Origin of the sequence: Halococcus sp. PRR34, assembly GCF_028617175.1 — an archaeon.
Lineage (GTDB): Archaea > Halobacteriota > Halobacteria > Halobacteriales > Halococcaceae > Halococcus > Halococcus salifodinae.
Genome location: NZ_JAQJDA010000015.1, coordinates 1 through 89,147 on the forward strand (window position 1 = coordinate 1; position 89,147 = coordinate 89,147).

Sequence of the window (89,147 nt, forward strand, 5' to 3'; positions counted from 1 at the left end):
TCGCAGATGGCCGCCGTGTTGAGGTCGCGGTCGGCTTCGCTGATGAGCACTTCGAGGATGCGGACCTTGGTTTCGTCTCCGAGGACATCCACGAACATGGTCCCCTCGGCGAACGCCTCGTCCGCCGTTTCGGTCTGGCTCATACATGCATGTATCCGATCCTCTGGTTTAAGCCTTCCGCTGCTGTGCGCCTCGATGTCCAAACAATTGGAAGGGTATAAGTGAGCATAGAAATTACCCAGAAACGGGGACAAGATGGCGACCGACGAAGAAGTTCAGTTGAAAATTGTCACGAAGATGGTCCGCGAACCCATCACTGGCAGCAACAAAGTGACAGTTGACACCGCGAAGGGCTGGGTCGCCACGCATGACCGCGGACGGGCCGAAGAACTCATTCGCGACATGATCCGCGACCCACAGTCCCCGATTGAACCCTACGGCGGGAGCCGGGACAACATTCGCCTGACGAGTGTGGCGGATGCAGTGGACTTCATCGAAGCGCACGGCGGAAACGTGCCCTTCGGCGTCGGATAGTCCCCCACTCCCGTAGTAGTTCCGCGAAGAAATCGTGTTCTGGAGGTGCGCTATCGAGAGCGAGATCCGCCTTTCGTCCAGCGGGCGCTCTCGCTGATTCCACCCGTCGAGTCGTCCGTACTCGTCCACTTGACGGTCAACTCCCCGAGCGACACCTGCTGAGGCACGCTGAAAACGAGATAGCCTGAGAACGTTTCGCCCTCATCGGGATCGTAGACACCGCTGTATAGGTCGCCTTCGACCGGAGTAACAAGGCTCTGATTCACTCCGCTGGCCTGCTCAAACATCTTCGAGGCGCTTCGCACCGCGAATCCATCTGCGAACGGCACTCCTTCCGACTGTCCGACAGCGGTTGCTTCGACGTTCACCAGCACGAAGCGCTTGCCAGTCGGCGGTGACACCTGATCGTTGCTGTCTGGGTAGTTGTTCTCGATCGCGACGGAATCAGCCGCTTGGAAGTCACTCAGCGTGATCCTGACGTTCTCGGTAGTGGTATAGCTCTCCCCGAACGCGAACGTCGGCGGGACGTACTCGACGGTTTTCGTCCGGTTGAACGGCGCGAGTCGATACGACACCGAGCCGTTTGAGGAACTGTTGATAGTAACGTTCTGCTGGACGCTCTGGCCGGGCGGCACCCGCGCGGTGATCGGTGCGACCCCACCCCAGTTTCCGCTATTCCCGATACGCGATTCAACCAGTCCTCGGAACGTCCGCGTCGAATTGGCTTTATTCGAGACCGTGATGTTCGCCGTAGCATCCTGCCCCTGCATCGCAGTCTTCGGTAGCTGTAAGCTCTCGATGGCGAATTGCGGGAGATCGCGCGTGCCCTGCTGTGGTGTGTTGGTCCATTCGATCTCCGGCGGAGTCTTGGACGTGTCTCGCTGGTAGATCACCGTGACCGCTTTGCGGGCCTTCGAGCGTGGTATCTCCCCGAGCAACCAGCCCGAGCGCTGTTGGCCCGGCGAGAGTTGAAGGTTGGTCAGGGGTTTTCCCTCGATCTTCGCCGCGCTCAGAGGTGTATTGGTCCCAAGTGTCTGTCGCAACTCGCCGTTTTTCAGCTGAAACTCGCCGTCGAGTGAGGCCGATTGCGAGCCGACGTGTTCGAGATCGACACGAATGACGGCGAGCAGTCGGTTCGAGGACGCTTTCTGGAGGAACGTCTGTTGGCTGCTCGAAGGCGAGTAGAGAAGCGCCGGGTGGAAGTCGATGCTCTTGACCGTCGCCTTGAGCGAATCCGAGAGGTCGAACGTCGTTCCGAAGGCGGCGGTTTTCGGCTGGACGGTGACAGTGTGGCTCACCTCCGAAATCCCGACGTTGAACGTGTAGCTGTCGGCAATGTCGAATCGAATCGGGTCAGTCTGTATTTTCACGCGCTCACCGGGCTTGATCGTCTGTTCGACCGGCCTGTCTAGGGTGCTTCGGCCGTCCGAGACCCGGATGTTCGTACTGAGCGTGCCGGTCTCGCCGCCGACGTTCGTCACGTCAAGCGTGAGTCGGAACGGCTTGCCGAGCGTGACCTTCGAGGGTCCGGTGAGCGCTGCGCGAGCGAACCGTGCGGGACCGCTCGTGGTCGAGATCGGCGTGCTCGTCGGTGTTGCGTTCGTGCTATTGTTCTCCCCAGTGCTACTCCCGCAGCCGGCCAACAGCGCGAATCCGACCGTCGTGCCCGCCGTGAGGAACTGTCGTCGGTTCGTCGAGGATCGGTTTGTCATGGGTCAGTTTGATTTCGCTCTGATTGTGGGTAGATATATAATCACCTCAATCGCCGCCGAGAAGCGCGGTGAGCGCCCCGAAGACGGCCAGCACCCCCACGACGATCAGTGCAATCGTCCCGAGGAACAGGAACAATATCAGGAAGAACCCGCCGACCGCTACGCCGATAATCTTCTTTAGCAATCCTTGTTCGCTCCGCCCGCCAGCACCCACAGTCCCAGCAGTGCTGTTGTAACTCGGAGCAGGCAGCGAACTCAGGTTTCCACTGCTGCCGACCTTCTGTGGGGCTTTCAGCCCTCCGGCCGTACATTGCTTCCCGAAGCCGACACCGCTCCCGATCTTCATGCCGCTGACGCTCTCCGGCGAGGAACCGGGAACCTTGAAGCACGTCTCCCTGATTAACGAGTTCTCCCGGCCGCTGACCTGCACGATTGTATCCGTCTGTGCCCCGCTGAAGACCGAATGAGCGATTGTGACGTTGTGCGGCGGTGGTGACGCGTGCCCGCTGTATCCAGTACCGGGACCCTCAGCACGGACCGATGGCTGATCGAGATTGTTGACGATCCGGCAGTTCTCGATTTTCAGCGCGCCGCCACTCCCGCGGACGAGGACCGGCGCACCGATCCCCTTGCTCCCAACCGAGCCAACACGGATGTCGGCGTTCCGTAGAACGGCCCCGCCGGCTTTCGCATAGCCGTTGTCGCCACGCTCGATTTTCACCCCGTTCGTCGAGAACACTTCATTGAATCCGCCACCACTCGTCGGGCCTTTGTAGCGATCCTTGTCGATGACGAGCGTCACGCCGTCAGCCCAACTCCCAGTGCCGGAAAACCGCAGTTGGCTCACCTCGTTGTTGACCCACTGGCCGCCTTTGATCTGGACGTTACCGGGTGTTCGCCCGCCGTACACGCCGTTGTCGGCCGCTCCTTGTGAGATGCAATGGCCAATTTGAGCGGTGCCACTGTTGCCCGAACCGACCCAGAACATCGGCGCTCCACCTGAATTTTTATCGCCCGGTAAACCGATATACCGACCGACGACCCGCTCGGCGCGCACGGTCGCTCCCTCATCGGACTGGAGCGAGCACGGTGGAATCTGGAGACTATCTGATACTCCTTCGCCAGTGTTGTCCTGTACGCCGATGAACCGGATGTCACGGCCTTGGACGAACCCGCTTGATCCGATCACGATGCCCGTGCTGCTCTTCGAGCTTCGCTGATCCATCACGAAGTTCGCGAACAACCCGGTCGTCGTCCGGAAGTTGATGCGCGTGCGTGAACCGCCCGCCGCAACGAACATAGCAGCATTCTTGCCGGGCTTCGGCGGGCTACTGGCCTGCTTGTAGCCAGCGCCGACCATTCCGAACGTCCCGTCGACGCTCGCCTGAAACTGCCCCGAGAGCAGGTATTTCCCCGGTGGAAATACGATGAGTGTCCCGTCCTGCATCGCCGATCCATCTATGTCCTTGTGGATCGGCCTCCCGCCCGAAGGGTCACAGCCAACGTCTTTCACCGCATCGAGCACGCGGTCGAAGCTCGGCGACGTGGGTGATCCCGATCCCGAGCCACCGCTGGTGTTGCCGCCGGCACCGGCTTGCTGAGCCGGCCCGTCACCCATCCGCTGCTGGTAGTGCGTGTATTCAGCCTCGGCCCACGTGCGTTCGGCTGCGCGTGAGGGCGAGCCGTGCCTGTCGAAGCGGCTTCCCACTGTTTGATCCTCCCCAAGCAATTCTCGGCTCGGTCCCGCGCTCGCCGTTTGAGCACCAGCGCTCGCGGAGAGCGCGACGGCGGCCGCACCCGTCATGAACGTCCGTCGTGACATTTCGACGGTCTCGCTCACAATTACAGTCGCCTCCAGAGCGACGGTATCACGACGATCACCGCCAGAACGATGGCAACCACTCCGAGCGGGTGCGAGGCAATCCACGCGCCGACACCGCCGCCGCTGTTGGAGTCAGCCGCGCTCGTTCCGGGCTGGCTCGTTACGACAGTAGTGCTCTCGGTGGTCGTGTCCGACGGCGTGGCGCTCGATACCGCCTCGGAGGTGGACGCCGAGCCGGTGATCGTCACGCTCGCCGTGTCGGTGACGACCTCCCCGCCGTCGGTGTAGCCAACGTCCTGGAATCCGTCCGTACGGACGTAATCGTAGCTTCTGTTGCCGTCCGTGTCCCGAGAGGGGATGGCAACGAATGTTTGATCGCGCTGGACAGGCTGTAACAGCGTGAGTGAGACGTTCCGGTGGGTTCCAGCCGAAAGATACTGCGAGTACCCAACCGAGGTTTGGGTCGGATCGCCGCCACGAAGGTAGCTCTGGTTGTGAACGACGACGAACCCGCCTTGTGGGACCGTCACCGATCGGATGGTTACTTCGACGCCATCCGTGCGCTGATCGGGAAATCGGATGCTCGCGGTCGGCGTGGGTGTCGCGTTCGGATCTTCGCGCGACCCGCAAATGGTGATGGAACCGCTGTCCGCAACGAGGCGAGCGGTAGAGCCTGATTCGTTAACAAACGGCCGGTCAGTGGCCCGCCCGGAGGTGATGAACTCGAACCGGCTGTTGTTGTTGCTGTCCCGATACAGCACCGCCTCGTAGGTCCCGGTGCTGTTGAGTGTCGTCTGATTAGCGACCCCGCCCGGCGGACTCTGATTGACGCGCAGCGAGACGTTCTGATGGGTGCCCGCGTCGAGGCGCTTAGAGACCGCGATCGTACTCTCTTCGAGCACGCTTTCTTCGCCCGGCCCGGTGCTATCGAGTACGACGAAGCCGGGTTCCGACAGCGTGACCGACTCGACCGTGATCGTCGAGCCGTTGATCGTCTGATTCGCTAGCGAGACCGTCGTACTCCCGCTCGCGTTCGTCGCGTTGGTCGTGTTCGTCGCGTTCGCTTGCGGGGTTGCAGTTTGGTTCGTACTCTGGGCGTCAGCCACACCGGCCGGCGAGAGGGTCGCCGGTCCACCGAGAAACGCACCCGGAACGGTCGCAACGACCACGAGCGCGATAGCGACCATCCCCGCACCGAACAGCGCGGAGTTCGCCGTCGGACTATCCGCCCGCAGCGAGCTCAAAGAGAGCCGCCAGTTCGAGACCGGCAGGAACGGTTTGACCCCCCGAACGGTAATCACGTCACCGAGCAGGTGCGCGAGCACGCCGTAGGCCCCAATCGTGACTCCGAACAGGGCGAACGACCATCGGCTCACGTTTCCGCCGGCCTGCTGCTGGAGCGTCGTGACGATCTCGCCCGGCGGAAGGTTCGGAATGAGACCTGTGAGGAACGCCGTCGAAAGCTCCGGGAGAAAACTCAACAGCCAGTCCCAGACCCCCACGAGCGTTGTGAGCAGGCTATACAGCAGGTCGAAACCGTACCCACCGAGGAGCCAGCCGGTCGCCCCGAGCACCCCGCCAACGACGACGACGGCCAGCAGCGAATGGCTCAGTCCCCGATGGCTCAATCCGGGCATCTGAAAGTCGCGGTCGGGCACCGGTTCGACCGCCTGAATCCCGAGCCAGCACACTCCGGCGAGCAGGAGCTTTCCATCGCTCGCCAACAGATAGGCGAGCGGCGCGAACGCCAGCAGAGTCATGCCAGTATGGCCTTGTCTGTTCATGCTCAGTCCCGGTTCCCGTTCTCGTTCCTGTGAGCGCAGTACAGCGAGTCGGTGCCGATCTCGATACGCCGGTCGATCTTGCTGATTTCAGTCTCTGCTTCAGTCAGCCAGTCTCGGAGTTCGTTCTGGAAGCGGGATTGCACCTCTTCGGGTGGCAGCGGCGAGTAGACGAGGCCGCGGCCGCCCGTCTCGAACGTCCGTTCTTCACGGGTGACGAGACCGGCATCATGCAACGCGCGAAGCGATTTCGCAACATACCGGCGGTGACGATCAACGACCTCAGCGATGCGGTCGATCTTACTGCCGGGGTGTTCGACCACCGCGATATACGCGCGGATGTGCGATTCTTGGAGGTTGAATACGGAAAGCAACGCCTCTTGTGCAGGAGAAGGATCTTGGAATATCTCGCCGATGGCTTGTTCTTCGGCCAGCGGTGTGATGTCAGTTCCAGTTGAGGGGTCAGTCTCGCCCATACCCCCGCTCGCTGCTGAATAAAGGAGTAAATAGAGCGTCCTGTCTTTGGGAAAGGAAATACTGCTTAACTTATATCTATATTTGAAATATCATACTCATTTTCTGTCCCAAAGACATATCGCTCTATTTTTTTCTTTATGTAGGGGTGAGAGGTGACATCGGCATCACACATGAGATGGTGCCCGAAATCACCTATGTCAGTTACCATCGCCGACGTTCAGAACCGAGTCGCATCGCTCAAGCAGGGAGCCTATCGGAAGGCTCCAGTCCCGGCAGTGCTCGCCAGTTGGTCGTTTGTCGGTCTCGAACGCCTCGGCGAGAAAGCGACGAGCACCCGCAAGCGGCGGATGTCGCTACTCTCCGTGGGCTTGATGATGACGTTCGTCGGTCCCGCAGCCGCTCAGGAGGTCAGTTGTGGGAGTGGACCACTGTCGTTTCTGAGCCGGATTCACTCGCTCATCACGCAGGGTGCGGGAACGATCATCGTCTCGATGGTGATCGTCGCTGGCGTGCTCAAAATGATCCCCATGCGCGGGACGAACAGTTGGGGCAACGCCCTCGTCGGCAGCGTCATCGTCGGCGTGCTCTTCCTCGTCCTCGGCCCGGCGCTGGTTGACCTCGCTGATCAGAGCACCGACGCCGTGAGCCTGGACGCCCAGTGTACCGGCGGCGGTGGCGGCAACAGTAGCGGGTAACCTAGCGGCGCTTTCGCCCCCGATCATGCACGTTTCACCATTTTCAACCGATCAGGACGGGAGATTCGGTCGCACAGTCACCATCACACTCGTTGCTGCTCTATTAGTGAGTTCGATAGCCGGAGCCATCGCTGCACCACCCGTCGCCGCCCAACAGCAGAACGGCAGCGCACAGGCTGGAAACGGCGATTCCATCACGAAACAGGAGTTCCGCAACTGGATCGATGAGGTGATGGGGATGAGTAGTAACGGCGCTGCTCAGGAGGCGGCCCGGAAGAACCTAGAGATGGTTGACATTCTCGCGCGCGCGTTCAAGCAGAACGTCGATAGTCAGCTATCGGACACTCGCCTCAGAGACACCATCAAGGAACGTCCGCAGTACGTCATCAACAACGTCGATCAAGCGTCCGGTGGCGGGCCGTTCCCCGCGCCGGTCGCCGCGGCGAACAACGGCGGCGCTGGTGGCGGAGGCGGTGGCGGGAACAGCACGAACGGATCGGCCGACAACGGATCGGCCGGGAACGGAACAGCCGGGAACGGAAGTGCGGGAGGCCCCACGTCGAACGAGTCGGTCAACCGCATCATCAGCGAGTTCACGTCGAAAAATCTCGGCTACACCCAACTCTCGAAAGAGAACAAATCGCGGGCGAACGACATCCTGCTATCGATCACGCAGGGCAACCTCAGTCAACAGCAGGTCAACTCGAACTTCACCACCCTCGAAACCCTGTTCGCAAACGCCAGCGGCGCGGGCAATCTCGGGAGTACCGAACTGAAAGAGCAGCGCCGCCAGATCGTCATGGAGTACGTCGGTGAGCGAGAGAAGCACGATCCACTCCCCGACATCAACATCGACATTCCGGGGATGCTGGACGCGAAGATCGAGTCATTCGCCAATACGATGCGTGAGGGTGCTGGCAGTATCCTCAACAAGGTCTACGGTCTCGCGTTCTCGACCGCCGTCCCACAGAACGATGGCTGGCAGGGAGTTCTCGGAACGCCGACCAACGAACCGTTCCAGCCGCTCTATGAGCAGTTGCTTCAAGGCAAGCTCTATCCGGTGTTGAACATCCTGCTGGGAACGGCAGTGCTGTTGATCGGTATCTCGCTGGTCGTGAACCCGCTCATGTCGCGGTTTCGCGGGCTCGATCTCATCATCAAGTTCGCCTCGTTTCTGTTCCTGTACGTATCGGCATGGGCGATAGTCACGCTCATGCACGGGATGGTCAACGACATCACAGTGTGGCTTCGGCCGTCTGAGCAGGCAATGGAGTCTCTTGCTACTAATATCACGAAACTCAGCGCCGGAGCCGTCGGCGCGTACTTCGTCGGCGCGGGCGGGATACTGGCGAGCGTGTTTAGTCTGGGTGTCGAACTCGGCCTGCGCCGGGTCGCTCTCCAGTATTTCTTCCCGTATATCTTCCCGGTGCTGCTGTTGTTGCTGTACGTCTCACCGTGGCAGCGGCTCAAAAGCTTCGCCAGCGTCGTGCTCTGGCAGTATGTAAACGTCCTGACGATGGTGATTCCGATGGCGATACTGCTGAAAGCCGCAGCCATCGTCAGTCTCACGACGAGCAGCGGTGTCGTCTCGATGCTCGTTCTGGTCGCGTTGTTCCTCTTCGCAGTGAGCATCCCGACGATCACGACGTACACGTTCCTGCAAATTCCGGGCAAAGCCGCTAGTGTCGGGAAATCCGCCGCTGTTGGTGCCGCAGATCGCGCCAGCACGGCCAAAGACAAGCTCGGATGGAGTAGGGATTCGGCGAGCACCGCCACCGCGACCGGCGATACCACCCCCGGCAGCCGCACCGAACAGGCCGTCGAGGTCAGTACCGACGGTGGTAGATCGGGCATCCCGAGTTCGGGCGAACTCTCCTCCGAGCAGGTCGAGAGTATCGACCCCACAAGAGAATCGGCGACGACCGCCGGGCAAGTCCGCGATCTCGAACAGGCCGAGCATCAGGACCCGATGAACCCCTCGGCGATGAAGGAATCGTACTTCGAGGACCATCCCCAGCGGATGACGATGGATGAAAAACTCGCCAGCCAATCATGAGACAGAACCCACGCGAACTCATCAACGACATCCACGAGACCGTTAGCGATGACGACAGCGAGCGCGAGATCCTCGCTGACTATTCGGAGAACCCCACGATTTGGGGCTATTCGAAGATTTGGCTGTTCTTCATGCTCATCCCGGCGATGGTCATGTTCCGGGTGTCGTCGAGCTATCTCACCGGCCAGAACCAACTCTACGGATTCATCGCGACGTTCCTGCTCGCCGGTCTCGGTATTCTCGCCACCGTGGCATCGCCGGGCGATATGTCCGCCCGCGATTACTTCGAGGCGATCGTTTCCCGACACGCTCACCAACAAGAGATGATTCACGATTCAGCACCCGAGGAAAGCCGACTCGAACAGCCGACAAACGACTCACTGCTCGGCCGGTTCGCACGCCTCCCACTCGTCCGCGACTGGCCGATCATCGGTGCTGGCGACTACAAGCCGACGCAGGAACTCGTTCCACACAAGAAACCGTTCCGCGGCGAGTACGCCATCGAGCTTGACGACGGCACGCTCATCGCCGGCATCCGCATCCGGGCAATCCCGCTCCGCCTGGAATCGACCGACGCCAAAGCGAAGGCTGAGAGAGCTGTCGCCAACGCCCTCGAAGGCACCGTGGACTATGCCGCTCAGTGGATTTCGCCGACCCGCGTCGCGAACTTCGAGCGCCGACGCTCGGAGTGGAAAGACCGCGCTCGCAACTACCAATCGCAGGCAGACCGGCTCATGAGCGCCGAAGGTGAAGAAGAAGCTGTTGACGCGATCCGTCAGCAGATTCTCGCCGACATCGCCAACGAGCGCGCTGCTGGAATCAACCTCTACGAGGACACCAAGCGCATTCGTGAGCACTACATCATCGTCAGCGTTGCCCCCGGCGAGGCCGTCATTGATCGCTCGTCGGAAGCCGGCGGTCTCGGCAGCGTTCCCGGCTTCCGGTGGTTCGTCGAGCAATACCGCCTCTACCAGCAGTCCGGCTCCGAGGAACACGTCGCCACGCTGATCGACAAGCTCGAACGCCGTGCCGACGACCTCGAACGAGAGCTACGCCGTATCGACGGTCTCACGCCTATTACCCTGCCGTCCGAGGAGTTCTCGGAGGTCATCGCGGACTACTACCGCGGAACGAACGTCCGCGCTCACGAGGAGTTCACGCAGACAATTCGCGGCTCGCCAGTTCCGGGCGACGAGGAAGTTGGCGACCCCGAGCACGACGTGAGCTACCAGCACATCACCAACCGCGATCGTGCTGGTTCATCCCCGTCAGCATCGCCAACGAGTGTTCACGCCACCGACGGCGGAGCCAGCGAGAGCGAACCAGAACAGCGCAAACAGAACGACAGCGACCAGCGAGGTGATTCTTCATGAGCAACGCAGCCAACACGTCCGACGACCAGCCAGCAGACGAGTTGAACGAAGACGCACTCGTGGGCCTCGCAGCCGACGACGAAGAACTCTCATGGCGGTACAAAACCGCTCTCGCGCCCGATACGTACAAGCGCCATACCGACGGTGATGAGATAAAGGGCGAGTACGGCGAGATCGACGGAGAATACTACACTCAGACGCTCGAAATCCGCGACTGGCCCGCGATCCCCGCCCACGGCTTCTTTGACCGCATCGTGTCGTTCTCGATGCCCAAGGTAGATGTAACGCTTTCGACACACCTCACTGGAGAAGACGAGCGCGAAGCCGACCGGAATCTCGCGGGAGCGGCCGATTCGCTCAAAGGACGAGTCAAGAATCTCGCGAAAAACAAGTGGATACCCGATTACTTCGTTGAGGAGGCCGCCGAGGAGTACGCCGATGTGAAGCGCACCCAGAACACGGTATCGACGTCGGAATACGGCCTCTACACCTCTCACACGTACATCGAAGTCCGAGCGCCGGACCCGGACACGCTCGATACGGCGATCAAACAGATCCGCTCGCGGATGCAGGACGTGTCCGCTGATGCGAAGCCGCTGAAATACCACTCCCAACTCGGTTATCAGACCGCCGCGCCCGCGTGTAAGGACTTCATGGGTGGCAAGACCAAGATGACCGGCGACGGTCTCTCACGGCTCATTCCGTGGACTGCTCGCAATCTCATCGAACCCGGCGGGATCGAACTCGGCATCAACGAGGACACGGGTGACCCTATCGTACTCGATCTCCAGAACCGCGAGACGGGCTTCAACGTCGGTGTCTGGGGCACTATCGGCAGCGGGAAGACCACGACGGTCACGCGGCTGCTCTCCCGACTGAAAATGAAACACTCCGACATGCCCGTGGTCATCATCGACCCGAAAGAGGAGTTTGCCGGCTTCACGTGGCTGTTCGACGGCGATCGCGTGGTGATCGGGTCGGATACCGGAATCAACCCGCTCCAGATCGAGGAAACGTCGGCTGAAAAGCTCGCAGAGATCGGCGAGGAAGCACCCTATCGCAACGCGATCCGGCGGGCGATGGACTTCGTGCGGAGCTTCTACGACTATCTGGGCATCCCCTTCGAGGACAAGCAGGGGACGTGGCGGAAGGCCATTCAGAAGGCGTACCGGGGACGTGGCATCACCAGCAACCCCGAAACCCACGAGAACAAGAGTCCGACGTTCGCCGACGACGTGTTCCCGATCTTCTTGGAGATGATTCGCAACCCCGAGAAACACGTCGAAAACGAACTCGATGACGTTGACCTCTCGAAAGACGAGCTCCAAAAGACTGCCAACGACATCTACCAGAACGACATCGGCGCGTTGAAGGAGGACGGCGAGTTCGCCCACCTCTCGAAATCTACCGACATCGACCTCCAGAACATCGACGTGCTGTATCTCGACTTGCAGAACTACGAGTCCGAGACCACCGCCGGCCTGATGATGGGGCCGCTGCTCACAGCAGTGCTCGAACAGGCCAAGAAGGTGGACGAGCCGGTGGCGCTCGCGATGGACGAGTTTCACTATATGCTACACAACTCGTCGTCGCTGGAGACGCTGAAACAGGGCTACCGACACTCCCGGCATTCGGATCTCTCGATGATTACGGCCACCCAATCGGTCGAGGAGTTCTTCACCGAGAGCGACGACGGCAGCGGCCAGCAGTTGACCGAGACCGCGAGCACGTTGACGAACCTCATGTCGGTCAAAATCTGGCACTACCTCGAAGAGATGGACGAGGACTGGGCCGGTGAGTTCGATATGAGCGAATCCGAACGGCAGTATATCGATGACGCTTCGACTGGCGACCCGACCGCTCAGGCACTTCTCCAAACGCAGAAGAAAGGGAGCTATCGGCTGGACGTGAACTTCTCGGACAAGCTCAATCCCCGAGAATTTTCCATGAATCAGTTCGATCCGACCGATCACGGATCGGACCCGCTCGCCTATCTCGATGGCTACACCGACCGCACGGGCCGCGATGTCACCGAGTGGTCGTGGTCGATGCCCACCGAGAGCGACGAAGGCCAGTCAGAAACCGAACTCGCCGACGGCCGCACGGTCACGACCGACGTTTCCGACGTTGATACCGTGCCCGGCGACGGTGCCGATAGAGCTCACTCCCCAAGCGAGAGCACCGACGCCGAGGATGAAGCCAGCGAACCGGAGATCGATGAATCGGACGACGGCCAGGAATCAGGCGGGATCGCCAGCCGGCTGAAAGACTCGGTGAGCGATGTCGTCGGGGGCAACGGCGACCAAGACGCGAGCGAAGCCGTCGAGGACCCAGAGTTGACCGACATCCACGGCATCATCACCGCCCGGATGGCCGGCGACCTTCGAGCAGCCGGCTACGAGAGCGTCGAGGAGTTTTTCGCAGCCGACAACGCAGCGCTCGCAGAGGTCGAAGGCCTTGACGTGACCAAAGCCGCGTTCCTCCGTCGACAGGCTGCCGAACCGCTCGGTCGGTCCAAATCGATCGTTGAATCGCCAGAGGCAACGGACAAGCGCGAAGAAGACGCCGAGAGCGACGGACAGCCGCCCGAGGAACCGCAGCCTTCGGATAGCTCCGACGCCGATGAGAGCGCTGATGCAGCCGAGCAACCGTCCGAGAGCACCGACGACGAACCAGCCCACCCTGCTCTGACGGACATTCAGGAGGTCGGGAGCGACCGCGCCGACGTGCTCCGGGAAGCCAGCTTCGAGACGGTCGAGGACGTGGCAGCCGCCAGCGAAAGCACCCTAACCGACATCGAGGGAATCGGCGATGCACGCGCCGAGACGATCGTCGAGAGCGCGAGCAGTCTCGTCGGCGAGCAGGCGGAGGGTGCGGTGGCCGGCACGGCAGGAGGTGACGATTGAGATGTCCAACACATCCTACGAGCGACGAATCGACCGACAGCAACGCCACCAGTGGGCATGCCGTCGGTTGGGTAGTCGAGCGCTGAAATGGGCGATTCTCAGCTACGCATTTGTGACGGTCTATGGGACGTTGTACGGTTCCCATCCGGTAGTCGTGCATCGTCTTGGTATCTCGTTGGCAGTGTTGTGCGGTGTGCTTACGGCACTGTTCGCTGGGTTGTTCGTCGTCTCGAAGCTCACGACGAAGTTCGCCACGTGGCAGTATCACCGAGAGGCGAGTGTCTAATGGCGGATTCCGAGACCGAACCCACGACCAGCCGCCCAAGGAAAAGCGAGGACACCGCGACCATCGAAGGGACTGACACGGCGATCTCCGAAATCGCGCTCCTAGCCGAACAGATCAGCGGGGCCATCGGGTTCCCGTTCGGTGAATCTGAGTCGCCCGCTACGTCCGAGCATCTGAATGACGACGGAGCATGGGAATACCACTTCGAGACGGACGACACGTGGGGGTTTGTTGCCGCCAGTCCCGATGCTTCGACGCCGGTCGAAACCACCTATCCCGGCTGGAATGCGATTACAGTTCAGCCGGGCCAGTGGGCGGTGTTCTGCAACGGTACGTTCGCAGGGGTCGTCTCGCCCTGCGGCGGCCGGATCGGCGGGTATGCCCTGCTCGAATACGGTGACGAGATCACCGACCTCGAAACCGCGATGCTCGATGCGTTTCGGACCGAGCACGAAGCACTCACCGAGCAGTCGAACACTCCGTCAGAACACCCGCCACATGACCGCAGCTGACACCGTATTGAACGCCGAGACACAGCGCGCACTCCGGCGACGAGTCAGACAACTCAAAATGGTGGCTGTCGGCGGACTCGTCGCTATCGTGCTGTTCGGGGCGGCCGGACTCTCGGCGACGTCTTCGGTACCGTGGCAACTCTCGGTCGTCGTCACCGTCGTCGTCGCGGTCGCGCTCCCGGTCGCCGTGCCCTACGCGATGCTTCGCGTCTACGGTCTCGCCCACCGCGACGTGTTGTACGTCGCTAAACGAGCCTATCGAGAGGTCGCCGCCGAGATCATCGCGCTCAGTGGCACCTCCACCGTTTCCGTTGCTTTCGGCGAGTCCGGCACCGACACCGACGAAACGGCTGATTCCGTCTCACACAGCCCTGTCGAGGCCGGTCCCGACGATACAACCACCGGCTTCGAGAGCGGTGAATCCGCCGACGGGAGCAGCATCGCCCACGAAACTAGCCAGACCGAACCCACGCCTACTGAAACCAACTCATGATTGACGACACTCCCAACCGAATGTCCGACGACCTGTTCGCACAAGATGAATCGTCCGCTCACCGCTTCGTCGCCGGGCGCACAGGCACCGGGAAAACTGATCGTCTCACCGCAGCAATGGCCGCTCTCCATGCCGAGAGCGCCCCCGAGTGGTTCGGTCTGAAAGGCGACGACGTGGGCGTGGCCGACGGAGGTGGTGACCAATGGGCCTGACCTCGTTTCTCAGCGGCGATTCCGAGCCGTCGGTCATCGAAGTAGACGATACGCTTGCGACCGACCTCTACGACCGCTCACGGGACGCTCGGCTTCAGACTGTCCGCCCGTACAAGAACACCGAGAACGGGTTAGAGCGCGGTATGAAGCTGCTCACCGCGCTCCACGACCCCGACACCGGGATGCTCGGGATGCGAAACAAGTCCGAACCGCTCGCTTTCGAGCTACACTACGGCGCTGAAACCGAACTCTTGCAGTCCCGCGTTGCGACGAAATCCGAAGAACGCTTCGAGCTTGTCGATCGGCAGGTAGAATCGCACTACGCCGATAGCGACACGCGCGAAGTCGATCCGTCGTTTCTCGAAGTCCAGCCCGGCCAGCACGTCGCTGGCACGACGCTCCAACTCCGTCAGCGCGACGAGTTCGAGCGCTTGCGCCCGATCAGGAACTTCCGACTCGATCCCGACCACTTCGAGATCGGGCCGTTCCGCTCGATCGCCCGCGAGATGGTCGGCGCGGCCCACCGCCCCGACTGTGACGTGCTCGTACAGTCAGTCATCAAGCCCGCCGTCTCCACCGCCAAATGGGACCGCAACAACTGGTGGTACGGGATCGACCAGACGATTGATTCGGTGACTGGCAAGGACGCCGGCAGTTCGATGAACTGGGATGAGGTCGGCAAGGCCATCGCCGAACCCTTCCAGCAGGCCGGTATGACCGAGCGTCAGCAGCGCCACGAGGAACGCCGTCGTCGCCGCGAGCACGAGGAAACCGGCAACCGATTCACGGGCGGCAGCGGCGAGGAGCCGACAGCCAGCCGGTCGGACGTTGCCCAACTGCTCGATCAGCAGCGAGGGATGCGTGGCTACCACCTCTGCATCCGTATCATCGCCGTCAGCGACGACCGTGACGAGGCACAGAAGCGCGTGCAGGATACGGCCGGGATGTTCCGCAACTTCTACGACTCGCGCTTCCAGCAGGGGTTCGTCCCGGTCAACCCCTCCGGCAAGAAGCTCCATCGCGTGCTCCAGCACGCCGCGAGCCGCGAATACACCGACCGCAAAATGACGTTCCCCGTCGATACGCTTACGGGCGTCTGTAAAATCCCGACCGACCTCGCGCTCCAGCAGTTCGATCACTCGATGTCTGCCGCCGGACAGGGTGTTCCGCCGCGTACACCCCGGTTTGAGTGGGACGAAACCGGCCTCGACCGCTCGACTGCCGCCCTCAGTGCGCGCCAGCGTGCGCTACTGACGATCGACGATCCCATCAAGCCCTATTGGTACGGCTACGGGATGCGAAGCGAGATCGAGGCCGGCGTCGAACCCGACGTGTTGAACGTTCACCAGTTCGTCGGCGGCTCGACTGGTGTCGGGAAGACCACGCTGCTCATCAACTTCTTCTATCAAATCATGCAGCGCGGCCACGGCGGGCTGTTCTTCGATCCCAAGGGCGACGACGCCAAAGACATCGTAGAACTGCTGCCCGACCACCGCGAAGACGACCTCGTATATCTCGACATCGGTGCCGACGCCGAGTACGAGGTCGGCTTCAACTTCCTCGAAATCCCGCTCGAAGACCCCGACCCCGAGAGCAACGCTTTCGATAGCGCTGTGAGCGCTCTCGCAGACGATTTCGAGGCGCTGCTGGCCCAATCCGGCAACGGTGATTGGGGAGCGCGTATGAGTGGGATCACTCGCGCGGTCGTCCGCGGTCTCGCCGAGTACCAAGTGCGTACCGACGAGACCGTGACGATGCTCGATATGGCGTTCCTGCTCGCTGACGAGGAGGGCCGCCAGCGTATCCATCAGATGATGGGCGAGGAGCGTATCGAGTGGATTCAGCAGGCGACTCACGTCATCTCTGAGTATTCCCAGGACGATCTCGAACCGCTTTCACGGCGGCTGTGGGAGTGGATCTTTTCGAGCACTATCCGCTCGGTCGCCAGCCACCCCTCGACGACGATCTCGATCGACGACATCGTGCGCGAGGGGAAGATCGTCGTCGTGCGGAATAGCGCCAGCGGTGATACCGCCAAACGGCTCGTCGCCACGGCGCTCATCCGGCGTATTTGGCTGGCGATTCAGCGCCAGACGAAACGCGACGATCTACCCGACCCGCCGAAGTTCTTTGCCGTGTGCGACGAGTTCGATAAGATCGTCAACGAGCACTCGAACATCCACAGCATCTTGAGTCAGGCACGGGCGTTCGGCCTCTCGCTCACATTCGCCGCTCAGAACCTCGATGCAGGAGGGAGAGACGACGACAAAGGCATCCCACCGGGTATTCAGAAATCCATCCGCAGCAATTGTAAGACGTTCCTCACGTTCGACCCCGGCGACCCCGAGGACGCCAGAGACATCGCCCATCAGCACTCGAAAAACATCGATGGCGAAGACATCGAGGAACTGTCGGACTACCGCATCTACATGCGGACTCACGACGATCAGAACGACAAGACCGACTCCTACAAGGTCAAGACGTTCCCACCAGCGGCCGAAGCACTCCCGGACGAGAAAGTGCGCTCGGAGGCCGAGACCGACGCGCTGATCGCCGAATCTCAAGAACGCTACGGCCAGCCCGTCCGTTCGACCAGCGAGATCAAAGACGAGATGATGGTCGATCCGACCGGCGGCACTGGCACGATCGATGCCGACGCTGCACTCCCCAACGAACTCGACATGGAGGACAAGCGCGTGCGTAATCGCGCACTGAAAGTCGTCTACGACGAGTCGATACGGCAAGGTGATCCCGGTGAGTACGTCGCCGTCGAGGACTGCCTCGGCCGCCTACGCCGGTATCTCCCCGGCGGTGAGGAGATCAACAGTGTCGGACAGGCGTGGCGCGAGATATTCCAAGAAATCTCGGATGCCTACCTCGACGACCGCGAGAACGTCATCGAGGAGGGTGAGGAGGCCCAGACCGAGGTGAAGGCGCTCGATATGGGCTTCATGAACATCGGCCACAAGGAAAACGACGGCGGGAAAGAGCACTGGGAGCAGATGGCCGACGCCTACGTGCCGTTCACGCAACTCGGCTTCGTCTTCGACATCCCCGCGCAGACGGGTGGAGCCATGCCCGACGGTCTCGCCAAGCTCGACGACGCGCTCTACCTGGACGATCTCGATGTTGACGACCACGATCGGGTAGCCACGCGGGTCAACAACTATCGCGACGACCACGCTATTCTCGATCGGCTCGCAGGGACGCAGGATGCGTTCATCGAATCCGAGCACTCGACGGGGCAGACCCAACCCTCCCAGACGATCTCGAACCTCGTCCAAGCGCACAACGAGGGCCATCGGTGCCTGTTCATCTGCCGGCCGGGGGACGCAGAAGCGATCTATGATACGGTGGCCGGCGAGGAACCATGTTACCGGGATGGTCATTCTGTTGAGGGCGAGCAGCGTTTCTACACGTTCACGAACAGCCTCAGCATTGACGGCCAGCAGATCACCCGCCCCGGCGCGTCCGACAACGTGTGGGTGTACGATGAGCAGACCGGCCAGTACATCCTCCGTGACAACGACGGCACCGAGCACGCGCGCTTCGACACGGCAGCAGACATCTTCACCGACGCCAGCGCCTATCCCTCCGGTGGCGACCGGACGATCAAGCCGCCGGCCATCCCCGAATACGAGTTCGACGGGGGCGATCCAAGCGCTGTCGAGTGGGACATCATCACCGTGCCGAAGCGCGAACGCGACGAGGACGACGAGAAGATACCACTCTCACCAACGGACCTCGAACTCTACCGACCAGACGAGGAGAACCAATCGCTCTCAGAGGTGATCTTAGAAGTGTGTCACGGCGATGGCAGCGAGGAACAGGCAGTTGGACCGTCTAGTCCGGCGGAGGCAACAGCGTCGGAAGCCGAATCAGCAGCCTCGGATGGGGGCGCTGTTGATCCTGAGCAGACGGACCGCAACGAGCCGGCCGACGGAGAGAGCAGAGACGATTCAGACCCCCCAGCGGATGAAAACGAGGCTGCGGATGAAGATGGTGAGTTTGTAGACGAACTCGGCGAATTGTTCGAGTAGGCGCACACATTTCGCGGCTGTCTGTGCGCTCTAATTGGCGAGGATTTCTTCTGCCTGTTCCTTCGATACCTCCCCGGTGTTCACAGCGAGTTTCACGAGGAGGCGCTTCATGGATTCCATGTCGTCCTCGACCTTGTTCATCCGCTCACCGAGATCGGCTACTTCCTCCGGTGAGACGAACGTGCTGGCTGGTGCATCAACGTGCTCCGTGAAGAAGGATTTTCCTCGCTCAGTCAGTTTCCAAATGCGGGCGTCCAACCCCCCGCGACCATGATAGGCACGCTGGTCCGCTTCCTCGACTAACTCCCAGTCCATCAACCTTTCAAGATGGTGGATTGTACTTCCGCGTGGCACTAATTCATGGTCGCGCAACTGCGCTGTGTTGAGAGTTTCTTTGTCCGTTTCAACGAGTGCGATGAGTATTCCGCGCCGTGGCTCACCGAGCGAGTGAGCGATGGTCTCAAAGTCCTCCATTGCTGTCACCACCCCCTGCTTGAACCGGCGGCTGCATAACTTCTATTGTTTTCTATGACTTCTACGATTGGACTTCGATAGAACGCGAATCCGCAACGCCGACACACCCGCATGGGGGGACCCCCTCCCCCGGTTAGAGAGTATAGCTGATTGGGGGTCCGAGTGAGCGGGTGCCGCCGCGGTGGCGGTGCTGGCAAAAACCCCGTAGCCATGCCCGGCCGAATGGCGGTGTGGTACTGACTGAGCGAGTCCTGGATATCCAGTGAGTGACCAGCAGGTGAGAGGGTGAGATGAATGCTGAGAACTGCCGGATGTATATGGTGTATGATGTGACAGAGAGATGGTGAATGTCCGACTGCGATGACAGCCAGCAGGGGATGTCAGGTGGCGAGATACTGAGCCGAAAATTGCCGATGACCGGCGACGACTAACTGGGGGTCCAGTGTGAGTCATGTCTGAAAGAGGGTCCACCTGAGCGAAGCACAACTGAGGGTCCGGGAGAGTGACGACAGGCTGGGGGTCCGGGTGAGCGTAGCTCCAACTGGGGGTCCAGTGTGGTACTGCCAACTGGGGGTCCGGCCGGCGAGATACTACGTGTGACTGCACCGATGGTGAGGTGGCGGTGCCGACGACGACTGCGACAGCACAGCGACGATTGACATCCAGGACTGCGAGTGCAGTTTCAGCATGGCCGGGGTCCCACTGCTGTTGCGGTTGCGGTGCGGATCGGCAGCAGCGGCGGCTCGTCAGCAGCCGCTCGTTCGTCACAGTACCGCGACGGCAGCACCGCAGCGCGATCGCGGCTCGCCGGCCCGCGACAGCACGCTCGGGGGCCAGTCCCGCAAGCGAGGAACTTCGTCGACGGGGCGGGAGAGCACGCCGAAGACGGACCGAGACTGCACCGATTACGAGCGTAATGGATGCGATTACGCCCGACTACGGAGCGATTACGCACCGCAGGCTGGACCCCGGAGAGCACCAGCCGGAACGCCGTTGCTCTCAGAGCGGGACAGACGACGCTCACAGGAGAACGGTGAACGGATGGCCCCCCAGATCGGGAGAAGCAGCACGAGCCAGCCAGCGGCGACAGCAGACCCCCCAGCGTCCCGCACGGTCGAGCAGGCGAACAGGAACGCAACAGCGTAGGAGTACCAAGTGATTACGTGCGTAATCGGTCGTCGTTCGTTGCCACCCGGAAGCGATTACGCAGCGATTACGCAGCGATCACGGCGATGAATCGGAGCTCCGCGAGGTCCACGAGAAGGGACGGGCTTGTTCTTCGAGCTCGCCGAGGCGGTCGTCCAGGTCGTCGAGGCGATCGTCGTGATCCGCCAGCCGCTCGGCAGCATCAATCCCCCCACCCTCGTCCTCGAAAAGCACGTCACGCTGGCCGATGATCCATCGAATGTAGACCGCGCGATTGCGAAACCCGCGTTCCTCGTATTCCTCGCTCAAATCCTCGATCGTCTCTTCTTCCAACCGCATTGTGAGAGGGTCCATATGTATCTCCAATATGAGCGATTACCAAAAGATTACGCACGTAATCGCTAATATAGTATATCCATCACAAACGATTACGAAGCGACTACGTACGTAATTGACTTTGGGTAGGGAGAGATGTCAAAACCAACGCTCCAGAGCGAGAGCGGCCAAGTACCCGTCTGGTTCGAGACAAGCGTGAGGACAGTTCCTAACAGTCCGCTGCCGCTCGTGGACGTTTACGGTGTCGCTGGTGTGGCTTCCGCTTCTGGTGATCAGAGCGCATCTTCGACCTCATCGACCCGTTCCACGAGGTTCTGGATTTCCTCATACGAGAGGTCAACCGCGTTATCAGCCCCGACCAGCAGGATGATAGGGTACAGGTAGCGGTTCTTTCCCAGTTTCTCACCACTCTCTTGCTGGTAGGTAAAATTGACTGACTGACAGGCGAGATCGACGTCGTTATCAAGGGATTTCGGAATGTAGGCAAACAGTGTTTCCTCCCGATCCTTGACGTTCACAGGGCGCTCAGAAACACTCTCAGCCTCGTCCGTGTCCGTCGGTTCGCTGGACCCTTCGGTGTGCTGAGATGGTTCTTGACCCCGCTCTCGCTCCGCGTTCTCGTCATCCGCCGTATCGCTCTCTTTCTCCTGTTCGCGTGCAGCGAGTCGGCCCATATCTTTCTCGCGGTCACTCATCGCGCGACCACCTCCGAGTCAGCATCAATCTCCGGTAGACCAAACGTCTCATCCAGCGTTCGAGCGATGTTTACGAACTCCGCAGCCATATCACACTCTTCGTCGTGAGTGAAGACCGAGCCGCGTCCCTCCGTGATAGCCCGCTGGAGGACCACTCGCTTTCGAATCTGCCACACATCCCAGAGCGCGCCGAAGTTCTCGTCAAACAGGTCGAGGTATTCATCGGCCTCATTGTTCGTCTCGATCCGATTGGCGATCAGGCCGAGCTTCCGAATTGTCACGTCATGCCACTGTTCGAGTTCATCCACCTGATCGAACAGCAGATCTAACCCTTGGACGCTCAGTTCCTCCGGATAGGTGGGGATCAGGACGTTCTCGGTGGCGAGCAGTGCATTGTCCGTGAGGATGTCGAGTGACGGCGGGCAGTCCACGATGATGTAGTCATACGCTCGATCGAGCTCGTCGACCGCGAGTTCTAAGCGATCCTCTGCACGGGGTTCGCCACTCAGTTTCGACGCAGTATCGAACGTCATTCGCTTGTGCGATCGGGCAACATCGAACTCTGGATGGGTCTCGATGATGTCAGAGATGCGATCGAGTGCATCCCGTTCTAAGAGAACCTCGTGCAGCGTCACGTCGCGGTCCATGTCGTCGTAATAGTCTGTGTACCCCAAACCGCGAGTAATGGTTCCCTGTGGATCGAGATCGAACAGCAGCACGTCGCGACCGCGATCCGCGAGTGCTCCCGCAATGTGGATCGAGCAGGTCGTCTTTCCAACGCCGCCTTTTCGATTGCTCAAACAGAACATGGCTGGTTTGGTTGGCATGGTTCGATGTTCTCTCCAAGAACGCCATTCTCGCAAAGACACCTTAACCCTTTTGGCTATACAAGAACGAGAAGAAAGCAAAGAAGGCAAAGAAAGCAAGGAGGGGGATGGGAGCAAGGCAACAAGGAGAGTGTGGGGGACAAGGAGAGCAAAGAGGGCAAGTAGAGGAAAGAAAGCAAAGATAGGAAAGAGAGACAAGGGATTCACCCCGAATTTCGAGTGTATTTCCGCAAGAGAGCCGCCGAGACGCGCGAAAATGGACACGTTCAAGTACCGATCCCCGCTTCGAGTGGACGCATGGCAGATACCATCGTCAAAGCAGCCGTGAAGGATGCACTGGACGACAAGAACGTATCGGCGGATTTCTACGACGCTCTCGATAGCGAAGTCCAAGATCTGCTCGCAGACGCCGCGCAGCGAGCGCAGGACAACGACCGCAAGACCGTCCAAGCCCGCGATCTGTAGAGTTCACTCGACGGATCGGAGCCAATGAGCGCCGAGACGCATAGGTATCTCTTGGCGTAATATGGCGCTATGTCGGACCTCGATGCGACGGTCGAGCGGTTGAAAGCCGAAGCGACCGAGCGGTGGGGGGATCGCTGGTATCTCGACATCACAATGTGGTCCGACGACGACTATCAGGCCCATGCTGTTCGCTCGCGCGGACAAACTGACGACGGAGCCACTATCAGACAGCGGTTGTTTGTGAGTGACGACGGCGAAACCGCTGTCGATCAAGTCGTTGTCGAAGAACGGTGTGTCGAGATGGAAACAATCGAATCACCCGATAGCGAGCCGTCAGTGATGCAGACGGCGAACTCGCGCGCCCGATAAATCGGAACGGTACCGCGCCACCGTGGCGCGGTCAGGAACACACGAGTTCCCGGTGACAGTTCAAAGCTTCACTTCGGGCTTATGATCTAAGTAAGACTTTGCTCGGTTTTGGACTATTGCCGGGCGGAGGAGGAGTGGTTTACTCCTCGATAGAATGTTGGCTGCCGTTTTCGTACACGGTATCGCCCACGGTAATCGCCTCACCGAGATTGAGCGACAGGAGTTTCAGGATCGTCTCGGGATCGTTCCCCGCGAGCACGTCAGCCACATCCGGCCCGTCCTCGTCCGTGCGCCACCACAACACCCGCTTACGCGCCTTGCGCTTGTCCACCCGACCGTCGGCGTACAACTCGCGGAGCCGCCGCCGTGCGGTCTCAGCCTGCGAATCGTATGCTTCGGCCACGTCGCCCGCCACGATCGCCGGCCCTTCCACCATATCGAAGACTTTCATCACGTCCTCTTTGTCGAATTTCTGTACGAAGCGCCCCTCACTATCCATTTCTCGTCCAGCTTTGTTGGTTCGTGTTTCGTCTTCGTCTGACGCCATACCCTTCCTACGACACCCATGAAGTTAAGACCTCTGGTAGAAACTTATAGGCTATAGCCGAAGTATATGGGTCATTGTACGGACGACAGCAGCGGTCTCAGCGGCTTTGGAACTGGACTATTATGACAAGCACAGTCGCGTGGCGAACTACCACGCCCTCCTCAGCTGCTTGGATGGCTTGTGAGTACAAAAACCGCAGGACACAAGCCTTAGAGTGTAGCCTCGAAGTAAAACATTAAAGTGGGTGTGGCGCATACGGTGAAGTAGAGACAGACCGGCCCCTCGGGGCACTTTCGAGCGAAAGGAAGTGCCCGCGCGCTACAACGCGCGGGCTGGTTTGTTTCAGCCAACAAACCATGAACGCCTACGAACCCAACGGTCAAGAACGTACCGACGACGAACGACGCGGTGTTGAGGCGGTCGCAAAGCGTGTCACTCGTGCGCTCGATAGCTTCTTCCACGTCGAAGCAGTCGGCGACAACGGCAAATACACGGTGCTCAGTGGATCGGGCAACACCTACACGGTGGACCCGTCGGATGGATCGTGTACGTGTCCCGACGGCCAGCGGGGATCATGGTGCAAACACGCCCACCGAGTCGCGTTCGTGACCGGCGAAATCCCAGACATTGACGGTGTTCGTGTCGAATCGGGCGACCAGACCGACGACACCGACCCCGACGCCGATACCGAGACAGAGACCGACAACAGTCAGACGATCGCCGAGCGTGTCGAACAATTCGCCGCGAACAACCCCGGTGCGTCGGCTATCGAAGCTATCGGCCAGCTCGGGATCAGCCCCGACAAGAAAGAGCGCGTCGAGGAGGTACTGGCAGCATGAGCGACGACACCCCGACTATCACCCAGCAGTACGCTTTTTCGGTCGGCGAGGACGGCGAGACGGACGGCATCGAAGCCGCCGAGGAAAGCGTCGAAACGTCGCTGGAAGTGTTCGGTGCGTCGGTGGATCACCGCGAGCGGGATAGCCGGATCGATCAGCCCGAAGCAACCACCTTCGGTGTGGACGATCGCCCGGAAGCCACGTCGACCGACGCGGGCGAGCAGGGGTCGCTATTCGCCGACACCGACGACGATCAGCAAACACTCACGGGCGAACGCGCCGCCAGTCAATGCCTGTTTGAGACCGACGAATCCGACGACGCCCCCGAAACCCACGCCGGCAATGACGACCCGTCCGACGAACCCACCGCGAACACGGCCGCGGACGACGAGGCCCCCCGAGCGCTCGCCGACGGTGGCCGCGTCGAGGACGACCACACCGACGGCGAGGACAGCCCCGAAGACGACGCGCTCACCCCGTCGATGCTCGCCGGCACGCCCGTCGGCGGCCCCGGTGGCAGCGCCGCGTGTGATTCGTGCAACCGGCGGCTGACTGACGGCCACCGCGAGCACGACCTCGACGACAAAGACCCCGACAGGGTGGTCGTGTACGCGACCCGTGTCCGCGACACGGACAAGTGGTCGCTCCGCTGGGTTAGCTGCGAAGACTGTGGTCCGCCCGGTGACGGCGAGGCCGACGAACCCGGCGAGGTGGTCGCAACCGCCACACTCACCTTCGACGCCCGTATTGACGGCTTCGCGCTCGCCGACCCCGAACTTCCCAACCACGGCCACTAACTGCCCCCGACCCAGTCCGTCGGTTCAGGGAAATCGCCCCATCGAAAGAAGACCAGACGAGCACCGCTGTACGGACGCAGGCAGCGGTCTCAGCGGCTTCGGCGATGGACTATTATGACAAGCACAGTCACGTGGCGTACTACCACCCCCGCCTCAGCCACTTGAATGGCTTGTGAGCACCAAAACCGCGGTACTTGAGCCTTAGATTACAACCCCGAAGGAAAACATTAAAGTGGGTGTGACGCATACGGTGAAGTAGAGACAGACCGGTCCCTCGGGGCACTTTCGAGCGAAAGGAAGTGCCCGCGCGTTGTCGCGCGCGGGCTGGTTGTCTCGTGGAAGTGGACAACCATGACCGAAAACGCAACCCAACGGTTTGAATCCGACGCATCGCTCGCCGACCACCAACCGACTAGCGAAGCCGACGGCGAGACGGTCCATTCGGCCGGTGACTGGGCGCTCGTCGTTCGCGCGGATGGCCGCGTCGAAGCCCGCACGCGCTGGGGCAACGGCGACCCCAAGACGTTCACCACCGCCCCCACCGACGAGGCCCCCGAGCCGAGCGCGACCTACCGCTACGGCCTCTCGATCGAGCAGGTGCTTTCCCGTTACACCCACGAAACACGGTTTGACCGCGACCTGAACGAGCGCGAGAACGGGGCGGCGTTCCGCAACGGGATCATCGAGGCGCTGTGCGAGTTCGCTCCCGCGACGTTCCCCGACAACACCGAAAACCAGCCCGTCGGTGTCATCCACGTCAACGCGCCGACCGGCCCTTCGACGACCCTCGTCAACGAGGACGCTTCCGCCGACGGTACGTACGCGACGTTCTACCCGTTCGAGACCGCGGGCGAGAGCACCACGGAGGAAGCATGAGCCACTGTGAACGCCAAACATACGAGTGCTCACAGTGTGATGACACTCATCCCGTATCGTTCGATTCCGACGGATATGGACTCGCGTGGTGCCGCTCGCGTGGAACGATTCTCGTCTCAAAACCCGAGGAGGCCGATCAATGACCGACCGCGACGAGTGTCGGAACTTCTCGTGCAGCAACGACGCACGCGGAGGCGGTGGCTTCAGCGGGCGGTTCTGTTCGACCCCCTGCGAACTCAAATACGAGCACGTTCGCGCCGACGCCCGTGAAGCCGAGCGTGACGCCCGCCGCGAAGCTCGCGAGGAGGACGGCCTATGAGCGACAGCGACTCATTCGCGGACGCGCCACTCGGGGACGAGGCTATTCAAGGAACGCAGACGTTCGAGGAAGTGCTGTTTTCGGAAGCCCACGCTGAGCGCACGGTTCCCGTGAATGTCCTATCGGGCGAGCGCACCCGCCAGATCGCCGGCAGTATCGAGCGCGCGAAAGCCTTCGTCGACGACGATCCCCGGCGGGTGGCTGTCCCGCAGCACACCGAAGCCATGATCGAAACCCAGAGCGCACCCTACGTTTCGACCGTCTTCTACGACAGCAAGGTAGTCCGCGGGAAAATCACTGGCAAAGGCGACTATGGCCGACCCGAGTTCGCCAACGACGGCCACGCGCTCGAATGGACCTACCGCGCGGCCGTCCAGTCCGACGCCTACGAGGTCGAACTGGTCGACGCCGATTACGACACCGGCAACGTCACGATCCGCGTTACGACCACGACGACCAGATAGCCGACGCATTTCGTCGGACTGTCGGTTTCTCGCTTCACGAGCGCCGGTCAGCGGACGCAAGAACCGGTCTCAGCGGCTTTGGAACTGAACTATTATGACAAGCACAGTCGTGTGGCGCACTACCACGTCCGCCTCAGCCGCTCGAATGGTGCGTGAGGACCAAAACCGACAGACATAGAACTTGGAGTGTAAGCCCGAATCAAAGCTTTAAAGTCGATATAGTGCATACGGTGAAGTAGAGACAGACCGGTCCCTCCGGGGCATTTTCCAACGAGGAAGTGCCCGCGCGCTTGGAACGCGCGGGCCGGTTGTCTTGTGGAACGGACAACCATGACGACGAACGCAACCCGCGAACAAGAATCCGACGCATCGAACGCCGGAACTACCGAAGTCGAACCCGCGTGGCCGTGTCCCGAGTGTGGGAGCGCGGACTACAACTGGAAGGCCAGCGGCGCGTATGCCTACAAGTCCTGCGAGGACTGCGGCCATCTGGAGATCCGCCGATGAGCGACCTCACTCTCGCAATGCTCGCCGGCACGCCCGTCGGTGGCCCCGGTGGGATGGTCGTCTGTGATACGTGCAATCGCCGGCTCACCGACGGCCACCGCGAGCACGACCCCGACGATGCCGAGGCCGATACCGTGTACGCCTACGCGGCTCGTGTTCGCGGGATGGATCGCTGGTCGCTCCGGTGGGTCAGTTGCGAGGAGTGCGGCCCGCCCAGTGACGCCGACGACGACAGCGAGAGGGAACCCGACGAGGTGGTCGCCACGGCGACACTCACCTTCGACGCCCGCATTGACGGCTTCGCGCTCGCCGACCCCGAACTTCCCGTCAGTACGGAGGCCAACCAATGACGCAGACGTGTGCGTATTGCAACACCGAGCACGACGTGAGCGAGACAGTTTTCGCCACTATCTCCCACGGCTTCGGCCACGCCAACAAAGAGACGAGAAAGTTCTGCTCGGTCGAGTGTCGAACGTGGTGGCGGCGGCGCGAGAGCGACCGAACGGGCGCGTGGGAGCAACCCGGACCAGTCGGCTATCAGGCGCGTCTCGATCGATACGTGGCCGACGACCGCGACGACACCGACGCCGACGAGAGCGCCACACAGCCCGCTACAATCACCGCCAGTGAGACCGCGAGCGTGGAGGCCAAAGCATGACTGACCGAGAGCGTAACCCACTACCGAGTGTAGAGGGTGTTGAATTTCTGCTCGGTGCTTCGGTGTACGGCTACGAGAGCGGGCGCGTGGACATCGTTTCGTGGGGCGAACACGGTGGTATCGGGCTTGTCGGGTACGGCGGCCTCCGCCGTCTCGGTGAAGGCAACCAGGAGGCTGACGATCGATGAACGCGCGAGAGTCCCGGCCTTCGGAGGCGGAGCCTGAGACGGAGATCGAGGCACTTCCCGAGGCGCGGTGCCCCGAGTGCGGCAGTGAGGAGATCGAGCGGATTGAGCACCCACGACTCCCGCCCGATCACCGCGGACGGTGTACCGCGTGCGATCACCGAACGTCCCCACTCGCGTTTCATCACTGCTGGAAGTGGGAGCTCATGAGCGAAGAGGAGCGCGAGCAGGCGCGCAGGCGGCGCGAGCGCCACAAGGACAGGATGGCCGAGTACCAGCACTCGGCAACGTATCACGCCGAACAACGCGGAGCATGAACCATGAGCACCGATCCGATTTCGGATACTGACACGGACGCCAAACCGGCGTTTGAGCCGCGCGACGGCGAGTATGTGAGCGGCACCGCAAGCACGGCAGAGCCAGCGACCGAGAGCGATGGGTTCGAGACCGACGATCGGAACCGCGAGGGCTGGAAAGCAAAGTGTCGAGAGTGCAGCGAACTCGTACCCGCGAAGCCGTATTGCTACGAATGCGGGGCAGCGCGACCCGCAGACGGCGACTACTACGTCGCCGAGGAGGTCGAGAACCGATGAGTGAGACGCCAAACGCCTACCGCGAGTGTGCCCGCGAGGGATGCGACAAGCCGGTTGCCCATGCCGACCCCCGTGAAAAGCATCGCGGGATGCAACTCGGCGGGGATGAATATTGCTCGCTCACCTGTCGCATGGACGATGAGGAGGTCGAAAGACGGTGAGCAGTAATCAGTCGAACCTCACCACGTTCGACGGTGAGACGCCCGAGAGCGCGTGTGCTCGCTACGAGATTTGTGGGAATGTCGTGCCGGCGAACGGGCAGATGTGCGCCGACTATTTCGACACCGTTCGTGCCCGCGACCGCGAGCGAGGTGATGACCGATGAACGACGGAGACGTGCCAGACCCAATCCTTCCGTGCGGCCATCCAGGCGTTTCCAACATTCAGCACACCGTGAATGCCTACGACTACGAATATCCCACATGCGGTGAGCAGTACGCGAGGGATGAACTGTGACCGATCGTAACCTCACCGTCGCGCGACTCGTCGACGACGAGATCGAGACCGTCGAAATCGAGGGCGATGCGTTCGGCGATCTGCTCGATTCGCTCGGCATCATGCCGAAGATCGAGAAGCGGGCCATCGTAACGAGCGAGAAGTCCGGCGACGACGAGACGCGGGCGTACATCGTCGACCAACACACGGTCCCCGGTACGGACGGCACGACCCAGGTCTACGCCTGCACCTGTCCCGGCTTCAAGTTCCATCAGGTGTACGAGCACCGCGAGGAGATTCACGACGATCCCGAAGCAGGCTTCGAGGCTGTTGGTCGGTGCAAGCACGGTGATGCGGTCGCCGTCGAGGAACGAGCTGCCGAGGACCGCGAGGCGGGCCAGCAGGGCTTCGAGGCGTTCAACGGATCGCAGGAGGATCCATGAGCGCGGACGCCCGTTCGCGGTTGTGCCCGGAGCACCGGAGTGACCCCATCCCAACGTCGTCGTGCGGTGCGTGCGCGCACGCCCGCCGTATCGCAGAGTTGGGGCAGACTGTCGAACGCCTCGTGGTGTGTATCGGCGAACTGGAATCGGGCGACGAAGACACCACAGAGAAGACGACGCAGATCCCACTACCACAGACTGATTCACCATGACAGAGAACCCAACCGAGAACAAAGCGATAGTGGTGCTAACCCAAGAAGAAATCGACACCACGATTCACGGTCTCGAACAGGCGGCCCTCGGGATGGACGACGACGAGTTCCGAGAAGTGTACGGCGACGTGTACCGGAAGTTCCACGCGATTGAGAACGAGGACGGGGAGAGCGAGTACCGTGTGAAGTAGCGGACAAAACCCCGCCGAGAATGGACATCAAACAACAGGAAGGTGAGTGGACTGTCGCAATGAGTTTCGGCAAAGCTCGTGATGTTGATTCGCCAGCAGATCATGCTCTTACCGCCGTTGCCGAAGAATACGCTGTCAGCCGATCAAAAATCAAATCCCGAGTCGTGCGCTACCACGAGGATGGGGTGACAGTAGTGGTCAGCCAGTCTGACGGCCATTAGCCAGCGACGGCGAATCGCTCCTCCCGCATTCTCTTTCTGATGGCGGCATCCAAAAAGTAAATGATTAAGCGGACTGGTCTATACAACGATGGCATCTCACATCGCGCCAACGACCACGGATATCTTCCAGACCCTCCTCGCGGATGCGTCCGCATCCAGCGACGTGTTCGCAGTCGGTCTCACCGAAGAGCCGGCGGCGGCACTCGTGAACGCCCTCGCCGGCCTCGACGATCCGCCGACAGTCCGCCTTCCCGTGACCGAAACCGTAGCGAAGTGGCTCCGCCGAGATTTCCACCTCGCCAGCACCGCTGCGGATCTACTCGCCGCTGAAACGCTCTCACTTCGGGTGGCCGACGGGTCTTTCGCCAATCAGATGGTGGTGACCGCGGATGCCGTCGCTTCGATCCTGTCGACCGACGAGCAAACTGCCGGGCAAGCGACCGACGACCCCGAATTCGTCGACAGCATGCGCGAGCGGTGTAGTGAAGCATGGGAGACCGCAGAACCCTTCGACCTTCGAACGCCACCACGGTCGCGGGTCTACGAAACTCTCAGCGACGAGATCGATCCCGCGGTCGAGGCCGACTACCAGGCCATGCTCGATGCGGTCGAGACCACCCGGAGCAACGGCTACAGGACGACCGATGACGACCGCTTCGACGAGGTTGAGTTGGTCCTTCTCGCGGGCGCGAAACACGAACTCCAGCACTACGACCTCTCGCGGTGGGGTGAGGATGTCGGTCTCGCCAGCAAGGCCACGTTCTCGCGGACGAAAAATCGACTCGAAGACCAGGGACTACTCACGACCGAGAAGGTGCCAATCGACATCGGCCGGCCACGTCAGCGGTTGGTGCTCGACGATCGGCTGCGCAACGTCGAGGCGGGTGATCTTCCCGAGGCCGGCCGGGATGTGATCGAATCGACAGTGGAGTAGCACACATTTATCTATACGCGCTCCGTACATACGATCAGAGTATGACAACGGTGAGTATCCGAGTTCCGGATGAATTGAAGCAGCAGGCCGATGAACTCGACCTGAACAAAAGCGAGGTCATGCGGTCGGCACTCGCCAAGGAGGTCCGCCGCCGCCGCCGACAGCGGATGGATGAGCGACGTGATCGAATCTCCGAATTTGATGTCGACCTCTCGGACGACGAGATCGCTGCGGCCGTTCGCAAGAGCCGTGACGAGGATGCTCGATGAGCGAGGGCGATGAATTTCTGCTCGATGCCAGTGCCGTCGTGAAGCTTCTCCTCGATGGCGAAGACGATCAGGCGTTTGGACACGCCGTGCTTGAACTCGGATTCTTCGAGGTCGCAAATACCCTCTACCGGATCGCCGCCCACGAACAGCGTCTCTCACGCGATGACGCCGATCTCCTCGTTGAACAGCTAGCCGACCTTCGCAATGAGATCGAGCTTCTCTCATTGCAGGATGTCGGTGGGATTGCTCGCGTCTATGAGACGGCGTGGAACACGTCGCTCACAGTTTACGACGCCGGCCACGTCGCGGCCGCCACGTCGACCAAGCGGACGCTGGTTACGACGGACAGCGGCATTCACGACCACGCACCCCCCGATGTCGCTGTCGATGATATTGATGTTCTCATCGAGTAGACAAGCGATGGTCATTTGTCACCCTACGAAGCGAGCGCAAGCAAGCGTGTAGCAATTGACCTCCTCCACGGCCCTTTCATCAGCCATTTGTCCACTTCCCAAATGTTTCTTGCAACTCGTATAGAACAGAAGAACGATGGCACCCGACTACAACCGGAGCGAAACCTACGAAGTCAGTGTCACGAACGTCACCGACGGCGACACGTTGGATGTCGAGTTTTCCGACGGGACGACCGAAGAACTCCGGGTGATCGGGATCGATGCGCCTGAGACGGAGAGGAATCGTCGGTTCGAACGGCCACAGGAGTGGGAAGGGTTAGAGGATCCCGACTATCTCGCCCAGTGGGGAGAGAACGCAAAGGAGTACGCGAAGACCGAACTCGCTGAGGCGACAGTCACTGTCTCGTTCGACGAAAACGAGCCGATACGCGGTGAGTACGACCGATTGTTGATGTACGTCGAGACCCCCACCGAGGACGACGGCCAAGTACGCCTCTACAATCGCGCGCTCATCGAGGAGGGTTTCGCACGAGTGTACGGTTCCAGTCTGACACACCATGCGGAGTTCTGGGAAGCCGAGGACGAGGCTCGGACGAGCGGCGTTGGGCTATGGGCGGAGAGCAATCCCGAAGCGACGACCGAATCCCGTGATCGGCCCGTCACCGACCTATTCGTCCCGAAACCATCGAGCATCCGTACTGACTCGGGAGCGCTCGTGGACGACCGCGTGCCGGTGTTCGCGGAGTCAACCGCCCGACAGGAGTTGCAGGATCGCGACCACGGCGTCGAGTACGACCGGATTCCGTTGGTTGGAACCGATACCGACGCTCGAACCGGCATGATCGGCGGGCTCCTCATCGACGAGACGTACGAGAAGGCCGAAGGGTTCGGGATGGATACGGCGAACTTCGAGAACTTCGTCTTCCTTACGAATCTCATCGATCATCTCAGTGATCGTTCCGGGTCGGTTCTCATTGACGGCGGTCATGGTCAGTTCAGCGTGGAGTACGCGATCACTAACGAGGAGGCCGCCTACTACCAGCACTATCTCGAAGGCCAGGATGGGATCGGGTTCGAACAGGTCAACGAGTTCACGCAGGCACGATTCGCCGATGCACGAGCGATGATCGTCTCGTCGCCCGCCTCTCCCTATACTGATACTGAAGTCGATCTACTTACCGAGTTCAGAGACGATGGCGGAGCGGTCGTGGTTCTGGGGAGCGCGACAGCGAGCGCCACTGCACGGGAGAATTTGGATGACCTCGTGGAGCGGCTGGGATCGGATCTCCGACTTAATGAGGATCAGGTGTTCGACGCGACGCACAAGGTGAACGACGATTCGTCGCTTCCCTACACCACGGCGTTCGACAGCTCGTTTCCGCTGTTCGACGCCTACAGTCCGGAGTCGGACTCAGGCAATCAGGGAGCACTGTCGCTTGCGGAGATCCACGCCAATGCAGCAGGAGACGAGTACGAGAATCTGAACGACGAATATCTCGTGTTCACGAACCCAGGAAACGATACGCTTGATCTCACCGGGTCGGTGGTTCACGACGAGGCCGGCCACGAGTATGCGTTTCCGGAGGGCGTGACGCTGTCGCCGGGTGAGGCGGTGACACTCCATACGGGTTCTGGGTCCGACGATGATGCGGGGTTGTACTGGGGTGCTTCGGCACCGGTCTGGAACAATACGGGCGACGAAGTGATTGTGACCGATCCAAGTGGAAGTGCGATTCTCAGTCGGGAGTATTGAGTTGCGTCACGACAACTGTGAGATCTAAGAACTGTCGACAAGCCGCATCACGCCGCGACACTCCGAGCAGGCGAACGAGGAGGGGTGCTTGCCCTCTCCATCGCGGACGCGATTGTCACAATTGACACACTCGTAGACCAGTTCAGCCATATGGTCTGGTGTTGCGTCTCGCACCACATGAGTCTACTCGCCGTTTTCGGTGATCGAGGAGGATTGAGGCGGCACACCCCTCTACCTTATGTAGGAGTCAAATCGGCAGGGTGAGTTGTTTGCTACGGCTCTTTTGAATCCGCAGAGGGAAGGCAGAAGGCCACACTTGTTGCTGGTAGTTGAGCGATTACGGTAGGAATTACGGTAAACAGACTAATCGCCGGACTGCGCAAGGATCCGTCTAACTGGCTTCGCCATTAATGCTGAGAGCGAAGACGAACCACGTCCTCGCTCTCGGATCAAGCTGGGCCATCGCTGTTTCTGCTGGCGATCTCAGAATCTTCGCAGCTATTGTGTGAGTACAGCGGGAAATTTCACCAATTTTGGCCTCCTATCCCGATGCTGTCGGCGGATTCAATAGAACCGTTTGCTACACAAGGCTCGCTAAAACGCGGCTACCGAAAGGCGTACGAACCAACCCGAACTATCACGGCTGACACACCGAAATGATACGTTTCGGTGGCGAGTTGCGGCCCCATTCTTCCAACAGAAGCCAGTCGTGACAGCGCTCGCCAACTCCGCCGACACTCCCGTAATCGTGGTCTGTGTCCGGCAGTGTACCACCTAACAAGACACGCTGAGCTCCGGTGCAGAACGATCGTGGTTGAAACTACGTGTCACCGTCCGGCTCGTCGTCCTCGTCAACCGCACCGTCACCGTCGTTATCAATATCATCGGAATTGCCACTATCCGATTCATCGTTCTCGTCGAAATGACCGTCGCCATCGTCGTCGTCCTCGGCAGTGCCGTCGAAGTCATCGGATCCGTCATCGCCGTCATCGGGTTCGTCGTCTTCATCGATTGCGCCGTCACCGTCATCGTCATCGTTCGAGGGCGTATCGTCTCCATCCTCGCCGTCCTCATCGATTGCACCGTCGCCATCGTCGTCTTCGTCGTTCTGACCGAGTTCCTCATCTTGTTCGGGTCCATCGCCGCCCCGGTCCGCCCGGTCGAGAGGGATGTCAGCCCACACGAGCCGGTGGTCGGAGGCGGTACGGACGGCCTCAAGGAGCCCGCGTTTGTCCGTCTTCTCGCTCGGCCAGACGACCGCCGAACGCTCAATACCCAGATCGGACGATGGGAGAACGTAATCAACCTGTGATTCGAACTCGGCGGTCCAGTACTTCGAACGCGGTCCGCTTTTCGCCGCGCCGCCGGGACTCGTCGGGAACGGCGGTGCGATGAACCCGTCGTCGTTTTTGACGAAATAGCTGGTGGCGGCTTCGAGGCTCTCTTCGTCGCCGGGCGAGGCGTTCATGTCGCCCATTAGCACGTACGATTCATCCCCACCGAGACCGCCTCGTGTCCCGCTGTCGTCGTAGGGGTACTCGGCACCGGCGGCGTAGTCCGCGAGGAGTCGGATCTCGTCGTGTGCCCGCTTCCCGTTGAAGTTCCCGTCTCCATCGAAGACAGGTGGTGTCGGATGGGCGGTGAGAGCGTGGACGACCTCGTCGCCGATCTCGATGGGAACGTCGACGTGGGTCTTCGAGGAGAGACGAAACTCGTCGACTTCGGCAGACGAGAGGAACATCTCGGTGCTTCGATCCCGAGGGAGCAGGCTGTCCGGCATGTCCTTCCAGAGAAAGGTCCGGAATGTGCGGATCGCGTCCCGACGGATGGGAAGCTGACTGAGAATCGCCAGCCCGTACTGTCCAGGGAACTGTCCGAACCCGTAGGCGTCGTTGCCGTAGGTTCGATCGCCAGGCGTGTCGTCCACCTCGCCGTTGTTGTCGAGGTCGAGCCCGCTATGGACTCCCGTGTTGGTCTTCGGCATGACGGTCTGCGGGTACTGGATACCCTGGAGATCAGAGCGCTGCGGAACGCTGAGGTAGTTTTCGACGAAAGCACGTGCGTTCAAGGGAGTCGACGGAACGTCTTTGACTTGACTCGCCTGACGATTGTTGGTGAGCTCATTGAGTACCAACACGTCTGGTCGGATTTCTTGTATAACGCGTGCTGCGGCGGCGGCCTGTTCATTGCCGGGTGATTGGACCTGTTCGGTTCGGAGGTCAACGACATTGTAGGTGGCAAACGTGACGGTTTCCGAAGACGTGTCGGTGGCCCCGACTGTTCCGGTTGCGATGGCTGCTGCACCGGTGATCGCGAGGAAATCACGGCGTGTGACAGTTGGTCGCATATCCAGCCGTCCTACCACTAAAACAAAAAACTATCGTCCATGACAGCCACCGCAGCTACAACGTCGTCTGCAAGCGCGCGATTCGCGGTGCTTTACAGCGACAGCCATCTGAACAAGTAATCAACACGCGAAAGTATGGGGTGTCATGATCGATTCGATTGACCTCTTGAGCGCGGACCGTTCTCTGTCGAGCGGTCGGGATTTCACGAGGGGACCGAACCACCAGATTGGGAGCGTGGTCGGCGACCAGAGAACAGGTTGCCGCCTCGGTCGCTACTTCCTGCGGGATTTGGCTTCCCGCACCTCGCCGTCGCTCCGGAGCATATCGGGGCATTCGGGACAGACACGTACGGTATCCATTTCAGACGGTGCGAATACCCGGACGTACTGGTCGGTCACGAACGCACCACAATTCTTGCACTCGGGCATGGCCGATGACGCGATTCACCACACATTATACCATCGATTTTGTCGGTGGATTTTCGATACGGACAAGCGTTTTGTCCCATCACGGTCTTCTGTCCGTACCAACCATCGAGAGGAGGAATCTGCGGTTTGGCAAGGAAGTCAGTCGCCAGGGGGAGAGGTATCGAATTGACACTGTTGAGTTTATAGTATTTCTACAAGAAGAGGCTAATCTTCAATCCCTTGAAGATCCATCTCGATCCAGTCAAGATTGTGATCCGCAAAAGCGTCCTCCACCTTTTGAGGAGTGACATCATCACTGAATTCGTGCTCGTTCCATTGTCCCCCACCAACGCCTTTGTTGCGATCGATCGTATGGACAAAGCCAAACATGACTAATTTCGAGAGGTGGTTGAACATACCGCGCTGGGTAAGTGGCCCTCGTCCACTCTCTGATTTGTAGGTCTGGACCACTTGAGAATAGGCAGTGTGTACCTTGCGGGTACGGGCCGGCGTCAGCCCCACTGTGTCGAGATGAGCGAGTGCTTTGAGGATGTAGAGCTTTTCATCGTCTTGATCTACAATGGATTCAACAATGTTACCGTATTCTAAGTCGTTGTCAGCCTGACGGATATGTGGTGGCTCAATCAAGTCTGATCCATTCTCTTCGGCGATCTCTGCCGACCGTCGGAGGAGGCGAATTGCCCGACGAGCACTTCCAGAAGCTTCCTGATATGCAAGTGCCGAACACAGGGAAATCGTCTCTTGATCGTAGGCATCATCGTAGAGAGCCATGTCTGCCCGAGCGCGAAGGATGTCTGAGAGCTCCTCAGCGTCGTAGGCAGGGAATTTGATCTCAGTCTCGCAAAGGCTATCTTTCACCTTTGGAGAGAGGTTCTTTCGAAATGTATAGTCATTACTGATACCGATGACCCCAACTCGGACGTTTTCAACGTACCCGATGTCCCGCGAACGCGGAAGTTCGTAGAGAAGCGTATCATCATCCCCGATCTTATCGACTTCGTCCAAGATTACGAGGACAGTCCCCTCAAGATCGTCAAGTTCCTCATACATGATGTCATAAACATCCTGGGGAGCGTATCCAGTTCCAGTAATGCGATTCCCTTTGTCTCGTAGACGATTGACGATCCCAACGGCGACTTGATAGGAAGATGTCTTGTGATCGCCGGTGGTGAAGTTCTCACAGTTGATCCAAACGAGGTTGAGGGCTACCCTCTCTTCTTCGGGTACGTTCTCGTTCTTTCGCTCGATGTCCTGTTCGAGGTTTTTTCGGAGGTACTTCGTTGCAGCAGTTTTTCCGACGCCAGTATCCCCATAGAGGAACGCGTTTTGTGGAGGACGGCCCTTGTAGACGGGTTTGAAGACGCTTGTGTACTGACTGAGGACGTCATCACGGCAAAGGATTTGCTTTGGTGTATAGTCCTCTTCAAGAACGTTGGCGTCCTTTATCAGCTCAACATCATCAGCGAAGATGGAATCACCATCGGACATTCTGGTATGTTATGTAGTACCCAGCCCCATCAAGCTTTCCCGAGTTTCCTGAGTTTCGTCAGTCGGCGATAATCCCGTCTCTCACACAGCAGTTTTCCTCAGTTGGTGTTTTCCTCTTCTTCTAAGGATACGGTTTGTAGTTGAAGTCAGTATATAAGACGCTCATCGAAATAGTTATTATTTCTAGAGAAGCCGGTTCCTTTGAGCTAGCCTTCTGCGTATTTGGATTTGAACAGCTTCCAGCAATTACTACTACTACCACTATAACTAAATAGTTATATTATAGTAGGTAGGATTCCAGTCGAACCGAACGTTTTGGTGTGGTGATACTAGACCCAGGAAAACTGCTGTTCCAACCCTATCGCTGTGATTTTGACCTCATCTTCGAGTGGATGACTCAGGAAAACCGCTGTGTGAGTGTGGGATAGCTCCTCTCCTCAACACCACGTCGTCGGCCTCGTAGCGACTCTTGTCAGTTTTCACTCGGACGCCGTCACCGGTTTCGTGCCAGTCGAGGACGCGCTCGCGCGCTCTGATGGTGGCTTCCTCCGCGTGTGCTGCTTCGACGTGGGCGATCACGGTCTGTTCGCAGTCGACGAAGCCGCCGTCGGGCTGGTAAACCGCTCGATGGTCGGCAGGAATGTCGTACCCCGGAAAACGCTCGTTTACCTCTGTCCCGGTGAGCGCCTCGTGATCAATGTCGTGGGTTTCGACCGAGCGGCGAGCCTCAGTGAACAGGTCCGCATCGGCCGGGCCGGCGTGAATCGAGCCGGTAATGGTGAGGAGGTCGCGGCCGGTTTCCTGTTCGAGTTCGCGCCAGTTCTCGAAGGTGGCTCGTGCGAGACGTTCATACCCAACGCCAGCAGGGAAGAGAGAAATGTATTACTGCGACTGTGGTGATCGCTAGCAAACGCTTTACGCTCGGAATGAGTATCGCTACCCAACCAGTACAGGCTCACGAGAGCGCCAAGAACCAGAGTGACGTTCAACTCATGCCCACGTTCGATGCCGACACAACGGAGATCAACGCGTTCGAAGTCGAAGACGCCAATTTGTATATCTTCAGCCAGTACTTCGACCGAGATGAGGTCTTCAACGAACTGCGTGAGTGGTACGACAGCGAGCAGTATCGCTTCGAAGTGCCCACCGACGAGATCGAGCGGGTAGAGACGTTCTTGGACGAGTATTTCTATGAAGTCACTCGCGTGGCAGCCGACGATATCGAGCCGTTCTGCGTAGTGAAAGAGAAGTACACCGACCACGCGGATATCCTCCGGAACTCGGTGTACCACACGGGCCGAGGGAGGAACACCGTGTTCGTGATGCAGGATCGCTTGTCGGCCGAGCAGGCGGTCGAACAGGATGCGACACCACTTGCCGACGCGGACATCAGCTTTCGGTTGTAACTGGGCAATTCCAGACAAGTGAACGAATCCTCATAGACATGTACTCCATCTTATCATCTCCTTGTCAGCGTGTCATAGAAAGATTGCTATGGTATTCGGTCATCGCCTGAGAAGCCTGCTACCGCTGGTTCTGAATAGCGGCAATGTTGTCCGCGCACCAGACACTGGTTCTCAGCGTGCTGTTGAACTGTGTGACGAATTCTATGGCACGCTCTCACACAAACTTATTTATCTTGTTGTATCTGAACGATCATATGACACAGTATCTCGAAGCAGGTTCTCACGGATCAATAGGAGATACCTCATCGAAACTTTCGGCAGTCGCGCGCGGGGCGGCCGAGCCGGACCTGATCATCCGCGGTGGACGGCTAGTGAACGTCCATACTGCCGAGATTATGCCTGACACGGATCTCGTCATCGCTAACGGGCGTATCGTACGGATGACTGATGCTGATGAGGTTCCCGCTGGTGATCGCACCACGGAAATTCATGCAGAGGGACAGTATCTCGCGCCAGGGTTCCTTGACACGCATGTCCACTACGAATCCAGCATGGTCACTGCTACGGGATTCTGTCGTGGTGTCGTTCCGACTGGAACGACTGGCGCGTTCATGGATCCTCACGAGATCGGCAACGTACTCGGGTTGGAAGGTATCCGACTTCTGCTCGATGAAGCTGCTAATCTCCCGCTAAAGACCTTCTGTACGATTCCCTCGTGCGTGCCTGCCGCACCCGGGTTCGAGGATGCAGGCGCACTCATCGATCCCGACGACGTTCGTGAGGCGTTAGAGTGGGATGATGTCATCGCCCTCGGAGAGATGATGAACTATCCAGGCGTCGTCGCTGGGGACGAAGCGGTCCACGAGAAACTCAGTGCAACCTACGACGCTGGCCTCAAAGCGACTGGCCACTTCGCTAGTCGGGAGACGGGAGCGTCACTTGACGCATTCATCGCCGCAGGTATCTCATCGTGTCACGAGTCGATCCGGCGAGAGGAAGCACTCGCCCGACTTCGGCGGGGAATGTGGACGATGCTTCGTCAGGGATCGGCATGGAAAGACGTCCCAGAAACGGTGAAAGCGGTCACGGAAACGGATGTCGACACGCGTCACCTGCTGTTTGTGACCGACGACACCCACCCCGACACCATTACTGAGAGAGGTCATCTTGATCGCGTTCTTCGCGTTGCAATCTCGAACGGCCTCGATCCGGTAACAGCGATCCAAGCTGTGACACTCAACGCTGCCGAGTACTATGGTGTGGCTGGCGACCTCGGTGCGCTCTCGCCCGGTAAGATCGCTGATATCGTCTTCCTCGATGACTTGGCGTCGGTGGCCGTATCACGGGTGATGGTCGACGGTGAGATGGTTGCCGAAGACGGTGAGTGGGTTGCTGACGATGTCCTCCCAGACGAGAACGAACATACTGCCGCCGTCAAAGAGGCCTATCCAGAATGGGCTCGGAAGACAATCGAAATTGAGCCGCCGGGCCCTGCCGACTTCGAAATTCCCGCCCCGACCGACGTCGAGGAGGTCACCGCTCCAGTAATCCGGGTCCACGAGAACCAGGTCACCACCAGCGAGGAGAGCATGACACTCCAAGTCGACAGGGGGACTATCAGCTACTCCGAAGATGTTTCGAAAGGTGCCGTCCTCGAACGGCATGGCGGGGATGGATCGATGGGCAAAGGGTTTGTCACCGGCTTCGGATTCGACCGGGGAGCAGTCGCATCAACGGTTGCTCACGACAGCCACAATCTGTTGGTTGTCGGAACTGACGACGAGGCGATGGTCCGTGCAGCGGAGCGAACAATCGATCTTGACGGAGGGATGGTCGCCGTCGACGACGAGGTACTCGCTGAAGTACCACTTCCCATCGCCGGGCTGATGAGCGATCTCCCACTGTCAGAGGTTTCGGAGCGCGTTCGTCGTCTCGAAGATGCATGGCGTGAATTGGGGTGTGACTTGGAGTCACCATTTATGACAATGTCCTTGCTCCCGCTGGCTGTGCTGCCCGACCTTCGTATCACGAATCGTGGTCTTGTCGACACGACCCAGTTCGAGTTCATCGACCCCGCAGGAGCTGACTGATTCGTCCTCCGCTACGTGTACTGAGAAACACTCGTTACGCACACGAATTTCTCAGGAGAGATACCTGGCTCAAGCCACTTCTCATCCGCACACCGAGTACAAATCCAGACCATTCGCGGCGGTTGTTCTCGGGGTGTGATCCCGAATCGATCCTCTGTCGTGATCCCCTCTGGTTCGTAGTCGTGCCACCATAATCGGCACCCCCACTCCAGCATCTCGGTCACACTCATCGATCTCATCTCATGGTCGTGGCCATCGAATCAATTTCTTCCGCTCGGTCCCCGAACGAACTCCCCGGCGAGAACTCCGTCAACTCCTCGATCTCCTGCTCTAGCCGGTCGACCTCTTGATGAAGCACCTCCGCCTCGGAATCGTCACTCACCGCCAGCCGGTCTTTCAGTCCCTGAAGCCGCGTCTCTTTGCGCTCCTCGTCGACGTCGGCCTTCCGCACGTACTCGCTCTCGGAGACGTCGTAGACAGCCGACTCCGGCACAGAGACCACATCCAACGCTTCGTCGACCTTCCCGCGGTCGACGCCCACCAACTGTTCGCGATCGATCCCCGTGCCCTCGAACGCTTCGAGCACTATCTCGTCTATTCTGAACCGTCTCGATGCCAGCGGCGTGATCAACGTCGCATCCTCGGGGAGTTCTTCGCAGCGTTCGATCAACGTCCCCACGTCGCACCGAAGGGTACAGCCATACCACCCTTTAGAGAGCACACTTCAAAATAGCCGTGGGCCACACACCGGATTTCGAGAGACAATCCCGCTGCTATGGCACGTTCTGATTTCAGCTATCGCCAATGTGGAGAACACTACGGGACGGGCGAGTGTACCAGTCGCTCAGTCTCCTGGACCAATGATGTAGTGAGCAATCTCGCTCGCTCCGCAGTTCGGACAAGAGTCTGTGTCGGGCTCGACGCTTGCACCGCAGTCACGGCATTCGACGATAGAGATCTGCGTCGACTGCGATAGGATCCGTCTCATTGTCTGTAGCATACTGGGAAAGGGAGCGTGTGACGCGCTCTTTTGAGGTCGGGACCGTTCCGTCCTCGTTCCTTGGGTATCCCCGGACGATTATAGGGACTTTCCTATAGCAGTGAAAGTGAAATCGACGGACGGAGCCGCGGAAGCGTTCGGTTTCGAGTTACTCGTCAGTCGGCGACGACGAATCCACAACCTCGGGATCAATGACTGCCAGCCAGTGTCGTTGTTTGCCAACGTCTGCGACCGTCCCGAGCCGCGCGTGAACGACGTACTCCTCTGCCCCCTGCGTCGGGTGGCGAACCTCCCCGACGCGACAGGCCTGACAGTACAGCCCACCAACGGTGAACGCACTTTGGTCGCTCTGCCGGTAGACGAACGCCGCAACCTCGCTGCCCTCCGACAGCGGAGCGGAGCACTCCGCACGAACGCAGCGTGCCGTACCTTCGTGACCGACGGGCGTCCCTCGGGCTGCCTGCCGGCAGTCGAACGCGCTCATCGATCGCCCTCCAGCGTGGCCACATGGGTACCGCCGACGTAGCACTCGGGCGCACACGTGAGACACCAGCCGTCGGCTTTCGCCGCAGAGGAGTACTCCCACATATCCTTCCCGCACCCAACACAGAACTCGCTCATCGGTCCTCACCGCCCGTATCCCGCACGAGGTGGGTCCAGACCTTCCAGTCGCCGACGCCGATCCCGGTCACACAGTCCGGGCAGGGATACACTCCGATGCCGCAGGGTCCGTCACAACCGCGCGCCTCGAACGGGCACCCAACCTCGCGGGCGAATCTGATGACCTGTGCAACGAAGCGACTCTGCGAGCCGTCCGTGAACAATGTGTCGAGAGCGCAGTTGATCGAGTGCTTGCACCCGAGACCGCGGAACTGGCAGTCTGGGCAGGTGCAGTGGCCTGATTCAAGATCGACCGCATAGATCTCGCCGTCGCGGTCGGCCTCGTAGATGAGCGGTGCAGTGCGCTCGACATTGATCTCCTGTGCGACTGCACGCTCGAATCGCGCAGCGGTCAGGTCGATACTCCTATCCGGGACCGCACTCGTAGTTGACATTGGCTGTGTCGCTCCACAAGACAGCCAGCCCGCGTGTTGCAAGCACGCGGGCGATTCTCTCTTGAGAACCGCCCGAAGGGCCGGTCTGTCTCTACCTATCGCTACGAGCGGATAGATGAAAAGCCTATCGGTTCGTGGCGATAGGCTTACGGTGGACGAATACGTAGTCCGGAGTATGTCAGATCGCGAGCGGGCGAAATCCGGCGAGTACGTCGAGACGGTCACACCGGATCGGGTATTCGACGCCGTGGCGACCCACCCCGATCCAACGGTGACGGCGCGGGAGGTCGGCGAAGCGATCGGGTGTTCGACCGACGCTGCTCGGAAGAAGCTCAACAAGCTCAATGAGCGCGGCGGCGTTGAGCGAAAGAAGGTCGGTGGTCGATCGATAGTGTGGTGGCTCACCGACGAGCAGCGAGCGCGTGGCGGCCCAGCCGACCCGCTGTTCGGACTCGCCGGTTTGTTCGACGATGACGAGGCGGCTGCCCGCGCCCGCGAGCGGTCCGAGGAGTGGGGCGAGGCATTCGACGACCAATTGAGGAACGGCGTCGACGACGCCTCGGCGGACGAGGCATAGTGCTGCGCGTATGATCCTCAACTCGACGTTCGTACACGACGTGATTCACGAAGACGACGCAGCGCTCAACCGGCTCGCAGAACTCCGCGACACCGAGACGCCGGTCGCACTATCGGCGCTCACTGTGTTCGAGGTCGGTGTCGGCTTACGCGGAGAGACGGCACAGTATCGCGATCCCTTCGGGGCAATAATTGAGGAACTGGTGGTTGTTCCAGTCGGCGAGGCGATCGCCCGCCGCGCACTCTCCATCCAACATGACCTGCTTGATCGCGGCGAGCGTATCGGTGCGCGTGATGTACTAATCGCCGGGACTGCAGTCGGGAGCGGTGATCCTCGCGTACTCACCCGCAATGCCGACGGGTTCGAGCGCGTCGAAGGACTCGCTGTTGAGACGTACTAACCGAGACATCATGATTGACGAGCCACTCCCACCGAATGTCAACAAATACGTCGCCGAAGGGAACCACTACGCGACATCGGACGAGGTACTTTTCAAGCATGATCTCAGAGAGTGTCGACGCATCATAAGACAGTGCGATAGGGCTACGCCATTGATGGATATTTGGATAGTCGAGACAGACGCCAGGATCATGCCAACCACACGTAGTACCGGAAAGTAAAGGGATCAATCTAGTTCACGTCCGATATTTTCTATTTATATAGTCAAAAATCTTATGGCAGATGTTTCGGAAGACATTTTCCAGTATCACGGCCAGTATAGACATGAGTGTGGCTGAGGGAGTGAATGCTCAGCAAGATGAGACGCTACTGCTGGTAGCAACAGGAGCTAGGGAGACGAAAATCAATATCCCACAAGCAATGGCTCTGATGCGGGACGTATCTGTTGAGCTATCAGAATTGGCAGATTTCCTTGGTGTTACTGAGAATACAGTCCGTAATCTGTTCAACCGGCTTGAATCACACAAGATTCTACGATCCGAATCGGGAGAAGTTCGTCTCACTGGTTTCGGTCACATGGTCGCTCGCGAGCAACAACACGCTTTAGACGAGCTCAAAGCGACCATGCTTTCGAAATTCGCGTCAAGTGAAGCGTGGCCTGCGATCCTTCGAGCACTTCGAACAGAACCTCTGCATGGCAATGAACTCGCTGACACCTGTGATATATCTCGGCGGACAAGACGAGAGGTGTGCAACAATTTTGTCCAAAGGGACTGGGTAGCGTATAAGGACGGCCAATACCAGCTTTTGCCACTTGGGGAATCAAAGCTTTCGGTCTACGAAGGGTTCAAAGACGCAATGACGCTTATCTCACAAAAGAAGGACTTCGTTCTTCGGCTTGATGATCTCGCCCAAGAGTTTCCAACAGCAGCACTGCGTGAGACCGATATGGCTACAGGAACGCTAAGTGAACCCCACGCCGTTCTCACCCTATTGGAAGAGGAGTCAGATACCGACGCCGGCTCTCTCAGAGGGGTTCAGCAGGTATTTTCACCACAGTTTGTCGAAGAATATGATTCCCTGATACCAGAAGGGAAAGAAATCGAACTTGTCATTGATAAATCAGTTTTTAGAAAAGCCACTAAGGTTCGAAACCTCCACTATCTGCGGAGAGCACATAAATTTGATAATTTCCACACTTTGATCCATCCAGAAAATCTTTCTGTTGGATTTGGAATTTTCGGTGACGAGAGGGCATTGGTTGGTGCCTACAGTGAAGAGGAGCCATACAATGCTGCAATCGTCGGATCAAACGAGGTACTTGTAGACTGGGTCACTCAGAAATATGAAGAAGTCCGAAAGGAATCGCAGACACCAACGGAACGTTTCTGGAGTTGGCTGTTTCCTGGGTGAGTAGCTACGCCATGACCAAAGATTTGTTATCGCTTCTGTACCTGCATCTGTATCGGCTCAGATGGATGCATCGTGAGTGAAGGAGCGAAATCGAGGTTCTCACTCTGCTCCGGAGCGAGCCTAAGACGGTAGTTTTGCGCAACCGTAGCAAGGATGATCTGCGCTTCAAGCATCGAGAGATGTTTCCCGATACAGTGACGCGGACCGCCGCCAAACGGGAAATATGAGTAGTTCGGTCGCTCGCTCGCGCGGTCAGTTGTCCATCGATCCGGATCGAACGACTCCGGATCGTCGTACCAGCGCGGATCACGGTGGACACCCCACTGTGGAAGCATCACGAGTGCGCCCTTCGGTATTCGGTACCCGCCGAGCTGAATCGGCTCGGTAGGCTCGCGAAAAATCGTATAGACCGGTGGATACAGCCGCATGGCTTCCTGAATTACCCGCTCAGTGAGATCCAAGTCGCGAACATCACTGGCTGTAGGGGACTCGTTACCCAGAATCTCGTCAATCTCATCGTGAACACGTCGCTCGATTTCGGGATGCTGGGAGAGCAGATACCAGGTATAAGTGAGTGACAACGCCGTAGTATCGTGACCGGCAAGAAGCATCGTCATCAGTTCGTCTCGGACAAGCTCCTCGGTCACTTCGTCAACATCACTTTGAGCACGCAGCAGGATCGATAGCAGATCCATCTCGCCGTCCTCGGTTCCCTTTCGCCTGTAAACGAGTGTGTCGAGCACTTCTTCGAGGTTGTCTACCGCGTTTTCGAACTCGACACGCTCAGGTGTAGGCACCCATTCGGGAAGAAGAAACTGCGCCGGCTTCGGCTCGAACATCTTTCCTAGCGGTTCAAGGTTGTTCTGCACCTTCTCCGTAGTCTGATCGTCGAGCTCGGTGCCGAACATCACCGAGACGATTACCTTCACCGTAATCCGGGCCATCGCAGGATCGATCTTGACGACCTCACCATCATTCCAGTGACTCAGCATAGTCTCAGCGTATTCGCTGATCTCCTCTCCGAAGTTCATCACGCGACTAGGCGCGAACGCCGGTTGAGCCCGCTGACGCTGGCGCTGCCAGAAATCACCACCACTCATTAGGAGTCCGTCGCCCAGTAGGTCATCGATGCTGCCTGATCGGATAGTTTGTGATTTTCGAAACTTCGAATCCTCACTTACCAGTATCCGCTCAATCTCTTTTGGTTCCGTAACAAGGTACGTCTGTTCGGTTCCGAGGGTAAACGTCGAGAGACCATTGTAACTCCGGGTGAGTGTCTCGATGAACGAAAATGGATCACGGGAGTAGCGGTGAGTGTTACCCAACAGTGGAAGGTCCTGCGGGCCGGGTGGCGAGGTGCTCATACGTACCAAGTGGACGATTCGAGGAGGTTACAACGTTACGCTGACCCACCCAATGAGCCGGTTTCGTAGCTTATCGACCAAGAAGAGCAGTCACAGATCGATCGACTGCAAGTATCAATAGGCAGCTGGACATACGAGTAGTATGTGCGCAGAGCGGTCTGAATCAATTCCATCATCTGATACCGCTGGTGAGGAATGGAAAGAGTGGCTGAAGACGGTTGAAGGGGTTCTCGATGAAACCGTTGAGCGAGAGGGAAAGCTCGAGTGTGAGTTCGATAATCTCCAACTCGGCATTCCAACTTCGTGGGGCGAGGAGACCGAACACGCTCAGTGGAGCTTCGATGGTACCGTTCGCATTCAGGTCGAAGGTGATCGGAGGCCGCTTGCTGCGTGGCTCAAGTGGTGGTACGAACGAATACCATCGTCCGAGAACACGGAGTAGATTTGGACGTGGAGAAAAAGATTGAACCGAAGAATTACTTCGTACGAGAGCCGATTTGCGGTATGGTCGATTCAAAACCAGATCCAGAAAACCTCGCTGAAACAAGCCGTATTTCGCTGTCAATTGAAGGCGTTGATCTCCCAACTGACAAAGACGACCGACAGGATGCCCTCGATCGAATCATTGGGAAAGTCGAGGAAGCGATTGAAGAAGAAAATCTCTCACCAGACAGCATCCAGGCCGATTCAGGCTATCAGTATCCCAAAATCACCGCTCAATGTCCTCGGTGTGAACATATGCTACAGGTTCGGGAGGGCCCAGAGGTTGATGGAGAACTATCCGATCGTCTCTATGCCTCCGTTCGCTGTTCTCACTGTGGATACACCGGCGGTGTTTCATTCGACCTCACCGATATACAGACAAACAAATACAATTCAGATATCATGGCAGAGGAATACCGAAGTGAAGTTCAGGATATGAATATTACGCCAGAATATCATTCATATTAAGTATAGAGGTTTCGTCGATAGAAGAGTTATATAGCCCGAAAACAGCAGAGTGAAAAACTGTCCCTGGTTGTCGAACATTTCGACGATTTTGGAATACTTGATTGAACTTCGACCCCCTTTATATACCCGGTTTAGTTGCTTTTGAGTGGAATATCGACGTTAGAGAGCCTATAACGGCTATGGGAGAGGGTTTTTAGTTCTGAAATCCCGTTTCTTGATTACCCCCCAGTCCATCGGTAAGGATGCGAACTACTCACCGAGCAAAGCAGGGCATGAACCAAACCGATGGTAACCGGACCTAACTCACGGCGTTCGCAAGCGCACGATTCGGGTATTCAAGAAGACGTGCTACGACGAGGAGCCGTCAGTATCGTTGGCGTCAGCGATGAACTCCTCCGGTTCGGCGTCCGAATCATTGAGATAACGGCTTCCGAGATCTGTGATCAGGTAATAGCCTTGCACCCTGTCTTCATGAGGTTGCTTGACGAGTCCGTGATAACTGAGGTCCTCCCGCAATCGGCGGGCGGCCTGACTACTCGATGGTGCATTGATTCCATGTTCTTCCTCCAGAGCAAGTGTGATCGCCGTTGGAGGGAGAGCGATTCCCTGCTGATCAAGGAGATCAAGAACAAGATGATCAACTCGTGTCATCCACGGCACCACTGGAGGAGGCATTGAATCGATGTAGGCGTAGGATATGGGTTAATACCAGCGGACCACGTGCAAATCACTACCATTAGAGCATACGCTTTCATGAGTGCATATGCGCTTCTGATGGCATAGGTTTATTGCTCTTGATCCCAAACGAGCCTGATGTCAGAGGTTATCGGATGCACAAAACCCCACCCAATCGACGCAGGCGATGTCAGCAAGCGTCGTTCAGCGGGTGGAGGGCGGACGCTCGGCTCACGAGCGTAGTGTGTCAGTGCGGACAAATCCGACCACCGTATCTGGGTGAGTACCAGTCACCCGGAATCGGTCGAACCCGCACTGACTGTCTCTGGCAACATCGGATTGCTGACCATTTCAGCTGTGAACAATCCAATGTCCCAAAGCAAGACCACCTATGGTACCGAATTACGTAAGGGTACCGCACGTTCGCGGCGCGCACAACATGCCAACAAAACGGAAACTACCGATAGCGAAACGGTAGAGCCTGCGTGCCGCACGCGGGAAGTCGGGCGCGGAGTCGACCGACGCGAGTGGCGTGAAATGCCCTATGACGGCCGTACTCGCACGTTTTATGAGCCGTGCGAATGGCCTGAGTGTTATCCCGACGGCCCTCCCGACGACAGTGAGACCGAGACGGTTGTGAGAAGTTGTCGTCATCCTACGACCTATCACCGTCCACGAGACGACGGCGAGCCGGAACACGAGACCGACGCTCCTGAAGCCGACACAGACACTCGTATCTCACAGGAAGCCATTGAGCCGATCGGACCGATTAGCTCGCTTCCGGACCTCCAAGAGGGCCAGCGGGTCGTCCTGGAGAGCCGGGTACAACCACTGCGCGTCACCGAAATCGCGAGCGAACCGGATGGAACGGTCGGCCTACGCGGTCCCGGTGGAGGTGAGTATCAGGTTGAGGGACGACCGGAGTACCCCCAACCATACTATCTCCCTAAAGCCGGCTATTTGAGTGAGATCATCCGCGTCCGCGTCGAAATTCCGGCGGAGGCTGTCTGACAGGGCCGAGTGGATGGAACCCACTAGCCCCCTCCACCGCTCTCTCACGGTTTCTCGACGGTCTGTCAGAGCGTCATACAAAACCCTAAATAGGGAGCGATGCACCGTCGGCCCAAAGCAAGGGCTAATCAACGAAGTGCCGACGAGGAAGGTTGGACACCTCATTCTCGCGGCCCACGGAACATATAGGTTTCGCCCTACGCGCAGAGGCGTTGCTGTCGCGCGTCGGGCGGCCAACTCGGCAACGAACAGAGGCAGCCGTGGGTACGACGGTTCTCCCGACCGTCAGCACTCGAATCACGGGCCATAGAGATGGCCGCTACGAAGGCAACACGACCACACCACGATCGAGACACGCAAGCGCGATCGACGCCCGGGAGCCGCAGCTGCTCGTATATAGCACGCTGCAAGCCGATCCAAAACAACAGGAGGGCACTACATCCACGTGAGAATGACACAACAGTAATAAGGCGGGCAGCAGACGTAGACGCAAAGCTAGGAAAGAAATATAGTGCCGATGGGAGCGGGGAGTCCCAAGTCCCCGTCCTAACAACCGATCAGTACCGGTCGACCTCCCTGTGCAGGGTTGGTCTTACCGGTTTCTCATCGGCCCACGATATTAACGTTTGCCACTCGGTGAGCGACAGCTCTCTCCAAACGAGAGTTCTCGCTCATCGCACGGCGAACAATATCGTCGGGTACGACGACGGAGCCCGGTCGTCAGCGCTGGAATACTGGGTCAACACCCCCATGACAAGAGAGCTATCTCCATCCAGCGCTAACAGCATCGCTTCCGACGACCTCGACAGTCGGGCCGCTACCTGCCCCTCCAGCGAGCTGCCCACCCAGACAGCCCTCCGTGGTCGCCGATCGACGCACGCGAGCAATCTGAGCGGTCTCAGACAATCAGCCAACAGGAGGGCTCGCTGATGCGTCTCGACGCGTCGGGACAGCTTATCGAGATCACCGTCCCTGAAACCGTCAGTTGCACCGCTTGTAGCGGCCACGCCGAACGACTATCGAGCGCGTTTCAGGGAGAAGGCCTCGCGTATCACCACTACCAGTGCTGCGACGACGCCTGTCCCGCGGCTGGCGCTATCGTCGAACACGAAACTGGTGACACCCATCGTATCGGCCCCGTATTCGGTGATCGTGATCTCGCCGTCCGTCTCGCTACCCAGGCCCATCCTGATGGCTCGATCAAGCCAGGAGAGATCACGCCATGAGCGGTGGAACTCCAGGTGGAGGCGCGAGGTGAGCCCCGATGCCGGATGCAGGTCTCACCCTTACCCAGCAGCCGCCGCTCTCACCACTCGTCGAGATCCACGCCGACGACACGGCACACCGTCTGTGGCGACAGATCGCCCTCGACCACGACTTTCAACGAGAGTTCGTCGCTGCCGTCGACGATCTTGTTGGCGAGCTCGACCACCGTACCGCACGCGAAGACCGGCTTCGAGAGGCCGGCGTCACCGCTCTCAGTGGCGTCTACGCCGGGATGGTGCCGTCGCTCGCCCACACCGACGCGCAGTTCTTCGAGGTCCTGCGCCAGAACGCCCAATTTGGCACCCCCGGCCGATCGATCGCCGGCTGGCACGTTGAGTTCGAGGAGGTAGCCGACGGCCCGCTTGCCGTCCTCCGCGAGAGCGATCGAACCCCGACCATCGCCGTCCGCATCGACGATGCGTTCGGTGAGCTCCGAGCAGAGTACCGCGAGGACATCGCCTGGTTGCTCGCCGAACTCGCAAGAGCCGTCGATCTCCGAATCATCGCGACCGGCCGCTGGCAACGCCGGCTCGCTCGTGAGTACCGCGAACACCTCCCGGCTGTTAGCGAACAGTGCAGTGCAGGCCTGTCTGAGAACACCATTACGCAGCGCATCGAGACCGCACACGACGTTCTTGATCCCGATGGTCGGAAGGTCCGTATCCTCCGTCAGCTTGCCGATGAGGCGTCTGAAACCCTCTCGTACAACGAACTCTACGCCCTCCACCAGACCACGAAAGGAGCCGTCCGCCAGTGCCTCACGACCGGCGAGAGTTCTCTCGGCGAGCTCGGACTCGTCGAGACGTTCTCGCGGACCACCGAGAACGGCAACGCCGTCGAACTGCTTGCCGCCGGCCGCAAACTTCTCGACAGGCTTGACGCTGAAATCGGCAGACAGCAGCGCCTCGAAGCGGTCGTTAGCGAACCCGGAAATCCCTCCGACGATAGCCGTGTAACCCCGCCCGCACGCGAGGGCCGCCACCGCCCCACTGCGGAGGCCGAGGCGTGCTGTGCGGAGCGCGGCTGCGGTAGCGGCGGCGGTGCTGGGGCGGCTCCCGACCGCCATCGTCTCCCGTTCCATCATCAGGTGCGGTCGGCGGCTCGCCACCGCTACGCTGCGGCCGCCGGCACCGCTACTGACGGCGGTATCACGTTGGTCAACCATCCAATCGGGGTGAAAGACGACCGTGGCGAACCCCACTGGTACTACGACCACGACGCCGATCGTCTCCTGGTCGGTGGCGAGTACGATGACCCCATGCAGTGGTGGGTGTGCATTGCACTTGCGTTAGCCAACCCCCGTACCTTCCGCCACGTCCTCACCCCCGACCGATTTGAATCGGGCAAGCTCGGTGATCTACTCGCCAATCACGCTGATTTGCTCCGGAACTCCCGGTGTCTCGGCTATCTCAAAGACGCCGACGCCACCGCCGAGGACTACACCGATGCACTGCTCGAAGCTGCCGAAGACCTCAGCGAGCTTACCCGCGACCTCCACCACGAGAACTACGAGGATTGTAACCGCTTTCGTGGCGATATCCTTCGGGAAGCTCAGGGTCTTGCCGGCACGATCGTTCATCTGCTCGATCTCGCCGACGTCGACGTGGTTCGGGAGGCGCGTATCCCCCGCTTCTCGCGGGATTTCGGCGAGAGTCAACAGTCAGACCTCGCCGAAACGCTCTCCGTCGGCGCGTCGATTCAGTCCCGATACGGCGAATCCACCGCGTATCGCCAGCTGCTCGAATCTCGTGAAGACAAGCGCGAGAGTGCCATCCCGCCGACGGTGGATGCTGATGATCCGTTCGGTGAACTCATCGGATCGTTCGTGGTCGTGGGCAAGAGCGTCGACGAACTCGCCGACCCGCTCCGCCGGCGTCTCTCGAACCGCGACATCCACGAGGACGCCCCTGAGTTCTCGGTTCCTATCTCGGTTGAGGAAACGACCGACCGCTCTCAGACGGCCCAAGCAGTGCAGATAATGTGCCGCCAGAAGTCGATCCGGCCGACCCGTGCGGCGACCTCGATGCTTGCAGCCCTCACTGGGACGCCGTACGACGCTGCGAGAGCACTCCACAATCTCGCATCGGAGACAAAGGCTCCGGGACGGACACTCCGCCTCGACGAGGTTCGATACGGTCTCTCGGTACTCGAACCCACCCGTCTCCTGTCGGAGATGGGGAAACCGGCGCTCTCGAAGATCGTTCACGCGCTGCTGATTGCCCAGACACCCCTCGTGCAACGTGACCTCGCCGAGCGAGCCGATGTCTCAGCACGATCGGTTCGCACCTACACAGAACGTCTCGCGGCGTTCGATTTCATCCAACAAACCGAGGCTGGGTGGCGCTTCGCGCTGCCGTTCCACACCGACGAGGAGCGTGGTGAGGGCATCCTGCCGGAGTTCGTGTCGACCGGCGATGACTCGACTGCAACCACGACGTTCGCCCGGGACGTGCTCGCCGAGGCGATCTACGATCTGCTCGATCCCGATCGGTACGCCGACCCCGACGATCTTCTCGGCGGAGCGCTGTTCGCCGATCCGGGCGAGGTGATCCCGGCACTGAGGGAGGGGTGTGATTGGCTCGATCCGTGGATATCGATTGTTCGGACGCTCGTCGGTCCCGAGCTCGAAACCCAGGTGCCAGCACCGAGAGCGACCGCGGCGATCGGCATCGAACCCGAGCAAGCAAGTCTCACAGCGGCGGCCGCCGGGGGCGCTGATTAAGATGACCGACACGACGCGATACAGTCTCGATTTCGACCCGACGTGCCCGACGTGTGATGAACCGAGCGCACACCGCGCCGACCTCGGCGTGTGGATCTGTCCATACTGTGGCCGTCTGGCGATCGAATATACTGACACGCTGGATGGACCAGTGCTGGAGTACCTGCCGTCCGGTGACGATCCCGTCGAGTGCATCAAAGTCCTCGGCGAGATTGCCACTCACAACGGTCCCAAGGCAATGCTCGGGTCGCCGTTCGCGTCGAAGGAAGACCTGCTTGATCTCCCCCAGGAGTCGACGAGCCGTCGGTGGAATCCGGATCGATCGGCGTGGACCGTGGATGCGAGCGCGATCCGGGAAGTCAAAGAGCAGCTGCGAGACGCCGGCTGGCCGGTAGTCGACCTCGTTCAACGTCGTCGCGAACGCCGCCAGGAGGGTGGCTGATGGCTGCTGGAAGCACTACTGGGCGGCTCGGCACCGAACTCGCCACGATTCTTCGCGAGATGGACGAGAGCACCGAACCGTGGAAGCTTCGACCGCCCGAACAACCCGATGAGGCGGCGAAACTTCTCATCGGAGCGCAGCCGGAGCTTGTTCGCGATCATTTGGAGGACGCGGGCTACTCGATTCACGATCTCAATCTGCCGGTCGAGCGCGACGGCTGGGTTGCTGCGTGGAAAATCTCGTCGTGATCGTCGCCCTGCTTGTGACCGGCCTGTTCATATCTCGGCTGAAACACTGATAGTCGCCCGGTGGTGGATAGCGATGGGTATAGTGGTCGTCGTGGTCAGGCACACACCGGATACCGAGTGAATATCCTGCCGCTTCACCGTGGTTTGGCTTCGTCCCTTGTGTAACATTCGGAGGGAGGAGGTGTATCGTCTGTTACATAAGGCATGAAGCGCCGGAGACACACCACCGTTTCCGCTGTGCTTGACACCCCGTATTCGGGGAGAAATGGTGTATTGATCGGTGATGACGCCGCCTCTGGCCGCCCGGCGGATACGAGGCCCCGAGGGAACACCCCTCGGGACCGCGCCGAGCGAACCGCCGGTAGCCTACCGTGTTGCCTCGCATATCCTCGCGTACAGCGAGACAACGGTCCCTACTCGTTGCGCATCCGTATTGTGTGTTATGGCCACATATTTCACGATTTGGTGAGGAAACCCATCGTATCAACCCACCAACTCTCTCCGTTCCCCGCTGTTCTCGACACCCCGTGTACCGAGTGAAATGCCGGCGTCGACCGGTGGTTTTTCGAATCAGACAGGACGGTGCTACCGCCAATTCTCCCGCCTGCATTCCCGACAGAGCGTCCGTCTGTCGGTGAGGGTCCCGACGCGCAGCACGCCGGGGTTGTCCTCACCGCACTCTTCGCACGCGCCCCATCCAGCACTGAGGTCGAGGCTGTCGTCGGTATCGGTCATGCCGGTTTCACTTCCTCTGTGCCCCTGACCCTTTTTATGATAGCTACCATACGAAACGTATGACGCTCACTGAACTGAAAGAAGTATTTCAGAAACATTTACAGAAGGTGGTCGAGGACCCGTTGCACTTCCCGCAGGCGGCGCATTTCGTCCCTTTTGCATCTATCCTGTTCGTCTTTTATGTCATATCGCAGTCCATCCAATTCGCAGCGAATACTAGAGCCGTAATTAATGTGATTCCCTTGCTCGGGATCGAATTGGGGATTTTAGTGTTCGCTGGAGTTGCTTTCGTCGTGGGGAGTCGGGCCTATGATTGGCGGATGGATTTCGCTGATCGCCAGCCGAAACTGTACCGACTCACTCAGATATGGCGTCTCCTGCTCGGAGCGCTCGCTCTTGCGATGGTTGGGTACGTCTACGGAACCAGTGTCGCAATGCCCACCGCCATGACCGGAACAATCCCGAAATGGGTGTTTGCTGTCTTCACTCTCGGTCTTGCTGCGCTGGTGTCAATTAGTGTTACCACTCTCGCTCATGGTTTACTCTCTATCTACCGTGTGACCGGACGGGGCGGGTAAGGGAACGTCCCCCTGCGGGAATCCTAATTTAAATCCTTCGTGTGGAGGGAGATGTCGGGGTTGTAGGAAACTATTCATCATCGCCGCGCCCCGGTCGCTGTTCAGGTTCTTTCGCTCCGATTCTTTTTCATTCGTTCTCGAACTCCGACGCCTGCGTGTCGGGATTGCTCGACCACCGGCGTCAGAACCCCACCATCACAGCTACATGGGAAGGTTTTATGTTGGGCGAGCCAACACATCTATCTGTGATGGAAACGAAGCCACGCAGAGTGCCAAACGATACACATGATGAAAGCGGCCGGTTCGCGGAGAAATACCCTGATGAAGCGTTCCTCGACGTGCTCGCCGGTACGGGAGGCGTCGGGACACAGGAGGTTGCAGATGCGCTGGACTGTCCATACGACACCGCCTACAGCAAGTTGCGTGCGCTCGCCGCTGATGGGAGGGTCGAGAGTCGGAAAATCGCCAACGCGCACTTGTGGTCGCTCGCAGAACCGGACGAACAGGAGGATCGAGACCGATGAACGTCTCCAACAGCGTGAAACTCCGTGACGGCAGCGGGAACGAGGTCGAGATCGAAATCACCGCAACCACCAACAACGGCGAGCAAGCGGTCGGGTGGGTCGAAGACATCGAAGCGGCGGTTGAGGATGCGTTACCCGAGGAGTGGTACTGATGAGTGACGACAGCGACGTCGAATTGCTCGCTGCAGTGAGCATCCCCGACACGGCGACGCTGATTGGCATCTATGCCGACGGCGCGCGCGTCGTTGGTGGTCGAGACGAGATCGACTGCTCGGAGCACGGGCGTGGCGAGTGCGCCCACGCCGAGGCGTTCGGTGGCGGCGTCAGGGTACTCGATGTGGATGACATCGCCGACGAGGTAGCCCAATCGCGCGCGGTCCAAGAGCAGGTGCTTGAGCGGGTGGGTGGCCTCGACGATACTGCCTTCGAGGCACAGGAAGACGGACCATGATCGATGACACCACAGCCACGAGTGAGGAGCCGCCAGCGACCGTCTCTATCGGGCGAACGAGCGGTGGCGGACCACCAGATCACGACACCGATATTCCCGTCGCACTCCCGCTGGAGGAGGTCCTCGTTGGTCGCGCGTTCGCGTGCGGGAAGAGCGGCAGCGGCAAGAGTAACAGCGCGAGCGTCGTTATCGAAAACATTCTCGATGCGGGACGCCCGTTGCTGATCATCGACATCGAGGGCGAATACTACGGGTTGAAAGAGCAGTACGAAATCCTGCACGCGGGCGCGGACGAGGCGTGTGACATCCAAGTGGGTCCCGAGCACGGCGAACGGCTGGCCCAGCTCGGCATCGAACAGGGTGTCCCCATCATCCTCGATCTCTCCGGGTTCCTGGACGAGAGCGAAGCGGACGACCTCGTGGGCGCGGTCGCGCGGGCGTTGTTCGCCACCGCCAAGCAGGAGCGCGAGCCGTTCCCGGTGTTCATCGAGGAGTGCCACGAGTTCCTTCCCCAACAGGGGAGTGCCGGCGAGACGGGCGAGGCGGTGGTTCGGATCGCCAAACGCGGTCGCAAACACGGTCTCGGTCTCGTCGGCATCAGCCAGCGGCCCGCGAGCGTCGATAAAGATTTCATCACCCAATGCAATTGGATGGTCTGGCACCGGCTGACGTGGGATAATGACGTTGCGGTGGTCCGGCGCGTTCTCGGCAAGCCGTATGCAGAGACAGTCGGCGACCTCGGCGACGGCGAAGCGTTTCTCGCGGCGGACCCGGATGTTCTCGCCGACGAGGACCGCTTCGGCGATGTACTTCGCGTGCAGTTCGACCGGAAGGAAACCTACGACGCTGGCCAAGCGCCGGGTCTCGACGACGAACGTCGGCCGGAACTCAAAGGAGTGGATGAAGGACTCGTCGAGGAGCTACAGGACATCTCCGACCGCGCCCAGCAGCGCCGGAACGAACGCGCCCGCCTCCGTGAGAAGGTCGCCGCTCGCGACGAACGGATAGACGAGCTCGAAGCGGAGCTGGCGGACACGAAGGACATTCGGGGAATCATGGACGATATGGTCGGGTCGCTCGCCGACCACGCAGGACCCAGTAACGGCGAGGCTGGCACAGCAGCAGGTGAGCCGGTGACCGTCACCGTCGAGGGAACGGATTTGGAGGTGCCCGAAGTCATCCAGACGGAGGTGATGGAGATTCGGGAGGACCGCCAGGATGCCGAGGCGCGCGTCGAGGAGCTTGAAGCGGCCCACACGCGCCAGCAACGTGCCGCCGAACATCTTGCGGCGCGACTCGATGACCGCCCGACGAGCGAGGACATCGCGGCACTACAGGAGTTCGCGGCGGAATTCGGCGAACTCATCGGTCGCCACGCCGACGTGGTGGGTGATTTCGCAGGTGTGAGTGCCGAGGATGCGAGCGACGAGCGGGTTGCCCGCCTGCGTGAACGTGCCCGGACGGCCGAAGAGCGGGCCGAGGCGCTGGAGGCCGAGCTCGATGCAGCGCAGTCTGCGAGCGGTGAGTCGGCGGGTGCCGAGGACGCGACTGGCACCGGCACGCTTGGAGCGGCGTCACTCGCAGATGCGGACCTCACGACGCTGCTACAGCACGAGGCGATACAGAAGGCGATTCAGATGGCCGCCGAGGGTGGATCGGCCGCCGAACAGCATTACGGACGGGTACTGGGGGTCCTCGCCAGTGCCGGCAACGAGGAGTATCGATCGGCGACGGATGTGGCAGCCCTGTTGGACGTATCGGATTCGACCGTTCGAGGCGTCTTGAAGCGGCTGCATACGTCGAATGTGGTCACACGCGAGTCACAGGGCCGCGGCTACGCCTACGCGCTTGAGCGCGAGTTGCTTGAAGACCGTATCGACGTAGCCGAACAGCAGGCGGCGCTCATCGGTGGTCCGGATTCGCCCGGCCAGAAGGAGGAATCATAACCGTGACTGATGAGAGCGCCCGGTCGGAGCCGCCAGCGACGATCAGCCAGATGCACGATCAGGACTGGCTGATTATCGTGGAAGCGCTCGCGGCATGGGGCGGCGATCCCCAGACGGTCGATAGCAGCGCCCCACGGAAGGGGCGGGCGTGGGATCTCATGAGCACGATCGCCAGCGAGCGGGGGTTTCCCGAGGGCAACCCATTGAAACAGGTCGATGATGCGTGGGGTGCGATGGAGGACACCGATGGGTGACAACACCGACCCTGACGACGCCACAGGAGAGGCCGAGACCGACACGGAGCAGTCCGCCAGCCGACAGTCAGGTTCATCCGGGAAGATACGCTTCTATAATGAACCGCCAGCCCCGGACAGTTACTACTACGAATATTTCGACGGCGGGATGGTTCTCACCCACGAGACCCGCGACGACGTTGGGTCGCCTGAAAACGCTGTCCGCGTTGAAGTTGACGAGCGCTATGATCCCGGATTTTCGCGTGAAAAGCTCGCTGCGACCCAAACGACAGTAAAGAACCTGTTGACATCGGCTCTCGTCAACGTGCTCATCGCAATTATCGTCGTTTTCACTGTTGTCACGAATGCACAGGTGGTGCTTTCGGCCGATGCTTCGATTTCGATAGTGAACTGGGTTTTGAGTGGTCTGTTCGTCCTTGTTGGTGGGTACGTGCTTTTTCACGGAGTCCGGGGATTTCGGAACCTGTATCGGTTGCAGGGAATCGGACGGTCAATGTCGATCACCGACAACCAGCAGTGAACTTCCCGTTCCACTTTGCTTGGCAGGGTTCCCAAAGCAAAGGTGATATGCCGGTTCATGTGTGTTGTTTGCATGGTCAAAAACGACCCTTTCTCGGCCATCCTGCAATGAAACACTCCCCCTATCCACAGGGGAGCGCTCCGGCATGATCCGTGAAGGAACGGCAAGCGGCAACAAAGAATGAACCCCTCCATAAGGTTCGGAACACAAGGTTCATGCCTTCGGGTTACGTAGCTACACTCATGTCTGGGAGAGATCGAGCGGAGGGCGGCGAGTACGTCGAGACGACAAGTACGCAAGCGGTCCTCACGGCTATGCGGGACGCCGATGATCCATTCGTGACGGTCGGCGATGTAGCCGAGGTGGTCGCCTGCTCGCGCGAGACGGCCCGTCGCAAGCTGACTAGTCTCTACGAGGAAGGACGGATCGAGCGCCGAGAGATCGGCGCGAGTGCTGTTGTCTGGTGGGTGCCTGACGAGGGCAAGATGGCGGACATCAGTCGTCGCCATGAGAACGATTACTACGCAGAAAACCCCGACTGGGCCGACGACCTGCCGGACCTCGGCGAAGGCGCTTAATGGCGTACAAGCACGGCTCAGTCGTTCTCGTTACTGATCCGTACAAGGATGGGAACCGACCGTTTCTCGTCGTGTCAAACGACACTCGCCCCTACTATGGGGAGGATTACACGCTCGCGGTCATGACCACCACCGAGTTCGAAGAGGCTGTCCGCCTTGACGCCGCCGACGTGGTCGAGGGTCACCTCGACGTCCATCCATCGTACATCAAACCGTGGTCACTCCACGAATTCGAGCACGACGAGATCCACCGTCGCGTCGCGCAGGTCTCCGACACCGTTCTCCAGCACGTCGCCGACGCCGCGTACGGCCTGATGGAGCCAGAAGAGCCGTGAGTACGGTGAGTGGGCGTGTCGGCGGGCTCTGTCCTTGATGGCATCGAGGAAGTCACCATCCGTCATGGTATACCCCACCGACGAAACCATCTGTTCCAGGTGCGCTCGCCACGAGAGTCCTTACTTCAATACCCTCCGAGATCCGGTGGGACGCTGGGGATGTCGCTCTCGGAAAATCTATAGCAGCGAGAGGCGAGCACCCGATGGGCCGCGAAAGGGAGGGCGTCGGCGGAGCTGGTGGGCTCTGTCCTCAATAGCACGGGGAGGTCTGTCGAAGTTGGCTACAACCCCACCATCGAAACGCATGTTCCGGCGCTCTCGCCGTGAGAGCCCCACGCAAAGGTCCTGGGCCACCCGCGCGCACCCCAGCGAAAGGTCTACACCTTCCCCCAGCGGACTCACCCATAGCGGACCGCGTTAGCGAGCGCGTGCGGCGATGCTGGCGGGCACTGTCCCCGAGTAGCAATCGGGGAGGTCCAATACGCATCGTCTGCCACAAACCTGCCGTCGAAACCTATTGTCCCGGGCGCGCTCGCCGCGCAAGTCCTCTCACCACTCGCTTTCGCCCGGCGTTCCGGCGATCCATCACCACGCCCGCTGGAACACGTTCGCCTGACTCCGCTCCTCGCAACACGGCGATCGAAACCATATCCAGAGTCCGCTCACTGCGGTGAGTTCGAGTTGGTGCTGAATTCCGTGAGCTGAGTCACTGTCGAATCACCGGACGTTGCTGGATCAAGTTCGACGAATTCGAGGTTTTCTTCGGCGAGCAACCGTTCTGCTCGGTCAGTGACCGAGGGTGCGACCAGGATGCCCCGGATGGAGCGTTCAACGGGAAGTTCGCGATCGAGCGCATCGACGTAGCGATGAAGTTGACTGACGGCGTCCGGACCGACACGGCGGCGTTTGAGTTCAACAACGGTCGGAACGTCGTCGGCATCTTTCCCGTAGATATCGACCGCTCCAGCGGCTGTCTCTCGTTCGGTCATCTGTGGTGTGAAGCCTTTTTCGAGGATATCTGGTTCGGTAAGAATACGCTGACGGAGGTCTTCTTCGCTGCCTTCAAGCACGAGATCGGGTGAGTCGTCCAATTCCATGATGGACAGTTGGAGGACGGTCTCGAAGGTGATCGTCACCTCCTCGGATGGGGTTGAGCGCGTACTGTGAACGATGAGTTGGTCATCATCGAGGTGGGCAGTGTGAGTACAGCCGGGTGGTTGCCAGTTGACTGGTGTCCGCTGTTCAGTGCGGTGAACGAGGAGGGTACCATCGGGTTTGAGGATAACGAGCCGTTCGCCAGGCGGGAGATAACTCGACGCACGGCCGTCGTAGTCGACCTCACACCTGCCGACGAGGGTCAGCATTGCATTCTGCTTGAAGCCTGATTCGACTCGTTTCAGAGCGTCCTCAGCCGTTGGGTTGGTCACTGACGAGACAGGCATAGGAGGACTTCGCGATCCGATCGTATGTACTGTTTTGTGGACTGTCGGAGAGTAGCTCACGAGAAGAATCGGTTATCAGTAGAGTTTGCAGTTGCTTGCGAACCTACTGAATCTGGCTATGGAGAACTCTCGACGGTGTTTTCGATGGTCATCTCTTCGACTGTGGTAGTGATATCGTCGATCCGCCCATCGAGTCCAGCAACAAACTCGCTGGTTTCATCGGTCGTAGCTGCTCCTTGGCTGGTCGGTTCGATCAGGCTCGCCTCTTCGAGCACGCGCAATGAGTACCGGATCTTGTGGTGGGGATGGCCAGTTTCGTTCGACATTTTCACGATTCCAATGGGTTCGTTGTCGATGACCTTCTCCAGGACTTCGAGATGGCGGTCGAGCATGTCGATTTCTTGTTCAAGTCGATCGATCATGGCGTTCATTGTCTCACACCGACATAATCGTAAGTCTTGCTATCGAGAGCGGCGATTCTGACGATTCATCGTCAAAAATACTGCCTGGGTCGTTCTGTTTCCCGGTTCGCGTTTCAGAAATCGGCATGTTTTACTGTGGTAATGTCCAGCTTGTGGATATGCACGATTTGACTGGTTTCCAGCGTGATCTACTCTACACGATCGCGGGACAAGACGAACCCCACGGGCTGGCGGTCAAAGACGAACTTGAGGAGTACTACGAGACTGAGATCCACCACGGCCGACTCTATCCAAACCTCGATGAGTTAGTCGACAAGGGACTGGTCGAGAAGGGCCAAATCGATCGGCGAACCAACTCGTACGCGATCACCCAGCGTGGCCGCCGCGAGATCGAGGCTCGCCGCGAGTGGGAAGATCAGTACGTGGCAGGCAAGGCGTGAGTCCCGTGATGGCTCGTATCAGCAATCACAAGCAGCGATCAACGCCGAGGCTGGCTCGCGGAGCCGGGCTCCACACACCACGCATCTGTGAGGAGAGAGCCTAATGGCCGAGGTTCCCGACCAATTGGAGTGTCTCTTCAGCGCGTCGATCGATCAGCACGGTGACTCCTACAGGGTCGAAATTCCACGGTCCGAGCTCGAAGAGGGGGCGATCACCAGTGGTGAAACCTATCGAGTGGCAGTTCTGACGAGTACGCTCCAGCGCGACGATGTTGAGACTCAGCAGCAATCGGGTAGCCATTCGTCGGATTCAGATGGTTCCAATCAACAGGCTCCACCAGTCGAATCGGGCGACATTCGCGACGTGACGATCGAATCACTGGGTGATCAGGGCGATGGCATCGCGAAAATCGACCGGGGGTACGTCGTGATCGTCCCCGGGACGCGTCCGGACGATGAGGTGACCATCGAAATCGAACAGACCAAGGAAAACGTCGCGTTCGCGCGGGTTCAAGATGATGCACCGGATTCCACCGACTCCGGAACGGACGATTTCGACGATTCGTTCGCCGAAGAGACACTCGGCGAGAGCGGGTGAAACGCTTTCGGCGATCCGGCCTAACTAGCGGAATCGAGCAGCTACAACAATCACAATTGCTTTCGATATGCCCTCGCCATACGGTAGAGTGTCCAGACCGTGATACCGCTGTAACTAACCAGTATCAGTAGTGTCCCGAGGAGGATGGTCTGTTCCGAGGGTTGAAACACTATCCATGTAATTCCAACAAGAATAGTAACCACAAACAGAAGGAGCATCGTTCGAAAGCCGATCCAAAGAATGTTCCAGCGTTCTTCCCAGTCCAATTCGGAGCTGGTCTGTTGGGCCTGTTTGTTTTGTCGGGGATCGCCCAGCAATCCGAGTCGAATCAACACTCGGTGCAACCAGAGGCTGAACCGGTTTTTCAATGATTTTCTGTTTTCATTATTATCTGCCATTGGTATCATTACTGTTTCTTCAGATAAAGGTCGTTCGAGTCTGTGTAGCTGTTAGTCGATGCCATTATTAGGTTAGCCATATAGCTTTCTTGCAGAGACTAATTCGACATGGAAATTAAACAACCGTATGCCGATGAGTGGTAAATGATTGATGTTCTAACTGTAGCGCTTGTCGCGGTGGCCATCGGAGCGTTAGCGTGGGGCTTCGAGCGATACCGTTCTCGCTTTGCCAGAACTGACTTGCTACTTGCAATTGGTGCTGCCGCCGGACTGCTTGCTATCGTTTTCGCGCCAGTCATCTACGATCAAATCGGGAACTTGCTCAACATCCGCAAACGGTATGTGACTGTCTCGTTGCTCGGGAACGTCGCCTTGTTGGCCTGTGTGTTCTACCTCGTTTCGATCGTGAGAGCCAATCGTGGACGCATTAACGACCTCACCCGGAGTCTCTCGGTTGAGCAGGCGAACCCGCTCAAGGCTGACGGCGGCGGCGAGACTATTGGCGTCGTAATCCCGGCCTACAACGAGGAAGCAACCATCCAGAATGTCGTCAACTCGCTGCCGGAAACGATTCGAGGCTATCTTGTCATGCCGATCGTTGTCTCGGATGGATCGGCGGATGCGACCGCTAATCGTGCCCGCTCCAATGGCGTGACCGTCGTCGAACACCATCTCAATCAGGGCCAAGGCGGTGCCCTCCAGACAGGCTTCGAGATAGCCATGCGTGAGGAGGTCTCGATCGTGGTGACGATGGATGGCGATGGCCAGCATCCAAGCGACCGGCTCGAACGCATGGTGAGACCGATCATCGATGATGAGGCCGACTACGTGATGGGCTCGCGGCACAAGGGCACCGATTACTCGGGCAATAGCGCCGTTCGTCGGGCCGGGATCTACGTGTTCACACGGTTGATCAACCTGCTCACGAAATCGGAGATTACCGACTGTACGAACGGCTTCCGGGCGATCCGTGGCACGGAACTCTCGAAGCTCACGCTGACCGAAGAGCGGTTCAGCGCGCCCGAGCTGATCATCGAGGCGCGCAAGAACGGGCTGCGACTCCAGGAGGTGCCGATCACGATCGCGGAGCGCCAGGCCGGCGAAACGAAAAAGCCGCAGTTGGGTTATGCAATCGGCCTGACGCGGACGATACTGACGACGTGGATTCGGTGAGTCGCTATCGAGACGCATACTGACGCCGCGGACGAGAGTATGGAGCTGCTGTACATCAACAACACCTCGTTTCTCGCGGGCGGTGGTGGCGGCGAAGAGCGGGCAAATGAGATCACCAAACGTCTCGCGGCGAACGGGCATGAAGTTACAGTGCTGGCGGGGAAGACCGATCCCGAACTACCGAACGAAACCGTCGATCAGGGGCGGCGCTTCCGGCATGTCACCTGTGTGCCGGCGTTCGTCTTCGAATACGGATCGCTCGGCTATTTCCTCTCGCGCTATCTGTTTGCGTTCGTCAGCCTGCCGGCCGTGGTCTGGCTGCTGTATCGCGAGGAGTTCGATGCGGTCGTCGAGACGATGACGCCGTATCCGACGTTTGCGGTCCTCGCGGCGAAGCTGTTCGGCGTGCCGATCGTCGCAACTCGACACGAATTTTTCGATTGGAGCTGCTATGACGTGTACGACCCGCTCACGGCGACGATTCAGCTGATCGTGCAGAACTTCCTGCGCGTCTTCGAGTATAGTGCAATTGTCGTGCCGGCGACCCACATCAAACAGCAGTTCATGGAGTATGGTGTGCCCGAGGAGCGACTCACCGTCATTCCGAACGGCGTGGAGTACGAACGGTATCGACGGCCGGCGATCGAATCCGACCCGGGACGACTCGTCGTGGTAGGTCGATTGACGAAGCGAAAACGTCAGGGTCGCCTCGTTCGCGTCGTGCGACGGCTTCGTGACGAAGGCCACGACGTCCGGCTGGACGTCGCCGGTGACGGGCCCGCACGGGAGCGATTGGAACAGTTGGTCGCCGACCTCGATCTGGGCGCACACGTCACGATACACGGGTTCGTCGACGAGGAGCGGAAGATCGAGCTGCTCAATCGAGCCGAGTTGTTCGTCTTCGCCTCGACACAGGAGGGGTTCGGGATCGTCTTGTTGGAGGCGATGGCTGCCGGCCTGCCCGTGATCGCAAAGCGTCTGCCGGTGTACGAGGATTTCTTTGTTGACGGGAAGAATGGAGCGTTGGTCAGGGGTGAGGACTTGCAGACGTTCGCGGATGCGGTGCACCAGCTGCTGGATGATGGTGATCTCCAGCGATCGATGAGCAAGCGGAACCCTGAGACGGCAGCCCAGTACTCCTGGGAAACGATCGCGGAACGAACCGAGCAGACGATCCGCGAGCAGTGCGCTGACGAACAACGGTCTTATGCGTCATCTCTACGAGGATTGGCTCAATGAGTGAGATATCGAACGTTATCTTGTTGAGCGTGGATGCGCTCCGCGCTGATCATCTCTCCTCACATGGGTACGAACGGGAGACAAGCCCAGAGATAGACGCGCTTGCAGCGCGTGGAACACAGTTCATGAACGCCTTCTCGGCGAGCTCGCACACCCGTGAGGCCGTTCCATCGTTGCTCACCGGTCGTCGTCCGAGTGTGTTCGCTGAGGGTGGCTATCGGCTAGTGACGGAGAGTCTCGCTAGTCGCCTCTCGAAACAGGATTTTTCGACGGCAGCATTTCATTCGAACCCATACGTTTCGCGGGCGTATGGCTACGGTGATGCGTTCGATACCTTCGATGACGATCTCCTCTACGGTCGCAATCGGTTCGCTGCGCTCGCGCAGCGAGTGCTCGATAAGTTCGTGTTCAATCGTGGTGCGTATCATGCCCGAGCGGACGAGATCAACGAGCGCTCGCTGGAATGGCTCGACAGTCGTGCTGCGACAGAGCCGTTCTTCCTGTGGAATCACTACATGGACGTTCACGGGCCGTATAATCCGCCGGAGGAATATTCGGTCTATACTGAACAATCACTCTCGAACAACGAGGCACAGCGACTCTATCAGAAATCGATTGACGAGCCTGATGAAATCACCGCACACGAGCGAGAGTTACTGATCGATCTCTACGACGGGGAGATTCGTTATCTCGATGCACAGATCAGTGCGTTCGTGGAGGCGCTTGCCGACCGAGAGTTGCTTTCCGAGTCGCTCGTGATCATTACGGCCGACCACGGTGACGGGTTTGGAGAGCACGGCTACTATGCTCATCCGCGATACGTGTACAACGATCTGCTTGCTGTTCCGATAGTGTTGCTCGGTAATTCAGTTTCTGCTGGACGTGTTGAGACGGCTGTCAGTACGTTGGATATAGTGCCAACCGCACTGGAAGCTCTCGGCGTCGACGTCGATGACAAGCTTCCTGGTCAGTCGCTTCTCTCGACTGTAGCCGACGATGGAGAGATGCAGCGGAGTGTGATTAGTAGCGCTCAAGGGGAGGATGAAGCTTCGAACGTTCGCCGATTTGCGATTCAGGATGGACGCTTCAAATATATACTCGACCGTGACGCCGAGACCAACACAGTAAACGGATGGCAAGCGTTCGATTGTAAGGACGACCCGCAAGAACAGGACTCGTTCTCTCAACAGCAGTTCCCCGAAACAATCGTCGACTTTCAATCGGAACTCGAAGCACACAGCAAGAACATTGGCTCTGAGGTCGACATCAATGAAAGTGAAGAGGACGCAAGTCACGAAGTTGAACAGCGATTAAAGAACCTTGGCTACAAATAACCCATAAGAAATGATGAAAGTTGTATTGCTCAATGGAAAATGGTATCCCAATACTGGAGGGGGTATTGTACATGTTGATGAACTTGCTACGCGCCTCGCCGAGGATCACAACTGCGATGTCGACATAATTGTCAAAGAGAGTGATGTCGATGACAGCTTTGTAGACACATCTGAAAACGTCAATCTCATCCAAATACCAACCTCGATCTCGAAATTTCGGCCACTAAACGAACTCCAATACATACTTTCGATACTCAGATATGTTCATAAGGGCGATTACGATATCGTACACGCGCATACAAATGTCACTGCGTTTCCTTTGCAGCTACTCCGTATTTTCGATGATTTAGCCACCATTCTGACCGTACACGGTGCCAGTCTTGATTTCGAGGTTACCTATACTGGTTCAATCCTTGATTCAGTATATACATCTCTCAGACGAATGCTTCTAGAGAAATTTACCTACGATGGAATCATCTCAGTTAGTGATGAGCTTGCAGACGCCCTCTCGGAATATCATAGAAAAATAGAATACATTCCAAATGGAGTCGCTATAGACGACTTCCCCGCTCCAGAAAATAGCGGCAGCAAGGAAATCCTGTTTGTGGGACGCCTCCGACCTAAAAAGAACCCCGTCGATATTGTAGAAGCCATGGAAGAGGTGGCTAGCGATCATCCCGAATCAGCACTCCATATCGTCGGAACAGGTCCGCTTGAAGAAGAGATAAAACGAACAGCAGTAGCCAGTGGGATCGAAGATCGTGTGACTGTTCATGGTCGTGTTTCCGATGAAGAGTTACACGATTTATACCAGCGATGTTCGATTTTTGTTCTTCCATCAAAATGGGAAGGACACCCACTCGTACTGCTTGAAGCTTGGGCAGCTGGCATGATCGTGATTGGAACCAACGTTGAGGGAATACGAGAATTCCTTTCTGGTAAGAGCTTCGGAAAATTGGTGCCACTCAACGATCCGAACGAGATTGCTTCTGCAATCAATTCATCCTTAGCACAACCGACTACGCTCAACCAGAACGGAACGGAGGCTCGGCAATTCGTGAGAGAGGAGTATGATTGGGATGCGACTGCTTCCCAGACGTATGACCTCTACAAAGAGCTGATTACAAATGGTAGCAAGAGTGAAACAGAGAAACAAGGAGCAGTGAGATAGTAAAATGGCTGAGAATACGCTTCTCGTGGGAATTGACGCTGGTGACTTCCGTACGATCGATAGATTGGCCGAAGCGGGAGAGATGCCCGCCCTTCAGTCGCTAATGAATCACGGGTTCCATGCTGAGCTTGAAAGTTCTGTTCCCCCATGGACCCCAACGGCCTGGACTTCACTCACCAGTGGGAAAAATCCCGGCAAACACGGAATCTTCGATTTCAAAACTACGGATCAAGAACGTCTCGTGAACGCTGGCGATGTACAAACAAACCGTATCTGGGATTACCTAACGATTGACGGTCAAAAGTCCATTATTGTGAACGTGCCGGTCACACATCCTGCCCCAGAGATGGAGGGCGTTCTCGTTCCGGGATATCTAGGGCCTGAAACAGACGCAGCAGAAGCGTACCCGGAGGGTGTCATCGAGGAGCTGCAAAATCAGATCGGCGATTACCGTGTTTACAAGCACGGTTCATATGATTCCGATAAGGCACTCTGTGATGAGTATATTCGGTTGATGAAGATGCGTCGTGATGCTATTATCTATCTCTGCAACACTCATGAGTGGGATTTCGCTATGGTCCAGTTTCAAAGAACGGACACTGTATTTCACGAGCTTCCGGAAGAGCAGTACATCAATCGCGTATACAGCCGCGCTGACGAATATATCGGGGACATCATCGACGCCCTCAATCCCGACACGACGGTAATAGCGTCGGACCACGGCATGGGACCAATGGGTGACTGGGACTTCCGAATCAATACGTGGTTGCAGCAAAAGGGATTGCTCGAAACCTCGCTAGACGGACTAGAATCCGGCTGGAAAAAACCGGTCAACGAAACCAATGCAGAGGGTGCTCAAGACGAAAACGATAGCCGCTCTCTGCTATCACGTGGTATCACAAGTCTCTCGAAAGCAGGGTTGACACCGCAACTCGCAGAGTCACTATTGGCACGCATTGGTATCGATGATCTAGTGAAAGAAGTCGTTCCAGCCTCGATCCTCCAACAGGCCGTCTCTTCTGGCGCGAAGATAAACGTTGAGGCATCAACGGCACACTGTCCTTCCGGTCCCGGACTCGGCATCTACTGCAACGACGATGTGAAGCCGATCGTGATCGAAGAGTTGCGTGACGTTACGCTACCGGGGACATCGGAACAACTCTTTGAGTGGGTCAAACCCTCAGAGGCCGTCTTCGAGGGACCACATGCAGCAGCCGGACCCGATGTGCTAATGGCCCCAAGAAGGATGAACAATTATCTCAGCGCCACGATCTCAGCGAATGCCTTTGAACCAACTCAATATCAATATAACCACAAATCCGACGGGATTCTTATCGCTACTGGTCCATCTATACCAGATGGTGCAAAGCGTGGTAGTCAGAGCATCTACGATATTGCGCCAACGCTACTCTCGATGTTGAACATTCCCGTTGATTCGACATTTGATGGTGAACAAATTGAATCCTTACTTAAAGAAATGGTACCAGAGAAGGAATACCAAGAGCGGTCACAAAACAAATCCAGTGAAGAATTTGATGAAGTCGAATCGAGACTTGAGGATCTTGGCTATTTATAACATATACCTGCTAATCGTGATTTTAAATTTTCAGATTAAATAAATATATTTAGAATGATGAAATAATCGAGACCAAAAACACTATTTCACCTGCCCAACCACCCAAAATATGCGTATAATCTCTCGCCGGATAGATATCATAGCTGCTATTCTATTGCTATTTGGTTCTATCTTTGGTGTCGTGGCTGGGGTGAGAATTGGCATCCGATATATACCATATATTAGTATTTCTTTCGGTATTGCTTCAATTTTTTATATTATTTACTGGCTCGGCGATGACTGGCGACCCCGATTCAAATATGATCGGGGATGGAAAATGGCTGATCTCGGAATTTTCGTGGGGATTGTGGGATTATCGGCTTTGTCCAGACATTCACCGGGCGTCCCAGAAGCATTCTACTGGATACTGGCCGTCGTGTTTTTGCTGATCACCCTTCGTGTCCTTATCGCCCCGTCCAAGCGGGTTATTATCCAAATCTTGTTGTTCGCTGTTATCCTCCGTGGAGCACTGTGGCAAAGCGCACCAATAGTTCGGCATGATCCCCGACTTCATGTCGGAATTTCACGCTTTATTCTACAAACAGGAAGATTGCTCACAGATCCAAATTACTACTACCGAGATTTCCCTGTCGCACACGTCCTTTCTGCCACTACATCAATAATAACTGAACTGCCAATTAAACAAGCGTATTTCGCCGCTCTCGGCGTCCCTGCTGTACTCGGACTCATTGCCATATTCGCTATCACACGGAGGCTTGCACCGACAGGTCATCGTTTACGCTCCGCGCTACTTGCCACAGCGTTTCTTGCCATCGCTGCAGCCCATGTCTCGCTCTCCGGATTCCCAATCACACAAACACTAACGCTCATCATCCATGCAACAGCGTTGGTAATGGTTGTTAAACCGAATAGTACCCGGCTGAAAGTTATTGTAGTTGGCTATATCGGCATACTTTTGTTTATCCACAATTCTGCAGTCATATCATTGACGATGTTATTCGGCGCGCTTCTCGTCTCCCGAGTTGTTACAAGAGCGATCCAACGTCATACTGATTCAAGACCAGCAGCTACCCGCTCAGTGAGTTCGTTGGTGGTTTTTCTTGTGGGCGGAGTAGCATCAATCGAATACCTGTATAATATTAATTATTTCCATACACAAGTTCGACGAGTTCTTGCAATATTCATAGTTGGTTCTAAAACCGCTCAGGGCGACATTTCAGGAGCTTCATTTGGTGGATTAGCATACACACTCGCTGACCCAATTCTACATATCGGAATTGGCTTATTTATCACAACAATTGGGCTGGCCTTTGCCGCTCTCGTGGCAGTGAAACGACTGCGCGATGGAGGACGTTCGGAGTTGACCACAGTCTGGACACCGGCAGCGCTAGGTATGTTTGGATTTGTCGGTATTGGCATTGTCCTCGCTGGTACTGGAAGGATAACACGCATTAGACCCGAGGTATTGCTACTCATCGCTCCAGTGGTCGGGGTAGCATTGAGTAGATTGGCAAATCGTAAAGTTGGCGTTATAGCGGTTTGTCTCATCTTACTGGCAACCCCGACGCTTGCCTTAGTTGCTGCCGAAAATAGCTACCGAAATCCCTTGACACCGCCGACAAACAGGGCACCAAATGACTATCCCGTCCATATGTCTGCATCAGAGGTAGCAGCATTGAATTTTGCTGAACAGAATTTACAATCGCTTTCCTCTGGCTCATACGTAACTGATACCTACAAGTTTCGCAACTTGCCTAGTGGCTCTTTGGAAATTGTGTCAAGTTTTCCACATCGCAATATCACCCGATCCGATCTCACCAGTTGTAACGCGTCGATATTGTATCGGACCTCATATCAGTCCTACCCCGGGGTAGACCGGCCTATGGCACAGAATGCTGTCTATGATTCTGGTGCGGCATCGATAATCCATTGTTGAGAGTTATCTACATTCATGTGAACTAAAACGAAGAGTATAGGCACATATAGATATGATGACGACCATAGAGAATGGTGGAAGACGATATTGGTGAAACTGTATTCATCATCGCTGATCGCGATATTTCTGTGGTACAAGGAAGCACCGAAATGTTCTATCTCACAAACTATTTTGCCGACATCACTAAGACACACGTTTTCGCTCCGACGAGTCAAGAGATGGGTGACGCACGCATGCATAGCCTGCCATTCGCTGGAGCAATTGGAACAATTTTTCTGAACATACTGTTCTTACCATACTGGCTGCTCCAACTCTCCAACCACAAACCGGATATAGTATATTGCTATCAAAACGTACTGACACCACCATTACTGGCAAAATACGTTTTCGGAGCAACCGTTATCTACGATCTCCAGTCTGATCCCTGTGATCAAGCGAGAGAGTTCTCTGCCGGATCGACTTCGAGAACGATGCAGTTGCTATTCGCCATTAGCGAACGAGCTCACAGCGCTGTTCTGCCTCGCAGCGATCTCATCGTGACGCTCAGTAAAGAACTCGAAGCGACAGTCATTGAAAACTACGGGATTTCTCCATCGAAGACACACCTGCTTCCGCTGGGTGTCGATACCGACAAATTCGACTGTGAGCGAACCACTGGTAATCCGCTTGTATTCACGTACGTCGGCTCCGTTCATGCTCGACGAGGGATTGCTGAGTTCGTTACTGGACTATTGCAAGTCCCCGGAGAGAAACGGAGTCAGGTTGAATTCCATATCTACGGAGATGGCGATCGAGAACACATCAACCACCTTCGAGAGATGTGCGATGCAGCCGGGTTTACTGGATTCCAGTATCATGGTCGCGTACCGCACGATCAAATTCCACATGCATTGCAGAAGGCCGATGTTGCCGTCTCACCACTTCCTGAGTTAGAAGCTTACGAAGTCAGTAGTCCGGCGAAGATTTATGAGTATCTTGCAGCTGGGCTTCCGATCGTTGCCACGTCGATCACACCCCACAGACGAATCCTCGATGACGACTGCGCGTTCTTTGTAGAACCCATCGCGGAGCAGTATGCAGCTACGATCGAGGAAATCGTTGATAGCAGAGACCATCTCACGAATAAATCGGCTGCAGCGAGAGAGATAGCTCGTCATCACGACTGGTCCGAACGATTTGCTGAATTATCGGAACGGATAGCTTCGATTGATGCTGCCTGAAGTTGACCGTGACAAATTCCTCACTGATAATACAAAATTGATTTATATTCAACTCACGGTCTACTTGCATGGGATGGCTCACGAATCGTTCTCGCCGTGTACTTGATTCGATTAACCCTCGGTCAGTGTATGCGTGCTATTTCGTACCCTGGTTGGCGCTTACTGCGCGACATCGAATCGGGAAGGACATTTTCGATGAAGAGTGGGACCTCGTTGTTATCCTTGATGCGTGTCGTGTAGATGCTCTTCGAGAAGTCGCCAACGAATATGATTTTCTTGACGATGTACATGCCGAATTGTCTATGGGATCATCGTCGAAAGAATGGATGGTCAACACTTTCCACGAAACTAACAAAGAAAAGATCAACGACACAGTGTATGTGACGGCAAACGCTTGGGCAGAACAGGTACTAGACGATACAGTATCATTTACTGGATGGACAGTCACAAATGGAACATTCGTTGAAGGAAACCAACTTGTCGAAAGGCTCGCGTACCGTCCGACGGTTACCAAAGCGGATTTCCGTGACGTGATTGAGCAACCGCTCTCTAATGTTGGTGGAATTGATGGCTTTCCCGCCGAGCAATTAACTGACTTCGCTATCGAAGCAGGTCGCAAATACAATGACAGTCGGATGATCGTCCACTATATGCAACCCCATGCCCCGTTTCTCCACCACGTTGCTAATGGTGAGCAACCAGACAATATAGACGAAAAACCACTTGAAGCCCTCAATGATATTCAAGACCGCAAAATAGTCCGGGAAGGGTATGTTGACAATCTCCGATATGTTTTGGATAATATTGAAATACTTCTAGAGAATTTTGATGGAAACGTGCTCATCACGGCCGATCATGGGGAGATGCTTGGAAAGCGGCTACACGGACATGGTGAAGGAATACCACATCCGAAACTACGATGGGTTCCATGGGTACGAACGACAGCAACCGATTCGAAAACACGAGATCCAGATGTCGAGATTTCCGAAGGTGTCTCTGAAGATATAGATACACGACTTTCTGCACTCGGATACATTTGATCTATATAACTATACACCTGAACGCAGTAAAGTGGCACTGGTTGCCGTTTTGGCTTGAATTTTATTGAAAACAATCCCATCCCGATCGGAAGGATTTACTTACTCTCTCGGGGAAGCATAGACAAATGGGGATGAAGAAAGCGACGGTTGCTGTTTTTGTTTCTACTATTGCGCGCAACCTTCTATCGTTCTTCGCGGTTGCGTACTTCTCTCGCACACTGGGAACCGCTACTTTGGGAATGTATTTTCTCTTCCAATCCGTCCTCAGTATGCTAGCGATACCTACAGACTTGGGTGTGCGTGTCGGGGTTGAAAAACGGCTCAGCGAGGGGAAAGATCCCGGACCAATCCTTGGGTCTGCGATTGCGGTGAAGATCGGACTGCTCGCGGTCATGAGTATCGTGATCCTGCTACTCCGAGGATGGCTTGCCGACTATATCGGAGCCGACGTTGCGGTCTTGCTCGTGATTGCGTTGTTACTGAACGAGTTGGGAAGGTTGGGTGACCGTACTCTCAGAGGCGAACAGCGAGTGAGTGAAACAGCCATCTTCCAGCCACTTCGTACCGCAGTTTGGGCAGGATTGGGTGCGATCTTGGTCTGGGCTGGCTTTGGGGAATGGGCATTGTTGTACTCATACACCGCTGGTTTGCTGGGAATAGTTTTCGTCGCTCTCTGGCGCGTTGACTCACCCATCGGACGCCCGACGATCGAACACACGCGCTCGTTGATTGGCTATTCGAAATTCGCTGCCATCGGTAGTGTGGGAGGACTGATTTACAACTGGGCAGATGTCCTGCTTCTCGGGTTCTTCCTTGGACAAGCTGCTGTCGGTGCGTACGAGGTTGCATGGCGCGTCGCAACGGCCTCAATGGTATTGAGCAATGCTGTCCGAACATCAATATTTCCACAGACGAATACATGGGGAGCAGATGGTGATTTTGAACGAATTGAGTCACTTATTGAATCAGCAGTTGTCCCCTCATTCTATCTTGAAATACCCGCATTTGTCGGCATCATCGTCGTAGGTGATGAAATTCTTTCAACTCTTTTTGCTGTGAATTACTCGATGGCCGCGGTAGTGCTAGCCATTCTTATGATAGAAAAGTTGCAAAAAGCATTGGTAGTCATTTTGATCGCTCCGATGCATGCGGTCGGGCGTGTTGATCTTGATGCATATATAACACTACTGAGCGTCGCGGCAAATATTGTATTTAATTTGTTGCTAATCCCCCGATTTGGAATTGTTGGTGCTGCAATTGGCACAACACTTGCAGCGATGGTAAAAACAGTCGTACATGTGTGGTTCTTATCCCAAATAATTCAAATTCGCATTCCGTACCGGCCGTTAGCTTGGTGTGCAATCGCGGCCATTTTGATGGGTAGTATCATAATAGTTGTTGAGCAATATGTTAGTCCTAAATCTGTGACTGGTCTTATTGCAATTGTTTGTGTTGGAGGGGTGGTTTATAATGGAATTACAATGGTTTCTTCGACTATCCGACAGCAAACACTTAACACACTTCCTTTTGATGTTTTTTCTTATTTTCCAATTCCATCGGATAAATGATTAATTTTGTCATATATAACACAGCCGGCTGAAGTAGGCGCTGTCTAGTTAAGAGCGAGCAGGTCGAAGAGCTGGTTGTTCATGCCACTCAGCGACCTGCTCGATGAAACGTTAGAGACGGTAGATAGTGACTGTTGGGTCCGAGAACCATTCGTGTTCGGTTAAGCAGTGAAACCAAGAGCAGGCAACCGGATTTCGATTAGACGGAATGGGTTGTTTCCACAAATAATCTTTCAGATTATTCTGCTGCGCGGCTCGTAAGATATGGCCGCGATTAGTCAAGTGCACCGAGTGCACTAACTCACGCTCATCGGGATTCCCGCAATCGAATTACTAGCTCACGCGTCGTGGAGATTCGATCTTCGCTCATTCGAAGATCGCGCTCCGGAAATGGCTGTTCTCGATCTATGCGTTTTGCGGTTCAACACGAGTCTCAGCCAGCTTCATCGAGAGATTGACGTCACCTACAAGACCGTCCACCAGCGCGTCCAGCGCTTCATGCGAGCGCTGGACGCGCCCGCTCCTGATCTCGTTGGACCGGTCGAGATCGACGAAGTGTACGTCTCTGCTGGCAAGAAAGGCTGCGAGCGCGACCAACCGTCGCGCTCGCGTGGCCTGTCCACGCGCGGGCGGGGAACCTATGACGACGACAAGCCGCCAGTGTTCGTTCTGGTTGATCGTGGTACCGGCCAGCGCTACGTGGTGCCTGCGAAAACGGCGAACGAATCGACGATTCGACTCCTGCTGGCGGGAAGCCAGCAGGAGTCGCTAACTGTCTATACCGACGGGTTTCGGGCGTACGATCCGCTTGAGGAAGACGCTGCTTTCGATCGTGAATGCGTCATCCACGGAGATGGTGAATACGTCGACGGGGAAGTTCACGTCAATACCTGCGAGAGCTACGGGTCGCTGCTGCGCCCGTGGCTCTCGCCCCATCGGGGCATCTCAAAAGACAAGCTCACTCAGTATCTTCGAGCGTTTCAGCTCCGCAGAGAGGTATTCGACCAATCCGGTCGAAAAGCGCTCAAGCACGCTGTCCGAGCCGCTCTCTGAGATCAACAATGTGCTACACATGAGCGCTCTCGGTTTTCCTTAACCGAACACGAATGCTCTTCGATCTATCGCCCCATCACGCCGCCGTCTAGTGATTCAATGGAGCCGTTTGATCGCCTTCGAAACAGCCTCATCCGCGAATTGCTTGCGGATTCGTTCTTTCGTCAAACTGAAAATCTTATTTCTGGATTTGATCATATCTTATCTTGTCACTGCGGTCCATCAAAATTTCCGGCTGAGAATAGACGAGAAGCTATTTACATTTGTATCCACAACCGAGGATCAATGACTGAAGAGCGAAATGTTGTACTTATCTGCTTAGATACAGTTCGAAAAGATTTTTTTGATGAGATGGCAGATTCACTTCTTGAAATGGCCGACCTTAGGTACGATCAGTGCCGTGCAGCTAGTTCCTGGAGTGTCCCCAGCCATGGAAGCATGTTCACAGGACAATTACCTCACGAGCACGGTGTTCATGCCTATAATTCAGATTTCAGTACGTTAGATGACGAAAATGTCTGGTTGACTGATCTCGATGATCATGTTACTATGAATATCAGCGCAAATGTCTGGTTGACACGCTCTTTTGGCATTAACAAATTCTTTGATAAGCAAATAGATATTGCCTCTCAACAGCGATTTAAAGACGGAATGAATGTGAAAGAATTTAAGAACGAAGAAAACACAGAAGGATGGCAGATGTACGCTGCCTTCATCCAGACAGCACTCCAACATGACTACCCAATCCAAAGCCTCATTAATGGAATATTCGGTAAAACTTTGAGTTATATACGACACACACCAGTTCCGACGCCAGTCGACGATGGAGCAACACGGATTATAAAGGAGTCCTTGAAACAAATCGATACTACTGAGGAGCCATTTTTTCTCTTCCAAAATTTCATGGATGCACATGGTCCTCTCCACCATGTTTGGGGACACAATCAAAATTTGCATGATGTACCATTATCTTGGTCATCTAATGATCTCGATGCATGGAACCTTGTTTTCAATCAAAATGATGATGTTAGTGATTGCAAACATGGAATAAGACATTATCGAGAACTATACCGGACAGCAATTGACTATCTTGATCGAAAAATCAGCTCATTTATTTCAACTGTCCAAAATCAGACAGACCGAGAAACAACATTCGTGATTACTGCCGACCATGGGGAAAATCTTGCGTATCCCGCGGATGATTGGACGCTAAATCATGCGAGCAGTCTCTCTGAAGGATTATTGCATGTGCCATTGTGCGTTATAAACCCACCAAAAAATAATAGTACGGTTATTGACGGATTTGTCAGCCATCTCCAACTAGGCAAGTTGATAATGGGGTTAGCTGACGGAAAAGTGGACAAAATCCAAAATGAACCAATTGCAGCTGAATTAATCGGTGGCAGTCCACAAGTGAGAAAAAGGGCCAAAGAAAGAGATGAAATAGACTATTGGGATCGAATGCAACGTTGTGCATATAAAGATGAAACAAAATATCTCTGGGATTCTCTTGGAGCTACAAAAACGTTGGACATTGATTTTCATAAATCATGCTGGCAGCAGGAACGCATAGACGAATCCCAAGTACCGGAATGGGCTTCTATGTTGTTTAGAACTGATATTGAAACATATGATCAAATTTCGGATTCTGAAATGTCAGCAAATGAATTCCCAAACGCGATTCGTGATCAACTCAAAAATCTCGGGTATATATAATTAATTGGTTTTATTTAAATGTGTCTTATTTATTAGAGAATAGACGGCGGTGACGGGATTGCTCCGTGATGAGTTTGAGGAAACAAAATCGAGAAGTCGATTATGCGAGTCGCGCTTCTCGACCTTGTTGAGACAGCACTACGTACAGAGCGTGTCATAGAATCCATCTCAAGCGGTGAGTATCTCACGGCCGGGGTTGTCTCCTCGTTCATCGTTGGTGATCGCAATGACGACTCGAAGGCACAGCGCGAGGAACACCTGCGCTCGTGCATGAACGCGGCCTCGGGCACGGACGGGCCCGAGGCCGCAGTCCTTGACCGCATCATTCGTTCGTTCAACCTGTGTCCGGCGGTTGTACGTCTCATCTAAAACCGAGCGTTTGAGCTGAACGTCCTCGCTGTGCTTTTCGATGCGGTCTTCGACCCTGTACTCGATATCGAGCGGATCGTCGGTATTTCGTGGGTTGTACGGGGCGATTGGCATGATCCCTGCTTCCAGCAGGTGGTCGTGCCAGTCAAGCGTGTCGCACGCACTGTCGCCGATCATCCAGATCGGCTGCTCGACGGCGAGCGCGTTACGCGTGACGCGCATCGCCGTCTCCTCTGGCGCTTGCTTTGCTGGTGTGAACTCCGCTGCGATGGGAATTTTTGCTCCCTCGGTGACCGATCGGGCCGAGGAACTACTGGCAACCGAAGACTTGGAATTCATCTCTCTCACCACAGAAGAGTCGGGGCTATCCCAAGGACGCAGCTGACCTGATACCACGAGGAATGATAATTTACTGCTTTATCGCCTATCTTCTGAAATCATAAAAATGTAATGATAAATCGGGTTGGACAATTTTACGACGCGATCAGTAGCTTTCGGGTTGTCCATACTTGCCATACCATCACACAAATTACTCCGACAATCACTAGCGCGGCAACCCAACGATAGGTATTAGCGGGAAACAGAAACGCTGCTATTCCCGATCCGAAAACGAGTAAGAGGACGATTGCGTTTCCTAGTGTAGCTACACCGATAAAGCTGGACACTGCCTTCTTACTGGTGTCGTTTCCAAGCGAGACTGATTTCAGATTCAATTTGTCATTATTTGAGTTGTCGTGCTTTCTTCCTTTGGGATGAAGACGGCAGTTTTCGGCCTCCGTCGTAAGCTCGGCTACGATTTCCCCATCAGGATCGTATTTGGAGATGATGATGGTCTCCCCTTCGATAGCTGTGACTTCGCCGGATATTTCCTCATCATCTCTCAATTTGACAAGAGCATAGTCGCCGAGATGAAGATCGTAGGCGGTATCTCTCATATGTCTATCCCCGGAATACTGGAAAGGACACTAGCAATAAGAGATTAACGACGACTACGTTTGATGATTTGTCATCCTCCACGCCTCAGTGTCGGGTTACCAAAGCAAAGGCGACAGAGTGCCCATGCTGATTGTTTGCATGGTCAAAAACGAGCCTTTCTGACCAGACTGGTCAAAAGGTGGTCATCTTTAACTCGGTAGCAGGGGTGGCGAGAAGATGACTCTCGCTCGGTGGTGCATCTCGGTCATAACCGTTATTCGTGCCTCGAAAAGAGTGTCGGCCAGCGGGATGGGATAGCCAGATATTCCAGCGGGTTCATATCCCGCAGATCGGTGGTTCGAATCCACCTCCCGCTATATCCTGCTATCTGTGAATCGCTTCGAGAGCGGTATCAACGCACTCAGTGAGGAGGTTGGATATGAAGTCAGAGAACGTCATCCGGCTCCCAGTCAGCTTCCCACTGGAGTGGACGTGGACCAGGAACGGTGTTCGCTTGGCTTCGCAACTCGTGAGTAGTGAACCACGGATGACATCGGCCGGTTCGCTCAAAATCACGGAAGAAACTAAGGTGGACCCAACTGTACGAGGCCGGGGTTTCGTCGGCTTGCTCGCGCTGTCGAATCGTCTCTGCGATCTCTTCGCGTGTGATGTCGATATCGCGGTCCTTGACCAGCCGGTATAACCCTTCCAACTCGGACGCTTTCTCCTCGTCGTCGAGATCGTCATTGAAGAAGATCTGGAGGGCAGCACGACGCACCTCGTTCGGACTGTCCACCTGATCATCAGTCATCCACGCGTAGTCGCGCGGGAGGACGTGCGTCTTCTTGAAGTAGAGCGAATAGATGACGCCGAGTTCGGGGCTCTCGCCACCGGATTCTTTCTCGTAGACGCCCACCACCCAGTCAGCGTACGTCGCGGTGAGATGGAGTTTGATCGCGAACGCCGACCGCTCGTTGAACTCCGGATCGCGGAGATCCCCGACGACCGCGGCGAACGTATCGGTCCGCTTGTTGAGCTCGCTCTGGACGAGTCGGAGGTTCTGCTCGAACCCGTCGCGGTAGCTGCCAAGCACGAGGTACGTTGTCCGGCCGGAAACCTCGAAAGCGGGCACCTCTGTTCGGAGGAAGTCGATGGCCTGCTTGCGGTCAGCAACACTCAACGGCTCCTGTAACGCTCGGTCGAGAGCCTGTTTGAGGCGCGCTGCGTCATCCGGTGGCGACGGGGGCATTGAGGTCGGAATCGGCCCGATATGGCCTTAGTTGTTCCGGAATAGCTTGGCGATCTATGAATATACCAACCTAGTATGTCTCACTTGGAATAGCCAAACCATTATGTCGCCGCAGTTTTAAACGACGCATATGAGCGAAACGCCGTCCGCCACCTCTGCTTCACCCTTCGAGGCACAGCGTGAGATACACGAACTACTGTCCCAAGAGACCCGTCACCATATCCTCCAGGCAATTCTGGGTCATCCAACTCACCTAATGTCGTTGACGGAGTTGGGGTACTACATTCAGAAGAGCGAGTCCGCGATCCTCGACCAGCTCGACGTGCTGAGCGATCGCGATTTCATCGCGACGTACGTCGCTGAGGAGAACGAAGGGAAACGGGATCAGCCGAGCAAGTTCTACGGCCTGACTGAACGGGGTATCGAGGTATTGGACGAGTTCAAATACCTGCGCGGGGTGCCAGTTCTCCGGGCTATCCACGACAATACGGTCAAACCTGAGCGGATCCAGCGTCACGAGGATGCTTCCCGTCCGGAACTGCCAGATGTGGTAGCCACTACTCTTGAGTTCGATGAAGAGGCGGTGGACGCTGATGAGCTCGAAGGCATCGCGAGTGAGACCATCTTCGCGGACAAAGCCACTGCTGAGGAGGCAGGCGCGTTCGACGATATTCTATAGCGTTATATAATTTATTAGGGGCGATATTGGTTGCTGAGCGTTTGAAATGGCTGATATCGGCGGAATTATCGATTTGGCGTGTTACTCGTGCTTAATCGAATAAGGACGAGTACTTTTACGGACCACCCCGCCCTCTGCCACAGCACACCAGATGCGACAACCCAGAGTACGGCTACTCGGTCCAAGAAACGGCAATCAGCGCAGCTAATCGGTCGCGATCTCGGCACCATCGACGAGCGCGTCGAGTTTCGCCCACGCGATCTCGGGGGCAACCATCCCGAGACCGGCCTGGGTGCCGAAGCCACAGTCCGGAGCAGCGACTAGGGGTGTGCGTCGTCGACCGCGCTCGCGACGCGCTCCAGACGATCTGTGATCGTCTCTGGGTGGTCGATGATGTTCGTTTTGACGTCGACGACGCCCGGGATGAGTGTCCAGTCATCCGGGAGTGGGTGATCGGCTCTCGGAGGGTTCGTGATCGAACGGATCACTTGAGAGACCGATGGATCGGTTTCGTCCACAGGGATTCATATGGTGTCCGCAAAACGTGATAGAGAGAGATGAACAGAGAGGACGTTCGGGACTATATACAACGCTCTGAATCGGTTTTCGAAGGGTCTCCACAGTTGGACGAGGCGAATACGAAGGCCGCTGTCCTGCGTGATTTTCTGGACCTGCTTGGGTGGGAAATTCCGACGAATACGCAGCTTGAGTACCCGGTCGAAGCATTCGGACAGACATACAAGGTCGATTATGCTCTCATTCTGGAGGGAACGCCGCTCGCGTTTCTGGAAGCGAAAGGGGTTGACACAGCTCTGACAGAAGATCACGACGAGCAACTATCATCATATATGACAAACATGAACGTCAACTACGGTATTCTTGCAAACGGGAAACAGTACAGGTTCTTTCAGCGCCGTGTAGATGCTTCGAACGTCAACGTACAGCAGGTAGGTGATGTAGAACTACAGGATCTTCCGGACAGGATGGGAGTTTTGGAAGCGTTTTCGGAGGGTGCTATCGAATCCGGCGAATCGGGGGAGATTCTCGAACGAATCAACGAGCTTTGGGAAGCGCGGACCACGCTCGAAACCGAGAAGGACAACTTAGCCAGCGAGATTGATAGCCTGCTGTCCGATCGAATTTCGAACACGATTTCTTCGCTCGCTGAGTCTCAGGCGAAGGAGATGATTGATAGGTTGATTGAAGACATCGAATCCGAGGTAGATTCGAACGGTGGCGATTCAGGCCAGTCAGTAGGTGGCAGCGGAGGGACTGGTATTGGATCATCCAAGAATTTCATCGAAGGTACAATTGAGCGTGCAGAGATCGAAGGGGAGAGTGACGAAAAAGTGGCAGTGTTCCCCGTCAAGGAATCTGGTCTACCGTTTATGAGGGAGAACAATGCGTGGGGCTATGTTCGCGTCGGGGACGAGTTCAACCACGTGGCAATGTACGTAACTCGGGACGTGGGTGAGGTGCGGTACTTCGCTACCATGAAGGAGGTTATCTCAGTAGACGAAGCTGAATTGGTTCGTCCTGCAGAGGAGTATGTAGATCGGGCGAAGATAGCTGATGACAAGAAGGTGATCCGGTTTGAATCCGGTAGTTTGTACGAACTGGAAGATCCGGTTCCGTTCGAGACGAAATATCCACAGTCACTCCAGTACACGACGCTCGAAGCACTTCGGAATGCAGAGACGACAGACGATATGCTATGAACATTCAACAACTACATGAGTTCGATATGATGTCTCAAGGGAAGGCCGGAGGCTGGTACGCATCGTCTATGCTATCAACGATCGAACGCACTGATCTTAGCGAGGGAGAACAGGATGACGATTTGCTTGATGAGGCAACGGATATTTTCCTTAGTGAACTCTCCGAGCGGCACGATTCCGCGCTTTTTGACCGCCGAGTACGGGTGGCTGGGTTCAATCAACGGTTACACAGTCGATGGCGAGAGGCGTTCGAAGCACTGGAATTCGCAATCTTAGCGCATGAGCAGGCTGGTGTTCTGTATAAGGTCGATCATGATTTGAAGTATCCAAATGACGAAGACAAATCATACGAATACTCGGCACTTGTCAGATTGCACGCTCGGGCATGTCAGATAGCGCAGGAGATACTAACGTTAGTCAGAGCCGGCTACGCGGACGGGGCAATGGCACGGTGGCGAGCACTGTTCGAAATAGGAACTGTAGCCGACTTCATCGCTGACCACGGCAATGAGACAGCAGAACGATTCCTCAAGTTTAGCGTGAGAGAGACACTACGAGAGGCAGAAGAGTACGAGGAGTACTACGAGAATCTCGGATTTGCGCCAGTGGAGGACGGTGTGATTGAGGATTTGCGAGAAGAGATGAATGAACTTAGGTCTGAATACGGAAATTCGTTTGACAGCAATTACGGGTGGGCGGAGCAGGATCTGGACGGTGATGCTTCGCGCAGAGCAGTGGCAAGAGAGGTTGGAACTGTGAAATTCATGCCATTCTACGCTTTCGCAAGCAACGCAATACATGGTGGATCGAAAGGGACCCAGTACCGATTAGGATTAACTGAGGAAACGCAAGGCGAGTTACTATCAGTTGGACCCACTAATGTCGGGTTTACCGATCCGGCTCAGCTGACCTCGCTAATGTTGCACCGAGTAACGGCTGCCTTGCTCGGGTTGGGAGAAGTGTCATACTGGAAAGTGATCGTGAGGGCACTGGATGAAATCGCGCACGAAGTTCCCGAGATGTTTGTTACTACGCCAGTTAAATCGTCGGTACAAGAGGCGAGTAGTGAACTTACAAATGCGATCATGGAACAGGTCAAGGAACAGATGACAGAACGAGAGGGAATAGATATGATAGAAGATATTGAGGTTGACGACATCGAAATTGACGAAATATTGGACGACGTGTTTGATTTGGAAGCCAACAAATAGATAGGACCGCGGATCAGATGGTGAAGACGGTTTCGGACGGGGTTACAGAGAGTCAATATGGAATGCGAGTCCGGCGACAGACACAAGCCGACAGCGGATAAGAACGAATCATGAGCGCGGAACAGCGTCGGATCACGCTGACCGAGAACCCTGACGGGTGGTGGACGGCCCACGAGGAAACGGTCGGTCTCACCGCGCAGGAAGAAACGAGGGACGACGCTCTTGACGCGCTGGACGAGGTTCTCGAAGCCGTCGGAGAAGATGCCGGTCGGTCGCCGACTGACGACGAGCTACGGGAACTCGGGATTGATCCAGAGGACAACGAGACAGGCGGTGAACTCCCCGACGTGCTGAAATAGACACGATGGGCACGCGAGATTTCTCGGGTCACGATATTGTGAAGGTGCTCGGCACAAGGGAAATCGCTCATCCCGATACATCGTAACACAGCAGTTTCTCGAACCAGTCATTCGGTGAGTTGAGTTTCAGTCCGAGGAAGCCGAGGTATTTCTGGAGGTGATGTTTCGAGACACCGCGGAACTTCGCCAGCCACTGGTGAAGGAAGCTGTGGCGGTTCTCACACGTGTTTGTGTGGGCGTCGCCGATCACGTAGGTATCGGAGTGGGTGACGGCCAGATGGCCGTCCACCCCCTCCTTGTCCTCGATGTCGTCGTAGATCGTGTAGCCGTCGGTGCAGAGAATGACGCTTCCGTCTCCGTACTCGGCGATGTCCTCATCGGCATCTTGCAGGTTCTCACGGACGAGGAACCGAACTCGTCCGTCATCCCGACGGACGAGTGTCAAGACTGGCGGTTTGTCTGATGCGAAGGTTCCGCGTCCCTTTTTTTGAGTCCGCGCTTGCGTGGATTGCCGTCCTCGTCTTCGATTCCTTTCTCACCAGCTGTGACGTAGACCTCGTCAGCTTCGCACACATCGTAGAGGTCGAACTCGTCGATATCACTGCTGACGTCCTGGACTTTGTGGACGAAGTTGAGGATGACTTCGTAGTCTCGATCGAGATCTCGAGCGATCTGAGCGGTCGGCTCAGATCGCATCTCCTTGACGATGTAGAACATCTCTTCGAGTCCGAAGCGGTGCTGCCAGAAAATCGTCTTCGTGAGGTCGCTGAAGTAGGTCTCGCACTCCTTGCACCAGTACTGCTGGGCGTCCTTGTCGGTCGTTCCGCGTTTGACGACGGCGTCATCTCCGCAATGGACACACGTCACCGTCTCGCCGAAGCGGGCGAGACGGAGACGTTCAAAACATCGCTCACGTGGTGGAAGGAAGACCCGGGCTGACTCCTCGTCCATCGTTGGCCGGTATGTGATCCGCCAGCGGAATTGGTGTTACGATCTATCGAGATGAGCGCAAAACCTTTGAGCAAGGCAAAAGGCACTCAGTCATAATCAACCGATTCCTAGGCAATTCAAGATCACATTGGAGGGTGTTGCGACTGTTGCCTTTCGGCTGTGATGGCTGTGTCGAGACTCGTGCGGGTTCCATCTTCGTCGACGAAGACAATGTCGTCACCAATCCGGTCCCAGACGTGATTGAACAATTCCATCAGGTCCTCGCAGTAGACGCTTGGATTGTCATAACCCGATTCAGGAGACCATCGGTGGGGGAGGTATCCTCCGCCACAGGCCTGTTCATACTGACACTCCTTGCACTTGTCGGCCAGTGTCAACGATGCCCGGTATGCGGACTGCCAAGTTGGGTCCTCCGCAGTATCCTGCAGATCGTGCGTGTGGATCGAAACGTCAGTCTCCGTATTCTTAGCACCTCCAATCCGCAGAACATCGAGTGGCTCCAGGGTACCGTCGGTGAGCATCGTCACTAGTTGGATCGGTCCGTATCCAATCGCTTCACACTGTGGAGTTCCACCAAGAACTGACTTGAGGAGGGCCTCGATGTACCGAATCGAGACTCCGTGATCCGCGTATTCGTCATACCAGCAGTCGAAGAGCTGCTTGTAGTAGTCGGCAATCGACGCGGGGTCATCTTCGTGAGTCGCGTCCGGAACGAGCACGTCAAATTGAGTAACACCGAGTTCCTCGACGAAATGCTTGATGAGTTTGACCGGGTCACTAGTCGGGTCGCAGACCGCCAGCAAGTAGGGATCGACGTGTTGCTCCTGTAGACACTCGATGCCGCTACGAACACGCTCGTATGTCCCTTCTCCCTGGTGGTCGACACGGTTCTCGTCATGGACCTCAGGCGGTCCGTCGATGCTCACCGAGACATCGACGCCGTAGATCCGGAAAAGTCGCACCCACTCCTCATCAATCAGCGCCCCGTTCGTCGTGATGCTCGTATTGATCCGACAGTCCGTCCGCTCGCCGATTGCTGCGAGCTCGTCCATTAGGTGAACGAACCGCGGTTTCCCGAACAGAAGTGGTTCGCCGCCGTGGAACAGGACTGTGAACTCCGAAAGATCGTAGTCCTGGATATGGGATTCGAGTTTTCGGCACAGCGCCTGCTCAGTCTCCGGTTCTAGCACCGGCGGCTTTTCAAGCACCGTTGGATCCTTGAACCAGTAACAGTATGTGCAATCGAGATTGCAACGAGACGCAAGCTTCAGTAGAAGATAGTCAAAAACTGGTCTTCCGTTCGTATCACTCGGCATCTTCTCTACGACTGTATTCAGGTCGCCCTTGTTCACGAAGTAGTTCAAGCATCCGCTGGTCGATGGCAAGCTGTGCTTCGTCAAGGAACTCAGCGGCCTCCTCGCCCATTTCATCCACAACCGCGTATCCCCTGATGTAATTTTTCGTATAACCGTCCTTCGAGAAGGTTCCTCCCTTGTAGTGCTCGCTAACGAGACCCTCGGCTTCGCCTGGAACAGGCCGCACTTCATCGACAATTTCGCTAATAATCTCCGGTTTTGATTCGATATCGATCTCCGGACCGTATTCCTCGATGAGCTGATCGAGGACGTCATCGTCAATTGTTGTCATGGGCTGACAATACATACCACATATCCACCCATAATAAATTTAATCATATCTATATTACGGGCAGAGAAGCGAAATTAACTGTTCCAAACTAGGCAGGAGTTGAATTCTCGTAATTGTGATATTGATTCAGATATGAAATTTCTGTATAAATTGCCGGATTCCCTTTCAGTGGGGATTGGCTAACCAACCGTCTGTGGTAGATCCTGATTCGCCGGGCATCGCTAGAATCGAGAGACACGATGAACTGCGAGTAGTCGCTGAAGCCGATCAGTATACCAAGACGGCACACAACCTCAGTTGCCGCTGACCACCCCAGCGAGTCCAGCCAGCGTACCCACAATCGCAGCGACCATCGCAACAAGCGATCCGAGAATTACCACCAGAAGCAGGAACGTGCCGTCGACAACGGCCGCGAGAACGCCCTTACTAGGTCCAGATGTCCCAGCGCCGCTACGGTAGAACGGCAGTTGAACAGTCAACTGAACCCACTCCTTCTTCCGACCGCTGGCTTGACGAGCGTCCAGTGACGGACGCACCACTCCCGACTTCGTAAAGATTCCCCTGACAGGCCATCTCGGATAGTAGGCCATCAGCAACCCTTGTAGCGCTCTATCCTTCGCTTCGCCACGATCGATGAAGGAGAGGTTTCGATCAGTAGGCGGTAGCTACAGGGTGACTACTTGACGTACTTCACGCTCCAGTGACTTCAGCGAGATTCTCATGAAGTCACCCTCCAACAGGCGCGAGAGCGTTCAGGCGAGGACGGGTCGGTTGTCCTCATCGAGTTCGCCGGCTTCCTCTTTGTCCGCGATAAACTCAATGAGTGCCCAGTCGAACTCCGCGAGCTTCTGGGCGGCCTTGTTCTCGCGGTTGATTTCGTACATCGGGCTGTTCCCGACCGTCCGGGTTTTCGTGACGAGTTCCCACCGCCGCAGGTCCTCGATGTGGTTGTAGAAGCTACTCGTCCCGATGCCAGCCTGCTCGCAGATGGCCGCCGTGTTGAGGTCGCGGTCGGCTTCGCTGATGAGCACTTCGAGGATGCGGACCTTGGT

99 protein-coding genes, 1 tRNA gene and 3 pseudogenes are annotated in these 89,147 nt (G+C 57.1%); 71 read left to right on the forward strand and 32 right to left on the reverse strand.

The genetic code is table 11. The annotated features are described in order from the left end of the window. Positions 1–255: 255 nt before the first annotated feature. Complete coding sequence (locus tag PHA81_RS15330; RefSeq protein WP_273837455.1) at positions 256–534, forward strand: hypothetical protein; 279 nt, start codon at positions 256–258, stop codon at positions 532–534. 50 nt (positions 535–584) lie between these two features. Here the strand turns inward: PHA81_RS15330 and PHA81_RS15335 are convergent, their stop codons facing one another. Genes PHA81_RS15335 through PHA81_RS15350 form a run of 4 tightly spaced genes read right to left on the reverse strand, consistent with a single transcriptional unit; the run spans position 585 to position 6,325 of the window. Beyond that, entirely contained in the window at positions 585–2,246 is a 1,662-nt protein-coding gene (locus PHA81_RS15335; protein WP_273837456.1) for a hypothetical protein, read from the reverse strand. Between the two features lie 46 nt (positions 2,247–2,292). Continuing rightward, complete coding sequence (locus PHA81_RS15340) at positions 2,293–4,086, reverse strand: hypothetical protein (protein ID WP_273837457.1); 1,794 nt, start codon at positions 4,084–4,086, stop codon at positions 2,293–2,295. A 2-nt stretch (positions 4,087–4,088) separates the two neighbouring features. Beyond that, positions 4,089–5,852, reverse strand: coding sequence for a metal-dependent hydrolase (locus tag PHA81_RS15345; RefSeq protein ID WP_273837458.1), 1,764 nt, complete (start codon positions 5,850–5,852; stop codon positions 4,089–4,091). Between the two features lie 2 nt (positions 5,853–5,854). Next, positions 5,855–6,325 carry a helix-turn-helix domain-containing protein gene (locus PHA81_RS15350; RefSeq protein ID WP_273837459.1) on the reverse strand — a complete coding sequence of 157 codons (471 nt, stop codon included), beginning with the start codon at positions 6,323–6,325 and terminating at the stop codon, positions 5,855–5,857. Between the two features lie 195 nt (positions 6,326–6,520). Between PHA81_RS15350 and PHA81_RS15355 the strand changes: the two genes are divergently transcribed. From PHA81_RS15355 to PHA81_RS15390, 8 genes are all read left to right on the forward strand, one after another. Next, on the forward strand, positions 6,521–7,021 hold the full coding sequence (locus PHA81_RS15355; protein ID WP_273837460.1) for a hypothetical protein: 501 nt from the start codon (positions 6,521–6,523) through the stop codon (positions 7,019–7,021). Positions 7,022–7,127: 106 nt separating this feature from the next. Beyond that, complete coding sequence (locus PHA81_RS15360; protein ID WP_273837461.1) at positions 7,128–9,077, forward strand: hypothetical protein; 1,950 nt, start codon at positions 7,128–7,130, stop codon at positions 9,075–9,077. Continuing rightward, positions 9,074–10,450 (forward strand): hypothetical protein, encoded by a 1,377-nt coding sequence (locus tag PHA81_RS15365; RefSeq protein ID WP_273837462.1) that lies wholly within the window; start codon positions 9,074–9,076, stop codon positions 10,448–10,450. The genes PHA81_RS15360 and PHA81_RS15365 overlap by 4 nt, the downstream gene beginning before the upstream one ends. Continuing rightward, entirely contained in the window at positions 10,447–13,356 is a 2,910-nt protein-coding gene (locus tag PHA81_RS15370) for a helix-hairpin-helix domain-containing protein (RefSeq protein ID WP_273837463.1), read from the forward strand. The genes PHA81_RS15365 and PHA81_RS15370 overlap by 4 nt, the downstream gene beginning before the upstream one ends. Positions 13,357–13,641: 285 nt before the next feature. After that, positions 13,642–14,154: a hypothetical protein gene (locus PHA81_RS15375; RefSeq protein WP_273837464.1), complete on the forward strand. Its 513-nt coding sequence runs from the start codon at positions 13,642–13,644 to the stop codon at positions 14,152–14,154. Beyond that, positions 14,141–14,647: a hypothetical protein gene (locus tag PHA81_RS15380; protein ID WP_273837465.1), complete on the forward strand. Its 507-nt coding sequence runs from the start codon at positions 14,141–14,143 to the stop codon at positions 14,645–14,647. Before PHA81_RS15375 ends, PHA81_RS15380 begins: the two co-directional genes overlap by 14 nt. Next, complete coding sequence (locus PHA81_RS15385) at positions 14,644–14,859, forward strand: hypothetical protein (RefSeq protein ID WP_273837466.1); 216 nt, start codon at positions 14,644–14,646, stop codon at positions 14,857–14,859. The genes PHA81_RS15380 and PHA81_RS15385 overlap by 4 nt, the downstream gene beginning before the upstream one ends. After that, complete coding sequence (locus tag PHA81_RS15390; protein ID WP_273837467.1) at positions 14,850–18,899, forward strand: hypothetical protein; 4,050 nt, start codon at positions 14,850–14,852, stop codon at positions 18,897–18,899. The genes PHA81_RS15385 and PHA81_RS15390 overlap by 10 nt, the downstream gene beginning before the upstream one ends. Before the next feature lie 30 nt (positions 18,900–18,929). On the opposite strand, the gene PHA81_RS15395 is transcribed toward PHA81_RS15390, so the two are convergent. From PHA81_RS15395 to PHA81_RS15410, 4 genes are all read right to left on the reverse strand, one after another. Continuing rightward, entirely contained in the window at positions 18,930–19,373 is a 444-nt protein-coding gene (locus tag PHA81_RS15395) for a transcriptional regulator (protein WP_273837468.1), read from the reverse strand. Positions 19,374–20,597: 1,224 nt separating this feature from the next. After that, positions 20,598–20,873, reverse strand: a complete 276-nt coding sequence (locus PHA81_RS15400; protein WP_273837469.1) for a hypothetical protein — start codon at positions 20,871–20,873, stop codon at positions 20,598–20,600. A 254-nt stretch (positions 20,874–21,127) separates the two neighbouring features. Then, positions 21,128–21,550 (reverse strand): hypothetical protein, encoded by a 423-nt coding sequence (locus PHA81_RS15405; protein WP_273837470.1) that lies wholly within the window; start codon positions 21,548–21,550, stop codon positions 21,128–21,130. Beyond that, a complete protein-coding gene (locus tag PHA81_RS15410; protein WP_273837471.1) occupies positions 21,547–22,377 on the reverse strand; it encodes a ParA family protein in 831 nt (276 codons plus the stop codon). The genes PHA81_RS15405 and PHA81_RS15410 overlap by 4 nt, the downstream gene beginning before the upstream one ends. Positions 22,378–22,674: 297 nt before the next feature. Between PHA81_RS15410 and PHA81_RS15415 the strand changes: the two genes are divergently transcribed. Together PHA81_RS15415 and PHA81_RS15420 are read left to right on the forward strand one after the other, a co-directional pair. After that, positions 22,675–22,842, forward strand: coding sequence for a DUF1931 domain-containing protein (locus PHA81_RS15415; RefSeq protein ID WP_273837472.1), 168 nt, complete (start codon positions 22,675–22,677; stop codon positions 22,840–22,842). A gap of 69 nt (positions 22,843–22,911) precedes the next feature. Further along, positions 22,912–23,211, forward strand: coding sequence for a hypothetical protein (locus tag PHA81_RS15420; protein WP_273837474.1), 300 nt, complete (start codon positions 22,912–22,914; stop codon positions 23,209–23,211). Positions 23,212–23,350: 139 nt separating this feature from the next. Here PHA81_RS15420 and PHA81_RS15425 read toward each other — a convergent pair whose 3' ends face one another. Further along, a complete protein-coding gene (locus PHA81_RS15425; protein WP_273837476.1) occupies positions 23,351–23,758 on the reverse strand; it encodes a hypothetical protein in 408 nt (135 codons plus the stop codon). A gap of 356 nt (positions 23,759–24,114) precedes the next feature. Between PHA81_RS15425 and PHA81_RS15430 the strand changes: the two genes are divergently transcribed. From PHA81_RS15430 to PHA81_RS15530, 21 genes are all read left to right on the forward strand, one after another. Next, positions 24,115–24,597, forward strand: a complete 483-nt coding sequence (locus PHA81_RS15430) for an SWIM zinc finger family protein (RefSeq protein WP_273837477.1) — start codon at positions 24,115–24,117, stop codon at positions 24,595–24,597. Further along, positions 24,594–25,394 carry a hypothetical protein gene (locus tag PHA81_RS15435; RefSeq protein WP_273837478.1) on the forward strand — a complete coding sequence of 267 codons (801 nt, stop codon included), beginning with the start codon at positions 24,594–24,596 and terminating at the stop codon, positions 25,392–25,394. Before PHA81_RS15430 ends, PHA81_RS15435 begins: the two co-directional genes overlap by 4 nt. A gap of 351 nt (positions 25,395–25,745) precedes the next feature. Further along, on the forward strand, positions 25,746–26,270 hold the full coding sequence (locus tag PHA81_RS15440; protein ID WP_273837479.1) for a hypothetical protein: 525 nt from the start codon (positions 25,746–25,748) through the stop codon (positions 26,268–26,270). Between the two features lie 139 nt (positions 26,271–26,409). Next, a complete protein-coding gene (locus tag PHA81_RS15445) occupies positions 26,410–26,589 on the forward strand; it encodes a hypothetical protein (RefSeq protein WP_273837480.1) in 180 nt (59 codons plus the stop codon). After that, entirely contained in the window at positions 26,586–27,053 is a 468-nt protein-coding gene (locus tag PHA81_RS15450; RefSeq protein ID WP_273837481.1) for a hypothetical protein, read from the forward strand. The genes PHA81_RS15445 and PHA81_RS15450 overlap by 4 nt, the downstream gene beginning before the upstream one ends. 330 nt (positions 27,054–27,383) lie before the next feature. Continuing rightward, entirely contained in the window at positions 27,384–27,560 is a 177-nt protein-coding gene (locus PHA81_RS15455) for a hypothetical protein (RefSeq protein ID WP_273837483.1), read from the forward strand. Then, positions 27,557–27,910 (forward strand): hypothetical protein, encoded by a 354-nt coding sequence (locus PHA81_RS15460; RefSeq protein WP_273837486.1) that lies wholly within the window; start codon positions 27,557–27,559, stop codon positions 27,908–27,910. Before PHA81_RS15455 ends, PHA81_RS15460 begins: the two co-directional genes overlap by 4 nt. Continuing rightward, complete coding sequence (locus PHA81_RS15465) at positions 27,907–28,218, forward strand: hypothetical protein (RefSeq protein ID WP_273837487.1); 312 nt, start codon at positions 27,907–27,909, stop codon at positions 28,216–28,218. Before PHA81_RS15460 ends, PHA81_RS15465 begins: the two co-directional genes overlap by 4 nt. Next, positions 28,215–28,406 carry a hypothetical protein gene (locus PHA81_RS15470; RefSeq protein ID WP_273837489.1) on the forward strand — a complete coding sequence of 64 codons (192 nt, stop codon included), beginning with the start codon at positions 28,215–28,217 and terminating at the stop codon, positions 28,404–28,406. Before PHA81_RS15465 ends, PHA81_RS15470 begins: the two co-directional genes overlap by 4 nt. Further along, complete coding sequence (locus PHA81_RS15475; protein ID WP_273837490.1) at positions 28,403–28,720, forward strand: hypothetical protein; 318 nt, start codon at positions 28,403–28,405, stop codon at positions 28,718–28,720. Before PHA81_RS15470 ends, PHA81_RS15475 begins: the two co-directional genes overlap by 4 nt. Positions 28,721–28,723: 3 nt before the next feature. Continuing rightward, positions 28,724–28,996 carry a hypothetical protein gene (locus PHA81_RS15480; protein ID WP_273837491.1) on the forward strand — a complete coding sequence of 91 codons (273 nt, stop codon included), beginning with the start codon at positions 28,724–28,726 and terminating at the stop codon, positions 28,994–28,996. Further along, on the forward strand, positions 28,993–29,157 hold the full coding sequence (locus PHA81_RS15485) for a hypothetical protein (RefSeq protein ID WP_273837492.1): 165 nt from the start codon (positions 28,993–28,995) through the stop codon (positions 29,155–29,157). Before PHA81_RS15480 ends, PHA81_RS15485 begins: the two co-directional genes overlap by 4 nt. Beyond that, a complete protein-coding gene (locus PHA81_RS15490) occupies positions 29,154–29,321 on the forward strand; it encodes a hypothetical protein (protein ID WP_273837493.1) in 168 nt (55 codons plus the stop codon). Before PHA81_RS15485 ends, PHA81_RS15490 begins: the two co-directional genes overlap by 4 nt. Next, on the forward strand, positions 29,318–29,452 hold the full coding sequence (locus PHA81_RS15495; RefSeq protein ID WP_273837495.1) for a hypothetical protein: 135 nt from the start codon (positions 29,318–29,320) through the stop codon (positions 29,450–29,452). The genes PHA81_RS15490 and PHA81_RS15495 overlap by 4 nt, the downstream gene beginning before the upstream one ends. Next, positions 29,449–29,874 carry a hypothetical protein gene (locus tag PHA81_RS15500; RefSeq protein ID WP_273837496.1) on the forward strand — a complete coding sequence of 142 codons (426 nt, stop codon included), beginning with the start codon at positions 29,449–29,451 and terminating at the stop codon, positions 29,872–29,874. The genes PHA81_RS15495 and PHA81_RS15500 overlap by 4 nt, the downstream gene beginning before the upstream one ends. Before the next feature lie 208 nt (positions 29,875–30,082). After that, positions 30,083–30,277: a hypothetical protein gene (locus tag PHA81_RS15505; RefSeq protein ID WP_273837497.1), complete on the forward strand. Its 195-nt coding sequence runs from the start codon at positions 30,083–30,085 to the stop codon at positions 30,275–30,277. Positions 30,278–30,297: 20 nt separating this feature from the next. After that, positions 30,298–30,498: a hypothetical protein gene (locus PHA81_RS15510; protein WP_273837498.1), complete on the forward strand. Its 201-nt coding sequence runs from the start codon at positions 30,298–30,300 to the stop codon at positions 30,496–30,498. 88 nt (positions 30,499–30,586) lie between these two features. Further along, on the forward strand, positions 30,587–31,432 hold the full coding sequence (locus PHA81_RS15515; RefSeq protein ID WP_273837500.1) for a DUF5821 family protein: 846 nt from the start codon (positions 30,587–30,589) through the stop codon (positions 31,430–31,432). Between the two features lie 41 nt (positions 31,433–31,473). Then, positions 31,474–31,701, forward strand: a complete 228-nt coding sequence (locus tag PHA81_RS15520) for a type II toxin-antitoxin system CcdA family antitoxin (protein WP_273837501.1) — start codon at positions 31,474–31,476, stop codon at positions 31,699–31,701. Continuing rightward, complete coding sequence (locus PHA81_RS15525; protein ID WP_273837502.1) at positions 31,698–32,114, forward strand: type II toxin-antitoxin system VapC family toxin; 417 nt, start codon at positions 31,698–31,700, stop codon at positions 32,112–32,114. Before PHA81_RS15520 ends, PHA81_RS15525 begins: the two co-directional genes overlap by 4 nt. A 136-nt stretch (positions 32,115–32,250) precedes the next feature. Beyond that, positions 32,251–33,867 (forward strand): lamin tail domain-containing protein, encoded by a 1,617-nt coding sequence (locus PHA81_RS15530; RefSeq protein WP_273837503.1) that lies wholly within the window; start codon positions 32,251–32,253, stop codon positions 33,865–33,867. Positions 33,868–33,891: 24 nt separating this feature from the next. Here PHA81_RS15530 and PHA81_RS15535 read toward each other — a convergent pair whose 3' ends face one another. From PHA81_RS15535 to PHA81_RS15550, 4 genes are all read right to left on the reverse strand, one after another. Next, entirely contained in the window at positions 33,892–34,017 is a 126-nt protein-coding gene (locus tag PHA81_RS15535; RefSeq protein WP_273837504.1) for a hypothetical protein, read from the reverse strand. Positions 34,018–34,687: 670 nt separating this feature from the next. Then, positions 34,688–36,214 carry an endonuclease/exonuclease/phosphatase family protein gene (locus PHA81_RS15540; RefSeq protein WP_273837505.1) on the reverse strand — a complete coding sequence of 509 codons (1,527 nt, stop codon included), beginning with the start codon at positions 36,212–36,214 and terminating at the stop codon, positions 34,688–34,690. A gap of 633 nt (positions 36,215–36,847) precedes the next feature. Beyond that, positions 36,848–38,131, reverse strand: coding sequence for an AAA family ATPase (locus PHA81_RS15545; protein ID WP_273837506.1), 1,284 nt, complete (start codon positions 38,129–38,131; stop codon positions 36,848–36,850). A 378-nt stretch (positions 38,132–38,509) separates the two neighbouring features. Continuing rightward, the gene (locus PHA81_RS15550; protein WP_273837562.1) at positions 38,510–39,010 is read right to left on the reverse strand and encodes an FAD-dependent oxidoreductase; all 501 of its coding nucleotides are present in this window, start codon (positions 39,008–39,010) and stop codon (positions 38,510–38,512) included. A gap of 47 nt (positions 39,011–39,057) precedes the next feature. On the opposite strand from PHA81_RS15550, the gene PHA81_RS15555 reads away from it, so the two are divergent. Further along, on the forward strand, positions 39,058–39,537 hold the full coding sequence (locus PHA81_RS15555; protein ID WP_273837507.1) for a hypothetical protein: 480 nt from the start codon (positions 39,058–39,060) through the stop codon (positions 39,535–39,537). A gap of 254 nt (positions 39,538–39,791) precedes the next feature. Further along, positions 39,792–41,627 carry an adenine deaminase gene (gene ade, locus PHA81_RS15560; protein WP_273837508.1) on the forward strand — a complete coding sequence of 612 codons (1,836 nt, stop codon included), beginning with the start codon at positions 39,792–39,794 and terminating at the stop codon, positions 41,625–41,627. A gap of 235 nt (positions 41,628–41,862) precedes the next feature. Here the strand turns inward: ade and PHA81_RS15565 are convergent. The 4 genes and pseudogenes from PHA81_RS15565 to PHA81_RS15580 all read right to left on the reverse strand — a co-directional run. Beyond that, positions 41,863–42,222, reverse strand: a pseudogene (locus PHA81_RS15565) (hypothetical protein); the annotation flags it as partial. Between the two features lie 553 nt (positions 42,223–42,775). Beyond that, positions 42,776–43,111, reverse strand: coding sequence for a hypothetical protein (locus tag PHA81_RS15570; RefSeq protein ID WP_273837509.1), 336 nt, complete (start codon positions 43,109–43,111; stop codon positions 42,776–42,778). Beyond that, on the reverse strand, positions 43,108–43,248 hold the full coding sequence (locus PHA81_RS15575; RefSeq protein WP_273837510.1) for a hypothetical protein: 141 nt from the start codon (positions 43,246–43,248) through the stop codon (positions 43,108–43,110). The genes PHA81_RS15570 and PHA81_RS15575 overlap by 4 nt, the downstream gene beginning before the upstream one ends. Next, positions 43,245–43,682, reverse strand: a complete 438-nt coding sequence (locus PHA81_RS15580) for an SWIM zinc finger family protein (protein ID WP_273837511.1) — start codon at positions 43,680–43,682, stop codon at positions 43,245–43,247. The genes PHA81_RS15575 and PHA81_RS15580 overlap by 4 nt, the downstream gene beginning before the upstream one ends. A 175-nt stretch (positions 43,683–43,857) precedes the next feature. On the opposite strand from PHA81_RS15580, the gene PHA81_RS15585 reads away from it, so the two are divergent. The 3 genes from PHA81_RS15585 to PHA81_RS15595 all read left to right on the forward strand — a co-directional run bounded on the left by PHA81_RS15585 (position 43,858) and on the right by PHA81_RS15595 (position 46,071). Further along, complete coding sequence (locus PHA81_RS15585) at positions 43,858–44,259, forward strand: transcriptional regulator (RefSeq protein ID WP_273837512.1); 402 nt, start codon at positions 43,858–43,860, stop codon at positions 44,257–44,259. Between the two features lie 10 nt (positions 44,260–44,269). After that, positions 44,270–44,659, forward strand: coding sequence for a PIN domain-containing protein (locus PHA81_RS15590; protein WP_273837513.1), 390 nt, complete (start codon positions 44,270–44,272; stop codon positions 44,657–44,659). 323 nt (positions 44,660–44,982) lie between these two features. Beyond that, the gene (locus PHA81_RS15595) at positions 44,983–46,071 is read left to right on the forward strand and encodes a hypothetical protein (protein ID WP_273837514.1); all 1,089 of its coding nucleotides are present in this window, start codon (positions 44,983–44,985) and stop codon (positions 46,069–46,071) included. A 26-nt stretch (positions 46,072–46,097) separates the two neighbouring features. Here the strand turns inward: PHA81_RS15595 and PHA81_RS15600 are convergent, their stop codons facing one another. Then, positions 46,098–47,435: a cytochrome P450 gene (locus PHA81_RS15600; RefSeq protein WP_273837515.1), complete on the reverse strand. Its 1,338-nt coding sequence runs from the start codon at positions 47,433–47,435 to the stop codon at positions 46,098–46,100. A gap of 142 nt (positions 47,436–47,577) precedes the next feature. Between PHA81_RS15600 and PHA81_RS15605 the strand changes: the two genes are divergently transcribed. Further along, on the forward strand, positions 47,578–47,877 hold the full coding sequence (locus tag PHA81_RS15605; protein ID WP_273837516.1) for a hypothetical protein: 300 nt from the start codon (positions 47,578–47,580) through the stop codon (positions 47,875–47,877). A gap of 62 nt (positions 47,878–47,939) precedes the next feature. After that, on the forward strand, positions 47,940–48,386 hold the full coding sequence (locus PHA81_RS15610) for a hypothetical protein (RefSeq protein WP_273837517.1): 447 nt from the start codon (positions 47,940–47,942) through the stop codon (positions 48,384–48,386). A gap of 348 nt (positions 48,387–48,734) precedes the next feature. Here the strand turns inward: PHA81_RS15610 and PHA81_RS15615 are convergent, their stop codons facing one another. Continuing rightward, positions 48,735–49,037 (reverse strand): hypothetical protein, encoded by a 303-nt coding sequence (locus PHA81_RS15615; protein ID WP_273837519.1) that lies wholly within the window; start codon positions 49,035–49,037, stop codon positions 48,735–48,737. 660 nt (positions 49,038–49,697) lie between these two features. Between PHA81_RS15615 and PHA81_RS15620 the strand changes: the two genes are divergently transcribed. The 5 genes from PHA81_RS15620 (at position 49,698) to PHA81_RS15640 (ending at position 54,750) form a co-directional block, all read left to right on the forward strand. After that, positions 49,698–50,072, forward strand: a complete 375-nt coding sequence (locus tag PHA81_RS15620) for a hypothetical protein (protein WP_273837520.1) — start codon at positions 49,698–49,700, stop codon at positions 50,070–50,072. A 929-nt stretch (positions 50,073–51,001) separates the two neighbouring features. Further along, positions 51,002–51,298: a hypothetical protein gene (locus PHA81_RS15625; protein WP_273837521.1), complete on the forward strand. Its 297-nt coding sequence runs from the start codon at positions 51,002–51,004 to the stop codon at positions 51,296–51,298. A gap of 38 nt (positions 51,299–51,336) precedes the next feature. After that, positions 51,337–54,060 (forward strand): hypothetical protein, encoded by a 2,724-nt coding sequence (locus PHA81_RS15630; protein ID WP_273837522.1) that lies wholly within the window; start codon positions 51,337–51,339, stop codon positions 54,058–54,060. Between the two features lies 1 nt (position 54,061). Further along, positions 54,062–54,502, forward strand: a complete 441-nt coding sequence (locus PHA81_RS15635) for a hypothetical protein (RefSeq protein WP_273837523.1) — start codon at positions 54,062–54,064, stop codon at positions 54,500–54,502. Further along, entirely contained in the window at positions 54,502–54,750 is a 249-nt protein-coding gene (locus tag PHA81_RS15640) for a hypothetical protein (protein WP_273837524.1), read from the forward strand. Before PHA81_RS15635 ends, PHA81_RS15640 begins: the two co-directional genes overlap by 1 nt. Before the next feature lie 585 nt (positions 54,751–55,335). Here PHA81_RS15640 and PHA81_RS15645 read toward each other — a convergent pair. Continuing rightward, positions 55,336–55,485 carry a hypothetical protein gene (locus PHA81_RS15645; RefSeq protein WP_273837525.1) on the reverse strand — a complete coding sequence of 50 codons (150 nt, stop codon included), beginning with the start codon at positions 55,483–55,485 and terminating at the stop codon, positions 55,336–55,338. A gap of 59 nt (positions 55,486–55,544) precedes the next feature. Between PHA81_RS15645 and PHA81_RS15650 the strand changes: the two genes are divergently transcribed. The 9 genes from PHA81_RS15650 to PHA81_RS15690 all read left to right on the forward strand — a co-directional run bounded on the left by PHA81_RS15650 (position 55,545) and on the right by PHA81_RS15690 (position 60,671). Further along, entirely contained in the window at positions 55,545–56,063 is a 519-nt protein-coding gene (locus tag PHA81_RS15650) for a hypothetical protein (RefSeq protein WP_273837526.1), read from the forward strand. A gap of 248 nt (positions 56,064–56,311) precedes the next feature. Continuing rightward, positions 56,312–56,587, forward strand: a complete 276-nt coding sequence (locus PHA81_RS15655) for a transcriptional regulator (RefSeq protein WP_273837527.1) — start codon at positions 56,312–56,314, stop codon at positions 56,585–56,587. Continuing rightward, on the forward strand, positions 56,584–56,739 hold the full coding sequence (locus PHA81_RS15660) for a hypothetical protein (protein WP_273837528.1): 156 nt from the start codon (positions 56,584–56,586) through the stop codon (positions 56,737–56,739). Before PHA81_RS15655 ends, PHA81_RS15660 begins: the two co-directional genes overlap by 4 nt. Beyond that, positions 56,739–57,038 (forward strand): hypothetical protein, encoded by a 300-nt coding sequence (locus PHA81_RS15665; protein ID WP_273837529.1) that lies wholly within the window; start codon positions 56,739–56,741, stop codon positions 57,036–57,038. The genes PHA81_RS15660 and PHA81_RS15665 overlap by 1 nt, the downstream gene beginning before the upstream one ends. Beyond that, on the forward strand, positions 57,035–58,984 hold the full coding sequence (locus PHA81_RS15670) for a DUF87 domain-containing protein (protein ID WP_273837530.1): 1,950 nt from the start codon (positions 57,035–57,037) through the stop codon (positions 58,982–58,984). The genes PHA81_RS15665 and PHA81_RS15670 overlap by 4 nt, the downstream gene beginning before the upstream one ends. Before the next feature lie 2 nt (positions 58,985–58,986). Then, positions 58,987–59,238, forward strand: coding sequence for a hypothetical protein (locus tag PHA81_RS15675; RefSeq protein ID WP_273837531.1), 252 nt, complete (start codon positions 58,987–58,989; stop codon positions 59,236–59,238). After that, on the forward strand, positions 59,231–59,758 hold the full coding sequence (locus tag PHA81_RS15680; protein WP_273837532.1) for a hypothetical protein: 528 nt from the start codon (positions 59,231–59,233) through the stop codon (positions 59,756–59,758). The genes PHA81_RS15675 and PHA81_RS15680 overlap by 8 nt, the downstream gene beginning before the upstream one ends. A 242-nt stretch (positions 59,759–60,000) precedes the next feature. Then, positions 60,001–60,336, forward strand: coding sequence for a transcriptional regulator (locus PHA81_RS15685; RefSeq protein WP_273837533.1), 336 nt, complete (start codon positions 60,001–60,003; stop codon positions 60,334–60,336). Further along, positions 60,336–60,671, forward strand: coding sequence for a type II toxin-antitoxin system PemK/MazF family toxin (locus PHA81_RS15690; RefSeq protein ID WP_273837534.1), 336 nt, complete (start codon positions 60,336–60,338; stop codon positions 60,669–60,671). Before PHA81_RS15685 ends, PHA81_RS15690 begins: the two co-directional genes overlap by 1 nt. Before the next feature lie 662 nt (positions 60,672–61,333). Here the strand turns inward: PHA81_RS15690 and nucS are convergent. Together nucS and PHA81_RS15700 are read right to left on the reverse strand one after the other, a co-directional pair. Further along, positions 61,334–62,113 carry an endonuclease NucS gene (gene nucS, locus PHA81_RS15695; RefSeq protein ID WP_273837535.1) on the reverse strand — a complete coding sequence of 260 codons (780 nt, stop codon included), beginning with the start codon at positions 62,111–62,113 and terminating at the stop codon, positions 61,334–61,336. A gap of 116 nt (positions 62,114–62,229) precedes the next feature. Continuing rightward, on the reverse strand, positions 62,230–62,535 hold the full coding sequence (locus tag PHA81_RS15700; RefSeq protein WP_273837536.1) for a hypothetical protein: 306 nt from the start codon (positions 62,533–62,535) through the stop codon (positions 62,230–62,232). A gap of 158 nt (positions 62,536–62,693) precedes the next feature. On the opposite strand from PHA81_RS15700, the gene PHA81_RS15705 reads away from it, so the two are divergent. Beyond that, entirely contained in the window at positions 62,694–62,975 is a 282-nt protein-coding gene (locus PHA81_RS15705) for a PadR family transcriptional regulator (protein ID WP_273837537.1), read from the forward strand. 103 nt (positions 62,976–63,078) lie between these two features. Further along, entirely contained in the window at positions 63,079–63,573 is a 495-nt protein-coding gene (locus PHA81_RS15710) for a TRAM domain-containing protein (protein ID WP_273837538.1), read from the forward strand. 50 nt (positions 63,574–63,623) lie between these two features. Here PHA81_RS15710 and PHA81_RS15715 read toward each other — a convergent pair whose 3' ends face one another. Continuing rightward, positions 63,624–63,971, reverse strand: coding sequence for a hypothetical protein (locus PHA81_RS15715; RefSeq protein WP_273837539.1), 348 nt, complete (start codon positions 63,969–63,971; stop codon positions 63,624–63,626). 144 nt (positions 63,972–64,115) lie between these two features. Between PHA81_RS15715 and PHA81_RS15720 the strand changes: the two genes are divergently transcribed. From PHA81_RS15720 to PHA81_RS15770, 11 genes and pseudogenes are all read left to right on the forward strand, one after another. After that, positions 64,116–65,144 (forward strand): glycosyltransferase family 2 protein, encoded by a 1,029-nt coding sequence (locus PHA81_RS15720; RefSeq protein ID WP_273837540.1) that lies wholly within the window; start codon positions 64,116–64,118, stop codon positions 65,142–65,144. Positions 65,145–65,183: 39 nt separating this feature from the next. Further along, the gene (locus tag PHA81_RS15725) at positions 65,184–66,383 is read left to right on the forward strand and encodes a glycosyltransferase family 4 protein (RefSeq protein ID WP_273837541.1); all 1,200 of its coding nucleotides are present in this window, start codon (positions 65,184–65,186) and stop codon (positions 66,381–66,383) included. Then, positions 66,380–67,717 (forward strand): sulfatase, encoded by a 1,338-nt coding sequence (locus PHA81_RS15730; protein WP_273837542.1) that lies wholly within the window; start codon positions 66,380–66,382, stop codon positions 67,715–67,717. The genes PHA81_RS15725 and PHA81_RS15730 overlap by 4 nt, the downstream gene beginning before the upstream one ends. Positions 67,718–67,730: 13 nt before the next feature. Continuing rightward, on the forward strand, positions 67,731–68,888 hold the full coding sequence (locus tag PHA81_RS15735; protein ID WP_273837543.1) for a glycosyltransferase family 4 protein: 1,158 nt from the start codon (positions 67,731–67,733) through the stop codon (positions 68,886–68,888). Positions 68,889–68,892: 4 nt separating this feature from the next. Then, positions 68,893–70,464 carry an alkaline phosphatase family protein gene (locus PHA81_RS15740; RefSeq protein WP_273837544.1) on the forward strand — a complete coding sequence of 524 codons (1,572 nt, stop codon included), beginning with the start codon at positions 68,893–68,895 and terminating at the stop codon, positions 70,462–70,464. A gap of 109 nt (positions 70,465–70,573) precedes the next feature. Next, positions 70,574–72,400: a hypothetical protein gene (locus PHA81_RS15745; protein WP_273837545.1), complete on the forward strand. Its 1,827-nt coding sequence runs from the start codon at positions 70,574–70,576 to the stop codon at positions 72,398–72,400. A gap of 71 nt (positions 72,401–72,471) precedes the next feature. Beyond that, positions 72,472–73,620 carry a glycosyltransferase family 4 protein gene (locus PHA81_RS15750; protein ID WP_273837546.1) on the forward strand — a complete coding sequence of 383 codons (1,149 nt, stop codon included), beginning with the start codon at positions 72,472–72,474 and terminating at the stop codon, positions 73,618–73,620. A gap of 68 nt (positions 73,621–73,688) precedes the next feature. Continuing rightward, positions 73,689–74,660: a hypothetical protein gene (locus tag PHA81_RS15755; protein WP_273837547.1), complete on the forward strand. Its 972-nt coding sequence runs from the start codon at positions 73,689–73,691 to the stop codon at positions 74,658–74,660. Positions 74,661–74,785: 125 nt separating this feature from the next. After that, the gene (locus PHA81_RS15760) at positions 74,786–76,228 is read left to right on the forward strand and encodes a flippase (protein WP_273837548.1); all 1,443 of its coding nucleotides are present in this window, start codon (positions 74,786–74,788) and stop codon (positions 76,226–76,228) included. A gap of 355 nt (positions 76,229–76,583) precedes the next feature. After that, positions 76,584–77,281: pseudogene (locus tag PHA81_RS15765) on the forward strand (IS1595 family transposase); the annotation flags it as partial. Between the two features lie 285 nt (positions 77,282–77,566). Further along, positions 77,567–78,997, forward strand: a complete 1,431-nt coding sequence (locus PHA81_RS15770) for a sulfatase-like hydrolase/transferase (protein WP_273837549.1) — start codon at positions 77,567–77,569, stop codon at positions 78,995–78,997. 168 nt (positions 78,998–79,165) lie between these two features. Here PHA81_RS15770 and PHA81_RS15775 read toward each other — a convergent pair. Next, positions 79,166–79,660 (reverse strand): annotated as a pseudogene (locus PHA81_RS15775) (transposase); the annotation flags it as partial. Between the two features lie 179 nt (positions 79,661–79,839). Further along, entirely contained in the window at positions 79,840–80,301 is a 462-nt protein-coding gene (locus PHA81_RS15780; protein ID WP_273837550.1) for a hypothetical protein, read from the reverse strand. A 283-nt stretch (positions 80,302–80,584) separates the two neighbouring features. On the opposite strand from PHA81_RS15780, the gene PHA81_RS15785 reads away from it, so the two are divergent. Next, positions 80,585–80,658: transfer RNA gene (locus PHA81_RS15785), tRNA-Met, on the forward strand. Between the two features lie 68 nt (positions 80,659–80,726). On the opposite strand, the gene PHA81_RS15790 is transcribed toward PHA81_RS15785, so the two are convergent. Then, positions 80,727–81,530: a hypothetical protein gene (locus PHA81_RS15790; protein WP_273837551.1), complete on the reverse strand. Its 804-nt coding sequence runs from the start codon at positions 81,528–81,530 to the stop codon at positions 80,727–80,729. Positions 81,531–81,660: 130 nt separating this feature from the next. On the opposite strand from PHA81_RS15790, the gene PHA81_RS15795 reads away from it, so the two are divergent. Beyond that, positions 81,661–82,209: a hypothetical protein gene (locus tag PHA81_RS15795; RefSeq protein ID WP_273837552.1), complete on the forward strand. Its 549-nt coding sequence runs from the start codon at positions 81,661–81,663 to the stop codon at positions 82,207–82,209. 320 nt (positions 82,210–82,529) lie between these two features. Here the strand turns inward: PHA81_RS15795 and PHA81_RS15800 are convergent, their stop codons facing one another. Further along, complete coding sequence (locus PHA81_RS15800; protein ID WP_273837553.1) at positions 82,530–82,727, reverse strand: hypothetical protein; 198 nt, start codon at positions 82,725–82,727, stop codon at positions 82,530–82,532. 39 nt (positions 82,728–82,766) lie between these two features. Here PHA81_RS15800 and PHA81_RS15805 point away from each other — a divergent pair, with 39 nt between their 5' ends. From PHA81_RS15805 to PHA81_RS15815, 3 genes are all read left to right on the forward strand, one after another. Next, on the forward strand, positions 82,767–83,927 hold the full coding sequence (locus PHA81_RS15805; RefSeq protein WP_273837554.1) for a type I restriction enzyme HsdR N-terminal domain-containing protein: 1,161 nt from the start codon (positions 82,767–82,769) through the stop codon (positions 83,925–83,927). Further along, entirely contained in the window at positions 83,924–85,138 is a 1,215-nt protein-coding gene (locus tag PHA81_RS15810) for a DUF5677 domain-containing protein (RefSeq protein ID WP_273837555.1), read from the forward strand. Before PHA81_RS15805 ends, PHA81_RS15810 begins: the two co-directional genes overlap by 4 nt. A gap of 110 nt (positions 85,139–85,248) precedes the next feature. Beyond that, complete coding sequence (locus tag PHA81_RS15815) at positions 85,249–85,497, forward strand: type II toxin-antitoxin system HicB family antitoxin (protein WP_273837556.1); 249 nt, start codon at positions 85,249–85,251, stop codon at positions 85,495–85,497. 67 nt (positions 85,498–85,564) lie between these two features. Here the strand turns inward: PHA81_RS15815 and PHA81_RS15820 are convergent. From PHA81_RS15820 to PHA81_RS15840, 5 genes are all read right to left on the reverse strand, one after another. After that, positions 85,565–86,448 (reverse strand): IS1595 family transposase gene (locus tag PHA81_RS15820; protein ID WP_273837557.1). Its coding sequence is split into 2 segments (ribosomal slippage): positions 85,565–85,986 and positions 85,986–86,448, totalling 885 coding nucleotides; the frame shifts between segments, so codons are not numbered across the junction. 122 nt (positions 86,449–86,570) lie between these two features. After that, entirely contained in the window at positions 86,571–87,800 is a 1,230-nt protein-coding gene (locus tag PHA81_RS15825) for a radical SAM protein (protein WP_273837558.1), read from the reverse strand. Beyond that, positions 87,754–88,095 carry a hypothetical protein gene (locus PHA81_RS15830; protein ID WP_273837559.1) on the reverse strand — a complete coding sequence of 114 codons (342 nt, stop codon included), beginning with the start codon at positions 88,093–88,095 and terminating at the stop codon, positions 87,754–87,756. The genes PHA81_RS15825 and PHA81_RS15830 overlap by 47 nt, the downstream gene beginning before the upstream one ends. A gap of 293 nt (positions 88,096–88,388) precedes the next feature. After that, a complete protein-coding gene (locus PHA81_RS15835) occupies positions 88,389–88,685 on the reverse strand; it encodes a hypothetical protein (protein ID WP_273837560.1) in 297 nt (98 codons plus the stop codon). Positions 88,686–88,847: 162 nt separating this feature from the next. Then, a partial coding sequence (locus tag PHA81_RS15840) for a winged helix-turn-helix domain-containing protein (RefSeq protein ID WP_273837561.1) occupies positions 88,848–89,147 on the reverse strand: 300 nt, incomplete at its 5' end.

Excerpts from the sequence above, each read along its gene's own strand:
- PHA81_RS15330 (WP_273837455.1), top strand. The coding sequence starts at position 256 with ATGGCGACCGACGAAGAAGTTCAGTTGAAAATTGTCACGAAGATGGTC.
- PHA81_RS15335 (WP_273837456.1), bottom strand. The coding sequence starts at position 2,246 with ATGACAAACCGATCCTCGACGAACCGACGACAGTTCCTCACGGCGGGC.
- PHA81_RS15345 (WP_273837458.1), bottom strand. The coding sequence starts at position 5,852 with ATGAACAGACAAGGCCATACTGGCATGACTCTGCTGGCGTTCGCGCCG.
- PHA81_RS15350 (WP_273837459.1), bottom strand. The coding sequence starts at position 6,325 with ATGGGCGAGACTGACCCCTCAACTGGAACTGACATCACACCGCTGGCC.
- PHA81_RS15355 (WP_273837460.1), top strand. The coding sequence starts at position 6,521 with ATGTCAGTTACCATCGCCGACGTTCAGAACCGAGTCGCATCGCTCAAG.
- PHA81_RS15365 (WP_273837462.1), top strand. The coding sequence starts at position 9,074 with ATGAGACAGAACCCACGCGAACTCATCAACGACATCCACGAGACCGTT.
- PHA81_RS15370 (WP_273837463.1), top strand. The coding sequence starts at position 10,447 with ATGAGCAACGCAGCCAACACGTCCGACGACCAGCCAGCAGACGAGTTG.
- PHA81_RS15375 (WP_273837464.1), top strand. The coding sequence starts at position 13,642 with ATGGCGGATTCCGAGACCGAACCCACGACCAGCCGCCCAAGGAAAAGC.
- PHA81_RS15380 (WP_273837465.1), top strand. The coding sequence starts at position 14,141 with ATGACCGCAGCTGACACCGTATTGAACGCCGAGACACAGCGCGCACTC.
- PHA81_RS15385 (WP_273837466.1), top strand. The coding sequence starts at position 14,644 with ATGATTGACGACACTCCCAACCGAATGTCCGACGACCTGTTCGCACAA.
- PHA81_RS15390 (WP_273837467.1), top strand. The coding sequence starts at position 14,850 with ATGGGCCTGACCTCGTTTCTCAGCGGCGATTCCGAGCCGTCGGTCATC.
- PHA81_RS15395 (WP_273837468.1), bottom strand. The coding sequence starts at position 19,373 with ATGGAGGACTTTGAGACCATCGCTCACTCGCTCGGTGAGCCACGGCGC.
- PHA81_RS15400 (WP_273837469.1), bottom strand. The coding sequence starts at position 20,873 with ATGGACCCTCTCACAATGCGGTTGGAAGAAGAGACGATCGAGGATTTG.
- PHA81_RS15405 (WP_273837470.1), bottom strand. The coding sequence starts at position 21,550 with ATGAGTGACCGCGAGAAAGATATGGGCCGACTCGCTGCACGCGAACAG.
- PHA81_RS15410 (WP_273837471.1), bottom strand. The coding sequence starts at position 22,377 with ATGCCAACCAAACCAGCCATGTTCTGTTTGAGCAATCGAAAAGGCGGC.
- PHA81_RS15415 (WP_273837472.1), top strand. The coding sequence starts at position 22,675 with ATGGCAGATACCATCGTCAAAGCAGCCGTGAAGGATGCACTGGACGAC.
- PHA81_RS15420 (WP_273837474.1), top strand. The coding sequence starts at position 22,912 with ATGTCGGACCTCGATGCGACGGTCGAGCGGTTGAAAGCCGAAGCGACC.
- PHA81_RS15425 (WP_273837476.1), bottom strand. The coding sequence starts at position 23,758 with ATGGCGTCAGACGAAGACGAAACACGAACCAACAAAGCTGGACGAGAA.
- PHA81_RS15430 (WP_273837477.1), top strand. The coding sequence starts at position 24,115 with ATGAACGCCTACGAACCCAACGGTCAAGAACGTACCGACGACGAACGA.
- PHA81_RS15435 (WP_273837478.1), top strand. The coding sequence starts at position 24,594 with ATGAGCGACGACACCCCGACTATCACCCAGCAGTACGCTTTTTCGGTC.
- PHA81_RS15440 (WP_273837479.1), top strand. The coding sequence starts at position 25,746 with ATGACCGAAAACGCAACCCAACGGTTTGAATCCGACGCATCGCTCGCC.
- PHA81_RS15445 (WP_273837480.1), top strand. The coding sequence starts at position 26,410 with ATGACCGACCGCGACGAGTGTCGGAACTTCTCGTGCAGCAACGACGCA.
- PHA81_RS15450 (WP_273837481.1), top strand. The coding sequence starts at position 26,586 with ATGAGCGACAGCGACTCATTCGCGGACGCGCCACTCGGGGACGAGGCT.
- PHA81_RS15455 (WP_273837483.1), top strand. The coding sequence starts at position 27,384 with ATGACGACGAACGCAACCCGCGAACAAGAATCCGACGCATCGAACGCC.
- PHA81_RS15460 (WP_273837486.1), top strand. The coding sequence starts at position 27,557 with ATGAGCGACCTCACTCTCGCAATGCTCGCCGGCACGCCCGTCGGTGGC.
- PHA81_RS15465 (WP_273837487.1), top strand. The coding sequence starts at position 27,907 with ATGACGCAGACGTGTGCGTATTGCAACACCGAGCACGACGTGAGCGAG.
- PHA81_RS15470 (WP_273837489.1), top strand. The coding sequence starts at position 28,215 with ATGACTGACCGAGAGCGTAACCCACTACCGAGTGTAGAGGGTGTTGAA.
- PHA81_RS15475 (WP_273837490.1), top strand. The coding sequence starts at position 28,403 with ATGAACGCGCGAGAGTCCCGGCCTTCGGAGGCGGAGCCTGAGACGGAG.
- PHA81_RS15480 (WP_273837491.1), top strand. The coding sequence starts at position 28,724 with ATGAGCACCGATCCGATTTCGGATACTGACACGGACGCCAAACCGGCG.
- PHA81_RS15485 (WP_273837492.1), top strand. The coding sequence starts at position 28,993 with ATGAGTGAGACGCCAAACGCCTACCGCGAGTGTGCCCGCGAGGGATGC.
- PHA81_RS15495 (WP_273837495.1), top strand. The coding sequence starts at position 29,318 with ATGAACGACGGAGACGTGCCAGACCCAATCCTTCCGTGCGGCCATCCA.
- PHA81_RS15505 (WP_273837497.1), top strand. The coding sequence starts at position 30,083 with ATGACAGAGAACCCAACCGAGAACAAAGCGATAGTGGTGCTAACCCAA.
- PHA81_RS15510 (WP_273837498.1), top strand. The coding sequence starts at position 30,298 with ATGGACATCAAACAACAGGAAGGTGAGTGGACTGTCGCAATGAGTTTC.
- PHA81_RS15515 (WP_273837500.1), top strand. The coding sequence starts at position 30,587 with ATGGCATCTCACATCGCGCCAACGACCACGGATATCTTCCAGACCCTC.
- PHA81_RS15520 (WP_273837501.1), top strand. The coding sequence starts at position 31,474 with ATGACAACGGTGAGTATCCGAGTTCCGGATGAATTGAAGCAGCAGGCC.
- PHA81_RS15525 (WP_273837502.1), top strand. The coding sequence starts at position 31,698 with ATGAGCGAGGGCGATGAATTTCTGCTCGATGCCAGTGCCGTCGTGAAG.
- PHA81_RS15530 (WP_273837503.1), top strand. The coding sequence starts at position 32,251 with ATGGCACCCGACTACAACCGGAGCGAAACCTACGAAGTCAGTGTCACG.
- PHA81_RS15535 (WP_273837504.1), bottom strand. The coding sequence starts at position 34,017 with ATGGCTGAACTGGTCTACGAGTGTGTCAATTGTGACAATCGCGTCCGC.
- PHA81_RS15540 (WP_273837505.1), bottom strand. The coding sequence starts at position 36,214 with ATGCGACCAACTGTCACACGCCGTGATTTCCTCGCGATCACCGGTGCA.
- PHA81_RS15545 (WP_273837506.1), bottom strand. The coding sequence starts at position 38,131 with ATGTCCGATGGTGATTCCATCTTCGCTGATGATGTTGAGCTGATAAAG.
- PHA81_RS15555 (WP_273837507.1), top strand. The coding sequence starts at position 39,058 with ATGAGTATCGCTACCCAACCAGTACAGGCTCACGAGAGCGCCAAGAAC.
- ade (WP_273837508.1), top strand. The coding sequence starts at position 39,792 with ATGACACAGTATCTCGAAGCAGGTTCTCACGGATCAATAGGAGATACC.
- PHA81_RS15570 (WP_273837509.1), bottom strand. The coding sequence starts at position 43,111 with ATGAGCGCGTTCGACTGCCGGCAGGCAGCCCGAGGGACGCCCGTCGGT.
- PHA81_RS15575 (WP_273837510.1), bottom strand. The coding sequence starts at position 43,248 with ATGAGCGAGTTCTGTGTTGGGTGCGGGAAGGATATGTGGGAGTACTCC.
- PHA81_RS15580 (WP_273837511.1), bottom strand. The coding sequence starts at position 43,682 with ATGTCAACTACGAGTGCGGTCCCGGATAGGAGTATCGACCTGACCGCT.
- PHA81_RS15585 (WP_273837512.1), top strand. The coding sequence starts at position 43,858 with ATGTCAGATCGCGAGCGGGCGAAATCCGGCGAGTACGTCGAGACGGTC.
- PHA81_RS15590 (WP_273837513.1), top strand. The coding sequence starts at position 44,270 with ATGATCCTCAACTCGACGTTCGTACACGACGTGATTCACGAAGACGAC.
- PHA81_RS15595 (WP_273837514.1), top strand. The coding sequence starts at position 44,983 with ATGAGTGTGGCTGAGGGAGTGAATGCTCAGCAAGATGAGACGCTACTG.
- PHA81_RS15600 (WP_273837515.1), bottom strand. The coding sequence starts at position 47,435 with ATGAGCACCTCGCCACCCGGCCCGCAGGACCTTCCACTGTTGGGTAAC.
- PHA81_RS15605 (WP_273837516.1), top strand. The coding sequence starts at position 47,578 with ATGTGCGCAGAGCGGTCTGAATCAATTCCATCATCTGATACCGCTGGT.
- PHA81_RS15610 (WP_273837517.1), top strand. The coding sequence starts at position 47,940 with ATGGTCGATTCAAAACCAGATCCAGAAAACCTCGCTGAAACAAGCCGT.
- PHA81_RS15615 (WP_273837519.1), bottom strand. The coding sequence starts at position 49,037 with ATGACACGAGTTGATCATCTTGTTCTTGATCTCCTTGATCAGCAGGGA.
- PHA81_RS15625 (WP_273837521.1), top strand. The coding sequence starts at position 51,002 with ATGCGTCTCGACGCGTCGGGACAGCTTATCGAGATCACCGTCCCTGAA.
- PHA81_RS15630 (WP_273837522.1), top strand. The coding sequence starts at position 51,337 with ATGCCGGATGCAGGTCTCACCCTTACCCAGCAGCCGCCGCTCTCACCA.
- PHA81_RS15635 (WP_273837523.1), top strand. The coding sequence starts at position 54,062 with ATGACCGACACGACGCGATACAGTCTCGATTTCGACCCGACGTGCCCG.
- PHA81_RS15640 (WP_273837524.1), top strand. The coding sequence starts at position 54,502 with ATGGCTGCTGGAAGCACTACTGGGCGGCTCGGCACCGAACTCGCCACG.
- PHA81_RS15645 (WP_273837525.1), bottom strand. The coding sequence starts at position 55,485 with ATGACCGATACCGACGACAGCCTCGACCTCAGTGCTGGATGGGGCGCG.
- PHA81_RS15650 (WP_273837526.1), top strand. The coding sequence starts at position 55,545 with ATGACGCTCACTGAACTGAAAGAAGTATTTCAGAAACATTTACAGAAG.
- PHA81_RS15655 (WP_273837527.1), top strand. The coding sequence starts at position 56,312 with ATGGAAACGAAGCCACGCAGAGTGCCAAACGATACACATGATGAAAGC.
- PHA81_RS15660 (WP_273837528.1), top strand. The coding sequence starts at position 56,584 with ATGAACGTCTCCAACAGCGTGAAACTCCGTGACGGCAGCGGGAACGAG.
- PHA81_RS15665 (WP_273837529.1), top strand. The coding sequence starts at position 56,739 with ATGAGTGACGACAGCGACGTCGAATTGCTCGCTGCAGTGAGCATCCCC.
- PHA81_RS15670 (WP_273837530.1), top strand. The coding sequence starts at position 57,035 with ATGATCGATGACACCACAGCCACGAGTGAGGAGCCGCCAGCGACCGTC.
- PHA81_RS15680 (WP_273837532.1), top strand. The coding sequence starts at position 59,231 with ATGGGTGACAACACCGACCCTGACGACGCCACAGGAGAGGCCGAGACC.
- PHA81_RS15685 (WP_273837533.1), top strand. The coding sequence starts at position 60,001 with ATGTCTGGGAGAGATCGAGCGGAGGGCGGCGAGTACGTCGAGACGACA.
- PHA81_RS15690 (WP_273837534.1), top strand. The coding sequence starts at position 60,336 with ATGGCGTACAAGCACGGCTCAGTCGTTCTCGTTACTGATCCGTACAAG.
- nucS (WP_273837535.1), bottom strand. The coding sequence starts at position 62,113 with ATGCCTGTCTCGTCAGTGACCAACCCAACGGCTGAGGACGCTCTGAAA.
- PHA81_RS15700 (WP_273837536.1), bottom strand. The coding sequence starts at position 62,535 with ATGATCGATCGACTTGAACAAGAAATCGACATGCTCGACCGCCATCTC.
- PHA81_RS15705 (WP_273837537.1), top strand. The coding sequence starts at position 62,694 with ATGCACGATTTGACTGGTTTCCAGCGTGATCTACTCTACACGATCGCG.
- PHA81_RS15710 (WP_273837538.1), top strand. The coding sequence starts at position 63,079 with ATGGCCGAGGTTCCCGACCAATTGGAGTGTCTCTTCAGCGCGTCGATC.
- PHA81_RS15715 (WP_273837539.1), bottom strand. The coding sequence starts at position 63,971 with ATGGCAGATAATAATGAAAACAGAAAATCATTGAAAAACCGGTTCAGC.
- PHA81_RS15720 (WP_273837540.1), top strand. The coding sequence starts at position 64,116 with ATGATTGATGTTCTAACTGTAGCGCTTGTCGCGGTGGCCATCGGAGCG.
- PHA81_RS15725 (WP_273837541.1), top strand. The coding sequence starts at position 65,184 with ATGGAGCTGCTGTACATCAACAACACCTCGTTTCTCGCGGGCGGTGGT.
- PHA81_RS15730 (WP_273837542.1), top strand. The coding sequence starts at position 66,380 with ATGAGTGAGATATCGAACGTTATCTTGTTGAGCGTGGATGCGCTCCGC.
- PHA81_RS15735 (WP_273837543.1), top strand. The coding sequence starts at position 67,731 with ATGAAAGTTGTATTGCTCAATGGAAAATGGTATCCCAATACTGGAGGG.
- PHA81_RS15740 (WP_273837544.1), top strand. The coding sequence starts at position 68,893 with ATGGCTGAGAATACGCTTCTCGTGGGAATTGACGCTGGTGACTTCCGT.
- PHA81_RS15745 (WP_273837545.1), top strand. The coding sequence starts at position 70,574 with ATGCGTATAATCTCTCGCCGGATAGATATCATAGCTGCTATTCTATTG.
- PHA81_RS15750 (WP_273837546.1), top strand. The coding sequence starts at position 72,472 with ATGGTGGAAGACGATATTGGTGAAACTGTATTCATCATCGCTGATCGC.
- PHA81_RS15755 (WP_273837547.1), top strand. The coding sequence starts at position 73,689 with ATGGGATGGCTCACGAATCGTTCTCGCCGTGTACTTGATTCGATTAAC.
- PHA81_RS15760 (WP_273837548.1), top strand. The coding sequence starts at position 74,786 with ATGGGGATGAAGAAAGCGACGGTTGCTGTTTTTGTTTCTACTATTGCG.
- PHA81_RS15770 (WP_273837549.1), top strand. The coding sequence starts at position 77,567 with ATGACTGAAGAGCGAAATGTTGTACTTATCTGCTTAGATACAGTTCGA.
- PHA81_RS15780 (WP_273837550.1), bottom strand. The coding sequence starts at position 80,301 with ATGAGAGATACCGCCTACGATCTTCATCTCGGCGACTATGCTCTTGTC.
- PHA81_RS15790 (WP_273837551.1), bottom strand. The coding sequence starts at position 81,530 with ATGCCCCCGTCGCCACCGGATGACGCAGCGCGCCTCAAACAGGCTCTC.
- PHA81_RS15795 (WP_273837552.1), top strand. The coding sequence starts at position 81,661 with ATGAGCGAAACGCCGTCCGCCACCTCTGCTTCACCCTTCGAGGCACAG.
- PHA81_RS15805 (WP_273837554.1), top strand. The coding sequence starts at position 82,767 with ATGAACAGAGAGGACGTTCGGGACTATATACAACGCTCTGAATCGGTT.
- PHA81_RS15810 (WP_273837555.1), top strand. The coding sequence starts at position 83,924 with ATGAACATTCAACAACTACATGAGTTCGATATGATGTCTCAAGGGAAG.
- PHA81_RS15815 (WP_273837556.1), top strand. The coding sequence starts at position 85,249 with ATGAGCGCGGAACAGCGTCGGATCACGCTGACCGAGAACCCTGACGGG.
- PHA81_RS15830 (WP_273837559.1), bottom strand. The coding sequence starts at position 88,095 with ATGACAACAATTGACGATGACGTCCTCGATCAGCTCATCGAGGAATAC.
- PHA81_RS15835 (WP_273837560.1), bottom strand. The coding sequence starts at position 88,685 with ATGGCCTACTATCCGAGATGGCCTGTCAGGGGAATCTTTACGAAGTCG.